The organism is Flagellimonas onchidii, from assembly GCF_004804315.1.
Classification (GTDB): domain Bacteria; phylum Bacteroidota; class Bacteroidia; order Flavobacteriales; family Flavobacteriaceae; genus Flagellimonas; species Flagellimonas onchidii.
In genome coordinates this window covers 1-115,343 of record NZ_SRXX01000008.1, presented here as the reverse complement: position 1 = coordinate 115,343, position 115,343 = coordinate 1, and the positions used below count along the sequence as shown (strand labels likewise).

The 115,343-nt window shown below is 39.6% G+C and carries 97 protein-coding genes and 1 tRNA gene (1 of these 98 running past the window's edge); 54 read left to right on the top strand and 44 right to left on the bottom strand.

Going from position 1 to position 115,343, the window contains the following annotated elements:
* The 5 genes from E4661_RS10295 to E4661_RS10275 form a co-directional block, all read left to right on the top strand.
* Positions 1-2,406: the 3' portion of a VCBS repeat-containing protein gene (locus tag E4661_RS10295; protein WP_136466994.1), read on the top strand. 930 nt of this gene lie to the left of the window's left edge; 2,406 of the gene's 3,336 nt are visible here — the last part of the coding sequence; its start codon lies beyond the left edge, outside the window; the stop codon is at positions 2,404-2,406.
* A gap of 154 nt (positions 2,407-2,560) precedes the next feature.
* Positions 2,561-3,049: an ROK family protein gene (locus tag E4661_RS10290; protein WP_136466992.1), complete on the top strand. Its 489-nt coding sequence runs from the start codon at positions 2,561-2,563 to the stop codon at positions 3,047-3,049.
* Between the two features lie 550 nt (positions 3,050-3,599).
* Positions 3,600-5,756 (top strand): DUF5723 family protein, encoded by a 2,157-nt coding sequence (locus E4661_RS10285; protein ID WP_136466989.1) that lies wholly within the window; start codon positions 3,600-3,602, stop codon positions 5,754-5,756.
* A gap of 264 nt (positions 5,757-6,020) precedes the next feature.
* Positions 6,021-6,674: a hypothetical protein gene (locus tag E4661_RS10280; protein ID WP_136466987.1), complete on the top strand. Its 654-nt coding sequence runs from the start codon at positions 6,021-6,023 to the stop codon at positions 6,672-6,674.
* A gap of 714 nt (positions 6,675-7,388) precedes the next feature.
* The gene (locus E4661_RS10275) at positions 7,389-8,141 is read left to right on the top strand and encodes a LytR/AlgR family response regulator transcription factor (RefSeq protein WP_136466985.1); all 753 of its coding nucleotides are present in this window, start codon (positions 7,389-7,391) and stop codon (positions 8,139-8,141) included.
* A gap of 17 nt (positions 8,142-8,158) precedes the next feature.
* Here E4661_RS10275 and E4661_RS10270 read toward each other — a convergent pair whose 3' ends face one another.
* The 13 genes from E4661_RS10270 to E4661_RS10215 all read right to left on the bottom strand — a co-directional run bounded on the left by E4661_RS10270 (position 8,159) and on the right by E4661_RS10215 (position 27,956).
* Positions 8,159-8,746: a precorrin-2 dehydrogenase/sirohydrochlorin ferrochelatase family protein gene (locus E4661_RS10270; RefSeq protein WP_136466983.1), complete on the bottom strand. Its 588-nt coding sequence runs from the start codon at positions 8,744-8,746 to the stop codon at positions 8,159-8,161.
* Positions 8,733-9,332, bottom strand: a complete 600-nt coding sequence (locus tag E4661_RS10265) for a DUF4202 domain-containing protein (protein WP_136466981.1) — start codon at positions 9,330-9,332, stop codon at positions 8,733-8,735. Before E4661_RS10265 ends, E4661_RS10270 begins: the two co-directional genes overlap by 14 nt.
* 61 nt (positions 9,333-9,393) lie before the next feature.
* Positions 9,394-9,684 carry a DUF6958 family protein gene (locus E4661_RS10260; RefSeq protein WP_136466979.1) on the bottom strand — a complete coding sequence of 97 codons (291 nt, stop codon included), beginning with the start codon at positions 9,682-9,684 and terminating at the stop codon, positions 9,394-9,396.
* 37 nt (positions 9,685-9,721) lie between these two features.
* Positions 9,722-10,564: a GIN domain-containing protein gene (locus tag E4661_RS10255; RefSeq protein ID WP_136466977.1), complete on the bottom strand. Its 843-nt coding sequence runs from the start codon at positions 10,562-10,564 to the stop codon at positions 9,722-9,724.
* 15 nt (positions 10,565-10,579) lie between these two features.
* The gene (locus tag E4661_RS10250) at positions 10,580-12,922 is read right to left on the bottom strand and encodes a TonB-dependent receptor (protein WP_136466975.1); all 2,343 of its coding nucleotides are present in this window, start codon (positions 12,920-12,922) and stop codon (positions 10,580-10,582) included.
* An 18-nt stretch (positions 12,923-12,940) separates the two neighbouring features.
* Positions 12,941-13,117: a hypothetical protein gene (locus E4661_RS19285; RefSeq protein WP_205728942.1), complete on the bottom strand. Its 177-nt coding sequence runs from the start codon at positions 13,115-13,117 to the stop codon at positions 12,941-12,943.
* On the bottom strand, positions 13,110-13,769 hold the full coding sequence (locus tag E4661_RS10245) for a hypothetical protein (protein ID WP_136466973.1): 660 nt from the start codon (positions 13,767-13,769) through the stop codon (positions 13,110-13,112). Before E4661_RS10245 ends, E4661_RS19285 begins: the two co-directional genes overlap by 8 nt.
* Positions 13,770-13,857: 88 nt before the next feature.
* Positions 13,858-14,958 (bottom strand): hypothetical protein, encoded by a 1,101-nt coding sequence (locus E4661_RS10240; protein WP_136466971.1) that lies wholly within the window; start codon positions 14,956-14,958, stop codon positions 13,858-13,860.
* A complete protein-coding gene (locus E4661_RS10235; RefSeq protein ID WP_136466969.1) occupies positions 14,927-15,472 on the bottom strand; it encodes a hypothetical protein in 546 nt (181 codons plus the stop codon). The genes E4661_RS10240 and E4661_RS10235 overlap by 32 nt, the downstream gene beginning before the upstream one ends.
* On the bottom strand, positions 15,472-16,011 hold the full coding sequence (locus E4661_RS10230) for an RNA polymerase sigma factor (protein WP_240751451.1): 540 nt from the start codon (positions 16,009-16,011) through the stop codon (positions 15,472-15,474). Before E4661_RS10230 ends, E4661_RS10235 begins: the two co-directional genes overlap by 1 nt.
* Positions 16,012-16,170: 159 nt before the next feature.
* Positions 16,171-18,120, bottom strand: coding sequence for an OmpA family protein (locus E4661_RS10225; protein WP_136466967.1), 1,950 nt, complete (start codon positions 18,118-18,120; stop codon positions 16,171-16,173).
* A 1-nt stretch (position 18,121) separates the two neighbouring features.
* Positions 18,122-19,042, bottom strand: coding sequence for a PorP/SprF family type IX secretion system membrane protein (locus E4661_RS10220; protein ID WP_136466965.1), 921 nt, complete (start codon positions 19,040-19,042; stop codon positions 18,122-18,124).
* A 37-nt stretch (positions 19,043-19,079) separates the two neighbouring features.
* Entirely contained in the window at positions 19,080-27,956 is an 8,877-nt protein-coding gene (locus tag E4661_RS10215) for a PKD domain-containing protein (RefSeq protein WP_136466963.1), read from the bottom strand.
* A gap of 359 nt (positions 27,957-28,315) precedes the next feature.
* On the opposite strand from E4661_RS10215, the gene E4661_RS10210 reads away from it, so the two are divergent.
* A complete protein-coding gene (locus tag E4661_RS10210) occupies positions 28,316-28,684 on the top strand; it encodes a GntR family transcriptional regulator (protein ID WP_136466961.1) in 369 nt (122 codons plus the stop codon).
* A complete protein-coding gene (locus tag E4661_RS10205) occupies positions 28,674-29,576 on the top strand; it encodes a slipin family protein (RefSeq protein WP_205728941.1) in 903 nt (300 codons plus the stop codon). Before E4661_RS10210 ends, E4661_RS10205 begins: the two co-directional genes overlap by 11 nt.
* Positions 29,577-29,665: 89 nt before the next feature.
* Here E4661_RS10205 and E4661_RS10200 read toward each other — a convergent pair whose 3' ends face one another.
* From E4661_RS10200 to E4661_RS10180, 5 genes are read right to left on the bottom strand one after another with little or no spacing between them, the layout of a single operon-like run.
* The gene (locus tag E4661_RS10200; RefSeq protein WP_136466957.1) at positions 29,666-30,100 is read right to left on the bottom strand and encodes a Fur family transcriptional regulator; all 435 of its coding nucleotides are present in this window, start codon (positions 30,098-30,100) and stop codon (positions 29,666-29,668) included.
* Positions 30,097-30,501 carry a hypothetical protein gene (locus tag E4661_RS10195; protein WP_136466955.1) on the bottom strand — a complete coding sequence of 135 codons (405 nt, stop codon included), beginning with the start codon at positions 30,499-30,501 and terminating at the stop codon, positions 30,097-30,099. Before E4661_RS10195 ends, E4661_RS10200 begins: the two co-directional genes overlap by 4 nt.
* Before the next feature lie 26 nt (positions 30,502-30,527).
* Positions 30,528-30,968 (bottom strand): hypothetical protein, encoded by a 441-nt coding sequence (locus E4661_RS19410; RefSeq protein WP_136466953.1) that lies wholly within the window; start codon positions 30,966-30,968, stop codon positions 30,528-30,530.
* Positions 30,961-32,166, bottom strand: coding sequence for an ABC transporter permease (locus E4661_RS10185; RefSeq protein ID WP_136466951.1), 1,206 nt, complete (start codon positions 32,164-32,166; stop codon positions 30,961-30,963). The genes E4661_RS19410 and E4661_RS10185 overlap by 8 nt, the downstream gene beginning before the upstream one ends.
* Positions 32,163-32,789, bottom strand: coding sequence for an ABC transporter ATP-binding protein (locus E4661_RS10180; protein WP_136466949.1), 627 nt, complete (start codon positions 32,787-32,789; stop codon positions 32,163-32,165). Before E4661_RS10180 ends, E4661_RS10185 begins: the two co-directional genes overlap by 4 nt.
* A 124-nt stretch (positions 32,790-32,913) precedes the next feature.
* Between E4661_RS10180 and E4661_RS10175 the strand changes: the two genes are divergently transcribed.
* Positions 32,914-33,321: a MerC domain-containing protein gene (locus E4661_RS10175; RefSeq protein ID WP_136466947.1), complete on the top strand. Its 408-nt coding sequence runs from the start codon at positions 32,914-32,916 to the stop codon at positions 33,319-33,321.
* Between the two features lie 28 nt (positions 33,322-33,349).
* Positions 33,350-34,024 carry a GTP cyclohydrolase I FolE gene (gene folE, locus E4661_RS10170; RefSeq protein ID WP_136466945.1) on the top strand — a complete coding sequence of 225 codons (675 nt, stop codon included), beginning with the start codon at positions 33,350-33,352 and terminating at the stop codon, positions 34,022-34,024.
* On the opposite strand, the gene E4661_RS10165 is transcribed toward folE, so the two are convergent.
* Together E4661_RS10165 and E4661_RS10160 are read right to left on the bottom strand one after the other, a co-directional pair.
* Positions 34,021-35,433 carry an alkaline phosphatase PhoX gene (locus tag E4661_RS10165; RefSeq protein WP_136466943.1) on the bottom strand — a complete coding sequence of 471 codons (1,413 nt, stop codon included), beginning with the start codon at positions 35,431-35,433 and terminating at the stop codon, positions 34,021-34,023. The genes folE and E4661_RS10165 overlap by 4 nt on opposite strands.
* Before the next feature lie 251 nt (positions 35,434-35,684).
* Positions 35,685-35,766: transfer RNA gene (locus tag E4661_RS10160), tRNA-Leu, on the bottom strand.
* A gap of 164 nt (positions 35,767-35,930) precedes the next feature.
* On the opposite strand from E4661_RS10160, the gene E4661_RS10155 reads away from it, so the two are divergent.
* From E4661_RS10155 to pth, 3 genes are all read left to right on the top strand, one after another.
* Positions 35,931-36,872, top strand: coding sequence for a ribose-phosphate pyrophosphokinase (locus E4661_RS10155; RefSeq protein ID WP_136466941.1), 942 nt, complete (start codon positions 35,931-35,933; stop codon positions 36,870-36,872).
* A gap of 19 nt (positions 36,873-36,891) precedes the next feature.
* Positions 36,892-37,539: a 50S ribosomal protein L25/general stress protein Ctc gene (locus E4661_RS10150; protein WP_136466939.1), complete on the top strand. Its 648-nt coding sequence runs from the start codon at positions 36,892-36,894 to the stop codon at positions 37,537-37,539.
* Positions 37,540-37,630: 91 nt separating this feature from the next.
* Positions 37,631-38,263 (top strand): aminoacyl-tRNA hydrolase, encoded by a 633-nt coding sequence (gene pth / locus E4661_RS10145; protein ID WP_136466937.1) that lies wholly within the window; start codon positions 37,631-37,633, stop codon positions 38,261-38,263.
* Positions 38,264-38,265: 2 nt separating this feature from the next.
* Here the strand turns inward: pth and E4661_RS10140 are convergent, their stop codons facing one another.
* Both E4661_RS10140 and E4661_RS10135 read right to left on the bottom strand, forming a co-directional pair.
* Positions 38,266-38,949: a hypothetical protein gene (locus tag E4661_RS10140; protein WP_136466935.1), complete on the bottom strand. Its 684-nt coding sequence runs from the start codon at positions 38,947-38,949 to the stop codon at positions 38,266-38,268.
* Positions 38,946-42,734 carry a reprolysin-like metallopeptidase gene (locus E4661_RS10135; protein ID WP_136466933.1) on the bottom strand — a complete coding sequence of 1,263 codons (3,789 nt, stop codon included), beginning with the start codon at positions 42,732-42,734 and terminating at the stop codon, positions 38,946-38,948. Before E4661_RS10135 ends, E4661_RS10140 begins: the two co-directional genes overlap by 4 nt.
* A gap of 55 nt (positions 42,735-42,789) precedes the next feature.
* Between E4661_RS10135 and E4661_RS10130 the strand changes: the two genes are divergently transcribed.
* Positions 42,790-43,719 (top strand): bifunctional riboflavin kinase/FAD synthetase, encoded by a 930-nt coding sequence (locus E4661_RS10130; protein ID WP_136466931.1) that lies wholly within the window; start codon positions 42,790-42,792, stop codon positions 43,717-43,719.
* Position 43,720: 1 nt separating this feature from the next.
* Complete coding sequence (locus E4661_RS10125) at positions 43,721-45,037, top strand: HTTM domain-containing protein (protein WP_136466929.1); 1,317 nt, start codon at positions 43,721-43,723, stop codon at positions 45,035-45,037.
* 29 nt (positions 45,038-45,066) lie between these two features.
* Here the strand turns inward: E4661_RS10125 and E4661_RS10120 are convergent, their stop codons facing one another.
* The 5 genes from E4661_RS10120 to E4661_RS10100 are packed head-to-tail and all read right to left on the bottom strand — an operon-like array spanning position 45,067 to position 50,957.
* Positions 45,067-46,524: a tagaturonate reductase gene (locus E4661_RS10120; RefSeq protein WP_136466926.1), complete on the bottom strand. Its 1,458-nt coding sequence runs from the start codon at positions 46,522-46,524 to the stop codon at positions 45,067-45,069.
* Between the two features lie 26 nt (positions 46,525-46,550).
* Positions 46,551-48,203: a UxaA family hydrolase gene (locus E4661_RS10115; protein WP_136466923.1), complete on the bottom strand. Its 1,653-nt coding sequence runs from the start codon at positions 48,201-48,203 to the stop codon at positions 46,551-46,553.
* Positions 48,204-48,208: 5 nt separating this feature from the next.
* The gene (locus E4661_RS10110) at positions 48,209-48,877 is read right to left on the bottom strand and encodes a bifunctional 4-hydroxy-2-oxoglutarate aldolase/2-dehydro-3-deoxy-phosphogluconate aldolase (protein ID WP_136466921.1); all 669 of its coding nucleotides are present in this window, start codon (positions 48,875-48,877) and stop codon (positions 48,209-48,211) included.
* 10 nt (positions 48,878-48,887) lie between these two features.
* Positions 48,888-49,928: a sugar kinase gene (locus tag E4661_RS10105; protein ID WP_136466919.1), complete on the bottom strand. Its 1,041-nt coding sequence runs from the start codon at positions 49,926-49,928 to the stop codon at positions 48,888-48,890.
* A gap of 15 nt (positions 49,929-49,943) precedes the next feature.
* Positions 49,944-50,957, bottom strand: a complete 1,014-nt coding sequence (locus E4661_RS10100; RefSeq protein ID WP_136466917.1) for a zinc-binding alcohol dehydrogenase family protein — start codon at positions 50,955-50,957, stop codon at positions 49,944-49,946.
* A 141-nt stretch (positions 50,958-51,098) separates the two neighbouring features.
* On the opposite strand from E4661_RS10100, the gene E4661_RS10095 reads away from it, so the two are divergent.
* Entirely contained in the window at positions 51,099-52,004 is a 906-nt protein-coding gene (locus tag E4661_RS10095) for an AraC family transcriptional regulator (protein WP_240751450.1), read from the top strand.
* A gap of 574 nt (positions 52,005-52,578) precedes the next feature.
* Here E4661_RS10095 and E4661_RS10090 read toward each other — a convergent pair.
* The 6 genes from E4661_RS10090 to E4661_RS10065 form a co-directional block, all read right to left on the bottom strand.
* The gene (locus tag E4661_RS10090; protein WP_168796358.1) at positions 52,579-56,577 is read right to left on the bottom strand and encodes an FG-GAP-like repeat-containing protein; all 3,999 of its coding nucleotides are present in this window, start codon (positions 56,575-56,577) and stop codon (positions 52,579-52,581) included.
* A 223-nt stretch (positions 56,578-56,800) separates the two neighbouring features.
* A complete protein-coding gene (locus E4661_RS10085; RefSeq protein WP_168796357.1) occupies positions 56,801-58,009 on the bottom strand; it encodes a DUF4998 domain-containing protein in 1,209 nt (402 codons plus the stop codon).
* 34 nt (positions 58,010-58,043) lie between these two features.
* The gene (locus E4661_RS10080) at positions 58,044-59,321 is read right to left on the bottom strand and encodes a DUF4959 domain-containing protein (protein ID WP_168796356.1); all 1,278 of its coding nucleotides are present in this window, start codon (positions 59,319-59,321) and stop codon (positions 58,044-58,046) included.
* A 35-nt stretch (positions 59,322-59,356) separates the two neighbouring features.
* On the bottom strand, positions 59,357-61,285 hold the full coding sequence (locus E4661_RS10075) for a RagB/SusD family nutrient uptake outer membrane protein (protein WP_136466909.1): 1,929 nt from the start codon (positions 61,283-61,285) through the stop codon (positions 59,357-59,359).
* 10 nt (positions 61,286-61,295) lie between these two features.
* On the bottom strand, positions 61,296-64,871 hold the full coding sequence (locus tag E4661_RS10070) for a TonB-dependent receptor (RefSeq protein WP_136466907.1): 3,576 nt from the start codon (positions 64,869-64,871) through the stop codon (positions 61,296-61,298).
* A gap of 121 nt (positions 64,872-64,992) precedes the next feature.
* Positions 64,993-66,168 carry a FecR family protein gene (locus E4661_RS10065; RefSeq protein ID WP_136466905.1) on the bottom strand — a complete coding sequence of 392 codons (1,176 nt, stop codon included), beginning with the start codon at positions 66,166-66,168 and terminating at the stop codon, positions 64,993-64,995.
* A 118-nt stretch (positions 66,169-66,286) separates the two neighbouring features.
* Here E4661_RS10065 and E4661_RS10060 point away from each other — a divergent pair, with 118 nt between their 5' ends.
* From E4661_RS10060 to E4661_RS09975, 18 genes are all read left to right on the top strand, one after another.
* The gene (locus E4661_RS10060; RefSeq protein WP_168796355.1) at positions 66,287-66,889 is read left to right on the top strand and encodes an RNA polymerase sigma factor; all 603 of its coding nucleotides are present in this window, start codon (positions 66,287-66,289) and stop codon (positions 66,887-66,889) included.
* 142 nt (positions 66,890-67,031) lie between these two features.
* The gene (gene serS, locus E4661_RS10055) at positions 67,032-68,303 is read left to right on the top strand and encodes a serine--tRNA ligase (RefSeq protein ID WP_136466901.1); all 1,272 of its coding nucleotides are present in this window, start codon (positions 67,032-67,034) and stop codon (positions 68,301-68,303) included.
* 71 nt (positions 68,304-68,374) lie between these two features.
* On the top strand, positions 68,375-70,162 hold the full coding sequence (locus tag E4661_RS10050) for a tetratricopeptide repeat protein (RefSeq protein WP_136466899.1): 1,788 nt from the start codon (positions 68,375-68,377) through the stop codon (positions 70,160-70,162).
* 36 nt (positions 70,163-70,198) lie between these two features.
* Complete coding sequence (locus E4661_RS10045; protein ID WP_136466898.1) at positions 70,199-70,510, top strand: DUF4286 family protein; 312 nt, start codon at positions 70,199-70,201, stop codon at positions 70,508-70,510.
* A gap of 2 nt (positions 70,511-70,512) precedes the next feature.
* A complete protein-coding gene (locus tag E4661_RS10040; protein WP_136466896.1) occupies positions 70,513-70,815 on the top strand; it encodes a gamma-glutamylcyclotransferase family protein in 303 nt (100 codons plus the stop codon).
* Positions 70,816-70,844: 29 nt separating this feature from the next.
* The gene (rsmA, locus tag E4661_RS10035) at positions 70,845-71,717 is read left to right on the top strand and encodes a 16S rRNA (adenine(1518)-N(6)/adenine(1519)-N(6))-dimethyltransferase RsmA (protein ID WP_136466894.1); all 873 of its coding nucleotides are present in this window, start codon (positions 70,845-70,847) and stop codon (positions 71,715-71,717) included.
* A complete protein-coding gene (gene mgtE, locus E4661_RS10030) occupies positions 71,704-73,056 on the top strand; it encodes a magnesium transporter (RefSeq protein WP_136466892.1) in 1,353 nt (450 codons plus the stop codon). Before rsmA ends, mgtE begins: the two co-directional genes overlap by 14 nt.
* Positions 73,057-73,066: 10 nt before the next feature.
* Positions 73,067-73,432: a cupin domain-containing protein gene (locus E4661_RS10025; protein WP_136466889.1), complete on the top strand. Its 366-nt coding sequence runs from the start codon at positions 73,067-73,069 to the stop codon at positions 73,430-73,432.
* A gap of 19 nt (positions 73,433-73,451) precedes the next feature.
* Positions 73,452-74,384, top strand: coding sequence for a 2-hydroxyacid dehydrogenase (locus tag E4661_RS10020; protein WP_136466887.1), 933 nt, complete (start codon positions 73,452-73,454; stop codon positions 74,382-74,384).
* Between the two features lie 8 nt (positions 74,385-74,392).
* On the top strand, positions 74,393-74,809 hold the full coding sequence (locus tag E4661_RS19625; RefSeq protein WP_136466885.1) for a response regulator transcription factor: 417 nt from the start codon (positions 74,393-74,395) through the stop codon (positions 74,807-74,809).
* Positions 74,810-74,886: 77 nt separating this feature from the next.
* Positions 74,887-75,393 carry a DUF4199 domain-containing protein gene (locus E4661_RS10010; RefSeq protein ID WP_136466882.1) on the top strand — a complete coding sequence of 169 codons (507 nt, stop codon included), beginning with the start codon at positions 74,887-74,889 and terminating at the stop codon, positions 75,391-75,393.
* A 7-nt stretch (positions 75,394-75,400) separates the two neighbouring features.
* On the top strand, positions 75,401-75,865 hold the full coding sequence (locus tag E4661_RS10005; protein WP_136466880.1) for a DUF1801 domain-containing protein: 465 nt from the start codon (positions 75,401-75,403) through the stop codon (positions 75,863-75,865).
* Between the two features lie 3 nt (positions 75,866-75,868).
* Positions 75,869-76,255 (top strand): VOC family protein, encoded by a 387-nt coding sequence (locus E4661_RS10000; RefSeq protein ID WP_136466878.1) that lies wholly within the window; start codon positions 75,869-75,871, stop codon positions 76,253-76,255.
* 51 nt (positions 76,256-76,306) lie between these two features.
* Positions 76,307-76,687 carry a TM2 domain-containing protein gene (locus E4661_RS09995; protein ID WP_136466876.1) on the top strand — a complete coding sequence of 127 codons (381 nt, stop codon included), beginning with the start codon at positions 76,307-76,309 and terminating at the stop codon, positions 76,685-76,687.
* Between the two features lie 86 nt (positions 76,688-76,773).
* Positions 76,774-77,097 (top strand): ArsR/SmtB family transcription factor, encoded by a 324-nt coding sequence (locus E4661_RS09990; protein WP_136466874.1) that lies wholly within the window; start codon positions 76,774-76,776, stop codon positions 77,095-77,097.
* A gap of 2 nt (positions 77,098-77,099) precedes the next feature.
* Complete coding sequence (locus E4661_RS09985; RefSeq protein ID WP_240751449.1) at positions 77,100-77,597, top strand: DUF6428 family protein; 498 nt, start codon at positions 77,100-77,102, stop codon at positions 77,595-77,597.
* Between the two features lie 10 nt (positions 77,598-77,607).
* Complete coding sequence (locus E4661_RS09980) at positions 77,608-78,099, top strand: GNAT family N-acetyltransferase (RefSeq protein WP_136466872.1); 492 nt, start codon at positions 77,608-77,610, stop codon at positions 78,097-78,099.
* Between the two features lie 137 nt (positions 78,100-78,236).
* Complete coding sequence (locus E4661_RS09975; protein ID WP_205728940.1) at positions 78,237-78,659, top strand: arsenate reductase ArsC; 423 nt, start codon at positions 78,237-78,239, stop codon at positions 78,657-78,659.
* Between the two features lie 15 nt (positions 78,660-78,674).
* Here E4661_RS09975 and E4661_RS09970 read toward each other — a convergent pair whose 3' ends face one another.
* From E4661_RS09970 to E4661_RS09960, 3 genes are all read right to left on the bottom strand, one after another.
* Positions 78,675-80,492 (bottom strand): GNAT family N-acyltransferase, encoded by a 1,818-nt coding sequence (locus E4661_RS09970; RefSeq protein ID WP_136466868.1) that lies wholly within the window; start codon positions 80,490-80,492, stop codon positions 78,675-78,677.
* Positions 80,493-80,570: 78 nt separating this feature from the next.
* Positions 80,571-81,821: an aspartate kinase gene (locus tag E4661_RS09965; RefSeq protein ID WP_136466866.1), complete on the bottom strand. Its 1,251-nt coding sequence runs from the start codon at positions 81,819-81,821 to the stop codon at positions 80,571-80,573.
* A gap of 27 nt (positions 81,822-81,848) precedes the next feature.
* Positions 81,849-82,331: a GNAT family N-acetyltransferase gene (locus E4661_RS09960; protein ID WP_136466864.1), complete on the bottom strand. Its 483-nt coding sequence runs from the start codon at positions 82,329-82,331 to the stop codon at positions 81,849-81,851.
* 112 nt (positions 82,332-82,443) lie between these two features.
* On the opposite strand from E4661_RS09960, the gene fbp reads away from it, so the two are divergent.
* Positions 82,444-83,445, top strand: coding sequence for a class 1 fructose-bisphosphatase (gene fbp, locus E4661_RS09955; protein ID WP_136466862.1), 1,002 nt, complete (start codon positions 82,444-82,446; stop codon positions 83,443-83,445).
* A gap of 2 nt (positions 83,446-83,447) precedes the next feature.
* On the opposite strand, the gene E4661_RS09950 is transcribed toward fbp, so the two are convergent.
* A complete protein-coding gene (locus tag E4661_RS09950) occupies positions 83,448-83,870 on the bottom strand; it encodes a tellurite resistance TerB family protein (protein ID WP_136466860.1) in 423 nt (140 codons plus the stop codon).
* 113 nt (positions 83,871-83,983) lie between these two features.
* Between E4661_RS09950 and E4661_RS09945 the strand changes: the two genes are divergently transcribed.
* Positions 83,984-86,446: a ligase-associated DNA damage response DEXH box helicase gene (locus E4661_RS09945; RefSeq protein WP_136466858.1), complete on the top strand. Its 2,463-nt coding sequence runs from the start codon at positions 83,984-83,986 to the stop codon at positions 86,444-86,446.
* Between the two features lie 64 nt (positions 86,447-86,510).
* Here the strand turns inward: E4661_RS09945 and E4661_RS09940 are convergent, their stop codons facing one another.
* Positions 86,511-87,452 carry a hypothetical protein gene (locus E4661_RS09940; protein ID WP_136466856.1) on the bottom strand — a complete coding sequence of 314 codons (942 nt, stop codon included), beginning with the start codon at positions 87,450-87,452 and terminating at the stop codon, positions 86,511-86,513.
* Positions 87,453-88,121: 669 nt separating this feature from the next.
* Here E4661_RS09940 and E4661_RS09935 point away from each other — a divergent pair.
* From E4661_RS09935 to E4661_RS09905, 7 genes are all read left to right on the top strand, one after another.
* Positions 88,122-88,355 carry a hypothetical protein gene (locus E4661_RS09935; protein WP_136466854.1) on the top strand — a complete coding sequence of 78 codons (234 nt, stop codon included), beginning with the start codon at positions 88,122-88,124 and terminating at the stop codon, positions 88,353-88,355.
* Positions 88,340-88,852, top strand: coding sequence for a hypothetical protein (locus E4661_RS09930; RefSeq protein ID WP_136466852.1), 513 nt, complete (start codon positions 88,340-88,342; stop codon positions 88,850-88,852). Before E4661_RS09935 ends, E4661_RS09930 begins: the two co-directional genes overlap by 16 nt.
* Before the next feature lie 133 nt (positions 88,853-88,985).
* Positions 88,986-89,618 carry a ligase-associated DNA damage response endonuclease PdeM gene (gene pdeM / locus E4661_RS09925; RefSeq protein ID WP_136466850.1) on the top strand — a complete coding sequence of 211 codons (633 nt, stop codon included), beginning with the start codon at positions 88,986-88,988 and terminating at the stop codon, positions 89,616-89,618.
* A 165-nt stretch (positions 89,619-89,783) separates the two neighbouring features.
* The gene (gene mfd, locus E4661_RS09920) at positions 89,784-93,230 is read left to right on the top strand and encodes a transcription-repair coupling factor (RefSeq protein ID WP_136466848.1); all 3,447 of its coding nucleotides are present in this window, start codon (positions 89,784-89,786) and stop codon (positions 93,228-93,230) included.
* Positions 93,231-93,412: 182 nt separating this feature from the next.
* A complete protein-coding gene (locus tag E4661_RS09915; RefSeq protein ID WP_136466846.1) occupies positions 93,413-93,676 on the top strand; it encodes a hypothetical protein in 264 nt (87 codons plus the stop codon).
* Between the two features lie 6 nt (positions 93,677-93,682).
* The gene (locus E4661_RS09910) at positions 93,683-94,927 is read left to right on the top strand and encodes a hypothetical protein (protein ID WP_136466844.1); all 1,245 of its coding nucleotides are present in this window, start codon (positions 93,683-93,685) and stop codon (positions 94,925-94,927) included.
* A gap of 44 nt (positions 94,928-94,971) precedes the next feature.
* Positions 94,972-95,688, top strand: a complete 717-nt coding sequence (locus tag E4661_RS09905; protein ID WP_136466842.1) for a Dph6-related ATP pyrophosphatase — start codon at positions 94,972-94,974, stop codon at positions 95,686-95,688.
* Here the strand turns inward: E4661_RS09905 and E4661_RS09900 are convergent.
* The 3 genes from E4661_RS09900 to E4661_RS09890 all read right to left on the bottom strand — a co-directional run bounded on the left by E4661_RS09900 (position 95,668) and on the right by E4661_RS09890 (position 98,060).
* On the bottom strand, positions 95,668-96,828 hold the full coding sequence (locus tag E4661_RS09900; RefSeq protein ID WP_136466840.1) for a serine hydrolase domain-containing protein: 1,161 nt from the start codon (positions 96,826-96,828) through the stop codon (positions 95,668-95,670). The two genes, E4661_RS09905 and E4661_RS09900, sit on opposite strands and share 21 nt — an antisense overlap.
* A gap of 148 nt (positions 96,829-96,976) precedes the next feature.
* Positions 96,977-97,636: an aspartate kinase gene (locus E4661_RS09895; RefSeq protein ID WP_136466838.1), complete on the bottom strand. Its 660-nt coding sequence runs from the start codon at positions 97,634-97,636 to the stop codon at positions 96,977-96,979.
* A gap of 64 nt (positions 97,637-97,700) precedes the next feature.
* The gene (locus tag E4661_RS09890) at positions 97,701-98,060 is read right to left on the bottom strand and encodes a YraN family protein (RefSeq protein ID WP_136466836.1); all 360 of its coding nucleotides are present in this window, start codon (positions 98,058-98,060) and stop codon (positions 97,701-97,703) included.
* Between the two features lie 170 nt (positions 98,061-98,230).
* On the opposite strand from E4661_RS09890, the gene E4661_RS09885 reads away from it, so the two are divergent.
* The 6 genes from E4661_RS09885 (at position 98,231) to E4661_RS09860 (ending at position 107,310) form a co-directional block, all read left to right on the top strand.
* Positions 98,231-99,724 (top strand): DUF1800 domain-containing protein, encoded by a 1,494-nt coding sequence (locus E4661_RS09885; RefSeq protein ID WP_136466834.1) that lies wholly within the window; start codon positions 98,231-98,233, stop codon positions 99,722-99,724.
* Positions 99,725-99,734: 10 nt separating this feature from the next.
* A complete protein-coding gene (locus E4661_RS09880) occupies positions 99,735-101,453 on the top strand; it encodes a DUF1501 domain-containing protein (protein ID WP_136466831.1) in 1,719 nt (572 codons plus the stop codon).
* Between the two features lie 154 nt (positions 101,454-101,607).
* The gene (gene metG / locus E4661_RS09875) at positions 101,608-103,683 is read left to right on the top strand and encodes a methionine--tRNA ligase (RefSeq protein ID WP_136466828.1); all 2,076 of its coding nucleotides are present in this window, start codon (positions 101,608-101,610) and stop codon (positions 103,681-103,683) included.
* A 26-nt stretch (positions 103,684-103,709) separates the two neighbouring features.
* Positions 103,710-105,833 (top strand): Tex family protein, encoded by a 2,124-nt coding sequence (locus E4661_RS09870; protein ID WP_136466825.1) that lies wholly within the window; start codon positions 103,710-103,712, stop codon positions 105,831-105,833.
* A gap of 48 nt (positions 105,834-105,881) precedes the next feature.
* On the top strand, positions 105,882-106,721 hold the full coding sequence (locus tag E4661_RS09865) for a phosphatase PAP2 family protein (protein ID WP_136466823.1): 840 nt from the start codon (positions 105,882-105,884) through the stop codon (positions 106,719-106,721).
* 67 nt (positions 106,722-106,788) lie between these two features.
* A complete protein-coding gene (locus E4661_RS09860) occupies positions 106,789-107,310 on the top strand; it encodes a ferritin (RefSeq protein WP_136466821.1) in 522 nt (173 codons plus the stop codon).
* 241 nt (positions 107,311-107,551) lie between these two features.
* Here E4661_RS09860 and E4661_RS09855 read toward each other — a convergent pair whose 3' ends face one another.
* Both E4661_RS09855 and E4661_RS09850 read right to left on the bottom strand, forming a co-directional pair.
* A complete protein-coding gene (locus E4661_RS09855; protein WP_136466819.1) occupies positions 107,552-107,965 on the bottom strand; it encodes a hypothetical protein in 414 nt (137 codons plus the stop codon).
* A gap of 145 nt (positions 107,966-108,110) precedes the next feature.
* Positions 108,111-108,443 carry a single-stranded DNA-binding protein gene (locus tag E4661_RS09850; RefSeq protein WP_136466817.1) on the bottom strand — a complete coding sequence of 111 codons (333 nt, stop codon included), beginning with the start codon at positions 108,441-108,443 and terminating at the stop codon, positions 108,111-108,113.
* A 271-nt stretch (positions 108,444-108,714) separates the two neighbouring features.
* On the opposite strand from E4661_RS09850, the gene E4661_RS09845 reads away from it, so the two are divergent.
* The 4 genes from E4661_RS09845 (at position 108,715) to E4661_RS09830 (ending at position 112,840) form a co-directional block, all read left to right on the top strand.
* The gene (locus tag E4661_RS09845; RefSeq protein ID WP_136466815.1) at positions 108,715-108,939 is read left to right on the top strand and encodes a hypothetical protein; all 225 of its coding nucleotides are present in this window, start codon (positions 108,715-108,717) and stop codon (positions 108,937-108,939) included.
* 171 nt (positions 108,940-109,110) lie between these two features.
* The gene (locus E4661_RS09840) at positions 109,111-110,232 is read left to right on the top strand and encodes a hypothetical protein (protein WP_136466812.1); all 1,122 of its coding nucleotides are present in this window, start codon (positions 109,111-109,113) and stop codon (positions 110,230-110,232) included.
* A 123-nt stretch (positions 110,233-110,355) separates the two neighbouring features.
* Positions 110,356-111,351, top strand: a complete 996-nt coding sequence (locus tag E4661_RS09835; RefSeq protein ID WP_136466810.1) for a cyclase family protein — start codon at positions 110,356-110,358, stop codon at positions 111,349-111,351.
* Between the two features lie 43 nt (positions 111,352-111,394).
* Positions 111,395-112,840 carry a hypothetical protein gene (locus tag E4661_RS09830; protein ID WP_136466808.1) on the top strand — a complete coding sequence of 482 codons (1,446 nt, stop codon included), beginning with the start codon at positions 111,395-111,397 and terminating at the stop codon, positions 112,838-112,840.
* A 54-nt stretch (positions 112,841-112,894) separates the two neighbouring features.
* On the opposite strand, the gene E4661_RS09825 is transcribed toward E4661_RS09830, so the two are convergent.
* Positions 112,895-113,302 (bottom strand): PH domain-containing protein, encoded by a 408-nt coding sequence (locus E4661_RS09825; RefSeq protein WP_136466806.1) that lies wholly within the window; start codon positions 113,300-113,302, stop codon positions 112,895-112,897.
* A gap of 223 nt (positions 113,303-113,525) precedes the next feature.
* Here E4661_RS09825 and E4661_RS09820 point away from each other — a divergent pair, with 223 nt between their 5' ends.
* Both E4661_RS09820 and E4661_RS09815 read left to right on the top strand, forming a co-directional pair.
* On the top strand, positions 113,526-114,365 hold the full coding sequence (locus tag E4661_RS09820; protein ID WP_136466804.1) for a methylated-DNA--[protein]-cysteine S-methyltransferase: 840 nt from the start codon (positions 113,526-113,528) through the stop codon (positions 114,363-114,365).
* On the top strand, positions 114,366-115,079 hold the full coding sequence (locus E4661_RS09815) for a 2OG-Fe(II) oxygenase (RefSeq protein ID WP_136466802.1): 714 nt from the start codon (positions 114,366-114,368) through the stop codon (positions 115,077-115,079).
* Positions 115,080-115,343 lie beyond the last annotated feature (264 nt).

Here is a 115,343-nt window from a genome sequence, read left to right as displayed (position 1 = left end):
GACGGTTTTGTAGATATTTTGACTTTGGATATGGTTTCTGAGGATAATTATGGAATGAAAACCAGTATGGCCAGTATGAATCCACAAAAATTCAATAACAACATAGCAGCTGGTAAACATTTCCAATATATGTACAACACACTGCAAAAAAACAGTGGTCATATTGATACTTCGGGCACCCCTTATTTTTCAGAGGTAGGTCAAATGGCAGGGATTTCTAATACGGACTGGAGCTGGGCGCCACTTTTAGCCGATTTTGACAACGATGGCTTAAAAGATATTTTTATTTCCAATGGAATTAAAAGGGATTTCAGGAACAAGGATTACTTCAACAATTTGCAAAAATACCTTCGTGAAAACCACGATGCCCTCACCAATGAAGAAAAAATAACCCATCTTATTGAAACCACTCCTCACCGACCTCATGTAAACTATTTTTATAAGAACACAGGTGGACTCATTTTTGAAAATACTTCTGAACTCTGGTTAAACAACCCTGAAGGCACCTACTCCAACGGGGCAGCCTATGCCGATTTGGACAATGATGGTGATTTGGATCTTGTTATCAATAATGTAGACTCAAAGGCCATGATATTAAGGAACAATTCAAATCTGCGCCAGTCTTCCAATTACTTAAAGTTGCTGTTCAAAGGCCCTTCCCAAAACGCCATGGGAATTGGGGCAAGAGTCAAAGTATATTCTGGTAACCAAGAACAGGTTTATGAAAATTATAGTGTTCGCGGCTATCAATCCTCCGTTCCCCCAAAAATTGTCATTGGTCTAGGAGGTAAAAACTCTATTGATTCACTACTTGTCACGTGGCCAGGAAAAAAGATACAGCGTATCTATAATCCTAATATTAACAACACCACTACCATAACATACCACCCTGAGGAAAATCTGAACATCCAGGAGCTACCCGAAAACAGTAAAAGATTTGAATCTGCTGTTTTAAATCTTGAAGTTTCACATGTTGAAAATGATTTTGATGACTACAAATCACAAGTGCTGTTGCCCCATAAAATGTCAACCTTTGGTCCCGCTTTGGCCGTAGGTGATATTAATGGTGATAGCCGAGATGACTTTTTCTTGGGACAAAGTACAGGGACAGCATCCAATCTGTACATCCAAAAATCTGATGGCTCCTTTCAGCTTCAGCAGACCTTTGACAAAGAAGCCATTTTTGAAGATGTGGACGCACAATTTTTCGATTTTGACAATGATGGCGACAAAGACCTAATTGTGGCTACAGGAGGAAATGAGTTTCAAGCCGACTCACCCAACTATATTGACCGTTTATATGAAAATCGTAATGGTAGGTTTGTGCTAAGAAAAGACCTATTTCCGCAAATTCCGGTTAGTAGTTCAAAAATTCGAATTGCGGACTATAATAATGATGGTTTCATGGATGTTTTTATAGGCGGAAGATTCATCCCACATGATTATCCAACAGCAGCAAACAGCCTTCTTTTTAAGAATGAAAATGGAAAATTTATCAACGTAACCGATACTATTGCCCCAGACCTTAACTCTATTGGATTGGTCACTGATGCTTCATGGACGGATTATGATCAAGACGGTGATTTGGATCTAAGTGTTGTAGGTGAATGGATGCAACCCACTTTCTTGACCAATAACGATGGTGTTTTCAGCAAAGCAGATTTAAGTTCACTAAATGGTTTATCGGGATGGTATTTCTCCATCAAACCTCTTGATATCGATAATGATGGAGATGAGGATTATATTCTTGGAAACTTAGGGCAAAATTACAAGTACAAAGCAGACCAAAAGAACCCTTTCGAAGTTTACTATCATGATTTTGATGACAACGGTAAAAAAGATTTGGTTTTGGGTTACTATAATTTTGGTGAACTTTACCCGGTCAGGGGTCGTGAATGCTCATCACAACAAATGCCATCAATAAAAAAAATAACTCCTTCCTACGATCTTTTTGGAAAATCTACACTTTCCGACATTTATGGTCCTGAAAAATTATCCAAAGCATTGCACTTAGTGGCATACAATTTTAAAAGCGGTGTTCTTGTAAACAACGGAGGTGGAAATTTTGATTTTGTGGAATTCCCGGAATTGGCTCAGATTTCATCCATAAATTCCATTTTGGGTTACGATTTGGATAACGATGGCGCAAAAGATCTTATCGTAGCCGGAAATTTGTTTGCATCAGAAATCGAAACACCTCGAAATGATGCCGGTTACGGAATGGTCTTAAAAAATAATGGTGACGGGTATTTTCAAACCATTAATTCAAATACCACCGGATTGTTTATGTCCCAAGATGTCAAAAATTTAAATTTCATCAATATTCTCGATGAACTCTATTTACTGGCAGGAAATAATGGCGAAGCACTGCAATTGGTAAAAGTATCTGCAAATTCTACTCTTTGATTTTGAAGAACGAAACTTACGTTATTGGTGTTGATGTCGGAGGCACCCATATTTCCTCGGCAGCGGTTGCCTTAAGTCAAAAGAAACTACTTCAGAGTACCTACTCCACAAGTCATGTTTCCAATATGCTGGATAAAAGTTCAATTTTGCAGACTTGGGCCAGAATATTGAACAAAACTTTGCAATCAGCAAAAAAAATCCATTATCTGGGATTGCTTTTGCCATGCCCGGCCCGTTTGACTATGCAAATGGTGTAGCCAAATATCCCGAAGGATTTAAATATGGCGCACTTTACAGTATAGAGATAGAAAAAGAATTGTCGCCATTACTAAATCACGAAGGCGTTTTGCCTATTCGTTTTTTGAACGATGCCACTTCTTTTGCCGTAGGGGAAGCATGGCTCGCAGAAAGTCTGGGTTATCAAAACCAACTATGTGTAACTTTGGGTACTGGTTTGTGCGGAAATATTTCTAAGACGTATTTCTGTTTTGGGAATGAGCTGGAACAGGTTTTTGACCAAAATGAACTATCCGTGGCAATACGCATATCCGAACACAAAGAAAAAGGGTCCATTATAGGTTGCACAGGTCTTTTCGGCAATAATTTTTGGAGTAATATCAAAAATAACCTTCCCCGTATTTAACCCTTTACTTTTTTATCCATTAACTGAAACGGTGCATCCATCAACTCAAATGGGCCATCCATAAGTTGACAAGGGTTTGAACAAAGCGCCTTATGTATGTTTGTTCCGATGAGCGTTAGAAATCATACACAATTAGAGTTAGGAATCAAATTGTTTGAAGATTTTTACGCGAACCATATAGCAATGCACTTTTAAAGACTGGTGTCACAAAAGTGTTTAGTTTAGTTGAGGTTTCCATTACGCCAAGGGATTGCGCCCTAATTCCTTGGTTGTAATGGATAAACAAAGAACTACGTCTCCATTAATTTAATCTACTATGCTTTAGAGCCACTTTAATAGTGGCTCTTTCTGTTTATCACAAAAATATTGAAGTAATAATCTTACATAAATAACTCCCGTTCATCTAAACGTTAAGTCAAACTCCCCATCCGTCAATTCAAAAAGCGCTTTCGTTCATTCGTATACAATTCTATGCAATGTTTGTTTTCTCTTTGTCCCCAATTTATATAAACTCTAATTATCAACTTCTACTTTATTAATCAATATTATTATGATTCTAAAAAAAATTATAATCGCCATACTTTTGCTATGTTCGATTCATGCCGTAAAATCACAATCCTACCAAGGATTTTTAACTGACAATTATAATGGTGTCCATGGTATTATTGCCAACCCAGCCAATATTGCAGACTCACGCCTCAAGTTGGACATCAATCTTGCTGGTGTAAGTGCTTTCTTTGCCAATGATTATATTGGTTTTAACCTCGGTGATGCGCTTGGCGGAGACTATAGCAAGGTATTCGATGAGGCCAAGACCTTTCCTTCATCAAATAATTCATTGGCAACAAACATCGATGTCTTGGGACCTTCGGTAATGTTCAACATTACCAAAAAATCCTCGATTGCATTGTATACAAGGGCAAGAGGGCTTATCAACGTAAATGACATAGACGGTTCCTTGATTGAAAAAGAAGGTGGTTTTGACGAAAGTCAAGATTTTACCATTAATGAAGGCGTTGTCTCAGGCGCAATTAATTTATGGGCAGAGGTGGGGGCTACTTACGCTCAAGTACTTTTGAATCAAGAGCAACATTTTATCAAAGGAGGTATTTCGTTAAAATACATTCAAAGTGCAGGCAACTTATATGCGTATACCGATAATTTAAGTATAAACTATACTGCCGGTGACGAATTGGTCGAGACCGATCCTGGATTAGTCGAGACTACTGGTGAACTTATATTTTCCGACCCTACTGATGCAGAAGGCACAGATTTTAACCTAAATAGAGGAAAAGGGTTTGGCGCAGACATTGGTCTTATTTATGAGTGGCGGCCCAACCATGCGGAACATACTAAAATGGATCGCACCGGAAAGAACCTCTTGAACAAGGGAATCAACAAGTACAAGCTAAAATTTGGACTTTCCGTTACTGATATTGGACAAATCAAAAACACTGTGGGAAGTGAAGAAGTTTACAATCTTAATGAGATACAGGACATTGATAATTTTGATGGAACTGATTTGGAGGATGGTCTTGAGCAAAACTTTTCTTTTGTTCAGAACGGTCCTGCAAAAAATTCAACTTTACCGACAGCCCTACATGCCAATACGGATTGGAACATCAATTCCAAATTCTATTTAAACCTTAACCTAGACATGCCATTAACCGCTCGACACAAAATAAACGCGAACAGAATTATGAGCCAAGTAATGTTGACCCCAAGGTATGAAACTACTTGGTTAAGTTTTTATTCCCCCGTAAGCATTGTCCAATATGCTGATTTTCAATGGGGTTTAGGACTTAGAGCAGGACCTTTGTATGTTGGATCCGGTTCAATTTTGTCCACGCTATTGGGACAAACATCAAAATCCATTGATGCATATGCAGGTTTAAAGATTCCTTTTTATCAGAATAAGCTAAAAGATAAAGACAATGATGGCATCCACAACAAGGAGGACCAATGTCCAGAGACACCTGGCCCGGTTGAAAATAATGGATGTCCATGGCCAGATTCTGATGGCGACGGTGTTTTGGACAAAGATGATGACTGCCCGCAAGAAGTTGGGCCCAAAGAAAATAAAGGTTGTCCGTGGCCAGATTCTGATGGTGATGGCATACTTGACAAAGATGACATTTGCCCAAGTGAGCCAGGTTCTAAAGAACACAGCGGGTGCCCAGATTCTGACAACGATGGCCTCATAGATAAAGACGACAGATGCCCTTCTGAAGCAGGTAAAATTGAAAACAAAGGATGCCCTGATACTGATGGTGACACCTTAGTGGATATTGATGATGAATGTCCGAAAATTTCTGGACCTGTAAGTAATAATGGCTGTCCCGAAATGACAATAACAGTCCAAAAGCAATTGAATGATTATGCCCGCACTATTTTATTCGATACAGGAAAGGCGACCATAAAAGCAGAATCTGTCTCTACCATGGTGGATATCATCCAGATTCTCAATGAATATCCAAATGCCAAATTTACCGTTGAGGGCCATACGGACAGTGTTGGGAGTAATGCAACCAACCAAAAACTATCTGAAGCTAGGGCCAACTCTGTAAAAGACTTTTTGGTAAACGAAGGAATCGCTGAAAGTAGATTGAATGCCCAAGGGTTTGGAGAGGACAAGCCGATAGCCTCAAATGCTACTCGAGCAGGAAGAAAACAAAATAGAAGGGTAGAAATCAATGTGATAAAATGATTGTTCCGAACCAATTAAGAATTCAAGGTTTGGTGTAACTTCATTTTCTTAAGTACCGAAACAATTTAACCACCAAGTGTTTACTTGGTGGTTTTTAATTACCCTGCGTTTCATCGACAAAAACACACATTTCATCGATTTCACCTTATACGTCAATTGAAACCACCATACCGTCCATTCATCTGTTGATATTTCCCCTATAATTTGTTATTTGAACTACGCTTAGCATAAAGCCCCATAATTTTTAACCAAATTTCACAGCTTATGCATTTATTGACAATTATCTGGACCCTTGTGTGTGCTGCAATAATTATTGGATATCCAATGTATTTGCTTAACAAGGCTATGAATGTCGAATCGAAGGCGAAGGGGCAATATATCTATAAACCATCTGATATGGTTGAACTTATTTCAATAGACCTTAATCACCAGCTGCCGGGGTGGTCTTTAAATCTAGATATTCCACAGATAACTGAAGATGTATTGTTCAATAACCCGATTTTGTTCTACTTAGAGTCGGCAGATTCCTATTTAAAACTCCCTATGAAAAATATTGATATGGGATATAGTGCCAATATATACAAGAATGTCGGTAAGGTATATATAACCTTCAAATCTTTGAAAGATGATGTTTCCAATTTTTATATTCCTACTTGGCATTTGACCAATCTTAAAATATTGATTGTCAAACCCCATGAGCATGGCATAATGGTAGAAAACGGCAAAAAAAATAGTAAACATGAAATATATAGAAAACTTCAAAAAGCAGGCGTAAACATTGAGAACTATAACGAAGTGAAAGAATACTTCGGCAATAAAGCGGAAATAAGCTTTAATGGACAATATTCCAATGACAAACTAAATCAAGGTAAACGAGCAATAACATCACGGGCTCCTCAATATTTATCTACTAGCTAATTAATCTGATGGTTACGGCAAATGATAAAGTTCATCATAAATTTCACGATTCTGAATCCCACAATGGCCGTTTATCAATACGACCAAAAATTCAACCGTACATCCGTATGCATGATTCATCAATTGAAATTGGGCATACATCAACTGGGAGGTTAAAAAAATGACCAATACAGTACTTTTATTCTATAAAACCACAAAAAAAATATGAATTGAATCAAACTTTAGTGTTCAAATATTATATCAATCAACAAAATCTTAGGTTATCATTTCCATAGTTATATATGATTTATTGTTGTTTGGAAATAGAAATCATGTTTTGGTTTAATACAAGCCCATCATAAGTAATTTCATCTGCACTGCAAGCAAGTATGGGGTTATGCTGCGCAATAGCAGAAGATGGCACGAAAGTGATGGGCTTTTTTCAAAATCGATTCCTTCTTCAGCTATCAATCTATACAACCAATTCGCCTTACCATAATATATTGGAAAAAGTCATCTTCTATTAACTCCTATTAAAAAATTAATTTATAATTTGAAGCGAACTTAACCCAACCTCCGCAACCATGAATGTATTATCTTAGAAGCCGAATTTTTCAATAACCTGCGTGCGCAACCTCTTTATCCAATATGACTCCATGGATTCTGATATAAGGGATTTGTAATATTTTGACAATCCCAATTGTATTTAAAAGAAAGCAACCAAAAAACAACCTTATGACATTAAAAGTAGTAATCGTAGAAGACGAAAAACACAGTAGGCAGACTTTAAAATCTTTACTCGAAGAGTTTTGCAGAGATGTTCAGGTAATTGCTATGGCTAGTACCGTCGAGGAAGCCGTTAAAGTGCTTTCCGTTTATAGTCCAGATGTAGTTTTTTTAGATATAGAGCTACAATCCGGTGTAGGTTTCGATGTATTGACCCAGATAAAAGACCTAAGTTTCGAGGTCATCTTTACAACTGCCTTTGAGAAGTATGCTGTAAAAGCCATAAAATTCAGTTCTTTGGACTATTTGTTAAAACCTATAGACTTAGATGAACTGCAACAAGCTGTTGAAAAGGCCAGAGTTCGTATGGATACAAATGTATACAGACAACAGATTGACACACTTATGCAAAGCTTGACACAAGAATCGAACAAAATGCATAAAATCTGTTTGGCCACCACCGCCGGAATGGAATTTATAGAGTTACAGGATGTTGTTCTTTGTAAAGCGGATGGGTCCTATACTTCATTTGTTCTAAAAAATAAGACCTCTCTTTTAGTAAGCAAACACCTAAAAGAATATGAGATTCTTTTGGCTGACCAAATGTTCATGCGTGTGCACAATAGCTATGTGATTAATTTAAGAGAGGTGAAAAAGTATATAAAATCTGATGGTGGCTACATTATTATGAGCAATGGAATGCATGTAAGCCTTTCACCAAGAAAAAAGGATGACCTTATTGAGTTAATGAAACGGTTGTGATTTTCTGTAATCCCAGCCTAATCGTTCTTTCTTGGGTTCACCAAACTTTTGGTAAACTCATTTAAGGCTTCAACTTTTTGGTCAAAATCTCCTTTGATCGTTTTTCTATATTCGTTCAGGTTTTTGACCAAATCATCAATGTTCTCAGGAATAACATCCTCAAAAAACTGCCGCAATCTCTTTGCCACGGTTGGAGACTTTCCGTTGGTGGAGATCGCTATTTTCACATTCCCCTTTGTCACTATTCCTCCCATATAAAAATCACAGAAAGGCGGATTATCAGCAACGTTCACCAAAATGCTTTGTTCCCTGCAATCGTAATAGACTTCTTCATTAACGTTGACCTTATCTGTACAAGCAACAACCATGTGTTTGTCTTCCAGGTATTTTTTACGATATACGTCCTCCGTAATCTTAACTCCATGTTTGTTTGCCAACTTCAAAGTGTCATCCAAGAATTGGGGCGCGACCATTTGTACATTGGCATTAGGGCTTGATTTTAATAAAAATGACAGCTTTTCCAGACCTACATTACCAGCGCCAACAATTAGGATATTGATGTTTGAGGCCTTTAGAAAAATCGGGTATAGCTCATTCTGTTCCATTCGCTATCGCTTTTTTTATTAGTTTCCCTGCTCTATCTGAAAATGACAGCTCCAATGCCATTTCCTGCCCTTTGATTGACATTTTTCTCCATGTTTTTTGCAAAATATCCACCACCTTTTCGTCGGGATGCTTGCTCATAAACGGCTCAAAATAATAGCGCAAGAACACCAAACAAACAACATCTTCAAGCATTTGGCTCTCCTCATTTTTTTTTAGCTGTTTTTTTAAAAGTAAAAATGACACATGATCAATAACCTCTTGCGCATAACCAGCTTCTTGTAATAATTCTGATGCTTTTTGGGCATGAAATTTTTTCAGGTCCTGCCTCCATTTCAGATACCCGACTCTATCCATTTCATAATCCTCTCGAGGGATTTTCCATCTGCAAATATGCTGACTCCTAGCTGCCAACTGCAAAGCTTCCGAGGCGTTTGGCGCATACTCATTCAAGGTGTTCGTCATTCGGATGGCATACAGTAGTTCCTTTGGAAATTCTCTCCCATCATAAAATTCAACATTGGGGTCCTGTCCATTCGCCTCATCAAAAAGTCGAAAAACTTCCTCCATTTTTCCAGATAGGGCCATTACGTTAGTTTTTCCAAAATTATTCAGAAAAGCCCTATCAAACTGTATTTGTAATCTTTTTTTATGAAGTTTTCATCCGCAATTGATGTGGACTGGTTTTTGGAATACGCTCAATGATTCCCCTGGCTTCCAAATCCAACTTTACCGTGACAATGTACCATAGGACTTTACCATCAAAGCTATTGGTCAATTCTTCAATGACCATATCACCTAATTTTTCAAATGTAATTGTTCCGTGTTCAGAAATGGTATTTACTATGTAGTTCTTGATAAAATCATAACGCCGTTTTAGAATATTCACACCTGATTTTCCCTGTGGATGAAGGGTGAGTATTTTTTCCTCTTTGGACATAGAACAGGTTTTATCTTAGGAAGGTATGAAGAATGTCTCAATCTTTTTTGATCACTCTTCCATCGCTAGATAATTCTTGCCTAACAATATCTGCATCTCCCTTATAGAAAAGTCTTGCATCAGAGCTTGCTTTTACGTCAATGGTATTCGAAACGGTCAAGTATGCATCACTATCCGACGAAAGGGAGATTTCCAAATCCCTGATTTCAAGTCCGTAATCCCTCAACCTACTATCAGATGACAAATTGGCCTTTAAATCATCCATAGTGCCTACCATATCGATCACACTATCTGAGGTCAGTTTCAAGGTAGCATCTTCTGTTGCTATTTCTCCTTCTACCTTAGCTCCGGAAGAAATATCCATATAGGTTTTATCAGCATCTAGGAACACATCTGCTTTACTGTCGGAAGAGGCCTTTAACTCAAAATCAGCTGTAGTAATATCTCCTTCAAAATATCCATCAGAACTCAATTCTAAACTTACATTATCCGCAACCAGGGGGTCATCTAGATATATTGCCGCATCAGAGGACGCTCTATAATCCCTAATTTCTGCCATTGTAATATATAGTTGTAGCGTTTTTTCGCCCACTATATGGACATTATTTTTAAGTTTTACGACAAGCCTTTCGCCCTCTTGATAAATTTTAATCTTACTAAATAAATTATCATTAGATCTTATTCGAACACTTTCTTCTGTATCTGAAAAAGTGACATATGCCTTAAAGTCTGTTGCGACGGAAATAGCAGTAATATTTTCAAATTCATACTCTCTCGAGGAAACTGTGTCCGAAACCCTTTCCCTAATGGTTTCATAGGTGCATGACGACAATAATGTCCCCATGGCAATACTAAAAATTGCTTTTTTGATTGTTTTCATGATGTTTGTTTTTGATTAAAACTCTATTCTATAATTCAATAATGGCAAAAGTTCTAATTGGTATTCCGTTTCTGTTGTTCGGGCAACCGGATTGAAGGAAACCTCATTCACATTCAACCTATTGGTAAGGTTTTGAATATCTAAAGAGATGACATGTGATACTTTGGGCCTATTGATGCGGTATGACAAACTGGTGTCCAATCGCCAATAGTCATCCAGCTCAACGGTATTTCTTTCTGTTTGAAGCAATCTTACCCTACCCGTCTGGTCAAAGAAATCTAAATCCACAGGGGTTTCTCGCTTTCCGCCGTTCCACAACAGCTTGGCATTGACCCCCAAAATATTGTTGTTGTTCTTTCCCATTTTAAATTCCTTTCCCCCAACAACATTAAAAGTATAATTGGCATTGTAGCGACTATCGTACCAATTACCATCCCCCGCCCTATATTGCGAATCGAATAGTGAACTTGTTATTAAAAAATAATACTGATTGGAAAAGAATTTTTCCAAGGTAAGCTCCAAACCATAGTTTCTGCCTTTACCGGAATCGACCAGTGCCGTCTCAATAAAACGTCCGTTCAAAAAAGAATCCGTGAAACCCGGTGTTGCCGATATGGCCACTTTGTTCAGGTCTTGATAATAGACTTCAACCTTTAGATGCCCGTTTTTAATGATACGCCAGTCATATCCCAAAATGTAATGTGTCGCACGCATTAAATCGAGATTGGTATTTGGAGTGGTCACATTACCCTGACCAGCAGAAACCTCTATAAAATATTGGTTCAAAGGCATTCTTCTAGAGTGCAGTCCAACTCCTGCACTTAAGGTATGTTTTGGTGAAATTCTGTATTCGATTCCTCCCCTAGGCTCCAATACAAAGTCATTATTTACCGAAAAGGAGGAAGCGTGTAACCCAAATGTGGTGGATAGTTTTTCATTGAATCTATATTTGGCCTGAGAGAAAAATTGCAGAAATGTTCCGTTACCATCTGCATTGACCAAAACTTCTGTATCGGTGTCCCTTGTTTCATCCGTCAAAACATCATAAGACAACCGACTATAAACAATCCCGGTTTTAAGCGTGGTCTTGGCATTGAATTTTTGGTTAAGATTTGCACTCAGTCGAATGGCATTATTTCGAAGAATATCTTGTTCCCGATAAAAGTCAGAATTTGTTCTATTATCCAAGGAAAAAATATAATCACTACGATTTCCAGAATAAGATAGCGCTGCATCCAACGAAGTATTGGAGTTTAAAAAGTGTTTGAGGTTCAACCCACCCATATAAGTTTTGGATTCAAAAATTTCATCCTCAAAAACACTTGGATTGACCTGTTCTGCGTTATCCTGATTGTCTTCGCTGATTCCTCCCATACCCCATACTGAGAAGTTGGTTTTGTCTCCAAGTGGCAAGTTGACCTTAAAGGCCAGATCCTGAAATGTGGGCACAGAACCTTCAGACACTTCAATAATATTGTTCAAAATGGTCAAAGTGGAATATCTATAATTGACCAAATATGACCCTTTGTAGTTTTTTGAAAACGGTCCTTCAACAGCCAAATCGGTACCTAAAACCCCAAATTGAAAGGCATATTCGGTATTCTCGGCATTACCGTTTCTGAGTTTAATGTCGAACACCCCAGAAGTGGCGTTTCCATATTCAGCAGGGAACGCACCAGTGAAAAAATCCGAATTTCCCAGCATATTGGTGCTCAGCAAACTTATTGCACCCGGAGAATAGCCTTCCTCAGAGAAATGATTGGGCTCTGGCACTTCCACTCCTTCGATTCTCCACAACAATTGGTTTGGTGCATTACCTCGAATTACAATTTCATTAGTTGTATCATCTGTATTGGTAACCCCTGCGAAAGAAAGCGCCATCCTCCCGGGATCACTGATACTGGCCGGAAAGCGTTTGGTCTCTTCCACTCCAAAAGATCTCGCACTCACCGTTGCCAATTTGTTGTTCGGCTTAATTTGGTCTTTACGTGCCTGCACCACAACTTCTCCCAATTGATTCAAGGATTCGGTCAACTTAATGGTTAGATTGATTTCTTTGGCGGAACCCACTAAAACCTCAGAAACCAATGCATCTTCATACCCTAAATAGCTGCATGAAAAAGACTGCCTTCCCACGGGTACATTTTCCATGGCAAAAAACCCTTGAGCATCGGTTATTACTCCAATTTGCGGTTCTGAATCTAACAGAATTATGGTCGCACCCATTAAGGGACTTCCTGTGACAATATCGGTTACTTTACCCTTGACCGTTTGTTTTAAATCTTGGGCGTTTGAGAAAAATACGGCACTAAAAAGCAGGGTCCATACAAAAGGACTTTTTAGACATATGTTTTTCATGATGTTTGATTGAGGTGTTTAGCGAAGCTCTTTCTCTAACTTGAGCATTGGCATCCAGTAAAAGTTTATTGCCGCCCATTCATCTATTTCCACATTCTGGGAGCTCCTTACGAATACCGCACCATTTTTTGAAAATACATGCTTTGCCATTAGACCTTGGTTGATTGACTGTTTGTTTTTTGATTTGCTATTCATTGCGTAAATGTTTTTTATATCTGTTCCTGCCCATATTAAAAACCCCTACTTTGATACCTATACCACCCGAAAATCCGTTAATCCTTGACAATGGGTTAAACTCAAGATCTAACTTACTTGAGAAACGGTACTTTACACCCGCCTCCAACTGAAGGTATCTTGAAATATTAAAGAGTACGCTCATTCCTGGTTCCAAAACAAAAACGGCATCAACATCATCTTCATCGATTCGGTCATCGATGCGATCGTCAAAGTTATTTCCCAGATAACCAACTGCTCCGGCTCCAATAAGAATAGGAAAAGAAAGGTTCACCGCTGATTTGCTAAAAAGAATCGGCTCTAAGTGTAACCCTCCGTAGGCTGCCAACAAATCTTCATTTGTGGTCAAGGGATTATCTTGTTCTGAATACAGTACAGAGCCTACAAATCCCACTTCAAATTTTCTGTTGGCCACATAGGCTATCTTAAGGCTTCCGATATAGGTATCCTTGCTATCAATTTCGCCAAAGTAAGTAGAAAGGCCCAAGTACACTCCGTGGACGACATTTCTGCGATCATTAAATTCTATGTAATCACCACTCTCATCCGTTTGGGCCCAGGCGGTGCATACAAATAGTAGTAAAACTACTGGCGTTAATTTGTTTAGTTTCATCGTTTTTTGATTAGGTTGTCGAGTTAAAGACAAGCGCAATTGTAAAAGGTTGCACGTAAATAGTCTTTTTTTGTTTTTTTATTGATTACTAGTCGGAGATTATAATTACTCCCTTTATTCCGTTGATAGAGAAATCACCTCGTGGTTCTGTTCCATATGTGGCGGAAATCTCCCTTATTTTTCGACCAGCATTGGTCATATCTGTATTTACATTGGCAAACGTTTTGGGAACTCGCAACAAACCTTGTTCCAAAGTGGCCTTAAAATCAAATGAAAGGCCTGAAACATCCATATTTATCTCAGAAGATTCTTGAACAATGTCAATTTCCGCATCTTGTTTCAATATTTTATGGATATCTATTTCCGCTATTCTAAGGGTTAAAAACAACTCGGAATCCACACTTGAGATGTCAGCATTTGAAAACTTAAAATCACCCCGAAGACTTCCCACACGCTCCAAATGCACCTCATCTTTGCTGGAATAAAGTTCCAACTTGGACACTTCACCCAAACGTATTTCATTTCCACTGCTGATTATTTTAAGTTTCTGTGCGGTGTCCACATCAATGGAACCGTTACTTATTTTAATATTACCGTAACCCAAATTCCCACAGTTCAATTTCCCAAAACGCATGTCTATTTTCGCTGTGGATATTTCATCATTGACCCATAGGTCACCATGCTGCAGATTAGCATCCAAGTCCCCTTTCCAAGCTCCTATAATTATATCTCCAAATTTATTTGTGATATTGAGTTCTGCATTAATAGGCATGTATATCTCATAGTCAATCTGAATATTCGATTTATCAAAATCAAAAGGATTGGCTTTGTTAAAATATCTGGTAAAAATGCTGGAGCTTCTTTCTGCAATTTCTGAGGTAATCCGGATGAAATCCCCTGCTTGGTTTACTTGCGGTTGAATTCTATCCAAAAGTTTCTTTGCATTCTCATCCTTCCTGTGCGTAACCGTCATGGAAATAGAAATTTTCAATTCCTCCCTGTCCCAGCCATTTATGGATATGTTTCCATATTTGTTCTCAATTTGAACTGTCCCAGTGGTCGGAAAATCATAACTGCCATCCCATTGCTTTGAACGCTCACTTTGTGCGAACAACGACAGCATCCAAAGGCAACATAATATCGATAGCGTTATCCTTTTATAATACATACCCTTCATAATCCATTTCATTTTTAGAAGCATTGATTTGTTTGAGTAAATTCTCAATCAATTCAATACGTTTTTTATAGTTGTTTACAATGGCCTCCAAAATCAGCTCATTGTCCAAATTATTCTGCATTTCAAGTTTTAGCTGTTCATATTCCTCATCCAGTTCATCCATAAAGGACAAAAACTCTTCCTTGTCCTCCGTGCTCAGCTTTGGATGGTTCTGCACCAATTGTACTTGTTGAAAAACCAAATTTTTATAGTGAAGGTCAATCTCAAAGAGTTCTTCATTGGCATAGCCTTCAATACCTTGTGAAGTAGGCTCGCCTGCGAGAAAAAGCCCTATAACAGAGAGGCCAATCAACAACACAATAGAGGCTGCCACACGAAGTTTATATGATTTCCACAATGGAATTACCTTACCTTTCTCCTCTTCATCCAGTTGGGCAGATATGTTGCCCCAAAGCTTGTCCTTGTCCATTTTATGGACATCGAAAGCTTGTTTGTTTTCCTTTATATATTTTTCAAAATTGTCCATTACAGTTCATTTACAATTTGAATCAATTTCTTTTTGGCCCGGTGATACTGCGATTTGGAGGTCGATGTTGATATTCCCAATATTTCACCTATTTCAACATGGTCATATCCCTCGATCAAATACAGCGTTATTATCTGTTTATATCCTTCTGGCAATTGCGCCAGGCCTATTTTAATTTTCTCTATCTCCAGTTGTGATACGGCCTCAGGTTCTTCATTTTCCAAAGGCTCACCTTCATTTTCCAAAGAGGACAACAAAAGTCGTTTGGCCTTTAAATGATTTATGCTTCTATTGATAACTATGCGTTTCAACCATGCCCCAAAAGTGCTTTCATACCTAAAAGTGTCCAGTTTTTTAAAGGCCTCCACAAAACTTTCTTGAAGCACATCCTCAGCATCTTCCCGAACTGTCAATAATCGCATCGCCACATTGAACATAGCATCTACATAAAGCCCATACAGCTGGTACTGGGCATTTCTGTCGCCTGCTTTGCTTTGCTCTACTAAAGCTTGATGTGTAAAACGTATGTTCGCTTCCAAAAATCCTGGACGGTTATTCAATGACAGCTAAAAATAATTCTTATTCATCTATTCCAAAGACAAATCAAAATTCTTAGGGTTGCACATGAACCCATTTTTATCAAAAAAACCTTCAATATTATATTGAAGGTCTTCATAAGCATGGTTTATATTGGTCTGTTATTGAAGTTTAACAATAATAAACTCTGATCTTCTGTTGGTATCATGTTCTTCCATTGAGCATTTAACTCCATTACGACAATGGTTAAGCAATTGCTTTTCACCATACCCAACAGCACTTTCAATTCTGTTTGCATCAATGCCTTGTGATATAATATAGCTCCCTGTAGATTTTGCCCGCTTATCTGAAAGGTTCTCATTATAACGATCACTACCTCTTGAATCGGTATGAGCTTCTATTTTGATAACCATTTTGGGGTATTCTTTCATTACCTCAACAATTTTGTTAAGTTCTTGGGCTGCATCAGGACGGATGTCCGCTTTATTCAAATCAAAATAAATATTATCAATTTTGATTTTGAGCACTCCATTCTCCCTTACGATAAGTTTGTTAAGCTCTTTGGTAATCTCTAATGGCACTTGATTGACTTCATCTTTTATTTTCGAAGTACTAAAACCTGCTCCTCCAGCCTTAAAACCTTTTTTGCCTATTTTGATGGCGTATGTGGTCTCACAATCTAGTGGAATTTCAAAATCGAATGCCCCATAAGGGTCGGTTCTTGTTGTTCCCAAAGAAGTTCCATCTGAGGTCAACAGTTCAACATCGACATTTACTATGGGCTGTGCATTGGCACTCCTTACCACACTACCTTTTACGGTTTGTTTGCAGGCTTCTTCCAATCGCTGGAAAGAATAGATATCATCATCTCCCTTACCTCCTTCTCTATTGGAGGAGAAATATCCCCTTTGTGTTTTTTCGTTCACGATGTAGGCAAAGTCATCGAGATTGCTGTTCAAAGGCATCCCCAAATTATTAGGTTCGCCAAAACCTTCTTTTCCCATATCACTTTCAAAAACATCCAGACCTCCTAGACCCAAATGTCCGTCCGACGCAAAATAAATTTTTTCCTCGGTCACATAAGGGAACATTTCCCTTCCACTGGTGTTAATTGTTGGACCTAAATTTCTAGGTTCCGAAAACCTTCCATCACGATAGATATCAACAACAAAAATATCGGTCTTACCGATGCTTCCGGGCATATCGGAGACAAAATACAATTTGCTTCCGTCTGGACTAAGGGCTGGTTGCCCCACGGAATACTCCTCGTTGTTGAAAGATACTTCCTCAGCTTCAGTCCATTCCCCTCCACGAAGTTCTGCCGTATATATTTTTAAGTGATTGGTTCCTTCATCATCTCCCCCCAAGGTTTGATTTGAGTAATTGTTGCGTGTAAAGTAAATTACATTGCCTTCTGGAATAAACGCGGCCCCTGCTTCATGATAGCGTGTATTCAATATGGATGAGAATGAAGATACATCCGCCAAATCGGACCCTAAATGACTTGTATCAGCCATAAAAAAGTCTAAATAAGGTTGTCTGTTCCATTCATAGAGGCGGGTTTCCAATTTTAGGGAATCCCTGCTAGAAGAGAAGACAATTTTATCTTTATAGTACATAGTCCCAAAATCGGATACTGGGGAGTTGATGGCCAGATTAGAGACGTAAAATTGAGGTTGTCGACTCATAATTTCGTCCAACCTTTCATCATTATCCTGAAATTGAGCCACGGCATAACCTCCTTTTTTAAGTTTTTTGGAATGAATCTTCATAATTGCCTTTGCCATCCTGTAATCTCTCACTCCTTTTAACGCATGGATATATCTAAAGATATATTCCGGTTCCAATACGTTTTCATATTTGGAAAACAGCACAGCATACCATTTAGCGGCATTTTCCATATCCGTATTGAAGAAATATGCATCTCCCAAACGTTGAAGTACATGCTGGGAATCATCTCCTCTTCTAACAAGGGTCTCGTACTGTTTAGCAGCCCTTATGTACATCATATCATCAAAATTGATATCTGCATTCTGATAATTGAGCTGTGCGTGAGCCGTAAACACCAAAAAAGAAAGTGGTATTAGTATGTTGGTTTTTAAGGTTTTCATCTTAATAGAATCTGGGGGATTTTAGTCGCTTCTCCACGGTCTTGAACTCGTATCTTAAAAATACTTCATGTGTGCCGCTGGTATAGCTTCTTAGGTCTGATGTAGTTAAATCATATGAATACCCAGCACTTAAGTCTGGTGAAATTTGAATCCCCAGTAAAGCCGAAAAGGAATCGTCCCATCGGTAGGCCAACCCTGCCGTAAAGGTTTCTTTGAGCATAGCATTTGCAGAAATATCTGCAACTACCGGTGCTCCGGGAACCCATTTCACGAAAAAGGCCGGTTTAAACTTTATATCTGGGGTAAGGTCTATAATTTTTCCACCTATTAAATAGTAATGCAAACGTTCCGCTGCAATTTCTTGTTCTTCTCCATCATAGTGATCCTGGGCAAAAAAGTTGGGTACAGCAAGTCCTAGGTATGTTTTACCCGTGTGGTAATAAACCCCTGCACCAATGGTTGGAAAAAACTTGTTTGCAATATTGTTTTGAAACGCAATGTCGGGATTCTCGGTCAATCCTTTTGAAAAGTCCACATTGAACAACCTTCCTCCACCTTTAAGACCAAAGGATAACTTTTTGTTGTTTTCGTCTAACTTAACAGTATAGGAGAAATTCGCATCCACAAAAACCTCTGAGGCAGGGCCCAATGCATCATGTGAAAGTACCAACCCAAGACCCACGTTATTACCAGCAGGGCCATCGACAGCTAAGACTTGCGTATTTGGCGCACCATTTACGCCCACCCACTGGGAACGGTGTAACAACAATGCTGTTAAATGTCCACGAGACCCGGCATAAGCAGGGTTGACATTTAGTGTGTTGTACATATACTGCGTGAATTGAGGGTCTTGTTGAGCAAAAATGTTGACACAGACCAACATCAATGCGGTTAAACAAGTATACTTCAATTGGTTTTTCATTCGTTGCATATTTTTCACTGTTTCCGTGCCCATTCTTCTATCTATTTATGTACAACCAATCTGTTTTTGGTGCTGAACCGTCTCCAAGGTCCAACACATAATAATAGGTACCCACTGGTAGCTGATCTCCTTGTTGCACGGTGGCACGTCCATTTGATGTTCCGTCCCATTCATTGTTATAGGATCGTTGTTCGTATACAATATTGCCCCATCGGTTATATACCTTGAGTACATTGTTGGGGTATCGAGAAATACAATCAATTTTAAATAGATCATTTACACCGTCGCCATTGGGAGAAAACTCATTGTACACCGTTAAACAAGAAGGCTCTACCACGGCTTGGTCCGAGTCATTACTTCGATTTACATCCAACTGATCCACAAAAGCAAGACTCGCTGTGTTTAGATAATCATTGACATCAAGGATTTCCACGGTGAGTTGAAGACTAGCAGTTCCTAGTACATCTAAGGAATTCACTTCCCAAAATCCTGACACCTCATCATAAGCTCCTATTGATGCCTGAGAGGTTATTAATTGATAACCCGAAGGCAATTTTTCTTCAATACCAATATTGGTTGCCGAAACGCTTCCTTGATTTGTTAGCGTAATGGTAAATACCACCTGATCGCCGATATTGGGAGAGGTATTATCGACTGTTTTGGTCACGGCAATATCGGTTGTTTGAGGAGTGACCAATACGCTTGCTTCATCATCATCAGCTAATCTATCAGAAAAGTCATCCTGATCAATTCCTTGGCTTGGATTACTGTCCGGGTCAGCCAAATTACTTGCTGTAATAGTAGCAACATTCAAATATTCATCTGTATCTCCAGTTGGGACATTAACTGTGGCCAAAATCACTAAGCTTTCAGTGTTTTGATTAAATATGGTTCCGTTTAAGCTCCAAATTCCACTGTTGGCATCGTAAGTTCCTGCGGTCGAAACATAGGATTGATATGCAAAGCCTGATGGCAATATATCGGTAATCACTACACCTGTTGCATCGCTGGCTCCATTGTTTGTGACATTTATGGTAAATTCAACTACATCCCCAACGTTCGGTGTTGCATTATTTACTGTTTTTGTAAGTGAAAGATCTGCAAGTCCGTTTGGAACAGGGACTACCGAATCCTGATCATCTTCTGAACTGAGACGATTATCCGGGGTCGAATCTGGGTCGAAGGTATCCAATCGAATCAATTCAGCAGTATTGCTGTATTCACCCGAAGCAAGTACCGTTGCCGTGACGGTAAGTGTCTGCGATATACCGCTGGCCATTGATGGAATTGCCCAAATTCCTGTATTCTGATCATAGGTTCCGGAGGTGACCACGGCTGAAACCAGATCATATCCGGTAGCCAACACATCCTCAATGACCAAACCGGTAGCTATATTAGGGCCAGAATTGGTTACTGTTACCGTAAACACGATTTCTTCGCCCACCGAAGGACTTAGGTTATCGGCAGACTTCGTTATTGAAATATCCGTGACCGATCTTGGCGTAACGGATTGCTCATCTTGATCATCTTCAAAAGGGTTACCATTTCCTGGAGTTGAATCAGGGTCCAGTTGAATGGCCGATACCACTTCCGCCACATTGTTATAATCACCAGAGGTATTTACCTGTACAGTCACATTCAAAACAGCGTTACTTCCTCCAGCAATTGTACCTACATTCCAGAGCCCTGTTGTAGCACTATATGTCCCACCGGAATCATCGGACAGATAAATATAACCTGTCGGCAATGCATCTGAAACCACGACATTGGTTGCATCACTAGGCCCATCATTTGTCAAAGTGATGGTAAAAGTCACGTTGGAACCCACATCTGGGAATTCATTATCCACGGTTTTATCCAAAGCCAAGTCAGCTGTTGGAATTGGAGTGGTTCCCGCACTATCTTGATCATTCTCAAATATATTGTTGTTGTTCGGGGTAGAATTTGGATCTAGATTACTGGATGAGAACACTTCGGTCACATTGAAATAATCCCCAGCCGGATTCACAATAGCTACAATATTCATAGTTTCTGTGGTACCATTCGGAATTATGCCATTCAACTCCCAAATTCCTGTCCCAGTATCATAGACACCGGCAGTTCTGTTATTAGAAACGTATGTATATCCTGAAGGCAACAAATCCTGCACTTCGACTCCAGTGACATCACTTGGTCCATTGTTAGTTATGCTGATATTGAAAATAACCTCTTCACCAACCAATGGACTTAAAATGTTAACCGATTTGCGTAGTAACAGGTCAGAAACCAAAACAGGAACTGACTCAATAGTTTCCTGGTCATCTTCCGTATCATCATTATTTGAAGGTGCGGAATCCACATCTGTTTCGGTTAAACCAGTCAATTCTGCAATATTGGTGTAATCTCCATTTGCCAATACATCAGCGGTTATCACAAGCGTTTCTGATGCGCTATTTGCAAGATTTCCAACCGTCCACGACCCATTTAAGGACTCATATACACCAGTAGACGGAACGGCACTCACAAACCCATAACCTGATGCTAAGAGATCAGTTACCACAACATTGGTAGCGTTATTAGGCCCATCATTCTGTACGGTTACGGTAAATTGTATTTGACCACCGACATTTGGAGTTAAGTCATCGGCAGTTTTTGTAACCGAAATATCAACCAATGGCGCAGCATTGATAACCACTTGGTCTTGGTCATCTTCCCCGGCAACTCCATTATTTGGAGTGGAATCACTATCTGTTTCGCCTTGCGCTGTGATTTGAGCAATGTTCGTATAACTGCCTGTCGGATTTACGGTTGCAGTAATGTTCAAACTTGTATTTCCTCCATTTGCAATTGCACCGACATTCCAAACTCCCGTAGTGTCATCATAATTTCCGCCGCCATCGTCAGAAACATAGGTAAACCCAGATGGCAATAGGTCGGTAACTTGAATAGAAGTGGCATCGCTCGGTCCTGAATTAGCTACTGTCAATGTGAATATTACATTTGTATTTACAACCGGATTAGCGTTATCGACATTTTTCGTCAATGAAAGATCTACCAAGGCGGATGGCGTTATCGTGACATCATCTTGATCATCTTCTGCAGAAGCTCCATTACTTGGTGTTGAATCAATATCAAAAGCATCGGAAGCAGTTATCTGCGCAACATTGACGTAATCTCCAGATGGATTAACCAAAACATCAATAATCAAGGTTTCAGAAGCTCCATTTGCTAAAGTTCCTAACTGCCATTCACCGGTTGTGTCATTGTACGTTCCAGCTGTAGCGCTATATAACACAAAATCAAATCCAGTTGGCAGTAAATCGGTTACCACAACATTAGTGGCATCGCTTGGTCCACTATTCGAAATGGTAATTTCAAAACTTATCTCATCGCCAACACTTGGAGTGATATCATTATCGACCACAATTTTAGTCAAGGAAAGATCAGCTTGTTCAGGTGCCGATGTTATGGCATCCTCATCATCCTCACTTTGATCTCCATCATCGTTATTCGGGGTACTATCTGAATCAAATTGATTGGCGAAAGTTACTTCGGCAATATGTGTGAATTCACCCAATGCACCTGCCGGAGTCTGCACAGTTGCATTAAATGTCAGTATGGTTGTATTCGTCCCTACGGGTATTGTTAGACCTGTCCATGTAATAGTTCTTGACCCAAAGTTGTAGGTTCCCCCATTATTTATTCCGATTATGGTTTCGAAACCAGCTGGTACCAGATTTTCTATGGAAACACCAGTAGCAACTACTGCTCCTATGTTACTTAAATTAATTGTGAAGGTCACAACATCACCTACATCTGGAATGGTATTGCTGGCCAAAACCTCTAATTCAACATCAACAACCTGTGGAGTAATCTCGAAGAAATCCTCATCATCTTCATCCTGATCACCATCATCATTCCCTGGTGAACTATCTGGGTCAAATTGATCTACGGATGTGATTTCCGCAGTATTTAAATATTCATTCGCCGACCCTGTTGGTGCATTTATTGTTGCTTCATAAGACACTGTTGTAGATCCTACGGGCAAACTAGCGATGTTCCAAGTGATAGTTCCTGTGGATGCCGTCCCTCCATTATTGATGGTTCCGATTGTAAATCCAGAAGGCACAATATCTTCCACCATAATATTTGTAGCAGTAACAGGACCTGCATTGCTGACCGTCAATTCGAAAATGACTGTATCCCCAACATTAGGTGTAAGACTAGACCCTGCACTAATATCTTTTGACAGGTTTAGATCTGTAATGGTAACGGTTACTTGCGCAGAATCTTGGTCATCCTCTCCCGCTAAACCATTATTTACCGTTGAATCAATATCAAAGATATCATTGGCAGTAATTTCAGCTGTGTTTACATAATTTCCAGAAGGATTAACTGTAGCATCAAACGTAAGACTTAACGTATTTCCATTTGTAATGGATAGGTTTGACCAAGTAAGGGACAAATCCCCAGCGTTATAAACACCTCCGTTACTAACTGTTCCCGGGACCAAAGTATATCCTGAAGGAATTACATCCCGAACCGATACTCCTGTAGCATCCGAACTTGAAGAAGCGTTGTTATTGAATACATCCACAGTAAAGGTTACGGTATCCCCTGGGTTCGCCGAAGTAGGCAGCACAGATTTGTTCAATTCCAAATCTATTCCTTCCAAGACAACTTCAACCGTATCAAAAACATCTGCACAAGTGCCATTGGAAATCCTCCACTCAAAGACGTAGGTTCCATTGGTAGCTCCAAAAACATCTGTATTTGGGTCATTCTCATTTACAAATCCAATCGTTGTAGGTCCCGAAATTTGAGACCAAGTGCCCACTCCCACTGTTGCGGGAACAGCGACTAAAGTAACGGAAGAAAACTGATCTAAATTTTGATCTGGGCCAGCGTCTGCACTTCCAGGGTCCGCATAATTGACTAATTCCATGGTATCCGTAAACGTACAACCTCCGTTGATCACAGTCCATGTAAATTCATAAGTGCCAGGTTCCAAAGTATCTATTAATGTCGCCTCGCTGTTCGGTGAAACTATATTAGCGGGTGTTCCTGGGGTTCCTCCAACACCTGGACCCACAGTTTGTGTCCAAGTTCCGGTTCCAACGACAATAGCAGTTGCTGCCATGTTGGTTTGGGTAGCGGCGCAAAACTCTTGATCAGGACCAGCATCTGCCGTTGAAGGGGCATCTGCTGGAAATGTAATATCCACAGTATCCGAAGAAGGGTCACATGCCGATGGACTGTCTACAAACGTAATTCCGTTATGAGCGACGGTCCAGGTTAAAGTATATGTTCCGGTAGTTGTGATGTTTGATATTGTTGTAGTCGGTGAATTAGGATTATCTATTACTGCCGCTCCGCCCGAAGGATCTACTGTAAAAGTCCAAGTTCCGGTTCCCGAAGTTGGTGGAACCGCATTCATCTGCGCATCTAATTGACATGCACTGATTTGGTCGGGACCAGCATCTGCAGTAGAAGGAGTTTCATAAACTTCAATACGCATTACATCCGAAGTGGTAAAGCAAAAACCTGATTCAAAATTCCATTCCAAAATATAGGTCCCAGGAACTGTCAATCCAGTAATTGTTGAAAGTGGGTCATTTACATTGGTAATTATCGCCGTACTTCCCGTAGGTTGCTCCGTAAAACTCCAAGTTGCCTCGTCCACATCATCTGGAGGCATATTCCCTGCCAAAGTGGTCTGATTGGGTACTACCAAATCGCCCAAACACAACAATTGGTCTGGCCCGGCGTCAGGTAATATCGTCGGTAAACCGCTTGATTCTACCTGAACTTCATCCGATGTATTCCCACAACCTGTGGAACCAGGATAATTGGTGGTGAATGTAAACCTGTAAACCCTACCCAATTCTAGATTACTTACCTCTGCGACATTGCTATCGACAGGGTTTTGTGTAATTGTTGCCGGAGTACCTGGAAAACCAACACCAGGGCCAAATGTTTGAACCCATGTTCCTGTAGATCCAAAAGTAGCTTCCAACAAGAAATTCTGCACTTGACATAATTCCAAATCTGGACCGGCATTCGCAGGAACAAATACGTTTACGGTCTTATCCGCAAAGCTTGCAGGGCAATTGGGATCGCCTGCAATAGTCCATCTAAAGGTATAAGTTCCAGAAACCAATCCTGTTACCGAAGCATTGGGATCGTTAATATCAGAAAAAGTCGGAGTATTGGGTGCTCCTGAAAGCAACGTCCAAAATCCTGTTTCAATATTGTTATCAAAAACATTTCCATCAAGAACAACAGATGTTGAAGAACATATGGTTTCCGTTGGTGTGGTAACCGTAGCAGTTGTTGGAGGAATTCCCACATTTAAGGTCACTTGATCGGTATCCGAAGAACAAGAACCGTTATTCGATGTCCATTCAAAGACATACTGTCCCGAAAAACCAAAAGTAATCTGTGCGGTTTGACTGGTATCATCATCAATAGTGTATCCTCCAGGGCCAGAAACTTGGGTCCAAACCCCGCTGCTTCCAACTGATCCTGTAGCATCCATGATGAAAACAGATTGACAAGCCGTTTGGTCAGGACCAGCATTCGCAACAGCATTGGCTCCAACGGTTATTTCTATCTCATCAGATGTGGATTGACATCCCGGGGTAATTTTTGAAATGGTCCATGTAAGAATAAAACTCTGCTCAATTGTGATGGTCGCGTCGGTATCAAATTGATTAGCATCGTCAAAGGAGATTCCTGTAGAAGGAACTGCTGTCCATATTCCAATTTCATCTCCTGCAGGCTGATTCCCAGCCAGGGTCACTGTTGAAGAACCTGCTCCCAAACATTGGTCAGGGCCAGCATCCGCCAAAGTCGGCCCTTGAGTTGCATTTGTTGATATGGTAACCGTATCTGTCCCTGGATTAGGGCAGGTTGGGTCGCTAGGATTATCTATTGTCCATCGAAAAATGTATGCTTCGTTCGGGTCATCCAGTCCTGAGACCAAGGTTTTTGGGTTATTCTCATCTGCAAACACAATGGTTGCTCCAACAGGCGCTGCATCTACTGTCCAAGTCCCCACTAGATTAGTTGATGGTGGTACATTAGCATCCAACTGAGTGGGGGCACCAAAGCAAATGGTCTGATCCAAGCCTGCATCAGTAGCCACTGGGGCGTCGGAAGACACTACAACCTCTACGGTATCCTCCATTGCAGGAGCGCATGCACTTCCCCCTGAAATTCCATATTGAAATACATATGTCCCTGGTATTAAATTGGAAACGTTGGTAGTTCTGGTATAGGGTGATGCAATTGTAGCTGTGTTCGGACCACTAATCTGTGACCAAAGTGAATTTCCTATTGTAATTGTGTTGCCCGTTATATCTGTACTTGTAACATTACAGGCCAAATTCTGGTCGGTTCCCGCATTAGAAGCGGTAGGCGTAAGTGCAACAGTTACGTTAATCGCATCTGTAGCAACGTCGCATCCTGTTTGTATAGTCCCGCTTAGAGCTCTTCGGAACAAAACAGTATATGTTCCTTCAACATCAAAATCAATATTTAAAGGAGTGCTTCCTGTATTATTAAATGTACCTGGATTCACTAAAGCCGACCCACTGGGGCCATTAATAATACTATAGGTGTTATCTCCATTACCCGTAGTGGTAAATGGAATGTCCACACTGGTTACACCGCATATTGCAACAATATCACTCCCCGCGTTTGCCGTAATGGAAACAGGATTGGTAGAGTATCGAACCGTAGCGGTGGCAGTATCGCTACATAGTGTAGTGGTGTTTTCTATGGTATATGCAAACACATAAGTGCTACTTCCATCCAGACCTGAAATTTGTGTGGTAGGAGAATTGGGATTTAATATGTTCACTCCTCCAGGACCCGATGTTTGTGTCCAAGTAACCGTTTCTCCCGTAAATTGTGGAAGTGACCCCTCAAGCGTAACAGTAGTAATGCTTGCGTCGCAAAAACGGATATTGTCATCTTGAATTGATGCTGTCGAAATATCTTGTGTGGCAGCGGCAACATTTATGGTTATAGTATCTTCTCCTGTTACGCAAGGTCCACTTACTGACCACCTAAAAACATATGAACCTTCTATAAGATTAGAAACAGCTGTGTTGTTCCTGTTTACATCAGCAATTGTCGGAACATTAGGCCCACTCACAAAAGACCATGTTCCTACTTGGCCATTGATATTGTTTCCTCCAAAACTTGCAGCCATTGAAGTTGTTTGTGTAACCGCATAGCAATTGTCCAAATTTTGGTCTGGACCTGCACTAACTAATGAAACACCACCATAATTGGTAATCGATATGGTAGCGCTTGACTCACAAAACTGGCCAGGAGTGTAATCAGGCCCTGTAATGGTCCATTGCAATGTAGTCACTCCTGCATTTGTTTCAGCCAACGATAAGCTAGTTGTAGGTGAGCTTGGTGAATTTATTGTAACACCTGCATTATTATTTCCAACAATACTCCATTGACCTATCTCACCAGTATTAAGTGGTGTATTGGCATTTGTTGTTATACTTCCAGAATTATCCGGACATGAAGCAATATCATTTCCAGCATCTGCCACCGTAATTGGTTGTACTGTAATGGTCACATCCTGAAACTGGGTTGTTCCATCGGTACAAACCCCAGTCAATCTAAAAGTATAGGTGTTTCCTCCCACAAGTCCATTTACCAACGTGGAAAGGTTGTTAGGATCGTCAATAATTACGGATGGCCCGCCAACCTGTGACCAAGTAGGTCCACTCTGCACCAACCCAGAAGATGATCCTGACAAATTAAATGTTCCAACATTTTCACATATGGTCTCAGGTACTCCCGCATTTAAAGAACAATTCTGGGCATGGCCCATTTGTAACATGGCAAGCACAAAGAAAAAAGACAGCAGAAAATTTATTTTTTTTAGGCGGGTTATCGGTGCTATCATAGTTTAGAAATGAGGTTGTATCCCACATGTGGGAATATTCAAACATATCCACTACGATTCGTTAAAAGGAATATATGTTGTATTTCATCGATCATTTGTTGTGAAACATCGGATAAGCGATGGAAGCTTTTTAACATTTTAAAGGATTTTTTGGTTTTGGCAATACACAACATTCGCCAAAGCACCTCAAAGTAGTTGATTACAAGCCTATTATGATGCATTCTTATTATCAGAAACCTTGAAAGGCATCTTTCCAAAAAATACATCAAAAATGATGTGAAGCACCAAAGAATAAATGCGGAAATGCTTGTTTAGAAAATAATTGTATATTTGTACTATATGTATAGTACATTAAAACAATGATCGATTTTAAACTAGACCCAAAAACCGGCATTCCCTTTTATCGACAAATTATCGATCAGATAAAGTTTGGCATTGCTTTCGGAAAACTCAAAACCGGGGAACAATTGCCTACAGTAAGGTCTTTGGCCGTAGACTTAAAAGTTAACCTAAACACGGTTGCAAAAGCCTATAAAGAATTGGAAATTCAAGATATTCTAGAGACACAGCAGGGTACGGGAACATTTATCAGTCAAACAAAAATTAAAATATCAAACGAGGAGAAGAAAAATAAGCTAAAGGAGATTTGTAATGAATTTTCCTCCATTGCATTTAGTTACGGATTTTCAATAGACGATATAATTAATCAACTTAAAAATGAGAATTAAGATGAAAGCTTCTAACAAAAGAATCGGGAATCCCATTTCCGCAGCCATTATAGTTTCAGGGCTGGCCATATGTGCCGGGCTATATTATTTTGATATAATAGATTTTACAATAACAGCTATCTTGTTTTTGCTTTTTCTATTTGTAGCCAAGTCAATCCACATTGCAGATCAATGGGAAAAAGCTGTGGTTCTGAGAATGGGAAGGTTCAAAGGTTTAAGAGGTCCTGGAATTTTCTTCATCATACCTGTAATTGATCAAATAGACAAATATATTGACCAACGCGTTCGGGTCACCGATTTTAAAGCCGAACAAACTTTGACCAGGGATACTGTTCCTGTAAACGTGGATGCAGTCGTCTATTGGACTGTTTGGGATGTCGAGAAGGCCGCTCTGGAAGTACAAGAGTATGAAAAAGCCATTTTTTACATTGCGCAAACAGGACTTAGGGATATTATAGGAAAACATGAGTTGGCAGATATACTTCAGGATAGGGACAAAATCGCCGAAGATCTACAAAAAGTATTAGATCATAATACCGATCCTTGGGGAATTACCTGCCAAAATGTTGGTATAAAGGATATTATTATTCCCCAAGCGCTAGCCGACGCTATGAGTAAAGAGGCCCAAGCAGAGCGTGAACGAAGGGCCAGGGTAATTCTTGGAACTGCGGAAACCGAGATAGCGCACAAATTTTCGGAAGCAAGCGAGCAGTACAGCGAAAACCCAGTGGCTCTCCATCTCCGCGGTATGAACATGTTGTTTGAGGGCTTAAAAGAAAAGGGGTCTATGGTGATTGTACCAAGCTCAGCATTGGACTCAATGAACTTGGGAGCTATGGGGGGTCTTGTTTCATTATCCAAGGCAAATGAACCCATTGAACCGAAATCATAAAAGAAATAGCTTGAGATAGCTCTATGTTCTGGCTCCTAATAATTTTTCTTTTAAATCTTTTAGCCCATTTGATAACCCATACAGGGTAGTTAACAATTGGCACAAATGCCCCTTATAATAGTGTGTATATTTTTTGACCTAAATCCTGTTGGGACTTCCAATTGAAGTTCGGGCATACCCTTTACGCAATAGACATTCTCACAATTTTCGCAAACAAAATGGGCATGCTCATGACCTGAAGATGGAGAAGCTCCAAGAGCGTATTTGGCAGTTCCTGTATGGTCGTTGATACTATGAATTAAACCTACTTCTTCAAATATGGAAAGGTTACGGTATAATGTAGATTTATCCGCAGGCTCCACCAACACTTTTTTCAAATCGCCATAAGATTGTGCATGCCTAGCGTTTTTGAAGTGCTGCATAAGCTCCATGCGCAACTTTGTCTTTTTAAGCCCTTTGCCTTCCAACAGTTCCTGTGAGCTTTGGTCAACAATTTTTACTATTTGTTTTTCTGCTTTTTTCATAGGCCTAAGGCTTCTGCTTCTTCAATACGATAATAGCAATGATTGGGATTGTTCCGATTAAGACGAAGAGTTCCACTTACCGAAAGTAGGTCATCCATTTTAAAAGATGGCTTTTCAGTAAATTCTAGCTCAATTATCGTTTCAGGGCCTCCATTCCCACAAAAAAAACAGGAAGCCATAGGGTTTTTTGATAACATATAGATTGATTGGGTTCCGTCCAACACCAAAAAATAACCCGTAACAATAACCTCTTTACCTTCTAAATCCATCAGTTCAGGTGAAAAAATCGCTTCCCTAAATATTGCAAAATCAGTTTCTGACTCCCACGAAATACCTTTTGTAAAGTCGGACCATTCCAAGATTTTCTGCGCATGGACTTCCTTTCCAAACCAACTTATCATCACACAAAAAAATAAACTATAAGTTTTCACTCAATCAATCGCCCTGTTGCTTCATTTAAAATATAATTGCAACGGTCTACATTGTTGGCATTCAATTCAAGTACACCGGTGACAACCACAATTTGGTCTGTTCTAAAGGGAGGTTTTTCCTTAAAATCCACCTCTATTATAGTTTCTGGTCCGGCTGCCCCACAAAAAAAGCAAGAAGCCATCGGATTTGCCGAAACCAAAAATACCTCTCCGCTTCCTGAAATGTCCAAAAAGTAGCCTTTTATTTGAACTTCTTGACCACGGTATGATTTAATTTCCTTCCCAAAAGTAGGCATCAAAAAATTAACATCATAGGTCGCATTATACTTAGGCTCAAATTTAACATCAGCAAAGTCCTCCCATGTCATCTGAATCTGTGCGGTTAATCCATGTACCACGAAGACCAAAACAAGCTGAAATAATATTTTGTTACGCATCTGAAAGTGTTTTCGAAATGTTCAATTTAAAAATAGAGGTAGAAGCCAACAGCGTCGCCAATATGGTAATGAGCAAAGCTACACCCAATAAAATCAACTCAGACAAATCAGGACCAAACAGTTGTAAGCCATAACCATAAGAAGCTTGGGTAAAATAGGAAGCTGCCCATATGCCCAGTCGCCCCAGTAACCAGCCCATAAAAAATCCAGTAAGGGTCAAAAACAAGCCTTCCAAAAATACCAACCATAACAGCTGTGAAGTTCGAAGACCATAGGTTCTCAACAAAGCTAGTTCCTGCCTTCGTTCTCTTATGGTTTTTAACAAGCTGATAAAAATGCTCAATCCAGAAACCAAAAGAATAGCAAGGGCAATACCATTAATCGTCTTGACTCCAGAACCCAGCAATCCCATTAACCGTTGTATTTCAAATCCTGGCATAGCGGCTTGCATGCTGGTATTTTCATTAATGAACCTAGGCAATTGCACCATCCCCAATGGGTTCTTGAACTTGACCAGAACTGAAGTGACTTCGCGTTCTTCCTCATGTTCTTTTTCATGTTCTTCTTCATGCTCATCTCCATGTTCATGGGCCTCCCATATACTTTCCAAATTGGTAATCAGTAATCTATCAATAACTGTTCCTGTAGGTTTCAGCAATCCTTTTACAACAAAAGGATGATCTTCATGTGCCTCTATGCTCGTTGAGGCCAAGCCATGGGAACTGACAAAGGTATCCCCTACCTTCAAACCCAACTTTTGTGCTACGATGCCTCCCACAACAACCTCAAAGGGCTTTGTGAACAAATTCCCTTCTGAAAGTACCGCTTGATATTTATCTAAATAAGCATGTTCCGTCCCTAGAATTCGATATCCTTTATAGTTATCACCATAGGAGACTGGAATAGCTGCTTCGATAAAGGGACTCTTATTTAAAAACTCAGCCTCCTCCATGAGAATATTTCCTGTGGGCACATCCACATGCAAGACTGAAGACAGCACCAATTGCAATGGGCTCCCCTTTGCCCCGACCACCATATCAAAAGGGGCTATGTTTTTGTCCAACTGACTTCCTAACTGCTTACTGAGCTGCAATACAAAAGTGACCAAGGACACACTCAGAACCAAAAGCAAAAGGCTCAAAAGTAGATTGAGTGGCTTGGATACCATATTTCGAAACGCAAGAAATCCTAAACTCATAGTGTCAACTGATTTTCAAAGTGGGACTTTATCCTATGGTCATGGGTAATGATCACCAAACTACTTTTGCTGCGTTCCGCTTCTTCTTTTAATAATTCTATCACTTTCGAACAATTGGTATCGTCAAGGTTGGAAGTAGGTTCATCAGCAAAAACAACATCCGGTTTATGAATTAGGCCTAAAGCAATGGAGAGCCGTTGTTGCTGTCCCTGGCTCAAGTGCGTTACTTTCTTATTGAGGTTGTCCAAAAGCCCCAACCGCTGGGCAAGTTCTTCTGCACGGACTTTATCTACTATTTTTTTTGGAAAACTTTGTCGAAGGGTAAGGTTTTCATATACCGTAAGGGACCTAATAAAGTGATATTGTTGAAATATCAACCCAATGTAACTGCCCCTGAATCTATCCATAGCTCTTCGACTCAAAGAGCCCAAATTTGTTCCTGCAATAGAAATTGAACCCTTTGTTGCGGGAATCAGCCCGGCCAATACATGCAACAACGTGGTTTTACCAATGCCGGATGGGCCTAGTATTAAAAGGTGTTCTCCAGATTTTAAATTGATATCCGGAAAAGTAAACTCCGGTCCATTTGTATAGGAAAATTGTAATGTGTCTGTCTTGATCAAATCGAATAGTTTCAACAAAAATAAAAATAATTACAAATGCAACTTAGTTGCATTTAAAAATTTGAACTATTTTTGTCCCTCAAAATACAAAAGCACAGTGTTTATAGCTAAATCGCATTAAAACATGAAATCTATCCACCTTACTTCAAAATCTGATATTATCGGGGCAACTGCAAGTTCTCTCTGCCTAGCTCATTGTTTGGCCACTCCCTTTCTTTTTGTTGTTCAAGCCGGTGTCGTATCCGTCGGAGAATCAAAACCACATTGGTGGGGTATGTTAGATTTGGTTTTTCTTGTTATTTCCTTCTTCGCCATTGTTTGGTCGAATAAAAATACAACCAAGCAATGGGTTGGACGTGCTCTTTGGATAAGTTGGATACTCTTGGCTTTTGTGGTGTTGAATGAGAAGTTTTCACTAATCCCCTTGATGGAAGAAGTGGTCTATGTGCCGACTTTGGGTTTGATATTTTTTCATTTATACAATCGTAAATATTGTAACTGTGCACAGGAAACCTGTTGTACTGAAGATTAATTGCCTCTTAAATTCCTAAACTATTTTAATGGATCTTGAAAAAATTGAAACTATAGGTGATCAACATTTACCTACATCCCTAGAAACACCATTGCGTTCCGATGCCTTTGACCGTAATGATCATGAAAAGATTGAAACCATTCAATACCATTTTCAGAAAATCATGGAAGCTTTGGGATTAGATCTTACCGATGACAGCCTTTCTGGTACTCCTTATCGGGTGGCCAAAATGTATGTAAAGGAACTTTTCTATGGCCTAAATCCTAAAAATCGACCTAAAATATCAACTTTCAGCAATAAATATGGCTATCGGAAAATGTTAGTGGAAAAAAATATTACCATCGATTCCTCATGTGAGCACCATTTTCTTCCTATTGTTGGAAAAGCACATATCGGGTATATTCCGAATGGGAAGGTTGTAGGGCTATCCAAAATAAACAGATTGGTGGATTATTACTCCCATCGTCCACAAGTTCAGGAACGTCTCTGTTTGCAAATCATGAAGGATTTACAGCAAACCTTAGGCACCGAAGATGTAATCGTTGTGGTCAATGCCGAACATCTTTGCGTTTCCTCCCGTGGAATAAAAGATAAGAACAGTACCACTACCACCATGGAATATGGCGGCATTTTTGAAGATTCTCTTTATCGCAACGAATTTCTCTCTATGGTTTCTGATAGCCCAAAACGCAGAAGCCTCTAAACGCTTGATTTATTAAACCTTTCCCATGGACCCGTAATAGCTACGGTATCGCCATTCTCTTGAACATTTACAAAAAGGGTTTTACCTGAAGGAGAAAAGACCAGTCCTGTAAGTTCAGATTTGGAGCTTTTGTTACAAGCCAAGGTATAAATATTTCCATCTTTATCAATTCCTCTGATGTGGTTCAGCTCGCCATTATCCTCACATAGTAAAACATCTCCCCATGGTGCAATGGTAAGATTGTCACACATATGCAACACGGTTTTGTCATTGGATTCCGCATAAAGTTCCAGCATAGCTGGTTCCTCATTTTCATTCTCCTTACCTTCTTTAGGGGATAATTTATACTTGAAAACCTGACCAAAGTTCTCAGGTCCTCCATTCGTACACGCAAAAAAGAGTTCGCCATCTCCCATCCAGATTCCTTCACCTCGAGCAAAACGAGCTGCCCCGGCTTCAAATCCTCTATATCTCAAATCGTCTTCCGGTGCTTCCACATCATCCAAATCTATCCAGAACACTTCCATAGCTACATTTCTCGGTACAATTGGTGCTTCCCAGTTTCTGGTGTCCAGACTATTTTTATCACGAATGGCCAATGCTTGTAACAATCCCCCTGCCAAAAGGTTTTCTTTCTCATTGGGAATAAACCGATATATAAGTCCATCGTGTCTATCCTCAGTAAGATAAACACAACCTGAATCAGGGTCAACGGCCACCGCTTCATGGTTAAAGCGTCCCAAGGCCTTAATTGGGACTGGTTCCACCATTTCTCTAGCACTCATGGGCACCTCAAATACATAACCATGATCTTCGAGAATCTGTTTACCATCGGCTTTGGTGACATCTTCCTCGCAGGTAATCCAAGTTCCCCAAGGTGATACTCCACCTGCGCAATTCCTGTAAGTACCCGCCAAACTTAAATATTGCTCTGTAACTGCTTCTATCTCCTCATCGTAAATCAACGTAGTGGTACCACCTAACCCGGGATTGGTTCCGCTCCCTGAGTCATAGAGTTTATCCAAATCCACTTCTGACATTAACTCATTACTTGGTCCAAACGGACTATGTTCCAATGTTGTGGCGCCATTCTCATGGTTTCTAATAATGACAACCTTCTCCGTTTCATCAAGAAAAGTTCCCATACCATCAGGTCTCCCCGGAACCAACAAGCCGTCTGACATTTTCTCGCCAGATTTGGAGATAACCTTATATGAAAACCCTTCCGGTAGATCCAGATATCCTTTAGGGTCTAGCTCTAAATCAAGGCTGCCCGCATCATCGACTTCGGTTTCTGCTTCCTTCTTTTTCTTATTTGTGCAATTGACCAATGATATCAATGCTAGCGAGGTAAGCGTTGATTGTTTTATAAAATGTCTTCGGGTATAATCTTTTTGGTTGTCATCCATGGTAAATGTGAGATTTTATGCTTTGGATCAAATCATCGTTAATTGGTGAAAAAGAATTTCCAATAATGAACTCTTTCCCACAAAGTTATTTATTGAAATATAAAAGTTAGCCCATTGTCGATTTTAAAACGTTTTGATAACCTTTCCCAAACACAATAATAGATCCACTTTCTTTTCATTACGAAGAAATTTGATCGGGTTGCTATCAAACAAAAAAGGTCGAGATTTAAATCTCGACCTTTTATTTGAAGTACCTTGGGTGGGAATCGAACCCACACTCCCGAAAGAACTGGATTTTGAATCCAGCGCGTCTACCAATTCCGCCACCAAGGCTAAATTTGTACTCCCTTTTTGAAATGGGACTGCAAAGCTAAAAAATTATTTTGTTTACCACCAAAAATACCTTGATTAATCCTTTAGCAACCCGAATTAATTTTTAAATTTGCACCTCTTTTGAAAAAAAGAAGATTTAATAATCTAGTCGACAACAGATTACAATGGCGTACCAAGTTCCAGAACCAAAACTTTTTGCATGCACCCAGAGTACCGCCCTTGGTGAGAAAATTGCTTCCTCCTATGGTGCAAGCCTTGGAAAGGTACATTTTTCTAGATATAGTGATGGTGAATTCCAACCTTCTTTTGAAGAATCCATAAGAGGGGCCCGTATTTTTATCATAGGTTCCACCAATCCCGGTCCTGAAAATTTAATGGAGATGCTGCTGATGCTGGATGCCGCCAAAAGAGCTTCTGCAAGGCACATAACAGCGGTAATGCCCTATTTTGGGTGGGCCAGGCAAGATAGAAAGGATAAACCTCGAGTTCCCATTGCGGCCAAATTAGTGGCAAAAATGCTGGAAACCGCGGGAGCCACCAGAATCATTACCATGGATTTGCACGCGGATCAAATCCAGGGTTTCTTTGAAAAGCCAGTGGATCATCTTTTTGCCTCCACTCTGTTTTTACCATATCTAAAAAAGTTAAATCTAGATAACCTTTGCATAGCATCACCTGATATGGGTGGGTCTAAAAGAGCATATGCTTATTCCAAGGCATTGGAAAGTGACGTGGTCATTTGTTACAAGCAACGCGCTAAGGCGAATGTGATTTCGCATATGGAGTTGATTGGTGAGGTAAAAGGCAAAAATGTGGTATTGGTCGATGATATGGTTGATACTGCCGGCACTTTGACCAAAGCCGCCGATTTGATGATGGAACGCGGAGCAAAGAGTGTAAGAGCAATTACAACCCATGGCCTGTTATCTGGAAGTGCGCATGAACGCATTGAAAAATCAAAACTGACAGAGCTAATTGTAACGGATTCCATTCCGGTTGCCGAGGATCAAAAGAAGATAAAAGTATTAGGCTGTGCTGATCTTTTTGCCGATGTTATGCATAGGGTACACCATAATACTTCTATATCATCAAAATTTTTAATGTAAATCAATTTTATATATTACAATGAAGTCAATTACTATCAAAGGATCTCAAAGAGAAAGCGTGGGCAAGGTTTCTACCAAGGCCTTACGTAATGCTGGAAAGGTTCCTTGCGTGATGTACGGAGGGGATAAGCCATTGCACTTTTCAGCTGATGAACTAGCATTCAAAAATTTGGTGTACACCCCAAACGCACACACTGCTGTGATTGAGTTGGAAGACGGCCAAAAGTTTGAAGCGGTATTGCAAGACATCCAGTTTCACCCAGTGACGGATAAAATTTTGCATATTGATTTTTACCAGTTGTTCAAGGACAAGCCTGTAACCATGAATATTCCTGTCCGCTTGGAGGGTAACTCTCCAGGTGTTAGAAACGGTGGTCGTTTACTTTTCAGAAAAAGAAAACTTTCCGTTAAGGCACTTCCAGATTTGTTACCTGATTTTATCACCGTAGACATTTCAAAACTACGAATCGGTGGTACCATCGCTGTGGAAACACTTTTGAATGACGATTATACCATTCTTCACCCAAATAGCACAGCTGTAGTTCAGGTTAAAGCCTCTAGAACTTCGGTTGATGATGAGGAAGAAGAAGAAACTGAAGAAGGTGCAGAAGGAACCGCAGCAGCAGAAGGTGCGGATGCAGCTCCGGCAGCTGAAGCTACCGAGTAGTTTCTCTGAAACATATCATTTAAGCATCCCAACTTTATGATTACATGGAGTTTGGGATGCTTTTGTATTTTTGGACAAACGGAAATACTCCATGCTCCAACTCATCAAAACACTACTTTTTGGAAAATCGCAACCATTATTACAAGAAACAGATAGCATGAAAAAATTTCTTATTGTCGGACTTGGAAATATTGGAAGTGAGTACGAAGAAACTAGGCATAATATTGGGTTTAAAGTATTGGAATTTCTTTCAGGCGAAGAGGATTTTTCCTTTGAAAGTGCAAAATTAGGTTCAGTAGCTTCTTTTAAGCACAAAGGAAGAAGTATCCTTTGCCTTAAACCTTCTACCTATATGAACTTAAGCGGTAAAGCGGTAAAATACTGGATGGAAAAAGAGAAAATCCCTTTGGAAAATGTATTGATCATTACCGATGATATCAATTTGCCCTTTGGCACATTACGCTTAAAAACTAAAGGTAGTGATGGAGGCCATAATGGCTTAAAAGATGTGCAAAACACTTTGCAAACCACACAATACAACAGGTTTAGATTCGGTGTTGGAGCTGATTTCAACAAGGGAAGGCAGGTAGATTACGTCCTTGGTCAATGGAACGAGGATGAGATAAAAGCGCTTTCAGAAGGGCTACAAAAATCGACAGATTTAATCCGTTCCTTTATCTTTTCAGGCGTTAAAAATACCATGAACCAATTTAACGGCTCTTAACCTTAAAATACCCTAAATTCAAAAACCCCAGAATCAGAGCTGTTCCCTCGGGAATCGGTGGTAACAACTTTCCAATAATACACCGTTCCAGATGTAACCCCTACGTTTAATTCCATCACTCCAGAAGCAGTGGTTCCCACTGGTGTAGTTGGATTGGTTTCCGTGGAGAAGAAAACTTCATACGCTGTAATATCATTCTCTACATCTGCCCCTTGCCACATTAAGACCACCTCGTTTTCCAGACTTTTTTGAACCGTTGACCCAGAAACCGGACTTACCAATTGTGCCGAAAAAGGAGCATACGTTGTTTGGGAACCTGCATTATAGAACAACCATGTTTCGCTTGAGGCCACTTGATCCGATCTTGTGTTCCGAGAGGTAACTGACCACGAATATGGTGCTCCCTTGGCAATGGACAGGCTTGCAGAAGTCGCCGCTGTGGAAATAGTTTGAGGCACATTGGTATCAAGGTTGACCGCATTTAACGTGTAGCTATCAGTATTTGCAGAAGCCTGCCAACTAAAAGTAACTTGGCTAAGCGTTTCGCTTACACTAGTTCCTGTTGTGCATTCCGAGTTTTGGTCAGGAAAAACCAAATTGGCACCTACAGGCGCTGGAGGAGGGTCATCACTTCCACACGAACATACAAGTCCCAATATTCCTAAACATAAAAAAAACCGCTTCATTCCTTGATCAATTTAAACTCCTCTTTTAAACCTGTTCCGTGAATACGCATATAGTAAACCCCAGTTTGGAATCCTGAAAAATCCAATTCAAGATCATTCCCATTTACCTGCTTTTTAGTTTTCAACACCAATTGTCCATTCGATGAAAATACCTGCACATCCAAATTCCCAGCAAAGCCATTAAGAAAGACTTTTCTTTTATGGGCATCTACCGCATCTCTATATAGAATTGATTTAGAAGAAATGAAGAATGTATCTTCATACGTTCCTTGGCAAGGTAAATTGGTGGATACCTTAAGCGTGTTAAGTCCTTCTTTTAGCTCCAGTTGAATTTCAGAATCCAATGTCTGTGTTACCAATCCATTGAGTTCAATATTATAAAAAGCCCCCCCATTTAACGATAGATTTAACGAGCTCCCTTGAACCGTAGCAAACGTGGATAACGACTCTGGTTCAGAAATCACCAAATCAAAACATACTTCCTTGTATTCAATGGCATCAAGGGTTCCTGTTATGCAAAGGGTATAATTCCCAGCTCCTAAGTTCTGAAAGGTATGCGTGTCAGTGAATTCAACATTGTCTGTTGCCGGACCGGTTAAAACAGCGTTATAATTTATAGTATTGTCCACAGCCGTAATAATCACCGAGCCATCATTGTTGTTTCTACAGCTTTCACTCTGGATTTGGAGGGTAAAATTATCCGAAGGAAACCTATTTACAGGACAACCATTGGTGTCAACTTCAACACCTTTAGGTGTTCCCAAACAAAGATCATCACCATCATCAAAAACACCATCTTCATCATCATCTGGTCTAAAGGCCCCCTCAGCGCAGATTTCTAGTGAAAAGGCCACTAAAGAGCCTCCATCATTGGATGCAGTATCTCTAATCTCCAAAACCCATTCACCAAGTGTGGATTCACCATTTAGAGAAGATAATGACCCTAGTGGAGCAACCGTGCCTGAAATTGCTGGATTACCGGAACAAGTTATGGTGCTACCATCGTCATCAAATACAGCATTGATGTTGTTTTCATCCCCACAAGCTCTGGAAATCAATGCCACCCTTGTTCCAGAAGGTGAAATCAAATCAATAATCAAATCTTCTAAAAATGTATGGGTCAACTCTATACTCACATTTACATCAAAAACTTTTAAATCTTCAAAAATGTGGACCGATGACCTTTCGGTTGGAGTGCCAATAGATGGTATTTCTAGAGGTAATCCATTTGGGTTTAAGTTTTTGCAATCAGACTGATTGGTGGTGAAGCTGAATGGGGCTCCAAAAGTTCCGCTCCCACAATTATTGCTTGGCCTAACCCGCCAAAAATATTCGGTCTCCGGTAATAAACTAGCGCTCTGATAAAAATTAAAAGGACCTGAAGTTGACTCCACAATATTGGCAAAACCCACATCCGTAGCGATTTCCAAATCATAATTTGAGTACAAGTCATTATTCTCCCATTGAAAGAAAGGGTTTATTGCAGTGTTAGCTTCCGAGTCTATGGGAGATGACAACACAACATCTAAGAAGCTTCCATCATTTATAACAAGGGTCAAAGGAATATTTTTGGTTATCGATGCTGATGTCGCGGTAACAGTAATAGCGTATGAACCTGGGGTAGCAGCAGCAGTATTCGAAAGGGTCAAATCAACAGCCGTCTCATCGGCACTTGCCTGAGTAGGCGAAAAGGATTCCGTAACTCCAGCGGGCAATCCGGAAACAGAAAAGGTCGAAGTTTCACCAAAACCTGTAAACGTGTTATATGTAAACGGGATTACCAAATTGTTCGGTTGGCATACTTGATATGATAGCTCTTGGAAACTCAGCACCATTTGCGATTCTTGAATAGTAAAGTCCGCGGCATTTACAGCAAAAAAAACATTGTCGCTGGCCTTGACCATTATTCTGGCATTGCTTGTTGCGTCACCAGGCAACAGAATATCCTCACTTCCATCGTTCAAGGTATCATCTGCAAGTGTAATAGGAAAAGTAACTCCACCATCCAAAGACAAGAAAACATCTACCGTCTTTGCATCAATAGGCAGAATATTGGTTTGTGCCACATCCCAAGTCACCTGTTGAATGGATCCCGCCTCATACGTTTCATTTGAAGCTTGAGAAGTTACTGTAAAAGGTCCTGCCGATTTAATAATCTGTACATCCAACACATCTGAAACTACCTGTCCCCCTCCGGAAGCATTGTCTCTAACAGTTAGTGCGAATTGCATATTGCGCTCTACGTTGGAAACTGTTTCCCAAGCTTCATTGGTTTCAGGCGATGTCTGGGTAAGACTCCCTTCCAAAACCCTCGACAGTCTAGGAAAATATCTTGAAGTATCAGCGCTGGGAGGCAGTGATCTAAAATTGGCTCCACTGGGGTTGTCCGGACCAAAATTAGTTGTAGTCACCACTCCGTTATCAATCTGCTCCCAAGTATATGAAAGCACATCTGAAACATCACTATCGCTAGCCGAACCTTCCAGCACAAATGCCGTACCTCTTGGAATAATATAATCTCCCATGGGAGTAATAACGGGAGGCACATTAGTAAGTGCTGTGGTCTGAGCGCAAGAAACTGTTTGTAAATAGTTTGATATCTGCAAAATACTGTGATAATGGAAATAATCACTCCCATTTGGAGCAACATTATTACCAGGAACAATCCCCGCATACCCCATTATGGTTGTTCCGCTAGCTGGTTCCGCCTGTACACCAGTTCCTTCAGATTCGAAGGACCATGTATGATTGGCACCAAATTGATGCCCAAGTTCGTGAGAGACAAAATCTATATCAAAAACATCTCCTTCTGGCTCTGAGGCCGAAGAAAATGCACTACCCTTTCTATTATCCACGCATACGGAGCCAATAAATCCGGCGTTCCCGTTATTTTGGGATGAATCTTCAACCTTGTTAAAAAGGTGCCCAACATCATAGTTCTCCTCTCCTATTGTTGAAGTAAGCGTACTTTGTACTTGGGCATTTAAGTTGCCATTGTAGGGATCGGTCTCGGCATTTGTGAAAATTATCTCATCATTGTTTGCCACCAACTCCAAGGTGACTCCCAAGTCTGTTTCAAAAACCTGATTTACCCTTGTTAATGTGGCATTAATAGCGGCTAAAGCATCTGCCACGGCACCTCCATGAAAATCAGTATACTCTCCGGTCGTAGAGACCGCAATTCGGAATTTTCGTAATAACTGATCACCTACTAAAGGAACAATGGTCTTTTGCACACTTTGATTTAGTTTCTTTTCAAGGTTTTGTTTCAAGCTTTCAGTCTTACACTCAAAAGCATCTTTTCTGCCTTTTTGATATACCACATAAGCCCCTTTTTTATTGGACAAAGGTTCCATAAAAGTAGTTTCATGGTTTAACCGGTTCACAATCATACTTTGCAACCCCTTGTGCGAGCTACTGAGCTTAACCTTATATTCACCATCCAAACTTGTTCCTGAATATGATTTTATGCTCGGATATTTCCTTGCCAGTTCGGGATTCAACACGGGTGTTTCCTTTAAGGCAAATGGAACCATCTTCCCAGTCTCATTAGGAAGATAAGTGGTTTGTGCACCACTTTTGGATGTATTTGAGCGCTTCAGTTGTTCTGAAAAAAGGGCATCATTAAGAGAAAAGACTCCTTTTGCCTTGCCCATATCCCTTATTGACGCACTCTTGAATTTGGATTTTTTAGGAATGGGTTCCCAATACCCTTGTTGTGCATATGCACAAAAGCACGTAAAAAATATGGTTATTGAAGAAACAAGGTGTAATTTAGCTTTCATACACATTGGGGCATAAGTCAAATTCAAAAATAGCCTTTTTTATTTTCTTGATTACGTGACAACTATCCAAGGCATCTCACAGTTTTCCAAAAACCTATTCCAAACGGCCGTAACAATAGGCACATTTGATGGAGTTCACTTGGGTCACCGCAAGATATTGGAACGCCTCACAAATAATGCCAAAAAAAATGGCTTAAAGTCTACGGTATTAACCTTCTTTCCGCATCCTAGGATGGTTTTACAAAAAGACACCGATATAAAATTGCTGAATACGTTGGATGAAAAAATCCAGATTTTGGAATCCATTGGGCTAGATTATTTGATAATCCATCCCTTTACAAAAGATTTCTCGCGGCTTTCCGCAACGGAATTTGTGCGGGATATCTTGGTGAATAGTTTAAAGACCAAAAAAATCATCATCGGGTATGACCATAGATTTGGGCGAAACCGAAATGCTAATATTCAAGATCTTATCGCATTCGGAAATACACTCGATTTTGACGTAGAGGAAATACCCGCCCAAGAAATAGATGAAGTGTCGGTAAGCTCCACCAAAATACGGAATGCATTATTGGATGGCGATATTACCACTGCCAATAGCTACCTAAACTACCCTTACATGCTTACCGGAACCATAAAGAGAGGAAAAGGTCTGGGCAAACAGTTTGGTTTTCCAACGGCTAACCTGCACATACCAGAGGATTATAAACTCATTCCAAAAAACGGAGTCTATGTGGTAAAAAGTACAATTGACGGAACTGAATATTTTGGCATGATGAACATCGGATTCAATCCAACGGTATCCGGCAAAGAAAAAAGTATTGAGGTTAACTTTTTTGATTTTGAAGGTAATTTGTATGATAAAAAACTACAGGTAAGCTTGCTTCATCGCATTCGGGATGAACACAAGTTTGATTCTATAGAGGAACTTCAAGAGCAATTGAAACAGGACAGGGTACAATCATTATTGTTAATTTCAAAATAAGATGCTCAACTCATTTCTTTTTAAGAAAATTGACAATGCCCAACTCATTGTCTTTAGGGTGTTTTATGGATTGTTGGTTGCGGCGGAATGCTATGGAGCAATTGCTACGGGATGGGTTAGAAAGACACTTGTAGAGCCAAAGTTCACTTTCTCCTTTATTGGGTTTGAATGGCTACAGCCCTTACCAGATAATGGAATGTACATATACTTTGCCCTTATGGGCACCTTGGGTTTATTAATAACGATTGGATATAAGTATCGGTACAGCGCCTTTGCTTTCGCCATCATGTGGACAGCTGTTTATTTAATGCAAAAGACGTCTTATAACAATCATTATTACCTTTTAATGCTTCTGGCTTATATCATGGCGTTTTTTCCGGCCGGAAAGGATTATTCATGGGATGCAAAGCAAAATCCGAATCATCGCTCACATTCGATGCACAATTGGGTTCGATGGACAATTATTTTGCAACTATTTATTGTTTACACATATGCTTCCGTGGCAAAACTTTATGCAGATTGGCTGGATTTTAGCATTGTTGAATTATTGATGAAATCCAAAAAGGATTATTTTTTAATAGGTGATTTGCTTCAACAAAAATGGGTGCACAAAATTGTGGGTGTGTTCGGAATTGTGTTCGATTTGCTTATTGTGCCAGCGCTATTGTGGAAGCCCACACGAAAAATTGCATTTGGTTTTTCCATTTTTTTCCATCTGTTCAACAGCATTGTTTTTCAAATCGGGATTTTCCCGTATTTATCACTTGCGTTCACAGTCTTTTTCTTTCCACCCCAGACCATTCGGAACATTTTTTTGAAACCCAAAACTGTAACTATAGAGACTTCATCAGAGCTTGCAAAACATACAAAATGGATTGTTTCAGCGCTCAGCATTTATTTTACCATCCAGCTTCTTTTGCCCCTTAGACACCACACTTTTAAAGATGATGTACTTTGGACTGAGGAAGGACATCGATTGAGTTGGAGAATGATGCTTCGAAGCCGTTCTGGAAACATTCGGTTCAAGGTTGTCGATACTGCAACTAAAAAGGCTGAATATGTAAACCTAAATGATTATTTGACCAAGAAACAGAAGCGAAAAGTTGCCACGTATCCTGATTTCGCATGGCAATTCGCCCAGCGTCTTAAAAAAGAATATGCACAAAAAGGGCAGAATATTCAGGTTTTTGTCATCAATAAAGTCAAGGTAAACCAAGGAAAATACCATGAGTTTATTGATCCCAAAGTAGATTTAGCCAATGTACCTTGGAAGCATTTTTCCCATAACGAATGGATAAGGCCTTCTATTCAGGAGTAAAACAATTTAACGAACCCTGCTGCCTACTTTTATTCAGTTTCAAACTTTATCAGTGTGTTTTTCATTCCATTGATCACAATTTCCTGAACATATTCAGAGACAAATTCTTGCACTCCATTTATGGATGTAAGATCCATGCCCCAAAAATATTGTTGAGACAACACCTCGCAGGTCAGTTCCTTTATCTGTCTTGGATTACCCATTGCCACTTGAGACCATTTCTTTGTAAAAAAATCAAGTACTTTTTGGTCGTCTCTAAGTTTTATGGGTTCATTTTTCCTTTCTCCTCTGTAAAAGACAATCAATGAGGCCAACGAGAACAACAATCTTTTGGGAAGCGCTTTTTTACGTTTAACATATTCCAATATAGATGGCAGCACTCGTGCTTTGAATTTGGGCACTGAATTTAATGAGATGCTCATTAATTCATGCTCCAAGTAAGGATTTCGAAAACGGTCTAAAATATCTTGGGCAAACTGTTCCAATTCTTGCGGAGGGAAATCAAGGGTAGGACAGATTTCATCAAAAATCACTTCTTTTAAAAAGGCTCCGACAACCTCATCTTCAAGAGATTCTCTCACCTTATCAATTCCATATAAATAGCCTACTGACACTAAGCTGGTATGGGCTCCATTTAAGATTCGGACTTTTCGGGTTCGATAGGCTTCTATATCGTCTGTAAAAACCACATTGAGTCCACACGATTGTAGCGGTAGTTCTTCCTTGACACTTCCCGGCCCTTGGATAACCCATAAATGGAACTGTTCGCCTTCTACCACCAAATTGTCTTTATAACCCAACTCGGCCGTGATACTATCTATTTTATCCCCTGGATATCCAGAAACAATTCTATCTACCAACGTGTTGCAAAAAATATTGTTCGCATTGACCCAAGTCATAAATTCTTCTCCTAAACCCCAGTCTTCCGCATATTGTAAAACGATTTTTTTAAGGTTAATTCCGTTTTGATCGATCAATTCACAGGGAAGTATGATTAACCCTTTATCTGTAGCGCCCTCAAACACCTCAAACCTTTTATGCAATAGAGCAGTTAGTTTAGCAGGAAAACCCAATGCCGGCACGTCGCTTAATTTATCCTCAGAATTATAGGCTATTCCAGCCTCGGTCGTGTTTGAAACCACAAATCTAACATCTGGACTTTTTGCCAAGTCTAAATAGCCTTGATAGTTTTCATATGGATTAATCCCCCTTTGGATACAATCAATAATTTGATGCTCACTAATGGGTTCTCCATTCTTGATTCCATTTAAATACAGGGTATACAAACCGTCTTGATCATTCAAGATTTTCACCAAACCTTTTTCAATGGGCTGCACTACCACTACTCCAGCATCAAAATCAGCTTTTTTATTCATTTCATGCACCATCCAATCCACAAAGGCCCTTAAAAAATTACCTTCGCCAAATTGTACGATCTTTTCAGTATAAGTGCTTGCAGATACTGTTTTTCTATTTAGCGGATTCATTAGATGCACGATTTGTACTTAACACATTAAAGGGACACACCTCTTTTCCAAGGGATAAAATCATTATGGCCGTGCTGTACCGCTTTTGAAGCTATTTCACCGCTTGCCACCCGAATGATATAATCCAGAACTTTTTCCCCCATACTTTCAATGGTATCTTCTCCTCGAATCACCGTCCCTGCATTTATGTCGATTATATCGCCCATTTTTTCATAGAGTTCAGTATTGCTCGACATTTTTAATACCGGTGCAATTGGGTTTCCCGTGGGAGTCCCCAATCCTGTGGTAAATACTATAATATTACATCCTGACCCTGCCAGGCCAGTAGTGCTTTCAACATCATTACCTGGAGTGCAAAGCAGGTTCAGTCCAGGCTTGGTTATTTGCTCCGTGTAGTCCAACACCTCAGTTACAGGTGAAGTTCCGCCTTTTTTAGCAGCTCCTGCAGATTTCATGGCATCTGTAATAAGTCCGTCCTTAATGTTTCCAGGTGATGGATTATTTTCAAAGCCCGACCCAACAGCGACTGCAGCATCAGAATATGCGCGCATGATATCATAGAATTTTTTTGCATCATGTTTAGTTTCGCATCGGTCAATGAGGTTTTGTTCCACGCCATTAAGCTCTGGAAATTCTGATAATACGGGACTCCCTCCTAAAGCGACCAATAAATCGGAAGCATATCCCAAAGCAGGGTTTGCAGAGATTCCAGAAAAACCATCTGAACCACCGCATTCCAATCCCAAGACCAGTTTGCTTAATGGGGCGGGCTTACGCACAATTTTATTGGCTTCTGTTAAACCTACAAATGTATGTTTTACAGCATCTTCAATAAATTGTCTCTCGCTAGAACTTTGCTGCTGCTCCATATAATAGATGGGTTTGCCCAAATCTGGGTCAATTGCATCCAACGAATCTTTAAGCATTTGAATTTGCGCATTTTGACATCCCAAACTCAAAACCGTTGCCCCTGCTACATTTGGATTGGCTATATAGCCTGCCAAAAGGCTACACAGTGTTTTAGCATCTTCCCTTGTACCTCCACAACCACCGTCATGTCTCAAAAATTTGATGCCATCTACATTTGTAAATATCCGGTTCTTAGACATTTCTTCTTTAGTGGTTATGAGTGAAGTGCCATACAACTCTTCAGAAGAAGCTCCTGATTTGTATTTTTTGATCAACCCATCTATGTCAACCGCAAAATCCTTCTTTGTTTCGTACCCAAGTTTTTCCAACAGGGCTCCTTGCAACACTTCCAAGTTTCTATTTTCACAAAAAGTCAAGGGAACTACCAACCAGTAATTGGAGGTCCCAACTTTACCATTGGTTCTATGGTATCCTTGAAAGCTTCTTTCTTTAAACTTTGAAACGTCTGGTGCAGTCCACACATACTTCCCATTTGAGTGGTTATAGGATGCAGAGGCATGTTTCACATTATCCGTGGTAATTGCACATCCTGCACCAATAGGTTTTGTTACTTTTCCTATCAACACACCATACATGAATATTTCATCACCAACATTAAAGTCATACAATGCAAACTTGTGTTTTCCTTTGATATTTTCTTTTAACGTAATCGATATTTGATCAATCTTGGCAATCGTTCCTTTTTCAAGGTTGGTAATTGCGACAATAATATTGTCTTTAGGGTCTATTTGGACGTAACTTTTTAACATAGTCTTTATTTTCTGACTGCCGAAATAATTTCCAATGCCTTTTTGACGTCGTTTTTCAACTTGGCATAATCTTCATTGGCAATAACATCTTTTGAAATCAATTTGGATCCCATTCCCACACAATATACTCCCGCGCCGAACCAAACAGACAGATTTTCTTCGGTTGGTGACACGCCTCCCGTAGGCATAATGTTCGTCCAAGGACAGGGTCCTTTTATAGCCTTGACAAAATCAGGACCGTAAATACCTCCGGGGAATAATTTTACGACTTCACATCCATATTCCTCTGCTTGTGCCATCTCGGTCAATGATCCGCAACCTGGAGACCACAACACTTTTCTTCGGTTACAAACTTTGGCAATATCCTCTCTAAAAACGGGAGTGACGACAAAATTGGCTCCCAATTGCATATAAAGTGAGGCTGCCGCCGCATCTGTTATTGAACCCACACCCATTATCATTCCCGGGAGCTCTTCTTGTGCATATTTTGATAACTCTCCGAATATTTCAAATGCAAAATCGCCTCTTGCCGTAAATTCCATCAACCTAGCCCCACCATCGTAACATGCCTTGAGTACTTTCTTTGCAACATTAATGTCGGAATGATAAAATAATGGAACCATCCCTGTTTCCCTCATTACGTTTGCAACCTCCAATCTTGAATATTGTGCCATTTTATTTACTTTATCTAAAGACCCTTCCTGAGGCATCTCCTCCCATTAATTTTTCAACTTCTTCAACCGTTACAAGATTTGCATCGCCCTTTATAGTATGCTTTAAACATGAAGCGGCCACAGCAAAATCCAGTGCTTTTTGGTCATTTTCGGGGTAAGTCAATAATCCATAGATCAACCCTCCCATAAAAGAATCCCCTCCTCCTACTCGATCTACAATATGTGTGATTTGATATTGACGGGTATCGTACATTTCTTTGCCATCATATAGCACTCCAGCCCAAGTATTGTGTGAGGCTGAAATGGAGCCTCTTAAAGTAGTTATCACCTTTTTGGCATTGGGGAATTTTTCCATCATTTGTTTGCATACCGACAAAAAGGCTTCAGCTTTTACCTCATGTCCTTGTGTGGTAATGTCCAAATCTTTCGGTTTTATACCAAAATGCATTTCCGCATCTTCTTCGTTACCCAAAATAACATCGCAATACGAAGTAAGTTCGGTCATTATCTTTTCCCTATCGCCCCCATACTTCCACAATTTCTTGCGGTAGTTCAGATCGGTGGAAACGGTAATCCCCATTTCTTTTGCCACTTTTAGGGCTTCAAGACAAGCATCTGCAGCTCCTTGGGAGATGGCCGGAGTTATCCCTGTCCAGTGAAACCACTGAGCACTATTAAAGACATTTTTCCAATCGATCATTCCAGGTTCTATTTCCGCTATTGCGGAATGCGCCCTGTCATAAACTACTTTGCTTCCACGACTTACGGCTCCTGTTTCAAGAAAATAGATTCCCAATCGGTCTCCTCCGTAAACAATATTGTCTGTGTTAATGCCACGCTTGCGCATTTCCATTTTAGCACATTCGCCCAAATCGTTTTTGGGCAAGCGGGTCACAAAATCAACCGGAATACCATAATTGGCCAAGGAAACCGCTACGTTGGATTCACCACCACCATATACTACATCAAAACTGTTGGTCTGTGAGAACCGGAGATACCCCGGGGGTGATAACCTCAACATAATCTCTCCAAAAGTCACTACTTTTTTCATCTTACTTATTCGTTTTTAAAAATTAACCGTCGCTTTAATTACCCCATTGCTTGGGTTTAACCATGAATCAAAGTTCGGTATCATTTCAGTATAATCTACTGTATGTGTTATAAAGGAATCCAACGGAAACAAGTTTTTCTCCAAAATAGAGATGACATGCTCAAAATCTTCCAAAGTGGCATTTCTACTGCACATAATTGTTGTTTCTTTCGCATGTATGGCAGGATGCGTGAATACCAATTCTCCTTTTGAAAGCCCAACCAAAACATACCTGCCTCCGTGCGACATATAATCTGAGCCAGATTCCAAGGCCGCCTTATGGCCCGTTGCATCAAACACAACGGTGGCCATATCTCCGTCTGTAATCTGACTTACCTTTTCAACCGATTCTCTTCCGCCTAAAACGGCATAATCGATTCCTATCTTCTCTTTGGCATAATCCAATCTTTGTTGGTTGACATCTATGGCAATAACCTTTGCGCCAGCTATTTGAGCAAGTTTCATGATTCCAACACCTATTGGTCCGCAACCAATAACCACCACAGTTTCCCCTGTCTGTAATTCTGAACGTCTAATTGCGTGCGCCCCTATGGCCAAGGGTTCTACCACTACCATTTGATCGTCTGTCAGCTTTTGAGCGGGAATTAATACATCTATGGGAACAGAAATATGCTCTTGCATACCGCCATCTGTATGCACTCCCAACACTTTAATATTTGTACAACAATTGGTTTTACCATTTCTGCAGGCAACACAGTTTCCACAACTCAGATAAGGCATTACAACAACATTATCACCTATTTTTATGCCCTTGTCATTTTCTTCGATGTCAATAACGGTTGTTGCCAGTTCATGACCCAAAATTCTTGGATATGTAAAAAAAGCTTGATTACCTGCGTAGGCATGAAGATCTGTACCACAAATGCCTACCTTGTTAACTTTCAGTATAGCATTGCCCTTTGAATTTAAGGGTTTGTTTTTATCCTTTATACTAAACTCCCCAGGCTTTTCGCAGGTTATGTATTTCATACTGGTTTTGAGAAAACAATCGGTTGTTGCTCAAAAATATAATAAGAATTCAAAAATCACTATTACAAATTACAAGCTTACTGCTACTATTTTTGCATTTATCGTGTTTTAATCTTATTTTTTGGCGATATTGTAGGATATGTGAGACTTCAATTATTAAGTAGAGAGGACCCAAACAAAAGTTCTTTTTTGGTGACCCACCACAAAGAATCGCACTTCTTAAAGGTTTGGCACTATCATCCAGAGCTAGAACTTGTATTGTCAATGAGGAGTACGGGAACTCGGTTTGTGGGCGACAGTATAATGAAATTTAATCCCGGAGATGTAGTTCTTATCGGGAAAAACCTACCTCATATGTGGCTTAATGATGATGCCTATTTCAAGGAAAACTCAAATCTTATTGCCGAGGACATTGTAATACATTTCAAAAAAGAATTTTTGGGCGTTGATTTTATAGAGTCCAAAGAGATGAATCATATTTTTGGGTTAATCAACAAGGCAAGGTATGGCATAAAATTTATAGAACCACCATTAGATGTTTCAAAGACAATAAAGAAACTATGTAAAATGCCCGTTGGTTTTAAGCGCACCATAAAGTTTTTGAGACTTTTGAACAAGTTGTCCAAGCATTCAAATTATGTGTTACTTTCTTCAAAGGATTTTGTAACTAATTTTAAGAAAAATCAAAACGAAAAATTGGATAAGGCTTATGAGTTTATCATAAAAAATTTTCAAGAAAATATTGAACTCGAAGATGTGGCAAACCTGCTAAATATGAATCCTTCTGCTTTTAGCAGATTTTTTAAACGTGCCAGCTTGAAAACCTTCTCAAGATATCTGAACGAAGTACGCATTAGTTACGCATGCCGAATGCTTCTGGATGGAAAACAAAACATTGCTGACATTTGCTATAGATCTGGCTATAATACTATTTCTAATTTCAATAGACAGTTTAAAACTGTGGTAGACATGTCTCCTACAGAATATATCTCTCAATACAAGGACAGGGATATGAACCCTAACGACTTCAATAAAAATAATGGGTGATTTTTAGTTTAATCAGAAATTATGTTTCAACGCCCTACTCGTTCACTAAAAAGTTTTTGATATGACAAACAGTTCCTTTACTTTTTTCGTTTTTCCTATCCAATAATTCAATCCCATGCGTGTGTTTGTCTTTCTTTAAATTCTCAGCTAACACAAAATGTCTGGGCAAGTGCAGATAATTGCCATACTTGGTAAACAAATCTATTTCACGGTAAGGTTGTTTATCAATTCGATAGTGTATAATTCTGTATCCTTTCCAGAAATGTTGTTGATTCCCACAGCAATTCCTTTCATATTTAAACGTTGAACTTTAATTTTCAACGCTCCTATTTTTAGGGAACCTTATATCTGGGTTGGCACTGTCTTGAAGTTAAGAAAGATAACTGAACAAAAAGCAATGATATAATGAGGTGTACGAAACATAGTTTTTATGCTATTGAAATATCTCTTTTTGTTTTTCTTGGTTCTAGAAAATAAAAGCCTATCAAATGATTTATGACAGGCTTTTAACAAACTCAAACTAACTAAAATTAGAACCTACTAACGTTGGTCCATAAATCTATATTCTCTATAATCAATTCCCTATTATTTTGAAAGTCCTATCGTCCATCTTAACCAGGTACAAACCGGTGTTACCGCTTGTAAGTAATCTAAAGCTAATTTTATTACTTTCTTCAGATTCAACTAGAACAGGTATTTCTCGACCTGTTAAATCAAAAGCTCGAATCTCACCATCCATGCTGTCCACTGTTTGAATGGTTATCAACTCACCTTGACTTACAGGGTTCGGATATAATATTGTTTTTGTAACTTCCTTTTGATCATCATTGGAATCCTCGACTGAATTGTTAAAATACGTAAGTGCTTTTTCGTATGCTTCCAGCCCAATCCGCTCTCCAATTAATCGTCCATTTATGTCATCTGCCGGAGGGTGTATTCCACCCCATATTCTGGACAAACTGCACTGATCGGAAGCATCCCGATAAGTAGCCCATTGCAATATTACATCCATACTAGGGCCTTCCTCAAATACTAAAAATTCGTCTTTCTTCGCTACAAACTCCCCTATCCCTCCAGGAAAATATTCGTCTCCAGTAATCAAGGTCATTACCTCTGCGGCAGCCCGGGAATAGGTTGAATGTCCAGACACATAACCTGCAAAAGGAGGGGTCACAAATGACGGTCGTTGGTAAGGCCACCAGTTTTCGGCCAATATCCAGCCCACTCCAGCAGCATCAGTGGCAGGGTTATCAATAAAATCATGCCCTTTCCATGCATAGAGCTTTATCTTTCCAACATGTTCGTCATTGTTTCCAGCAAGGGGGTCGGATGCTTTTACTATTTCAATATACCCTTCTATCAATGGGATTCCCCCAATATGGTAATTGGATTCTTCAGGGTCTGTTGATTGCCCTAGGCTAGCCATATATCTAATTGCCGAGATAGGTCTTATATAATCATACCAGCCTTTGATACTCCAAGCACTTATGGCTGCATCATGCATGGCTCCCCCTAAAACAAAGTAACTTTTCACATCCCATTCCAAAAGCTCCAACTCCTCCCCTTCACTATTGAACTTTCTGATAAATTGCGGATGATCGGTCACATAGTTAAGTATGGTAAACCAATGTCCAGGCGGCGTCTCTGAATCGGGACCATCTGCCCAAAACTCTGCCAAAACCCTTGCATAATCAGCCCTAGGCACAATTTGGGTCTCATAAGGCTGGTTTGTTCTTGGATTAACACTATACCCTTGGCCAATATCACCACCATCCAATAAATCATAAAATTGTCTGTGTTGGTCGAGTGATTCCGGCAACGATTCCAAGGGGATATTGCCAATGGTATTGGGAGAGATGTCCCACATGACGCCATCGTTCGGGTCTAAATGGGCACTCCAAACCGAAACCAATGAAAAGTTCCACTTGTAAAGGTCACTTTCAGCGTTACTGTCCGTAGTACTCAGTTTAGGGGGTGCTCCCGGGTCATGAAAAATTGTATAATTATTTCCATCCCTTTGGCGGGTTATGGCAGATTCCTGTGTCAGTGCAAAAGAATGAACATCGCCCCATTCAGGGCTTAGAAACTCAGGAGTGGTCACCTCCACTTCATTTCCACTTTGATCGATAAACACACTAAATGCCAATGGTTGCCATCTATTTGGATCCGTTATCGTTATATCAGCATTGGCATTCCTGTTAAGATCCAATGGTGAGTTTACTGGGGCATAATGGGCATTGTCAAATCCTGTGCTTTCCCTTGAACCATCTTGAGCACCATACGCAATAACCGTTTGAGCGATATAATTCCCCAAGGCGGCAAAATTACCCTCTTTATAATCCGTGGAATCAAAATTCGTATCATAGCCAAGTTCCTCCATAATCAGGTCAAACCTTTCTTGACTGACCTCATGTCCCGGTGAATCTTTGAACCTATAGCTCAGCAATGTATAGGCCGCATAACTTATGGCAGTTTTAATATCCTCATCGGTAGCGTTTTCCGTGTCAAAACCATCAAATTCACTTGTATGGCCATTAACGGTATTTCCCAATAAATAAGGATGAGCATCAGTATCAAAAATCGCCCAAGTATCAAACATGGCTATGGACGTATGGAACAGGTTCCTAGCGTGGACGGTAGGACGTGCAAAATCCTTTCTAATGGCTTCCAAAAGTGCCTCATTCCATATTCTGGCTGCTGACAGGTCATCATTTGTCTCAATTTTTATGTCTACTTCCAACTCAATGGGCAACGATTGGCAAGTACCGCCCTTTTCGATGACAGTTACGCTTCCACCAGCCTCCAAGCCCCATCTAACCAGTATCTCGTTGGTATTTTCGCCACTTATTACTTCCCCTCCTTCAACGCTCCATGAAATTTCCGATCGGTCGCCACCATTGTACCGGTAACGTTCCTCATTGTTGAAACTGGTATTTGCAGGCCCTTGTATTTCGGTAGGTGCCAGATATTGGCAACTATCATCGTTTAGGGTTGCCAAGGGGTTATAATTGCATGAGTTGGGGTCTGTACATCCTAATATTTTTTGGGCGGGCACTTGGTCTATAAGTTCGTAACCATTGCCCTCACGTGCCTTGAGCAACATCCTTGAGGGTATATCTTGATAGGTTTCGACCAAGCCAGAAGGCCATTCTATCTTGATTTCTTTGATGGTCGTGGCACCGTTCAACCCAAAATGTAGCGGAACGATGCTCTGTGATATCATCCCTATACCACTAAAGTATTTTTTAAAAGTTCCATTGGCCGTAGTTATGCTTACCGTGGTGCCATAAGCATTTCTGTTTGAGGTCGTTCCCTCCAATGCAACTTTAATCCATTGATAATCTTTTGAGTCATTTTCATCAATAAGTGTGTTCTTATAAAAAAAAGGATGTCCATTGAAACAACTCACAAAAATGTCTAGGTCACCATCATTGTCGTAATCAAATTCTATCGCTTCAAAACTTTTTGAAGCGTCGTTGAGTTTGGTTTCTGCAGAAAAATCCACAAAGCCCTGACCTCCTTCGACGAGCATATTCTTATAGTACACATTGTTTTCAGGTGATCTGAACAAAAATCCATTAGCAATAAACAAATCTTCATCACCATCCAAATCATAATCAGCAAATCGAGGTCCCCACGACCAGCCTGTACCTGAGATATTATACTTTTCATTAACATTTACAAAAGTATTGTCCCCTTGGTTTTCCAATAGTGCGTTTTCATCGATGCCCGTAATAAACATGTCCATAGCACCATCGTTATTAAAATCTGCCATAGAGATTCCCATATCATCCAATTGACTGTCAACACCATAAACTGCAGCACTTTCCGTAAAGGTGTCATCTTGCTGGTTGATATACAAAAAATTGGGCTGGCTAAGGTCTACAGAAATATAAAAGTCTTTATAACCATCGTTATTAAAATCGAAAGGTAATGTATTAAAGCTCTTGTCCAAATTATCATTTCCGACATTTATTCTCGTGAAAGTCTCATTGCCGTTATTTTTATATAGAAATTCCGAGGCGCATTCCCCCCACTCATTTACATATAAATCTAAAAAGCCATCGTTGTTGTAATCTGTCCATGTTGCTGCTGTGTTAAAACATTCTGTACTTTTTTCAATCCCAGCTTCAGTAGTTACTTCAACAAAGGTATTGTCTCCTTGGTTTTTAAATAACTGAACCTCAAACTTATGTGTGAAAAATATGTCTTGCCACCCATCATTGTTATAATCCCCCCAAAACGCCCCATATTTAAAATCAATGAAGCCTTGTAAGCTTGCAGCAATTGCAGATTCATTTTTATATAAATCCACTAAACCTGAAGATTCTGTAATATCTGTAAAGGAGCCATTATTGTCATTTCGAAACAACTTGCTGTAGGTCTTGACATTTCCATCTTCGTCTTTATCATTCGCAACCACAAAAATGTCCATATCAGTGTCATTATCAATATCCGCAACGGCGACCCCATTATTTTCCTTAAGCTGACCAAATCCTGCAATGTGTTCAATACGCTCAAAGGTTTGAGCATTTACAGTATTTAAACCAATTATGGTTAATAAACAAACCATAATATGTTTATGCATTTTCTTTCTCACCATTTTCATTTTTTACACTAAAAAAGTGTTTTCTTAGCTAGGTTGGTCTATAGCTATATTTCGAATTAACCTTACTCATTGATATACTGGATGGGGCTAAAAGAAGAGTTGACCTATTTCTATAAAAAAAGCCCTTTCTAAGAAATATAATTATCTTATAAAGGGCTTTCTATTTTAAAGCTTGAAATTCAATTAATCAAAAGAATATATTTATACCTAGATCACCCCAACCTATAAGTCCACTAGTACCATCAGACCTAGTTAAAGCGACAAATCTTATAAAATTCACTTCTGTTGGGTCAGTTACTTTTACTACATGATTTTCATTTCCAGATTTATTTGTCTCCACAAGTTTAACCCAACCATTACTTTCCATTTCAGCTCTCCAAGCATCTGGATCCGTAACAAAATCGGTAGTAGTATCTGCATTTGTAATATCAGCTATACCCCAAACTTCGTAGCCTATGATTGCTTCATTTGCTTGCCCTCCCCAAGGACCTAGTGACACCTCTTCCAATGCTTTAGGATCGTCCAGCCCTAAACTTACGGTAAAATGAGGGCCAGGATCTGTACCAGGTGCATAAGCACCATAAGTATTTGGATCACCATCCCAAGTTCCAGCTATATTATCCAATTGTGCCCAAATTGCCTTAACAGGGATAATATCATTGTTAAGACTTACCTGAGACCAAAGTGTTCTATCTGCTGCTAATATGACTCTGGGATATTCAAACTCCCGGGTTTGCGAGTTAAAGCTGTCTATGGCATCCTGTGTTGGCCTGTACAAGGAAAAAACATTCAAAGTTGTACTCCCCATGTACGAACTTAAGGTAGCGCTATTGGCATCATTGGCCACAACCTGAGTTTGATCTACACCTGATACATCTGTATATTCTATAATGGTTTCAATAACACCATCTGGTATCACTTCTGAAAAATTAACCGTTGCCGTTCCATCAGGAAGTGTATTTACACTTGTCACTGACCTGGGAATCAATTCTTCCGCATAAACCGAACCATAAATTCGCTCAGATACCTCGGTCGGCAATGAAGACTTTCCATTATCATCTAACATGGCAATGGTAAAAGTTCGAATTCCTTCATCTATGTTGCTAACCTCTATTTCAATGGTTTCCTGACCACCGGTGGTCCTAACAATATCAAACTCTTCAGATACTGATGTATTATCAGCTTGCAACCATTTAATTGATCCTTTTTCTATCTTTGGATCAGCATTGATTTCTATTACAAAATTAGCCCTTTGGTTTCCAGGATTAATTGCAATAGATAATGGCTTTCCCACTACAATATCCTCCCCGCCCTCAACAAACTGTTCGTAAGTTTCTTCGGTAGTTTCACAAGCTCCCAACATTATTATTACTAATGCCAAAAGGTTTGATTTCATAAATTTATATGTTAATCTTTTCATGCTCATTCTTTTATTGCTCAAAATTTCCAAAAAACGAAAATTCCTGTCCGGTAAATACTATAGTGCCAATCCAGTTTTCTAGGCCAGCAAACCTAACATATCTCACCTCAGGGACTTCTAAGGGAATTATAAATTCATGGCCCGCTCTAGCAGCATCCAAGTCTTCTTGAGTATTATTAAAACCTCCTGCATGCGGCAGCCCAGAAGGCTTTTCATAGGAGGCACGTGAAAGTATCTTAGTCCAACCATCAAGTGTTCCATCTGGATTTGGTGTTTCGGCTGTAGCCCACAAATCAAAGGTTCTTATTGCTGCAAAAGTAAAAGGGGTGTCCTGAAAATATACCAAACGGCTTAGTTTGACCTTACGTCCTAAATCTATCGTCCAAAGATGCGATTCCGGTAAAGGTGGCGCATACTCTGGTAATGGATCAGGGTCACGCGCTGCTCCTGGAGGGGTATCGGGACTTAACCAGTCGCGCTTTCCCTCAACATATTCAGCGCCATCCCACATTCTTTCAAGCCTTAATCCCGGAAAAGTAGGCCCATTGTTTGTTAAATCATGAGGTAATTCTAAATTGCTAAAATCCTCTTTGGGCACCAAAAATTCGGGTATAGGCGATAAATTAGTAACTATCGGAGATGCCGTATTCCCCCATTTATCACTAACAACCGCTCTAAATTCCCGTGGTTCAGGCAAGAAACCACGGGTAATAATGGTTTCTTGGACTGCATCACTTTTCACCAAGGTCTGTATGGCCAAAGGCGAACCATCAATTTCTCTAGGCGTAAACAGTCTTAAAGTCAAGCGTTCTTCGGCCGGATTGGACCACAATAGGCGTACACCGCCAAAATCAGGTACCATACTCACTGTATTCGCAGCTTTATAAATAGGAGCTTCCCTTATAGTAATGTCTGCTTCAACAGGTTCTGACTGGTTATTACCTTTATCTACAGTCCGCAATAAGATTCTATGACTACTAAGTGAATCTAGCAGTCCATCCACTACCAACTGATTATTGAATGAGGAGGCCTGTACCTTGGCCTGTTCTCCATTAGCTAAAGTATACTCAGCAGTTACCGACAACAAATCCTCATCTTCTGGCAGGGTATAACTAATAATGGCACCGCCTGAAATCGGCTCGAACGTTACTTCCGAAACAGGACCTGGTGGCACGCCATCGCTAAAAATAGGCCCTCTTCCCGCTTCTTCATCGCAAGCATAAAATACCACTATAACAATACTCAGTATCATTATAGTGCTCATTATATTTTTAAACTTTATTTTCATAATCATCTATTTTTCTTCAAGTTAGCAAAGTCTTATCACCACCCTGGGTTTTGTATTAGGTTTTTGTTTCTTAAAAGCACTTCTAAAGATAAAGGCCATAAATAATCCCTTGTAGTAAATACTGGCTGAAAAAGCGTTTGCGTATTATAATAAGAATCTGTTGTTGTTCCTCTTATATTCCATCCTCTTATAGGTGTGTTCATCAACTCAAATGCCGTTTTCCAACGCCTATTATCCCAAAAACGATGACCTTCCAATACCAATTCAATATTACGTTCGCGACGTATAATATCTCGCATACCTTCTTTAGTTGTCGGTTTGCCCGGATTAATGGAATGTGCACTCCAACTATTCACTACACCGTCCAAATTGGCTCTTTCCCTTACTATGTCAATATACTGGTACACTTCGCCATCTGGTGCGCTTTTGGATTCATTAAGTGCTTCAGCATACATCAAATACAAATCGGACAGCTTGAACAAAGGAAAGGCGTAAGCCCTAGTTGGCAATTGTCCAAACACTGTGGGCACCTCTGTTCTAAAATGCGCCAGCTTTTTGGCGAAATAACCTGTAGCGGAATAACTTATAGTTCCTTGTTCATCTTCTATCCCTCCTGACTCAAAACCTTTGGCCCTAAGTTCCAAAAAGGCCTCATCATCATAAACGCCATGGCCATACCAAATACCACCATCAAAACCAAGTGAAGCATAAAACCTAGGTTCCCTATCAAAATTCAACCTAGCTGTAGTATAATTGGCCTTAATGTAGTAGTCAGTACCTTCAGAAGATAATGCAGTTCTTGTTTGGAATCTATTGGCGAAATCAAAACTAGGGTCTTCATCAATGGGTACTCCGTTCTCAGTATAGAACATTTCTGCTATCCTTAAGGTCGGCGCATGAAAATTTTCGATAGCCGAACGTCTTATGAATACGGTTGAACCGGGCACTTCCAACTTTGCCATGGAACGCCTTTGGTCAGTCACAGGGCGTCCAGTAATTGCCCAAATAACCTCTGTGGTATTACGAGCCGTAACACTTCCTCTAATGGTAAGTTTTAGTTTTGTGATATCTGAAATGATATCTGCTGTCGGAATCTGCCCCTCATTGAATTCAAATAACCTATGCCCTGAGCCCTCCGCTAAATCAATAGCTTCTTTACAAGCTTCAGCCGCTTCGGTCCATTTATTTTCATCAAAGGTGGTACTTATGAGTTGATTGCCTTCAGCATCAACAAAACCTTCATAATCGGAATTCCCATTAAACAATGGGCTTGCCGAGAGCATTAAAGCCTTTGCTTTTATCATAGCTGCAGCGGGCCTTGTAATGGTACCATATTCTAATTCTATAGTTGTTTGTAGTGCCAGGTCAGGTAAAGCTTCATCAATGAGTTCCACGATATAATCGGTCACGTCGTCCACACTACTTCTTGATACTTGTACATCATTGGGTGCTGTATTTACATCCAAATTAGTTCTTACAATAGGAATTGGGCCATATAGTCTCATCAGATAAAAGTGGTAATAGGCCTTCAGTGCTTTGGCCTCAGCAGCCCATTGCCTTTTTTCAGACTCTGGCATATCTATTACATCATCTATATTCTCCAAGAAAACATTGCAGTCCCTGATTCCTGTATATAAATTTCCCCAAAAATCATAAGCACTATTGTCCACTGTTTGCAAACCTCTAGCTATAACTCCAGGTTTTGGCAAATCAAAAGCATCAAAGGCATCATCATTTAGCCAACTTTCATCTCCTGAAAATTGCGCTGGATTTGACTGCATATTGCCAAAACCTGGCAAGTAATCATATATAGTGGCCCGAAACCCTAATGCTGTGTTCCTATTTTCAAAAACAGATTCAATCGTAGGGACATTCTCTGGTACCAAATCCAAGTATTCACTACAAGAAAAGACCCCCATAACCAACACCAAAGGTGTTATGAATTTTATTATAATTCTTTTCATTCGTTTTTTATTAAAAGTTAGCCAATATACCTAGATTAAACACCTTTTGAAGTGGGTAACCAAAGCCATTACCCCCAACTTCAGGATCCCACAGCTTAAACTTGCTCCATTTTAGTAGGTTAGTTCCTGCCAAGTATATTCTAAACGACTCCATTCCAAAGAAGTTTTTGTGTTTTTCCGTGTCTAACGTATAGCCCAATTCTAATTGTTTTAACCTCATAAAAGCACCATCTCTTAACCACCAGGTGCTTTGGATTAAATTATCATTTTGATCTAAAGGGGCATTATTCGGTGTTACGCCATTATCCAATCTTGGGTAAGTAGCAAATAAATCCCTATTATCCTCTGACCAATGGCTATCGGCAAATGCCTTAAGAATCGGCGTTTCTCCAATGAAGGGATTATCATCAAAAGTGACATTACCAAAAGGCGCTAACGCCCTAGCGTCTAAAAAAAGTGATGTTTCTCCGATTCCTTGGAAGAATGCCGATAAATCAAATTTTTTGTATCCCATAGAGAAACCGAAACCATAGGTAATCTGTGGAACTGTGGGTTTTCCTATAGGCACCAAATCCAAGGTGTTTATTTCACCATCTTGATTGATGTCTTTATATTTTATATCGCCGGCAATGGCATTTACGTTGTTAAATATTTGAGCCGGAGAATTCCTTACATCTTCATCATCAATAAACAAGCGTTCAGCAATAAAACCGAACTGCTGATTGATCTTAGAGCCAATAATAGAACGGAATGGTGCATTTCGATCCGCAAAGTTATCTTCTTCAAATTGTGTTATTCTACCGTTTGAATAGGTAAAATTAACCCTTGCCGTAAGCCACCAATCATTGTTTATATTGAAATTGGCATCTATTGAGCCGTCAAAACCTTTGGTTTTGGCTACCCCTAGATTGGCCCTAGTAACCGCTTGCAGCCCCAGACTCAATGGAGGCCTTCTGTTAATAAGGATATCCTCCCTTGTTTCCGTGAAATAATCCGCTTGGATATTTAGGGCATTATTGAATAAACTTGCATCAAATCCAAGATTAAGTTTTTTACCAACTTCCCATAAAATATTTCTGTTTTCATAACGCCTGATTCCAAATCCGGTTACCGCGTTATCTAAGTCCCTTCCAAATATGTAAGCTGGAAGGTCCTCACCATCTCTCAGGTCATTTTCGGAGAAAATTTCTGAAAGATAGAAAAAACGATCATTTCTATCACCAATGGCATCATTTCCAACTACACCATAAGAGCCTCTCAACTTAAGAAAGTTAATGGTATTGGACAATTTTTTAAAGAAAGGTTCTTCAGAAATTGTCCAACCTGCACCGGCAGATGGGAAAAAACCAAAACGTCTTCCTTCAGAAAATCGTTCTGAGCCGTTGTAGCCAAAGCCAAACTCTGCAAAATATTTATTGTTCAGACCGTAGGTTATACGGCCAGAAACGCCAATATTTCTACTTGGTAATGATAACTGCAACGTATTAGCATTACCATCAATCAATTCCCTGCCTATACCCACAATAGTACCGCTTAACTCATGTTTGTCATTAAAAGTTCTCGCATAGTTTAATGCAAATTCCCCATATAGAACATTGGAAACATTACGTGTTCCTTCATTAAACTCTAGGACACGACTTCCCTCGTTCGGGTTTAGTCTTGTCAGAAAATATGTATCATTGACTCTGTCATAATTATCTTCTGAAGCAAAAAACCAAAATGGAATGGATTGTCTTGTATTAAAAAAGCTAGAATTTCTGTTGGAATTCCCTAAAAAGCGCATGCTTAATCCTTCTGTAATACCGGACAAATCCTGATTAAGTTCTATTTGCAATAAGGTAGCGGCTGTACTGGCCCGCCTAAATCCACTAACCAGTTCAGCAAAAGGGTTGATATAAAATGCATCTCCTGCTGCGCCAGGAACGTTGGTAACTCGCTGGTTACCAAATAAAGTGGCAGGGTTGTTCACATTGGCTTCATCGGTATCGTATACTGCCGGAAACCTTACCGGACTAGCCAGCAACGTTCGTGCAAAAACGTTAGCACCTGGTGACCCGCCACCAGGCACACTTGGACCTGTTGAGCGATCTAACGATGATTGCAATCTAATAGTTGCCTTAGTAGTCTTTGTTAGATTAACACTTACATTGGACCTAACCACAAAACGATCTAAATTCACATTATTGTCAGCTGCCCCGGACGGATCATCCACCAGAACTCCTTTATCATTGGTATATGCCGCAGTCACATAATATTGTGCCACTTCTCCACCTCCACGAACGTTAAAATTAAAACGCTTGCTCAAGCCAAAATCCCTAATCAGTTTTTCTTGCCAGTTTGTTTGTGGAAAAACATTAGTGTTTAGACCACTTTGCACATTAGTAATACGTTCTTCTGAGAATGGTACCTCCGCTAGGGGATTTCTTGTTCTTGAAGCTTCGTTGGCCAAACGCATATACGTTATGGGGTCTGCAAATTTTGGAAGTTGGGTGTTGAAATTCAGCGAATTTTCGTAACGTAAAGAAAATTTTGGTTTACCCACTACCCCTATTTTCGTCGTCACATAAATAATACCATTCGCCCCCCGTGCTCCATAAACTGCGGTAGTGGTCGCATCCTTTAAAATCGAAAACGAAGCAATATCGTCAGGATGCAAACGAGCTAGATCATCTGCTGAGAACTCTACACCATCAATTAAAATTAAAGGGCTTGCTCCTAACGCAAACGTAGTAGCCCCTCTAACAAAGAATTGGGCGTTATCCGCTCCAGGCTCACCGCTTCTTTGGAAAGAAATAACACCTGCGACCCTCCCAGCCAATGCCGTAGTTAAGTTACTCGAAGGAATTTTAAGATCAGATGCTGTAACAGAAGAGACAGATCCAACCACACTCCTTTTCTTTTGTGTACCGAAACCTACCACAACAACTTCATCCAAACCTGCCGCATCTTCTTGCATGTTTATGGTCAACGAAGTCCTATTATTAACTCCCACTTCCTGAGTCGCAAAACCTAAATAAGAGAACACCAAGATGGCGTTTCCATCAGCTACATTTAATGTAAAATTACCATCAAAATCAGCTTGCGTACCATTAACGGTGCCCTTTTCAACTACATTGGCTCCTGCTAACGGAACCCCTTGCTCATCAACAATCGTCCCCGTAACTGTAAATTGGGGAGCATTGTTTTCATCCACCAGTTGCACTCCCATAACTGAGGTAGATACTTTTGATACCTCCCTTCTTAAAATAATCTGTTTATTGAAAATCTCATAGACAATATCGGTTCCTTGAAATATTTTTCTAAGAACCCTGTCTATTTTCGCATTCTTTCCCTTAAAGGTCACCCTTCTTTCTACATTTATCTTTTGGGTATCAATAAAAAACTTGAACTCTGTCAATGATTCTATCTCATCCAAGGCATCTTCCAATGCCACTTGCTCAAGATCAAGGGAAATTCGTGTACTTTGTGAATAAGTACTTGCATTGATCTGAAAAAAAACCGCTAATATGAGAATTGTGGTTAATTTCATCTTAAGATCAAACTTGAGGGGAAAAATCAGCCCCCCAAGAACAGTTGGTTTTTTCATACTTTTGTATTGCTTTGTTTGGTTATTTTTAATCGAACGTCATTGTAGGGGGAGTGTTGCGAGCATTCCCCTTCTTTCTTCTAATTAAATTTTGGTTGATTGGTCAGTTATTTTGCATAGGCTATTCAGTTTTAGATTTTATAATTACTTTATTGTCAATTATCTCATATTGAATTCCAAAGTTTCTATGGAAAGTCTCCAAGACTTCTTCAATGCTTTCAATATCAAAAGCTCCACTAAACGTATTTTCATCAAACACTTCGTCTGAATTGATTATTGAAACATTATAGTGCCTTTCTAATTTTTTGCGGATGACCCTAAATGGCAAATCCCTAAAAATGAGTTTACCATTTATCCAAGCGGTATAAATCTCGGCATCTACCTTTTTTGAGGTGAACTCCTTGTCATTTTTATCCCATATCCCCATTTGCTCAGGTTGAATGTCAAAAGATGTAACTTGATCATATCCAGTTGAAGAATTATATAACCCGACGTGACCTGAAACTAAAACCGTATTTACGCTCAGGTCCTCTTCATAAGAAGAAACATTAAAACTCGTCCCCAAGACCCTAACATTTACATCACCCGCATGTACGGTGAAAGGGCTCTCCTTGTCTTCAGCTACTTCAAAAAACGCTTCTCCCTTTATATATACATCACGATTGTTACCAGCTATAAATTTTACCGGATATTTTAGCATGGATCCAGAATTCAAATGAACCGTAGTGCCATCGGAAAGCTCTATACGAAACTTTTTGCCAAAAGGAACATGTAGTTCATTGTAGACAAGCTTATTGATGTTTTGATTATCTCCATAAACTATTCCATATCCGTCTTGTTCTGCCAAGATTCGTCCTTGCTTATCCACTATTTGAGAACCACCATCTTCCTTTATTACCCTTATTTCTCCATTCTCTAATTGCAAGGTTATATCGTGTTCTTCGATTTGAAGTTTAGATTCTATGGAAGATCCCATCCCATTGTTTAACCAAACAAAATAGCCCAAACCAATAAGACATAGGAAAATGGCCGCATACTTCATGAAAGCATTTCTTCTCTTTATCGTATGCAATCTCTTTTGTTGAAGCAACTTTTGTTGTAGAAAATCTTGATACGCTTTTTTGGAATCAACATTTGCATACTTGACAGACAGCAGATATTCGACCTCCGTTAATTGTTTGTAGTTTTTCCTGTTTTTTTCATCTGAAAGTGCTTCAAATAGAAGATTTAATTCTTTTTCGGTCAAATTTCCCCTATTATAATTTCGTAATAAAATTTCCAGTTTTCTGTCTGTCATGCGGACGATATATACCACTATGACCTACAATTCAATAATTACCCTACACTTTTTTTAAACTTTTTTTAATATTTGTCTATCTTACTAGGCATATCACAAACTGACTTCATTCAAAAAATTGCCCATAGAAAAAGAAATATTGACAATTGGATTACAAAGAGGCGACGAAATAGCGTATAAAAATCTCTATGATCTCCATTATGAGAATTTGGTGCAATACTGCCACACTTTGACGCATGACCTACATCAGGCAGAGGACATTGTTCAAAACGTATTGCTCAAAATTTGGGTAAAAAGGGATAAAATTGAAATTACATCCTCTCTAAAAAGTTATTTATACAGAGCAACCTTCAACGAATTTGTCAAGGAGAAAGGCAAATTGAAGCAAAAGGAAAAAATGCTGCTGGAATTAAAACAGGAAATTTTAGATCATATGGTCGATTTGGATGCAGACATTTTGAAAGAAAAAGTCAAGCTTCTGGAAGCAGCCATAGACCAATTACCTGAAAAGCGTAAAAGAGTATTTTTGCTCAATAAAAAGGAGGGCTACAAATACAAGGAAATTGCCGAAGAACTTAACCTTTCCGAAAAGACGGTGGAAAAACATATCAGCCGAGCTTTAAAACAATTAAGGGAAACTATATATCATAACTCTCCTAAGTTTTTTGTTTTATTGTTTAAAAACTTATTCAAAAAAGAAAACTGTTTAGCAAAACCATGACTTCTTTATCTTAAGTTGGACAACGAACCACACCCATTACTCGAGTAAAACCAAGATTTAATTCCCTTTTTGCTTTAATGTATTGGTTGGCTGTGCCGTAAATTCATAAGATACCCTAAATTTGCAGCTTAAATAAAAATCAATGCTACAGCTTCATAAAATTCGTGAAAACAAAGAGGGGTTCATCAAGGCTCTTTCAAAAAGAAACATTGATGCCGAACCCATCCTTTCGGCGATACTTGATTTGGATGAGAAAAGACGTGCTGTTCAAACCGAACTCGATAGCACCTTGGCTGAATCCAATAAATTATCAAAGGAAATCGGGATGCTTTTTAAATCAGGAAAAGCTCAAGAAGCCAATGTATTAAAAGCTCAAACGGCGGGATTAAAAGAAGCTGCAAAGCAACTGGCCGAAGAGCTAAATGCTACCGCCGAAGCCTTACAGGAACAACTCTATCAAGTTCCCAATATCCCCCATGAATCTGTACCAGATGGAAGTACGGATGAGGACAATGAAGAGGTTTTTCGTGAAGGAGATATTCCTCAACTTGTGGAAGGTGCTTTACCCCATTGGGAATTGGCAAAAAAGTATGATATCATTGATTTTGAACTTGGAGTAAAGGTTACAGGAGCTGGTTTTCCAGTATATAAAGGAAAAGGTGCTCGCTTGCAACGCGCATTGATCTCTTACTTCCTAGACAAGAATACCGAGGCAGGATATTTGGAAGTTCAGCCACCACATATGGTTAATGAAGCCTCTGGTTATGGCACAGGGCAACTACCCGACAAAGAAGGCCAAATGTATCATGTTCAGGCAGATGATCTTTATCTTATTCCAACAGCCGAAGTTCCTATCACCAACTTACACAGAGGAGATATTGTTCCCCAAGATAATTTCCCAATCAAGTATACTGGCTACACTCCATGTTTCAGAAGAGAAGCGGGAAGTTATGGTGCCCATGTTAGAGGATTGAATAGGTTACACCAGTTTGATAAGGTTGAAGTGGTTCGGATAGAGCATCCGGATAAGTCTTATAAGGCTTTGGACGAAATGGTAGAACATGTCAAGAACATTTTGAGAGATTTAAAACTACCGTATCGAATTTTACGACTCTGCGGTGGAGATCTAGGGTTTACTTCAGCTCTTACCTATGACTTCGAAGTTTTTTCAACAGCTCAAGACAGATGGCTTGAAATCAGCTCTGTTTCCAATTTCGAAACCTTTCAAGCCAATAGGCTAAAACTTCGTTTTAAGGATGAGAATGGAAAAAGTCAATTAGCCCACACATTAAACGGAAGCGCTCTTGCACTCCCAAGGGTTTTGGCCGGCATATTGGAGAATTATCAAACTCCAGATGGCATTAAGATTCCAGAGGTATTAGTTCCTTATTGTGGGTTCGACGTGATCAACTAGGGTAGATTTATTTGGATTCACTTAACAGAATCCAGTACTTTTCTACGTTATATTTGAAATAAAACAGCGGATTGAGGTTTCTTTTATTTCTTATTTCATTTATTTTATATCAAATCCCCATTCAAGCGCAGGAGGACTTCTTGGCTAAACAATACTTCAATGATGGGAATTATGAAAAAGCCGTCATCTTTTATGAAAACTTAGTAAAGAAGAATCCTAGACGAACAGATTATTCTGAAGGTTTGGTAGCCTGCTATCAACAATTGGAACGATATACCGACACTGAAACCTTTCTTCTAAAAAAGATCAATGAAACGTATGCCTTCCCCACGTTTTATATAGAATTGGGCTATAACTACACATTGCAAGACCAATCTCAACAATCAACGACCTATTATAACAAAGCCCTTCAAAAAATAGAAGAAAATCCAAATTTCGGCTATAGTATAGGTTATCGATTCCAAAAATATGCACTACTTGATTATGCAATCCAAGCATATACCAGGGCAATGGAACTAAAGCCCGATTTGAATTATGACTTTCAATTGGCACGAATCTATGGAGAACAGGGCAACATTGAAAAAATGTACCAAGCTTACCTGAATTTGATTGTAGATGGAAGAACATCACGCTCTAACATTCTGAGAAGTATAGATGACTTTATTTCCGAAGAACCATCTAACCCAAATAACATATTACTCAGAAAAGTATTATTGAAAAATGCCCAGAAAAACCCTGATATCGTATGGAATGAGTTGTTGAGTTGGCTTTTTGTCCAACAAAAGCAATACGGTAGCGCATTTAATCAAGAAAAGGCCATATATAAGCGTACGGAAAGTTCATCAATGGACAGACTCAACAGCCTAGGACAAATTGCTTTGGAAGAAAAGGATTATGAATCTGCTACTTCAATTTTTGAATTCATCGTTGAAAACAGCAATGTCCCTGTTACCAGATTAAATGCAGAACTCAACTTAATAGATATTGAGCTTGTTGAAACCAATAATAAAAAACTAGATAACGTTGAAAGACAGTTCAAAGAATTGGTAAATGAATACGGCAATCAAAGCCGAACACTGCAATTGCAGATTGCATATGCCAATTTCTTGACCTTTAAAAGAGAAAATCCCCAGCCTGCAATTTCAATGCTAAAGAAAAGCTTGGAACTTCCCATGGGCAGAACAGTCAAAGCTTATGTGAAATTGGCTTTAGGCGATATTTTGGTGTTCGACCAAAAGTTTAATCAAGCTTTGATTTATTTCACCCAGGTTCAAAAAAGTTTAAAAAACGATGTGTTGGGGCAAGATGCCCGTTTCAAGGTAGCACAGACCAGCTTTTATAAAGGTGACTTTGATTGGGCGTTGACCCAATTAAAAGTTCTACGCAGCTCAACTTCGCAATTGATCGCCAATGATGCAATGCAACTTAGTTTATTGATTTCGGACAATTCTTTGGAAGATTCCACACAAACCGCACTTAAAAAATATGCTCGTGCCGATCTGTTGGCCTATCAAAATAAAAATGAAGAGGCCATTGATGCCTTGGAAGATATTCTGCAAAACCATAAGGGAGAAAAAATTGAAGATGAAGCGCTTCTGAAGCAAGCAGAATTGCTGGAAGCTAAAAAGGCCTATTCCGATGCAGAGTTCAATTATAAAAAGATAGTGGAATTTTATGCTGATGGCATTTTGGCCGATGATGCACATTTTGCATTAGGTGAACTCTATCGAACCAAAATGGATGATTCCGAAAAGGCTAAAGAACATTACGAAAAAATCCTCTACAACTATCAAGACAGTTATTATTTCCCAAAAGCCAGAAAGCATTTCCGGCGATTAAGAGGTGATGCGATCAACTAATTCTTCGTTTCTTTGAAGAGCAAAAACAAAGTTGCAATGCTCATATACAATGTTACCATAAACATAGACGAAAGCGTTCATGAAAAATGGTTGTCCTGGATGCGTGATAAGCATATTCCCGACATGTTGGCTACCAAAAAATTCACCGAAGCCAAAATGGCAAAGGTTTTGGTAGAAGAAGAAATGGGAGGTGTAACCTACTCCATTCAATATACCACTAAGAATCGTGAAACATTGGAATCTTATTATCAGGAAGATGCTGAAAGACTCAGAAATGACGGATTAAGGCTTTTTGCAGATAAATTCGTAGCTTTTAGAACTGAATTGGAGGTAATTAAAACTTTTTGAGTATGAGACGAACCCAAAACTATTTCTGCTATTGTGACCTTCAAACCAAAGAAAGACAAATGCAAGTATTGGGACGGCAACTCAATGGGAAAAAGGACAAACTACCTGGTTTCAAAACCATAGAAAAAAACAATGTTGGTCCATATCTTGCCAAATCCAAAAAAGATAATAGTGAAGTGTCCGGCACCTTATACAGGATTTCTTTCTATGATCTTTTCAATTTGGATGAATATGAAAAACAATTTGAAACAAAAAGAATCAAGACGACTCTAAAATCCGGTTCTTTGGCATGGGTGTATGTCTAAAGCCCATATTAAACTAGGTAATCGCTCCAATGTCTAAAAAAAACAAAAAGAAACTTGCTCCCGGTAAGTTTTCCAAAACCAAAAGTGGCAATACCGATGGCTCTGTAAAAGCAAAAAAGCACCTTGGGCAGCATTTTTTAAAAGACGAGACCATCGCCAAAAAAATAGCCGACACCCTTTCGCTCAACGGGTATCAAAATGTCATAGAGATTGGCCCGGGCATGGGAGTGCTCACTAAGCATCTTTTACAAAGAAATCTGGACTTGGTCGCTATGGATCTTGATGAAGAGTCCATAGTCTACTTAAATCACAGTTTCAGGTTGGAACACCCGGCCATTTTGGAAAAAAACAATAGACTGAACATCATCGAAGCCGATTTTTTAAAGTTCAATCTTAAACAATTATATGGGGATGAGCAGTTTGCCATAACCGGAAACTTTCCGTACAACATCTCTAGCCAGATTGTCTTTAAAATGTTGGAGATGAGACAACAGGTGCCAGAATTTTCAGGTATGTTCCAAAAAGAAGTGGCGCAACGTATTTGTGAAAAGCCAGGAAGTAAAACCTACGGGATTTTGTCCGTTCTGGCTCAGGCATTTTATGATGCCGAATACTTGTTTACGGTTCCTCCAAACGTTTTTGATCCACCACCGAAAGTGCAATCCGGCGTTCTACGATTGACTCGAAAGAAGGATATAAAGTTACCTTGTGATGAGCATTTGTTCTTCAAAGTGGTAAAACTTGCCTTCAACCAAAGGCGTAAGACCATTCGCAACAGTCTTAAAACATTCAACCTGTCCCAAAATCTAAAAGAAGATACTATCTTTGACCGTCGCCCAGAGCAGCTTAGTGTTGCCGACTTTGTAGGGCTGACACAAAAGATAGCCAATGATCCCGTTTAAACTCACAGACGAGCTTATTTCCGACATTAAGCAGATGATCGCCGAAAACAAAAACGGTGACCTTAGGGCTATGATGAAGGAATTTCATTATGCGGATATAGCCGAAATCGCCGATGAACTTAAAGTAGACGAGGCCACCTATCTTATTAAGCTTCTTGAGAGTGAGAAGACTTCCGACATTCTTGCCGAAATGGATGAGGATATTCGAGAGGCAGTTCTGAACAATCTTTCAATCAAAGAAATTGCCGGGGAACTTGAAGAATTGGATACCGATGATGCTGCCGATATTGTCAACGAACTCCCTAAAGAGATTGTACAGGAGGTTATTTCCGAAATAGAGGATAAAGAGCACGCCAAGGACATTGTAGATCTTTTGCGGTATGATGAGGATTCAGCAGGTGGACTCATGGCAAAGGAACTGGTAAAGGTCAACGAAAATTGGAATGTACTCACTTGCGTTAAGGAGATGCGTGCCCAAGCTGAAAACGTAACGCGTGTCCACTCCATATATGTGGTGGACGATGAGGAAAAACTCAAAGGAAGGCTTTCACTAAAAGATCTTTTGACCACATCAACAAAAACGCACATCAAAGATGTGTATATCCCTAAAGTGGATTCCGTTAATGTTAATGAAAAATCAGAAGAAGTTGCCAAAATCATGTCAAAATACGATTTAGAGGCGATTCCGGTAGTGGACGAAATCGGTAGACTCGTAGGTCGAATTACCATTGATGATATTGTAGATGTCATCAAGGAAGAGGCAGATAAAGACTACCAACTAGCGGCAGGTATCTCTCAAGATGTTGAAGCTGATGATAGTATCTGGGAGCTTACAAGAGCTCGACTCCCTTGGTTGATCTTGGGGCTTTTTGGAGGCTTAGGAGCCGCCCTAATCATGGGCAGCTTTGAGACTATTGTGAATAAGGCACCGGAAATACTGTTCTTCACCCCTTTGATTGCTGCAATGGCCGGTAATGTAGGGGTTCAGTCTAGTGCCATTATAGTACAAGGACTTGCCAATGATGACCTAAAGGGAAGCATCAGCAATCGCCTTATTAAAGAAATGTTTTTGGCCTTACTCAACGGTCTAATTTTGGCCATCTTGCTTCTTGGCTTTACTTATATCTGGAAAGGCGATTTTCCAACAGCTCTTGCAATATCTGTTTCTTTGGTAGCAGTTATCATCGTTGCTGGCATCATAGGCACATTCATCCCACTTTTCTTGGACAAAAGAGGTATTGATCCCGCTATTGCTACAGGGCCGTTCATCACAACAAGCAATGATATTTTTGGAATCTTGATTTATTTCTGGATAGCCAAACTTATTTTGGGCATATAATCTTTTGTACATGAAACCCATCAACCTAAAAGAAAAGCATCAACTTTTTTCCAAACAATGGCATCCGCACCAGATAGCCACGGTAGACGATATGCAAGTAATTCTTGCAAAAATCAAAGGAGAGTTTGTATGGCATTCGCATGAAAATGAGGATGAATTGTTCCAAGTTTTGAAAGGAACGTTATATATGAAATTCCGTGACCGGACGGAAGTGGTTAATGAAGGTGAAATTATTGTGGTGCCAAAAGGAGTGGAACATTGCCCTTCTACCAAAGACGATGAAGAGGTACATCTATTACTTTTTGAAAAGCTCAGTACGGCCCATACAGGTAAGGTCGAACATGAAATGACACAAACCGTCTACCCTAAAATATAAGGAATTGTATATTTAGCGGATGAAAGTTCTCCATTTAGACACGAATCATCCCCTACTCTTGGAACAGCTTTCCAATTTGGGGTTTGAAAATGACGAAGATTACCAATCCTCAAAAGAGCAGATAGAAAACAAAATCCATTTGTACGATGGGGTCATCATTCGTAGCCGCTTTACCTTAGATAAACAGTTTCTGGATAAGGCGGTTAATCTGAAATTTATTGGAAGGGTTGGTGCCGGATTAGAAAACATTGACACCGATTATGCCAAACACAAAGGCATATTTTTGGCTTCTGCGCCCGAAGGTAACCGAAATGCTGTTGGAGAACACGCTCTGGGCATGCTGCTATCCCTTATGAACAAAATGACCAAGGCGAACCGAGAGGTCAAAAAAGGAAAATGGGACAGAGAAGGCAACCGCGGTATTGAATTGGATGGCAAAACTGTGGGAATTATCGGTTATGGGAACATGGGGAAAGCCTTTGCAAAAAAACTCCGAGGTTTTGATGTTGAAGTTATTTGCTATGACATTGTGGGTGGTGTTGGAGACGAAAACGCTCGTCAGGTAGGAATCATGGAATTCCAACAAAAATCGGATGTCGTCAGTTTACATGTCCCCCAAACAGAGTTGACGATTGGTATGGTAAATGCTGAATTTATCGAAAAATTTCACAAGCCCTTTTGGCTTTTGAACACTGCTCGAGGCAAATGTGTGGTCACCAAAGATTTGGTGGAGGCTCTTAAATCAGAAAAAGTCTTGGGGGCCGGCCTGGATGTTTTGGAATATGAAAAAAAATCTTTTGAGAACATGTTCGTCCAAAAACCCAAAGCCTTCAAATATCTTCGAAAAGCTAAAAACGTGCTTTTAACCCCCCATGTTGCGGGTTGGACAGTGGAAAGCAAAGAAAAACTAGCTCAGACTATTGTAGACAAGATCCGAGATAGATTTTGCTAAATTTAAGGGTGAAAAAGACCATATTTGTTTTTTCTGCACTGGTTATTGCGCTTCTGGTGCTTTTCCAATTAAGTAAGTATTCCTACACATCAGGAAATGTTTCTGCTGAAATAGTTATTGCAATCATCGCCATTGTATTTTTTGTGGTAGGAGTCTATACCAACAAAAAATCTCTCCACAAAAAAGAACCGCCACTCTTGACCGTAGATATTAAGAAAATTGAAAAATTGGGTATCAGTAAAAGGGAATATGAAGTATTGGTTCATATTTCCCAAGGAATGTCCAACAAGGAAATTGCAGATAAACTTTTTGTTTCAGAGAGCACCATCAAAACCCATGTGTCAAATTTATTGGTAAAGTTGGATGCAAAACGAAGAACACAAGCCGTACAAAAGGCAAAAAACCTTCAAATTCTTCTTCCTTAATTGATTTTGGTACTTTAGTATGACCGCCAAATCTTTAAGGTCAACCACTTTTGTTTCAATATTTTAAACCTATCAATATGAAAAAAACGGTTATTCGATTTGGAAGTTACGGTGCGGTCACCATTTGCATCCTATTTTTAATCAGCTGGTTCCTTTTGGCCGATGTATCGTTCACAACGCAAGAAGTTCTAGGCTATATATCCATGGTGCTCTCTTTAAGCTTTGTCTTTTTTGGAATCAAGCATTTTAGGGATAAAGAGAATCAAGGCAAAGTCAGTTTTAAAAAAGCATTGACCATTGGAGTATTGATAAGCCTCATCACCGCCTTGGCATTCGGTATTTTGGATGTTTTTTATACCGAAGTATTGAACCCAGATTTTATGGTTGAATATTATAACGATACCGTTGAAAGCATGAGAAACGCGCTTCCTCCTGATGAGTTTGAAAAGGAATTGGCAAGAATTGAGGCCCAAAAAAAGATGTTTTCAAGCCCTTTGTTCTCCTTTGCCCTTATGGCCATGACCGTTTTTGTGATTGGCTTTATTATTTCGCTAACTTCAGCTTTGATTTTACAACGAAAATAATTTCGCTATGACAATAGATGCCAACACTCCTGATGAATACATAAGTAAAATACCTGAAGACCGTAAAGAAGCTGTTTCCAAATTGCGTGAGACAGTACGGGATAATTTACCAAAAGGGTTTGAGGAATGTATCAGCTATAAAATGATAGGTTATGTGGTTCCTCACAGTCTGTATCCCGATGGATATCACTGTGACCCGAAATTACCTTTACCTTTTATCAACATTGCCTCACAAAAACACTTTGTGGCTTTGTACCATTCGGGAATTTATGCTGATAAAAAACTTCTGGATTGGTTCGTAGGTGAATATCCAAAACATGTAAAGACTAAACTGGATATGGGCAAGAGCTGTATCCGTTTTAAAAAACCGGAAACCATTCCTTATGAACTTATCGCTGAACTGTGCCGAAAAATGACCACGGAATCTTGGATAGCACTTTACGAAAAGAATGTAAAAAACAGAAAAAAATAACAGATGAAGAACAGAGTGACTGGTTTGGGAGGTTTTTTCTTTAAGACCAAGGATCCGGACAACATAAAAAAATGGTACAAAGAACATTTAGGTATTCCTGTAGATCAATACGGCTGTAGTTTTTGGTGGAAGGATAAAGAAGGAAACGATTGTATGACCCAATGGAGCCCTTTCAAGGATGACACCACCTATTTTCAACCCAGTGAAAAACAATTTATGATGAATTTCAGGGTGGAAAATTTAGTTGAGCTTTTGGCAACCCTAAAAGAAGAAGGTATCACTATTGTTGGGGAGATAGAGGAATATGATTATGGTAAATTTGGATGGGTAATGGATCCAGAAGGCAATAAAATTGAACTTTGGGAACCTGTTGATAAAGCTTTTCAATAGATATCAAATTATTTGTACATTTAGATTTAATATTAACCAACAAACATTACCATGTCCGAAGAAGAAATAGATTTAGGCGATAAAGCCAAAGAAGCCGCAAACGATTTTGCTGAAGAAGCAAAGGAAACTGCGAAAGAATTTGCCGATGGCATAAAAGGTGCTGGAGGTGACAACAAAAAAATATTGGCCGGAATTTTAGCCATTATCCTCGGCGGTCTGGGCATACACAAGTTTATGCTTGGGTATAATAAAGAGGGTTTTATTTTACTTGGCGTATCAATAGTTTCATACATACTTGTGTGTGTTGGGATAGGGCTACTTTTTGTTTGGATTCCAAGTATAATCGGTTTAATTGAGGGCATTATTTACCTCACCAAATCAGATGAGGAATTTTACAATACTTACCAAGTGGGCAAGAAGCCTTGGTTCTAAAAAATAGGCCAGAGATTTACTCTGGCTTTTTATTTATTAATATTATCGTAATATTGCAATATTAAATTTTTATTTATCTTTGTACCATGGGAGTAACAAAAACACACATGTTTACCGAAAGGCAAAATGACCTTGCCCAAGTTGCCAAAGTTTTGGCACACCCTGCTCGGATTGCCATTTTAGAATATATAAGTAAGCAAGAAGGTTGTATTTGCAATGATCTGGTTGACGAAATTGGTCTTGCCCAGCCCACCATCTCCCAACATTTGAACGAAATCAAAAAAATAGGTCTTCTAAAAGGTACTTTCGAAGGTAAAAACCTATGCTACTGTATAAACGAAGAGCGTTGGCAAGAATTACAACAATCTTTCCAAATGTTCTTTTCCAATATTAATTTTAATTGTTGTTGATTATGAATACATCAGAATTTTTATCAGTACTAAAGCAGCACCAAGACAAAAGTCTATTGTTTGAATATGAAGAAGGTAAACTAGTAGGTGCAAATTATCATATTACCGAGGTAAAAAACACCACCATTGATTCCATAGACTGTGGCAGCGGTACGGATTTTTGGAAAGAAACTGTAATACAGCTTTGGGAAAGCCCAAAAGAAATAGGGAAAAGAGATTATATGTCTGTATACAAGGCCTTGGCTATTTTGAATAAGGTAAACAAAATAAAGCCGATGACTGAGGAAGCTGAGGTCAAATTCGAATATAGCAATGCTGATTTTCATACCGCTCAGCTATTTGTAAGCGATTATAATTTAGATGGAGATTCACTGCTTTTTAAGCTATCTGTCAAAAAAACGGACTGTAAAGCCAAGGAGACCTGTGGAGTGGCTCAAAACGAGCAACCCGAAATGGCAACAACCGCCACGGGTTGCAATCCAAATACTGGATGCTGTTAAACAGTTAGCCATGCAAATCAGGGACATGATCACATCCGATTGGGAACAGGTTTCCAGAATATATCAGGAAGGTATTGATACTGGTGTTGCCACTTTTGAGCAGCAGTCCCCAAGTTATGAGGATTGGAATCAGGCCCATGTTTCCCAATGCCGTTTGGTAGCCGAAGAAAACGGAAAAATACTGGGCTGGGCTGCTCTGTCACCTGTTTCTAGCCGATGTGTTTACGGAGGTGTTGGAGAGGTCAGCGTTTATGTGGATTCCAATCAACGAGGTAAGGGCGTGGGTAAGCAATTGTTGAACCACTTGGTTAAAGCAAGTGAAACTGCGGGGTTCTGGACGCTTCAATCTGGCATTTTTCCAGAAAACGAAGGAAGCGTAGCACTGCATAAAAAAGCTGGATTTCGTTTCATAGGTATGCGTGAAAGAGTAGGAAAGCTCAACGGTGTATGGAAAGACAATCTTTTGTTTGAAAAAAGAAGTACTAAAGTCGGAATAAATTAAACACTTAAAAATCGAAAAATGAAACAAACATGAATTTTTATCATTTCAAATTCAAACAAATGATTAAAATTTATGTGCGTTCCTGAATGTATTCAATTTCTTTTTGAATATTCAGAAATCAAAAAAAAATTAAACAGATGAAAAACGTATTGGTGCTTTGCACTGGAAATTCTTGTCGTAGTCAAATGGCGCATGGATACCTGGAACATCTTCAAGATTCTTTGGCCAATGTTTATAGCGCAGGTATAGAAACCCATGGTCTAAACTCAGGAGCTGTTTCCATTATGAAAGAGGATGGAATCGATATTTCTACTCATACATCCAATCACGTTGATGAGTATGAAGGAATTGATTGGGACTATATTATCACAGTTTGTGATCATGCCAAGGAAAATTGTCCTTTTATTCCGGCCCAAAATGCGCAGCGTATCCACCAAAACTTTTTCGACCCATCAAAAGTTTCTGGAGCCACAGAGGTAAAGCATGCAGCTTTTTTAAAGACTAGAAATGAAATTAAAGAGTTTTGCCATGACTTTGTAAAAGAAGAACTGGTAAATTAATTGAATCTAGATATTTTAAATGGCAGTTGGGGCGTTCCCTTCTGCCATTTTTCTTTCCAGTTCGGCCTGGAACTCCTCCATCACCGGTTTTACCGTACTCTCTGGCAGGTCCGCAATTTTTATGTACATCAACCCATCCACTGAATTGTTAAAAAGCGGGTCTACGTTAAAGGCAACCACTTTTGCATTTTGTTTGATGTATTTTTTTATCAATACGGGTAATCTTAGACTTCCGGTCTCTACCTCACTAATCAACTTGTCAAACTTGTTCAGATCGGCCTGGGTTTCATCAAAAATAAATTCCTTGTCGGCATCCTTCAATTTTACCTTGAACTCTTTCTTCGGTCTTACGTATTGTGCTACATAAGGATCCCAATAGTTCGACTTCATAAATTCTATCATTAGTGATTTCGAAAAATTGGAAAACTGATTACTGATGCTCACCCCACCTATTAAATATTTGTGCTCTGGATGTCTCAATGTAGTATGCACAATGCCCTTCCATAGTAGAAATAAGGGCATGGGTTTCTGCTGATATTCTTTCATAATATAGGCTCTTCCCATTTCAATGGATTTCTCCATCATTCCATATAATTCAGGTTCAAATCGAAACAAATCCTGAAGGTAAAATCCATCTATGCCATAATCTTTGAATATCTGAGCTCCCAGACCCATACGATACGCTCCCACAATACATTGGCCATCATTATCCCACAAAAACAGGTGATGATAATAAGTATCAAACTCGTCCAAATCAATGGAGTTGTTGGTTCCTTCACCTACCTCACGAAAAGTTATTTCGCGCTGACGTCCAATTTCGTTCAGAATGAATGGCATATCTGATTGCTGGGCTAAAAACACTTCATAGTTTTTGCTCTGCAACATGCGACAATCCTTTTCCCGGAGTTTATCAATCTCACCCTGCAAGACCTCAGGACTTACGGCAGAAGCAATTTTCTTTGGAGGTTTTGGAATCTTTAAAGTAGTCGGAACCATATCAATTAAACGCTCTTTTTCGAACACATTGGCTAACAGGTATGTCTTTTTGCGTAGTAGTTCAGTAAACGATTCCAAGGTAGGTTCTTCCTGTTGCGCTTTAACAGATATGGGTTGCCCAATTCTGACCTTAATGGGTCTGCTACTTTGCGATGTCAATTCGGATGGCAACTTGGCCGTTCTGAAAACATCGTTGATTTTTGATAGGCGATAAAAGAGTCTACTATTTCTGGCATGAAAATAAATGGGTACTACAGGCACTTCCGCTTTCCGAATTAATTTGAGTGCCGCTTCTTCCCAAGGCTTATCCACTACCAATTTTCCATCTTTATAGGTGGAAACCTCTCCGGCCGGAAATATCCCCAAGGGGTGTCCTTCTTTTAAATGTAAAAGTGCATTTTTAAATCCCATTATGCTGCTTTTGGCATCCTTATGGTTCTCAAAAGGATTCACAGGCATTATAAAAGGCTTCAACGGCTCTATTCTGTGCAGCAAAAAATTGGCTATGATCTTAAAATCCTCACGTTGCTGAAGCATCAGTTTTAACAACAAAACCCCATCGATACCTCCAAGAGGATGATTGCTAATGGTAATGTAAGGCCCCGATTTAGGGAGTCGTTTTAAATCTTCTTCGGGAATTTCAAAATCAATTTCATAATGGTCAAGTATCTCCTCTAAAAACTCCGTTCCAGGAAGGGATTTGTTCTTATTATAAAATCGGTTGATGGTAGTAATCTTGGTGGCGACCATTAAAAGCCATCCAACAAAGGTGCCCAAAAACCCGTATTTATCTAGATTTATGACCTTTGCAACTTCTTTGGCGGAAACCAGCCCCATAAAAATATAAATTAGGTAAATGTAAAGATAGAAAAATCCCAATTCTGGGATTTTCTAGCTTAAAAATGCCTAACGTTTTTATTTTACCACCAACTGCACGGTTTCCTTTCCACGCTGTTCCACCAATACTGATCTTCCGTTTTGTAGGGATTTAACGGCATTGTCATCAAAATGTCGAATAGTGTAGAGGGAAACATCTTCATGGCATACCACCTTGAACCTTTTTTGTAATTCGTTCAACATGGGTTGCAGGCCATTGAACTTGTTATCCAAACAAACCGAAAAACTAATGGCCGAATTTTGAATAAGATCTACCTTCATTCGATGATCATGGAAAAGTTTAAAAATATCACTGATGTTGTTTTCAACAATAAAAGAAAAATCAAGTGATGATAGTTTTAGCAATACTTGATCCTTTTTAACAATAAAGCAAGGTACTTCAGGAGAAATTCCGACACCTTTGCACACAGTAGTTCCCTTTCCTTTTGGATTTATAAATGACTTTACATGTAGTGGAATTTCTTTGCGCTGTAATGGTTGAAGTGTTTTCGGGTGGATTACGGAAGCGCCATAAAATGCAAGCTCAATTGCTTCCCGATAGGAAATTTTATCCAATAGCTGTGTCTCCTCAAAATTCCTTGGGTCCGCATTCAATACTCCGGGCACGTCCTTCCATATGGTTACAGAATTTGCATTCAGGCAGTAGGCCAAAATGGCTGCTGTGTAATCCGAACCTTCCCTGCCTAGCGTAGTTGTAAAGTTGTTATCGTCACTTGCTAAAAACCCTTGAGAAATGTTAAGTTTGGACATATCTACCTTTGCCGACACCTCACTTTGGGTACGTTCCCAATTTACAGTAGCATCTCGATAGTTGTTGTCCGTCTTGATCAAGCTTCTGACATCTTGCCAAACATTCGGAATCTCCACTTCATTAAGGTATTCACTTATAATGGTGGTGGAGACCAATTCGCCATATCCTACTACTTGATCATAAACAAAGGCATATTTGGGCGATTTATTCCATGCCAGAAAGCCTTTGACCTCTTCAAAAAGTAATTTTACCCTAGAATGGACCGGATGGTTCTTTTCATCAAATAGGTCTGCAAGTATGTTTTCATGATATTCAACAACTTCTTGAATCGCGGCAGTAAGGACAGATTTATCATTAAAATAGGCAGCTACCACCTTCTCCATGGCATTAGTGGTCTTACCCATGGCTGAAATCACAACAAATGTGTCTTCATGACCCACCTCTTGCAATACTTTCACCACATTGCGAACTGCCTCTGCATCTTTTACCGATGCTCCTCCAAACTTAAAAACTCTCATTAATTTCTTCTATAATCAGCCAATTGGCTAGTTTAATTTTTCGATATAATTTTCAATTCCTTTTTCGTCAAGTTGAACCACATCCCAATCACGTCTAACCCAGGCTCCTTTTTTCTCATAAAATGTAATAGCGGGTTCGTTCCAATCCAATACTTCCCAAGAAATTCTTTTGACTCCCAACGAATGCCCATACTTGACCACCTCATTCAAGAGTGCGGTCCCTAAACCGCTTCCTCTCATTTTTTGGGAAACTATTAAATCCTCTAAATGCACTGTGGCCCCTTTCCATGTGGAATATCTTGGATAGATCAATGCAAGACCCACAATTTGCTCTTCATGTTCCGCCACGAAGCAATGGAACAGCTTGCTTTCCCCGAAACCATCATTTTCCAAATCTTCCCTGATTACCTCCACGGCGTTGGGTTCTTTTTCAAACTCGGCCAGTTCTTTGATCAAGCCTAAAACCTGACCCATGTCCTCTTTTCGAGCATCTCTGATTACATATTCCATATTGTTACAAATAAAACTCAAAGTTATAAATATCCAAATCTTTATCGTAACGAAAACGATATAGTATCACAAAATACACGATATTTGCCCTCAAATAAAACAGCCTACATTCATGTCTCACAAGAACCAGACCCTTGGTGAATTTATTATTGAAAACCAGACCGAGTTCCAGTATTCAACCGGAGAGCTTTCCAAATTGATAAATGCCATACGATTGGCCGCTAAAGTAGTCAATCATGAAGTGAACAAAGCAGGTCTGGTGGATATCCTAGGAACTGCGGGTGACACCAATATTCAAGGTGAAAATCAGCAAAAACTGGATGTATTGGCGAATGAAAAATTCATTCAAACCCTAAAGAATCGGGAAATCGTTTGTGGAATTGCCTCTGAGGAGGAAGACGATTATATCACCATTAACAGTCTGGATGAAAACCATCAAAATAAATATGTAGTGCTGATCGATCCTTTGGACGGGTCATCAAATATCGATGTGAATGTTTCCGTTGGAACCATTTTTTCCATCTATCGCAGAATAACCCCAGTCGGCACTCCGGTAACCCTTGAAGATTTTCTTCAGCCTGGAAAAAATCAAGTGGCAGCCGGATACATTATTTATGGCACTTCAACTATGTTGGTCTATACCACGGGGCATGGCGTGAATGGGTTTACATTAAATCCGGCCATTGGAACCTTTTATTTGTCGCACCCCAATATGCAATTCCCAGAAACCGGGAAGATCTATTCCGTGAATGAGGGGAATTATATCCACTTTCCGCAAGGGGTAAAGGATTATATTAAATATTGTCAAAAAGAGGAAGGTGATAGACCTTATACCTCGCGATACATAGGTTCTTTGGTTTCCGATTTTCATCGAAATATGATAAAAGGGGGAATTTATATGTACCCAAAGAGTAGTAAGGCGCAAAAAGGAAAGTTGCGTTTACTTTACGAATGCAATCCGATGGCTTTTTTGGCAGAACAAGCAAATGGGAAGGCCAGTGACGGGTACCAGCGAATCATGGAAATCCAGCCCACGGAATTACATGAACGTGTTCCCTTTTTCTGTGGCAGTAAAAAAATGGTGGAAAAAGCAGAAGAATTTATGAAATCCTAGACCTACTTTTTAAGTAGATATTGAAAATCCTCAAAAGCGATATTTCCGCAGAAAATATCAAAAGATTTTTTGATGATTTCTACTGCATCCTCTGGAGAATAACCCAAACCAATCGCATATTTCTCGATTAGCCTTTCTTGGTCCGCATCAATATTACGGTCAGCAAATGCCATTCTAAAAAAATCGAACAAACGCATTAAACGTTTTTCACCGCTATGCGGAGTTTCAATCGGATATTTGTTCTCCTTTTTCATCACCTCTTTATATTCTGAATCGGTAATGTTCAGTTTAAAGGCAAACTTATCAAGGATGGCCTTCTCTTCTTCGGTAATGATCCCGTCCGAAGCGGCCAAAGTGGCCAAAGTGGCAAAATGAGCCAAGTTTTTACGTTGTTCTCCGTGCTCGTATAAATCTAAAATGGGCATGTGTAAAAATTTGTTCGGCAAATATAATTCTTAATGTAGAAAGGATTGTAAAATTATGACCAAAAGAAATTTGTAATTTTCATTTCGCTATCTAACTTTTCAATATTGTTCCACTGCGACAATCCGAACTTTTCCATATCGCCGAAAATTGGTTCCATCAGCAAGATTGGAAACCCTTCCCATTTCAAAAAGAAACTTGGAAAGCTTTTCTGGATGGTAAACACGGTTTGCTCAATGCTCCAACGGGTAGTGGAAAGACCTATGCACTTTGGTTCCCGATTGTACTGAACTACCTCAAAAACAATCCCGATTATAAAACCAAACACAAAAAAGGACTCAAGGCTATTTGGATAACCCCGTTACGGGCACTTTCCCAAGAAATCAAACAATCTGCTGAATGGATAACCCAAGATCTGGAAACCCAAATGACCGTTGGGATTCGTACTGGAGATACCACTACATCTGAAAGGGCCAAGCAGAAAAAAAGCATGCCCGATTTGTTGATCACAACTCCTGAAAGCCTTCAGCTTTTGCTCTCCTCCAAAGGCTACGACAAAGTTTTTAAGAATTGCTCGGCCATAGTGGTGGATGAATGGCATGAACTTTTGGGTTCTAAAAGAGGGGTGCAGATGGAACTCGGACTGTCACGATTAAAGACTATTTGTAAAAATTTACGCATCTGGGGAATTTCAGCTACCATCGGCAACTTGGAACAGGCGCGTGAAGTATTGTTGGGACCCACTTCTTTAGAACTTGAAAATTCGATATTGGTCAAAGCCAATCTCAATAAAAAAATTACGGTAAAAAGTATCATTCCCGAACAGATGGAAACCTTTCCATGGCGCGGACATTTGGGTCTGCATCTGTTGGAAGAAGTTGTTCCTATTATAAATAATAGTAAGACCACGCTGCTGTTCACCAATACCCGGGGACAGTGCGAAATCTGGTTTCAAAAAATATTGGAGAAACACCCGGAATATGCCGGGGAAATTGCCATGCACCATGGTAGCATCAACAAGGATACCCGACTTTGGGTGGAGCAGGCCATTCGGAATGAAAGTTTAACAGCAGTGGTCTGCACCTCCAGTTTGGATTTGGGTGTGGATTTTGCCCCGGTGGAAACCGTGGTGCAAATTGGAGGTCCCAAGGGTGTTGCCCGTTTTTTACAACGTGCTGGGCGAAGCGGGCACCGACCAGGCAAAGAAAGTATCATCTACTTTTTGCCCACCCATGCCATGGAGCTTATAGAAGCTTCGGCTATGCAAAAAGCAGTGTTGAATGCTGCGGTTGAGGATAGAATTCCATACCTGAACAGCTACGATGTACTCATTCAATATTTAATCACGCTTGCCGTTTCGGATGGGTTTTATCCGGACGAAATTTATCAAGAAGTAAAAAACACCTTTTGTTATCAAACCCTTACGGAAGAAACTTGGCAATGGCTTTTGAATTTTTTGGTGATGGGCAGTCAAAGTCTCAAGACCTACGACGAATACAAAAAAGTGGAAGTGGAACCCGATGGAAAGTTCAAAGTAAACAACTTGGCCATAGCCCGAAGGCATCGCTTTCAGATTGGAACCATTGTCGGCGATGCCAGCCTATCGGTTCGCTATCAAAAAGGAGGATACATTGGCACGATTGAGGAATCCTTTATCTCAAAATTGTCTCCCGGTGATGTGTTCACTTTTGCCGGACGGAATCTTGAATTTATCCGTATCAAAGGTATGACCGCCCAGGTCAAAAATTCATCTAAACGCAGTAACAAAATCCCATCGTGGATGGGAGGACGTTTGAGCTTTTCCGCAAAAATGTCTGAACTGTTACGACAAGAACTGTATTCGGCTGAATTGCAACTCAAAGCCCAATCTCCAGAAATTCAGTCTTTACAACCTATGTTCTCCAAACAGCGTGAAGAGAGCATTGTACCCGTGCCCGATCAATTTTTGATTGAAACTTTTAAAACAAACGATGGCTACCACCATATTTTTTATCCCTTTGAAGGTCGAGCTATCCATGAGGGCATGAGCAGCTTACTGGCTTATCGGATAAGTTTGCTCTCACCCATAACCTGTTCTCTTGCCTTTAATGATTATGGGTTTGAACTGCTTTCAGATAAGGAGATTGATATTCAAGCGGTGTTGGACAATGACTTGTTCACTCCAGAATATATGTTGAGTGATCTTCAAAAAAGTTTGAATTCCAACGAGATGGCGCGTCGTAAGTTCAGGGATATTGCTGTTATCAGTGGCATGGTATTTACCGGTTATCCCGAAAAAGGAGTCAAAATGAAACACCTGCAAAGCAGTTCACAATTGCTTTTTGATGTGTTCAAGGATTTTGAGGACGACAATTTGCTCTACCAACAGGCCTTTACCGAGACCTTTGAGCACCAGCTTGAGGAAGGCCGTCTTCGACTGGCTTTGGAACGCATTGCCCAACAAGAGATTATTTGGAAAAAATGCCAGAACCCTACCCCATTTTCATTTCCCATTATTACTGATAGGCTTCGAGAAAAACTATCCAATGAAAAATTGGCCGATCGCATTAAACGGATGACCAAGGTTTTGACAAAATAATTGGAAGAGAAGCTGTCGGCACGGATTTATAGTTTTGCGCAAAAGGTTATTAAAAAACAGAATATTAATTTATCATTTCCAAATGCAACCCATTCTGTTGCTTATCTTTTGGGGCATAGAGATATGCACCTAAAAATTGTCCTCTTGTTCCACCAGACTCTGTTTTATACTTAAACCACAACGCATTATTCCCTCTTAATCTCTTATTTATAGGCTCTTTGCTTGTATGTTTAAAAGCCGTAATCGTCCCCCCTCCAAAAAATTGAAATTCATATTTTTTTAAGGGTTGGAATTCTTTACCCTTATAATAAGCTGATCTTTTATAATAATCTAAAATTTTTTGTATTTCTTCTTTTGTTCTATATTCAGCAATAGAATTACGTGCTTGAAAAGCATAGTTCATTTTTAATATACCACCTAAGTCTTGTTTTTCATAAAGGGCTTGTATTTTTTTATAATACTGAAACACTTTTGCTTTTAATTCCATACTATCTACTTTACGTAAATCAATACCTTTACTCCAACCTTCGTTTTCATAAGGTACTTTAGCCTCAAACTCAAAGGTATATTCATAATATGGTAAGCCAGCTCCCACAAACTTGTCCTCTTTTTTATCGCTGGTATGGTTTATTACTATCTTCTCATCTTCATCGCTGGTATAAGTACGGTGATCATCTACCCGAAATATTTCTATTTCTATTTGAGTAGTAGAAAGCAGCGTATTCACACGCTCCTCATCGCCTAATAAATTACCTATAGGGTATAAACGATAAGTAAGTGTTTGTTTACCACTTTTTAAAATAGCACGATTAAAGTCAGTAGGTGTTGCATTCCAACCCAATCGGTAATGCTTCTCAATAGGAAAGTCGTTTACCAATATCTCATAGACACAATTATGGGCATTGGCCCTAAAAAAATACATAGGCTCCTGTGGATAGTGTTTTACTTGTGAGGCTATCTTTTCTACAAAATTTTCTGCTGTTATCTCTTGTGCATTTATATTCATTGACTTGTCTGAGGTTTGAGCACAAAGACGAATAATGAAGAAGAAGCAAAGAAAAAAGTGTTTCATGTTTTTTGGTTGCAGTTCTAATTTGTTTTATTAAAATGGAGCATAGTGCCACCTGTTATTACGAAGGATCAATAACCAAGTCAGGAGAATAAATTCTAACACAAGGAATATTACAACAGAGATGTAGTATATCCTTCCCAATAAAATAATGACATAGCGTATAATTCTTTCTCGGGGTACAACAAAAAGGGTCTCTCTTGCAGGTATAATACGAACGCGTTTAAAACGAAAAATCAATAGCCCTATAATCGCTTGGATTAGAAGAACTATAACCTCAGCGTATTTGAAAAATATCTGTGAAGGGGGTAATTCCATAACAGATGGCACTAAAACCAAGTGCGAAAGTTCAATGTTTTATCTCTTTCCATCCGGTAATTAAGTTATGTCATGAAAAAAAAGAATTATCTCTCTAAAAATTGGACCTAAATTGACGAATGCCCCTTTTGAATTGATGGATTGATGAAATGGACTGTTTTATGCATCCCTTCCGGCCTTTGCCCACCTTCCCTTTTAAAAGGGAAGGAGTTAAATTCAGTTGATTGCACAGGTCTTTTGATAAGGTGAATTTTCAATTTGACTATCTTTACTATCAAAGATTGTACAATGAGTGTTTCTGAGCTTCAAAACGATATCATTAAAAAGTTGCTTACCATAGAGGATGGGGAAACCCTATCCTTTTTTAAAGAAATGCTCAACACATACACCTCCAAGAAAAATTACCAAGTCTCCGATTTGGAAAAAAACCTCACTTCTGAAAGTTTGGAAGCATACAAAAATGGCAACACGCTTACTTCCGAAACAGTTTATAAAAGAAATGAGGAATGGTTAAAAGAATAGTCTGGACTTCAAGGGTAGATATATACAAACTTGTTTTTTTTGTTTTAGCTATTATGATAGTCAATGGCTGCAAATCATATTATTATAATGGTTATGAAGTAATCCATAATAGCAGAATTATCAAAAATGACTTGGTAACCTCTTCAGAGCAGAACATATCAGTCACAGGTAAAATTAGGCAACTTAAAAAACCAATTAATGCGAGTCTACTTTTTAAAAACAAGGATACTATTATAATGGTAAAGAGTATAGAAGGGATTTTTGAATGCTTGTTACCTGATGGGATTTATGGGTTAATTATTAAAAGTAATCAAGAACCTTATTGTTTTAAAGTCATTGATCCTGTTGAGTTTGAGTTGAAAGAAGGAGAACACAGAAATATAGAAATACAATTAGATGCTAGCCAAGAAAAGAATGAAATTGTATTTAAAAGCAAAAAAGCGTTAGAAAAATACTCTGAATGGGAAAAGTTCAATAGCGAATGTAATCCTGAATAAAAAAGGCATCTGATTCCTTTCCCTGGCAGGGAAAGGTGGTCCAACAGCGTTGGAGCGGAAAGGGTTCTAATCCCTTCCGGATTTCTTTGAAATCCACCTTCCCTTTTGAAAAGGGAAGGAATTTTGTTTATCCATGACCCAAACCATCTCCATACAAAACCAAAATTTTACCCTTCACCCTTTGGGTGGAATTTTTTGGGTGGAAAAATCCATGTTACTGATCAGCGATGTCCATTTGGGAAAAATTGTGCATTTCAGAAAATTTGGCGCAGCAGTTCCACGAAAAGCGGTCCATAAAAACTATCTGCTCTTGGATAAAATTGTGGCTCATTTCAATCCCTTTCAAATCTGTTTTTTGGGAGATCTATTTCATTCGACCTTGAACAAAGAATGGGAACTATTTGAAAACTGGGTAAGCAAAACCCCTTCAGAAATCATTTTGGTGTCCGGCAATCACGATATTATATCCCCCCATAAGTTTGAAGAATTGGGAATCCCTATTTTTCAGGAGTTAATCTTGGATGATTTTCTATTGACGCATCATCCCGAAGAACGGGAAGGTTTGTTCAATTTCTGCGGACATATTCACCCCGCCATAAAGCTCAAAGGTTTTGGAAGGCAAAACCTTCGACTTTCCTGTTTTTTCAAGTCCAAAAACCAACTCATATTCCCTGCTTTTGGAGAGTTTACTGGCACTTATACCCTAAAACCCAAAAAGAATGACGAAGTTTTTGTCATTGTCGAGGATGAAGTGGTGAAAGTTTAATCCTAAAATGTCATTCCTGCGAAAGCAGGAATCCATAGTTAAAAATTTAGATGAGATTCCGTGTCAAGCACGGAATGACAAACATGAAATTCTTTTTGCAAAAAAACACCCGTAAAGCCCCCTCAAGGAAACTATTCATTCTATATTTGCCGCAAAGTTTTTGGATTGACCAAAGCATCGATTTTTCAACTTTTTGAACAGTCTCCCCAACTCGGGAAATTGAGGGATGCTATTGCCCATCCTTTCGCTTCGAGCGGTCATCCTGAGCCTGTCGAAGGAGGACTAGAAAACTCATCAAAATCAAAAATCACGGTAAAAGGCCTTACCGGTTCCTCCCTTTCGTTTACCGTTTCTTCTCTGTTCAATTCTTCCGAAGTACCATTTTTGGTTTTACTGAACGACAAAGAAGAAGCTGCATATTACCTCAATGACCTTGAACAATTGATTGGGGAAAAAGAAGTGCTTTTCTACCCTGGAAGCTATCGCCGACCTTATCAGATTGAAGAGACCGACAATGCCAATGTGCTGCTTCGGGCTGAAGTCCTCAATCGCATCAATTCCAGAAAAAAACCTGCGGTAATTGTCACCTATCCCGATGCACTCTTTGAGAAAGTAGTCACCCGAAAGGAGTTGGATAAGAACACGCTTAAAATTAAGCTGGAAGACACCTTATCGCTAGATTTTTTAAATGAGGTACTTTTTGAATATCAGTTCAATCGGGTGGATTTTGTTACTGAGCCCGGGGAGTTTTCGGTTCGTGGTGGTATTGTTGATGTGTTCTCATTTTCACATGATGAACCTTACCGTATCGAATTTTTTGGAGATGAGGTAGACAGTATCCGAACTTTTGATGTGGAAACCCAACTCTCTACTGAAAAAGTCAAAAAGATTACCATCATTCCCAATGTGGAAAATAAATTTCTGCAGGAATCGAGGGAAAGTTTTTTAAAATATATTTCACCCAAAACGGTCATTTTTTCCAAAAATCTGGATTTAGTCTATGGTCGAATTGATTCGTTTTTTGAAAAAGCTGAGGAAAGCTTCGCTAAACTTGAAAGCGAACTCAAGCATGCCAAACCCGAAGAACTTTTTGTGACTTCAACTTTGTTGAAATCCCAATTGGAAGGTTTTAAATTGGTAGAAATGGGTGGATTTGGTCATGCTGAGCCTGTCGAAGCACGACTTGATGGTGAAAAATCACACTTCGACAAGCTCAGTGTGACGTTCAACACCAAACCTCAACCGGCATTCAACAAAAAATTTGACCTGCTCATTGAAAATCTGAATGAAAACCATGCTTCAGGTTTTACCAATTATATATTTTGTTCCACCGAACAACAGGCCAAGCGTTTCAACGATATTTTCGAGGAAGTTGAAGAGACGGTTCATTACAAAACAGTGGTGTTTCCATTGTACCAAGGATTCATCGACCAGGATTTAAAACTGGCTTGCTATACGGACCATCAAATTTTTGAACGCTATCACAAATTCCAATTGAAGAATGGCTATGCCAAAAAACAGGCCATTACCCTTAAGGAACTGAACAAATTGGAAATTGGAGATTATGTGACCCACATCGATCATGGGATTGGGAAGTTTGGCGGACTTCAAAAAATAGATGTCGAAGGAAAAAAGCAAGAGGCAATCAAATTGGTGTATGGTGACCGGGATATTTTATATGTGAGCATCCATTCGCTCCATAAAATTTCAAAATTTAATGGTAAGGATGGCGCTCCTCCAAAAATCTATAAACTAGGCTCTGCAGCTTGGAAAAAACTAAAACAAAAAACCAAGAGTCGGGTCAAGAAAATTGCCTTTGACCTCATTAGAGTGTATGCCAAGCGTCGTTTGGAAAAGGGATTTCAGTATGCCCCAGATAGTTATTTGCAGCATGAACTTGAAGCCTCTTTCATTTATGAAGACACCCCTGATCAGGAGAAATCGACCCAGGATGTAAAACGAGATATGGAAAGTGAACGTCCCATGGATCGTTTGATCTGCGGGGATGTTGGTTTTGGAAAAACCGAAGTGGCGATTCGTGCTGCCTTCAAAGCAGTTGACAATGGTAAACAAGTAGCTATATTGGTGCCAACGACCATTTTGGCGTTTCAGCACAACAATACGTTTAAAAAACGATTGGGTGAGCTTCCGGTGACGGTCGATTATCTCAATCGATTTAGAACGGCCAAGGAAAAACGAGGAATCTTGGAAAGGCTAGCCGAAGGGAAAATTGATATCATCATCGGTACCCATCAATTGGTAAACAAAAATGTGCAATTCAAGGATTTGGGATTGCTGATCGTGGATGAAGAGCAAAAATTCGGTGTCTCGGTCAAGGATAAACTTAAATCCATCAAGGAAAATGTAGATGTGCTCACATTGACTGCCACCCCTATCCCTCGAACACTTCAATTTAGTTTGATGGCGGCTCGGGATCTATCGGTAATTAATACCCCACCTCCGAATCGTTATCCTATTGAAAGCAGGGTAATACGTTTTAATGAGGAAATCATCCGTGATGCAGTCTCATATGAAATCCAACGTGGTGGACAAGTATTTTTTATTCATAACCGTATTGAGAACATCAAGGAGGTGGCCGGGATGATTCAACGTTTGGTGCCGGATGCCAAAATCGGAATTGGTCATGGTCAAATGGAAGGCAAAAAACTAGAACAGTTGATGATGGCCTTTATGAATGGAGAATTTGATGTGCTTGTCTCTACCACCATTGTTGAAAGCGGATTGGATGTCACCAATGCCAATACCATTTTTATCCATAATGCCAATAACTTTGGATTAAGTGATCTACACCAAATGCGAGGTCGCGTTGGACGAAGCAACAAAAAGGCATTTTGTTTCTTTATTACCCCGCCTTACGAGGTGATGACACCGGACGCCCGAAAACGTATTGAGGCCCTTGAACAGTTTACGGAGTTGGGAAGCGGTTTTAATATCGCCATGAAGGATTTGGAGATTCGAGGTGCCGGAGACTTGTTGGGTGGTGAACAAAGCGGATTTATCAACGAAATTGGATTTGAGACGTATCAAAAAATATTAAGCGAAGCTATCGAAGAACTCAAAGAAAATGAGTTTAAAGAATTATATGAAGAGGTCGAGGGTCAACAAGAAAAAGTATATGTAAAAGATACCCAGCTCGATACTGATTTTGAATTGCTGTATCCCGACGATTACATTAACAACATTACGGAGCGCCTCAATTTGTACACTCAATTGAATGAGGTACAAGATGAAGAAGGGCTTCAGAAGTATGAACAGGAATTAAAAGATCGTTTTGGGGAACTCCCTTCTCAAGCCGTAGATCTCCTCAACTCGGTACGGATTAAATGGATTGCCAATAGTATTGGATTAGAGCGGGTCATTTTGAAAAAAGGCAAGTTCCTCGGGTATTTTATTGCTGATCAACAATCCGATTTTTATCAAAGTTCAGCCTTTACTCAAATGTTGAACTATGTGCAATCTAACCCAAGAACTTGTCAACTCAAAGAAAAGCAAACCCGTAATGGATTACGGTTGCTATTGGTTTTTGATGGAATCACCAGTGTGGAGAAGGTATTAAGGGTTTTGGAACCTTTATCTCCTTCATTGATTTAAAAGGAGATACAATAAAGTTACGGAAGAGATTGAATACTCTTTCTTCGGCTTCAAGAAAATATAATAAGCTCTAAATCATATTGTTTGGCGGAAATTACAATCATTTTGAAACTTACAACTGGCATAAATTTTGTGTTAAAAAATTTGTGTTAAATAACTTATGCACTACTTTTAATTATCTTATGTCGCAACAATCTACAAACACTTCAAGTTCAGAGTTAACTACCTTCGAAATAGTTGCCAATATTATTGGTGTGGTAGCTGCGGTTGGAGCCATTGCATATATTTTTAAGTCAATTGCTAAAAAAACTGAAACTCGAATTATTTCGAATGATGCTCGTCGAGTACTTGAAAACAAGGATGAGGCAAAACTTCTACGCGAGGCAATAGATACGTATCACGTAACCGGTGATTGGGAGAAAACCAAAATCGATAAAATCCTTTAAGTTGTTGTGAATCTTACATTCGGATTCATAGCTTTTTTTGTTTCGGTTATTATTCCTGGTATTCTTTTCAGAAGATTCTTTTATTATGGAGAATTCTCGAAACAATTTGATTCAAAAGACCCGGTATTACACAGTATTTTTTATAGCATTGTCCCTGGAGTTTGTATTCAAGTAATATGCTTTGTTTTAGGGGATTGGTTACTTTCCTTTGAAATTGACAATACTCAAATTTTTAATGTTTTTAAAGATTTCGTTTATAGTGGTGAAAAGGATATAAACCATGACACAGAATCTTTTCTTAATGACAGCTTAGATACATTTATTTATTATTCTTTATCGATATTTTTTGTGTCTATTGTCTCAGGGCATATAATATCAAGGATGATTAGATGGTGGGGTTTGGATAAGAAGTACAAAATATTAAAGTTTAAAAATCAGTGGTTCTATATTTTTAGCGGTGAAATCCTTGATTTTGAGAAGTTTGAGCTTGGAAAGACACTTACCACAGACATACAAATTCCTCACAATCAAAAAATATCTACTACATATGCTGATGTTTTGGTTGATAATACAGACGGAATGCGGGAGCTATATACTGGTTACGTTGTTGATTATGACTTATGCAGCGAAGATATTTCCCAGCTAGAAAGAATATATTTATTGGATGCTTATAGGTACAAGAAAAAGGACAAGGAATATGCTTTCGAAAAATCTTCTCCATTAATCAAAAAAGATTCTTCCAAGTTAGATATCTCTCTGGATGAGGTTGAAAAACAAGTAGAATACAAATCTAGAATTAGAAAAAAAATTCCAGGAAATGTTTTTGTTGTCAGCGGCAAAGACATCCTGAATATTAACTTAACCTATGTGCCATCAGAGAAAAAAAGAAAAATAAGAGAGCAACGCTCTCAAAAAACTCTTCAAATAATTTCCAACACATATTTTGTAATTAGCATTCTACTTATACTATTACATTTTACCTATAAAAGCATAGGCTTAAATGCAACTTGGTTTGGTGCCCATATAAGAGAGTCAAACTGGCTTGCAATAATCCTTGTTGGTATTGCCTGTATCCAGATACTTTCACTTTTCATACCTTCATTGGATCAAGAAAACAATAAATATCAATACAGACCAAAACATATCTTCGTTAGGCTAGTTGCTTTAATAATCCTTTACATTATTATATGCTTATTTCAATATTTGAAGTTGTTATCTCCAGAATTTCCTCTTTGGAATCCATTTATATAATCTTTGCCTGAATTTCAAAAGGTTTAGAATCATATCTTCGACCCATGCCTCAAAAACCAAAAACCTATTTTAATTGGAGCTCAGGAAAAGACTCGGCTATTGCACTATGTTACATGTTGCAACAAAAACAATATCAAATTGATTGTTTATTGACAACTGTCAATTCACATTATAATAGAGTCTCCATGCATGGTCTTCGAAAGGAGGTTTTGGAAACCCAGGCTAAAGCTATTGGAATCCCCTTGGATATTCTTGAAGTTCCCGAAAGCCCATCAATGGAAGAGTACAATGCTTTAATGGGCAACAAAATCAAGCACTTAAAAAGTCAGGGCTATACACACACCGCTTTTGGTGATATTTTTTTGGAAGACCTAAAGGTCTACAGGGAAAACATGTTATCCGTTGTTGGAATCCAAACGATCTTCCCCATTTGGAAAAGAGATACCCGAGAACTACTTGAGGAGTTTTTTGAATTGGGATTCCGAGCTGTCATTGTTTGCATCAACAATTCTAAGTTGGATGCTTCCTTTTTGGGAAAAGAACTTTCTTTGGAACTCATTGACCAGTTCCCAAAAGATGTGGATCCTTGTGGTGAAAATGGGGAGTTTCACACCTTTTGTTTTGATGGACCTATTTTTAATCGTCCGGTAGCATTTAAATTGGGGGAAACCATATTCAAAACCTATGATAATCCATCCAACAAAGAGAATCCCATCAAATTTGGATTTTGCGATGTTTTGCTAAAAAGCGTCGTAGACTAGCTTTACAAACTCTCCGATTTTTTGGGGTTCCAACCAGCGGGTCACTATCATTAATCCACTTTCTTGGTCTATTACTATAAAGTTACCACCAAAACCAGCAGCATAAAACAAATGCTCTGGAACGCCTTCCCAATGCCGAGATCCTTTTTTATTGAGCCACCACATATAACCATAATTAATATTAGGAGTTGAAGGCTCCGTTGCTTTTGCAATCCAATCTTCACTAATTATTTGCTGGTTATCCCATTTACCCTCATTTAAAAACACCAATCCAAAACGAGCCATATCTTCTGTATTGATAAACAATCCTGCACCAGAATGCCCTCCTCCTGTAACCGACTTCATCTGTATTCCATCAATTTCCGTCCACGCATGGTCATATCCGTGCCAACGCCAAGTAGTGGAAGCATCAATTTTATCCATAAAATGCTTTTTCAAAACCATTGGCAAAGGTTTACGCCATAGATGTGTAAGCGAATAGGACAAAACATTGACACGAACATCGTTGTATTCCATTACGGTACCCGGCTCATTGAGCATTCGAAATTTCCAATCGTCCAGTCCACCTTCCCTTGGAGGGCGATCCGCCCAGTCTTTCAATCCCCAAAGTTCCCCAGACCAATCAGAGTTTTGCTGGAGTAAATGTTCCCATGTTATTTTTTCATTGTGTACACCACCAAAGGTGCCATCCCAAATATACCCTTCCACCCTATCATCTATATTCGAGATAAGTCCTTTGTCCAAAGCCAGGCCTGCCGTGGTAGAAAGAAAGCTTTTGGTGACGCTAAAAGTCATATCAACCCGTTTGGTGTCTCCCCATGAAGCAAGTAGATAACCATTCTTCAGAATCATTCCCGCAGGTCCACCACGTTTCTTTGTCGGGCCTAGAATTTCATGAAAAGGCTCTCTTTGAAATCCTTTTAATATGGCCTGCCGTAAATCACGTGAACCCGAATATTCATTGTCCATTGCAAAATCAATGGCTGTTTGCAATTTCTTCTGGCTATAATCAAATTGATTGGGAAGTGCTTTTTTCCAAACCTCATTCCGCTGAGGAAAATATAACTCTTGACCTAACACAATAGGTTGTGCTATCAGCAAAAAGATTAAAAAGGTTGCAATGCGAATTCTTCTTTCCATAATAAATGGTGCTGGGTTTTCGAAATCAAGTTAGTGATTGAAATCTTTTTATTGACCCTTAGTAGAAGAAAATATAACAACCTTGCATTGTCTCCACAGCTTCAAAATGCTCTGAACCCGAACCCCGAACATCGAATTGTAGAACTTACTATAGTCCTTTCAAATCCTTTATGGTCTTAAAGGCTACGTCTACCTGTTCTTCGTTTACCAAAATGGTAAATTCGTTGGTAGTGGAGATTACCTCATAAAGTACAATACCTTCCCAGGCCAATCTCTGGAAGATAAAATAGTAGATTCCCGGCACCGAGACATTCTCTGCTGGTAATTTTACCGTAATCGAAGATAAATTCTGAGCTTTCTGGGTGCAGCGTTCATGCTTGAAGTGTTTTTCCACTACGCTGTCCATCACACTGCTGATTACAATATTGATTTCATTGACCCCTCTTGAAGAAGTATAAAAAACATCTTGGTTCATGTTTACTTCTTCCAACAATTTAGCCTGCTGGCCCAAAATGGTGTCAGACGCCAAAAATGTATAGTCCGTAAGAGAAGAACGTACCGTAATCTCGCCAATATTCTTAAGGACTTTAACAATTTTGTGGGTTGCTCGAAACTCCAAATCATCTGAAAGACGTTTGAGTGCCATAACTATCGCACCATCTTTAACCTCTTTACCCAAAGCATCTGAAATCTCCGGTTTTATCTGTCGTGATAAAGAGGTAAGATTGATTATTCCCTGCGCCAGTGCACTTTGCAGAAAAGGTTTCTTTTTAATGTAGTGTTCCACTACGGCCGAAATTGTTTTCATTTGATTGGTTTGGATTGGATTGGTAGAAGCAAAAATAACACATTGTTACAAATAAAACAAATGGTTAAAAATAATAAAATGCATTTTTCGTATGCTCAATTTCGAAAGTTGCCCCTTTTTTAAGAACCAAGATGAAATCGAAGCGTATCTCCACATCCAAGTTATTGTCTATTACATATTGATTGGCGGCCATAACAATCAAATTAATTTTCTTTTGATTGATAGTCTCCGAAATAGTTTCCAAAAAACCTTCCGTCCTAGATTTTACCTCCACAATAGAGACGATACCATCCTTTTCTGCTATAATATCTATCTCAGCCTTGAGGTATCTATAGTTTCTTTGGAGGATTTTATATCTCTTTTCCTTCAAAAAGTCTACTGCAATCTGCTCACCTTTTCTTCCAAATTCATTGTGTTTTCCCATGAATTTTGAAAAATATTAAAAAATATGTGCAGTTCATCGAAAATTTTGGTCGTTCATGGTCAAAACTGCGTTTAGGTTGTAATTTGTGATTCTGAACTGAACCACATCCAACGTTAACTAAACATAATAGTTGCCCCAAAACTATTGACCAATTAACGCCAGTCATTGCTATGGAGTACTTTATCAATTGTAATTCCTCAACCTTGGCGCCGTATACAGATCCTCTGGATCAATTACGTGCCACCCACTTGTATCGGAGGCTAGGTTTCAGCGCATCGGTACAGACTATTGATGCAGCTGTTAACCAAACAGCTGATACCCTTGTTGACAACCTAGTTGACCAAGCCCTTGCCCTTGGACCAATAGCCCCCCCTACATGGGCAGATTGGACCAATGCTGATTATCCCGCGGACGACGACCAAGCCGGTCAAATGCGAAGAGCTCAACAAGAAGAATTTGCCATTGCATATGGCAATTCCCTTTTAAACAACAATCTTCGAGATCGTTTAAGCTTTTTCTGGCATAATCATTTCGTTACGGAAATTGATGTTTATAACTGTAATTCATTCTTGTATTATTATATAGACTGTTTGCAACGAAACGCCATAGGAAACTTTCGAACCTTTGTAAGCGAAATTGGGTTGACCAGTGCTATGCTCTATTATTTGGATGGAGTACGAAACAGAGGAAACAATCCAAACGAAAACTATGCCCGCGAGTTGTATGAGCTTTTCACTCTTGGTGAAGGCAACAATTACACCGAAGAGGACATTATAGAAACCGCTAAAGCCATTTCAGGCTATACCGAAAACGGTGAAATAGGTTGTACACAAGTTACTTTTAATCCAGAGGATTTTAACACAGAAAACAAAACGATTTTCGGTCAAACCGGTAACTGGGGTTATGATGATGTCATCAATATTCTATTTACCGAAAGACCCAATGACATCGCATGGTTTATCTGTAAAAAGCTATACGAGTTCTTTGTACATCCAGATTCTGATGATGCAACCGGTAATGCCCAAACCATAATTAATGGAATGGCCGCAACCTTTACCGCCAACAACTTTGAAATTGCCCCAGTTCTCCGTCAACTTTTTAAAAGTCAGCACTTTTTTGATGAAACTGCAATAGGGGTTATTATTAAAAGTCCATTTGACCTTTATATGAACCTGATCAAAGAAACCGGTTTCATTTATAATGATAATACGGTTATCAATGTTATTGATGCATCAAGATTAATTGGACAAACCATGTTTGATCCATTTGATGTGGCCGGTTGGCAACGAGACAGACAGTGGATCAACACCAACTTTATTATTGGTCGTTGGTTGACCACTGAGGTGTTTTTGGAGCGCTTCTTCCAAGATAACCCTGAACAGTTTAGAGATTTTGCATTGTCAATAACGGGAAATGACGGTATAACCAGTAATAATCCTGATATCATTTCAAGACCAATTATTGATAGAATGTTACCTAAAGGATTGCTTACTGATGGTGAATATGAGAAAGCCTATGTAGCCTTTAGGAGTGATGTCGATGAAACATATTATGAAGGAGGCGCTACTCCCGATTGGACTTTATCTTCATGGCCAACAGCACCATCTCAAGTTTATCTGTTGTTACGCCATTTATCCAGAGAACCCGAATTTCAACTAAAATAACCTCTTCATCATGTGCGATACTCACCATACCCACGATACAACACCACACAAAGGCCTTGAACACGAAGGTCACGATTTAGAACATAAAGCATGGAGCAGACGGTCCTTTATCCAAGCATTGGGTATAGCCGGTTCTGGATCTATGTTCTTGGGAAGCAGTTTAGTTTCTGCCTCGGCCCCATCACCTTTAACATCTGCAATTGCAGATGCTGAGACCGATCATATTTTAATCTTAATAAGATTGTCTGGAGGAAATGATGGATTGAGTACTGTTATTCCCATACAACAATATGATACTTATGCTAATGCGCGACCTAACATTTACATCCCAGAAAGTAAGGTCCTAAAACTTACCGATGATTTCGGTGTACCTACTTATATGAATTCTTTGGAGCCCCTTTGGGGTGAAGGACAGTTTAAAGCTGTTCACGGAGTAGGTTATGAAGGGCAAAGTCTATCCCATTTTACAGGGTCCGACATTTTTGCCAACACTGATCTCACTACCACAGGTTTCACTGGATTAAATACAGGTTGGATGGGCAGACATTTTGAAGATTGTTACCCAGACTATTTAATTAATCCACCCGAAGCACCAGCGGCTATCCAAATCGGAAACCTATCTAATTTGGTTTTCCAGGGAGAGGAGACTAATTACGCATTTGTGACCAACAACATAGATCAGTTGGAAGAAATTGCGCAGACTGGATTCTTCTACGATATCGAAAATGCCCCATTCGATAACTGTATGTATGGCGATCAGCTTAAATTCCTAAGAGGGGTAGCCAATACCACATACGAATATGCCGGTAAAATTCACGAAGCATACGAAAGAGGGCAAAACCAAGTTGAATATCAAGACAACGGCTTTGCAAGACAATTGGCTCTTTTGGCAAGGTTGATCAAAGGTAACTTGGGCACCAAGGTATATATGATTTCCATGGGAGGTTTTGATACCCACGGTAATCAACCCCTTGCCCATGAGCGTTTAATGACCAATCTTTCCATTGCCATTAACAACTTCTATGAGGATATTGCTTTTACGGAACAAGATGACAAGGTATTGAGCATGACCTTCTCAGAATTCGGACGTCGAATTTTTGAAAATGGCTCAAACGGAACAGATCATGGTAAAGCTGCTCCAACCCTTTTCTTCGGGTCTGGGTTGAACGGAAGTGCCTTTGTAGGGGATCACCCGTCGCTGGACAGTCCCAATAGTAGAGGTAACTTGGAATATACTATGGATTTCCGAAATCTATATGGAACCGTACTCGCAGAATGGCTATGTGTACCTAGGGCAAAAGTGGAACAACATTTATTAGGTCATCCGTATCAAGCAATCGACTTAGGTTTCAACTGTAGCGGTGAAGTTTTTGATGATATTGCCATGGACAGTGATCCACCAACACTTCCGGATACTCCTCCGAGTCCAGATGGTATGGATCCAGATCCAGATGCTCTGGCTACAATTGTCCATAGACCTTATTATCCGCCAGAATCAGAACGTCTTCCACATATTCATTTGGAAATGCCCGTTGCTGCTCATGTTGACATTCAGCTTTACAACATTCTTGGTCAAAATGTAGGTACCGTTTTCAATGAGATGGTGCTTGAGGGGTCAGTTGAAATAAACATCCGTGAAAGGATGCGCGACAGTCTGGCAACTGGTAAATATATCTACCGAATTTCTGTAGGTGAAGAAAGAATGAGTAAATCTGTTATGATCATGTAGTTTTCATTATCAAAGTACAAATTCCAGAATCCTCCGATTGTGCATGTCCCCACCCCAATTTTGGAATGCGTGATTCGGAGGTTTCCTTTTTTGTAAAACACCCGTTCGGCTTTTCTTAAAATCAGTATTTTTGGGGCTTAATCCAAAATAGGAAATGTCTCAGAATACGACCCCAACTCGATACACTATAACCGCTGCTCTTCCATATACCAACGGTCCCATACATATTGGTCATTTGGCAGGTGTGTATGTTCCTGCCGATATCTATTCCAGGTACTTGCGTTTAAAAGGCAACGATGTAGCTTTTATTTGCGGTAGTGATGAACACGGTGTGGCTATTCCGATGAAGGCAAAAAAAGAAGGGGTCAGTCCGAAGGAAATTATTGATAAGTATCACGGAATCATCAAAAAATCCTTTACGGATTTTGGAATTTCCTTTGATAATTATTCCAGGACTTCTGCGGGAGTACATCATAAAACAGCGTCCGACTTTTTCAAAAAGTTATATGACCAAGGAGATTTTATAGAAGAGGTCACTGAACAACTATATGACGAAGAGGCCAAGCAGTTTTTGGCTGACCGCTTTGTTACAGGTACTTGCCCACGATGTGGCAACGAAGAAGCTTACGGTGATCAATGCGAAAACTGTGGTTCATCATTGAATGCTACCGACCTCATCAATCCAAAATCCACCATTACTGGGGGAATTCCTACACTAAAAAGGACCAAACACTGGTTTTTACCTTTGGATAGATATGAATCATTCCTAAAGGAATGGATTTTAGAAGGACATAAAAATGATTGGAAGCCCAATGTATATGGACAGTGTAAGTCTTGGATTGACGATGGCCTAAAACCACGTGCGGTAACACGTGATTTGGATTGGGGAATCCCCGTTCCGGTAGCAGACGCCGAAGGAAAAGTGCTTTATGTTTGGTTCGATGCGCCAATCGGATACATTTCGTCTACCAAGGAATGGGCCGAACGAGAAGGCAAGGATTGGGAACCTTATTGGAAAGACAAGAATACCAAATTGCTTCATTTTATTGGGAAAGACAATATTGTTTTCCATTGCATCATTTTTCCAAGCATGCTAAAAGCACATGGTGACTTTGTACTCCCCGAAAATGTACCTGCCAACGAATTCTTAAATCTGGAAGGAAACAAACTCTCCACCTCTAAAAACTGGGCCGTATGGCTACATGAGTATTTGGAGGAATTCCCAGATATGCAAGATGTACTGCGTTACGCATTAACGGCCAATGCCCCTGAAACCAAGGATAACGATTTTACATGGAAAGATTTCCAGGCCAGAAACAACAATGAGTTGGTCGCCATCTTTGGAAACTTTGTGAACCGTGTTGCCGTATTAACCCATAAGTATTACGATGGTGTTGTGCCAACTCCTTCAGAGTTCTCAGAGGTTGACAAACAGACTTTGGAAACCCTAAAGGGTTTTCCTAAAATTCTTGATAATTCGTTGGAGCGATACCGTTTTAGGGAAGCCAGTCAAGAGTTGATGAACCTAGCAAGACTGGGCAATAAATACCTGGCCGATGAAGAGCCCTGGAAACTCATCAAAACAGATGAAGAACGTGTAAAAACCGTAATGTACGTGGCCCTTCAAATTGCAACAGGTCTTGCCGTTCTTAGTGAGCCGCTTTTACCCTTCACTTCCGACAAGCTCAAGAACATACTAAATCTTGATTCGAATGAAGAAGATGTAAATTGGAATAGCCTAAGTACACAAAACGTCTTACTTGCATCAGAGCACCAAATCAATAAGAGTGAACTCCTCTTTCGCAAAGTAGAGGACAAAGAAATTGAGGCCCAATTGGCCAAACTGGAAGCCACAAAAAAAACAAACGAACAAATGGAGAAGGAAGTTGCCACACAAAAAGAAACCATCACCTTTGATGATTTCACCAAATTGGATATCCGTGTCGGAACTATTCTGGAGGCTGAAAAAATGCCAAAAGCCAATAAATTATTGGTACTGAAAGTCGATACTGGTCTAGATACCCGAACCATAGTATCTGGAATTGCCGAAAGCTTTAAACCTGAAGACATTGTAGGTAAGAAGGTTACTGTTTTAGTCAACCTTGCTCCCAGAAAACTTCGAGGAGTGGAAAGTGAGGGCATGATCTTAATGACCGAAAACCAAGAAGGTAAGTTGGTTTTTGTTAATCCTGATGAGGATAGGGTTGGGAATGGAGAAAGCATTAGTTAATCTTTCCCATATCAAAAAGAAGTTCCATGCAGCTCATTCCCTATATCCTTAAGCATACCCAGCTTTCTGAGAAAAGCGTTGCAAACACCATTGCCCTATTGAATGAGGATTGCACCATTCCTTTTATTGCCCGATACAGAAAGGAGCGAACTGGAAATTTAGACGAGGTCGAAGTCGGTGCCATTGTAAAGTTTAAAGGTGAGTTTGAAGCCATTCAAAAAAGAAAAATTGCCATTCTCAAGGCAGTTGAAGAGCAGGGACTTCTGACTCCTGAACTACAATCAAGATTTCAAAGCTGTGCGGACATAGCCAGTTTGGAAGATCTATATCTTCCTTTTAAAAAGAGCAAAAAAACCAAAGCGGAAACTGCGCGTAAAAATGGATTGGAACCGCTTGCAAAAATCATCATGTCGCAAAGAAGCGACGAGATTGAATTTATAGCTTCCAAATACCTCAACGATCAAGTTCAAAATGAGGACGATGCCCTGGAAGGCGCTCGACATATCATCGCCGAATGGATCAATGAGCGTACCGATATTCGAAACCAGCTTAGAAATCAACTGGGGCGTCATGCTATTTTAACGACCAAAGTCATCAAAACCAAAAAAGAAGATGAGAAAGCACAAAAATTCAGGGACTATTTTGATTGGAGCGAGTCGTTGAACCGTTGTCCTTCACATCGATTTTTGGCTATTTTGAGAGCTGAAAAGGAAGGTTTCATTCGAGTCAAAATTGAAATTGATGAAGAAAGGGCTTTGGACAATATCGAAAGGCGCATCATTAAATCCAATAATGCATGTACAGCGCAAATTGAGTTGGCCATTGCTGATGGGTACAAACGACTCTTATTCCCGTCGTTATCCAATGAACTCCTAAAGAATGCCAAAGAAAAAGCAGATACAGATGCTATTCAAGTTTTCTCCAAAAATCTAAAACAGCTGTTGTTGGGAGCACCTTTGGGTGAAAAACGCATTCTGGCAATTGACCCAGGCTTTAGAACGGGTTGCAAAGTGGTTTGCTTGGATGCTCAGGGCGACTTGCGACACAACGAAACTATTTACCCCCATGCTCCAAAAAATGATCGTACAGGGGCCATTAAAAAAATAAGCTCTCTGGTCGATGCTTATAAAATTGAGGCCATCGCCATTGGAAACGGAACTGCCTCTCGGGAGACGGAGCAATTGATCAAGCAAATCCCATTTAAAACCTCGTTAGAAGTCTTTGTGGTCAGTGAGGCCGGTGCTTCCATATATTCCGCTTCCAAAATTGCGCGGGTTGAATTTCCCAATTACGATGTTACCGTTAGAGGCGCTGTCTCCATAGGCCGCCGTTTGGCGGACCCTTTGGCGGAATTGGTGAAAATAGACCCAAAATCCATTGGTGTGGGCCAGTACCAGCACGATGTAGACCAAACCAAACTTAAAACCTCGCTTGACCTAGTTGTGGAAAGTTGTGTAAATTCTGTTGGCGTCAATATAAATACTGCCAGCATACCCTTGCTTAGCTATGTGTCAGGTATTGGGCCAAAATTAGCAGAGAACATTGTTGCGTATCGGAATGAAAATGGTGCTTTTACTAATCGTCAACAAATCAAAAAAGTGCCTCGTTTAGGAGGAAAAGCTTTTGAGCAAGGCGCGGGTTTTTTGCGCATCAAGGATGGTACAAACCCTTTGGATGATTCAGCGGTGCACCCTGAAAGCTACTCCATTGTAGAAAAAATGGCGAAAGACAAGACAATGCCCTTATCCGATATCATCAGAAATCAGACAGTACTACAGAACATTAATCTTCAGAAATATTGTACCACCACCATCGGGTTACCTACTTTGAAGGATATTTTAGAAGAGCTGGAAAAACCAGGTTTGGACAGAAGGGAAAAGGCCAAAGCTTTTACCTTTAACCAAAACATCAAACAAATCACTGATCTTCAACAAGGGCAACTATTACCCGGTATCGTCAATAACATAACCAATTTTGGGTGCTTTGTGGACATTGGAATCAAAGAAAGTGGACTAATTCATATTTCCAACCTGTCCGATTCGTTTGTGAAAGATGTAAACGAACATGTAAGTCTTCACCAACAGGTTATCGTCAAAGTTTTGGATGTGGATATTCCAAGAAAACGTATACAACTGGCCTTACACAAATAGTTTGCCCAGAATTTTATTAAATTGTTTCGTTTACGACCAATCATTTCTATGAAATCATCTACCCTTTTAGTGCTGTTCTTTTTTTCAGTCGCATCAAATGCCCAACAAGTCAATATTCAAAAAAACGACAATCTCTGGAACAACTTCACCTACGACATAGGCAATGTTTTTGGTGGAATTGGGCACGCTTATAGTCGCCCGTTTCATTGGCAAGGGAACGACTGGGCCAACTTTGGGTATATGGCTGCAGGAACCGCAGTACTTTTCACTGTGGATGACGAGTTAGACCATTGGGTCGGAGGGTTTAGAGACGATGTACCTGACTTTCTAGTCGACTACGGAAACGAGTACGGCAGCCCCGAAAACAACTACATGCTTACTGGAGGAGTGTACCTCGCGGGTCTTTTTACCAAAAACGAAAAATTAAGACGAACTGGGGTACTTTTGATTGCTTCCGCAACCGCCGGAGGGTTTTTACAACAAGTCAGTAAACGGATTATCGGCAGGGCCCGCCCCAAAAGTGGTCAATCATCTAACGAGTTTGACCCTTTCCATCTCAACAGGGTATTCAATTACGATTCTTTCCCTTCTGGGCACGCTATGTTGGCCTTTACCAACGCCTATGCTATTGCCAAACAATTTAAAAATCCGTGGGTCAAGGCTGGGATATATACGGTGGGGCTTATTCCTGCTTTTGCTAGGGTTACGGACAGGTTCCATTGGGTATCCGATGTAGCTTTTAGTACTGTGCTCAGTATTTTCATCGTGGAATCCATAGATCGCTATCTGGATGCCAAATACGACGAGAAGTACAACAATACCCAGAAAAAACTAAGTTGGAACCTCAATTTTGGCCCGGGAACTATGGGTGTGGCCGTTCGTTTTTAATATTCCAAAACAACCGGTCAGAAGAGTTAACTCCATTTTGTAATTTTATATTTCTAAAATCTAGAACATGCTATCCAAAAAACTTGAAAAAGCGCTCAATGAGCAAATTCGAATAGAAGCCGAGTCTTCCCAAGTATATTTATCCATGGCCTGTTGGGCCGAAGTAAAAGGTCTTGAAGGTGTTGCAGGGTTTATGTATGGACATTCGGATGAAGAGCGCATGCACATGCTTAAATTGGTGAAGTACGTGAATGAAAGAGGTGGACACGCCCATGTATCAGCACTAAAAGCTCCTAAAACCGAGTTCGGCACATTACAAGAGATGTTCCAAGAACTATACGACCACGAGATATTTGTATCGCAAAGCATTAATGAGTTGGTTCATGTTACCTTGGAAGAGAAAGATTATGCGACCCATAACTTTTTACAATGGTATGTGGCCGAACAATTGGAAGAAGAAGCTTTGGCCCGTACTGTTTTGGATAAAATCAATCTTATCGGGAATGATAAGGGTGGATTGTATTTATTTGATCGTGACATACAGCAATTGACGGTTGAAAGTGCTGCTTCTGATACGGCTGGGGAATAAATGTTGTTAAATATTTTATTTAGATTAATTTAAAATAGTATTTTTGGCCCGTTTGCTTATAGCAATGGGAAAAAAAAAGAAAATCAACAAGTCGCAGCTAAGGGAACTTTGCCCTGCTAACTGTAAGACAAAATGTTGTAAGAAATATAAAAAGAGTGAAAATAAGCGGTGCAAACGCTGCCCTTGTTTTGACCTATTAAAGAAAGTTGCCTAAGAAACCGCCCTAGAGCGGTTTTCTTTTTTAATTCCCTTTTTTTCTTGGAATATTCTGTACTACTTCTTCCGTTTCAGGTTCCAATAATTTGTCAAAATCCGCAGAAGAAAGGTACTCCCCCGCTTTCTTAAAGTACAGGTCGCTATGGCCGCAAGTGGTATCACAACTTCTAAGGTGGGAAAAATAAGCTTCCTTTTTACCTTTCATGTAAATAAGATATGACGTGAAGTCTGCAGTCCCCAAGTGACGCTCAAAATTCTGTTGATCGTTCCAATAATCCTGCTCATCTTGATGGTTCGCCATTTGAAAAGTATGCTCATAACTCGCATCGCGTTGTGCGAGCTTCTCATAAAATCGCAGTCCAAACTTTGCATGTACATTATCTTGGGCAAGTGCCCCGGCACAACAAAAGCTGGCAATAATCATGATATGTAAATGCATCGATTTCATCTCGACTTGGCTTCATATATAAGACATTCAATTTCACAAAGGGTTGCATCTCGTTTCTTTAATTTAGTGTTAAACATTGAAAATCAAAAAGAAAGGAGGTCAATTGACCTCCTTTCTCGTTAAGTTGCAATTGCTATTATTTACCCAATAGCAATAACTCATTACATTTGATTTCAGTGATATATCGTTTTTCGCCGTCCTTATTTTCATAAGATCGTGATACCAGTTTGCCTTCAATGGCAACCTCTTTTCCTTTCATAAGGTAATTTTCCGCAATTTCGGCGACTTTCCCCCAAGCCACAACATTATGCCATTGGGTATCCGTTACCTTTTCTCCCTGTCCATTTTTGTAGGTTTCATTTGTGGCTATGGAAAACTTTGCCAATTTGTTACCGTTTTCCATAACTACCATTTCTGGATCATTCCCTAAGTTTCCAATCAACTGTACTCTGTTTCTAAGTGAATTCATGATTTTAATTTTACGTGTTAAACAGTTAATACTATCGAACGCTCATCATTCGACAAGGCAAACTTAGCTAGATTGAAAAATGTCAATCGGTTTTAAAACATTTGTTTTCGTTTGTAAACGAATGTAAATGATTGCAAAAACTGAGCAAAATAAACCATATCAACCCCTAGATTCTTTTTCCGGTTCGGGAGGTTTATTGCACTCTAAGCTCTATCTGAATAGGATATTTGACACGATTTCCTAAATTTATCAAGAACAATCAAATCAACATATGGAACGAATTGGAATGGCCATTGCTGTTTTAATGGCTATTGGGGGTATAATCCTGACGGCCAATCTAGGGTGGCGTGGATGGTGGTCTGTCCTCATATACATCATAGTTGGTATTTCTGGGGAAGTCTCGGCATTTTTAGCGGCTGAAAACGTAGGGAACAGATACAGGCCGGGGGCGGGAATCGTCACTGCCGTCATAGCAATAGTTTTTACCATGGAATAAATGGAAACCATGTGAACCTGCCCATATTGTGTGTAGGTGCCCACTAAATACACAAAATGTGAAATACAACTGAAAACCTACAGTAAGAATAAGCAATTAATTACCTTTAGGGACAAGAGCAATCTCTGCTACGGGAAGTAACCCATAATCAATTTCGTATCTAGTCAACAAATGAAAAATATTGTCCTATTATTCCCTTTAGCTTTATTGTTTCTCAACTGCCTCGAATCTACTAATACAAAAAAAGAATCCGTTGAGACAAAGAATAAAGATGTTGAGCTGTTATCACTAGATGGTAAGCCCAACAAGCCTCTTATAGTTTTTATTACCGGAGATGAGGAGTATCGATCAGAGGAAGCTATGCCCCAAATGGCCAAAATCTTGAACCAACACCATGGGTTCAACTGCAAAGTACTTTTTGCCCAAAATCCAGATAAACCGGGAATAATCAATCCGAACTACAAAACCAACATTCCCGGATTGGAAAACTTGGTCGACGCGGATTTAATGGTCATTTTCACTCGTTTTAGAGCGCTTCCAGATCATCAAATGAAATTTATAAATGATTACCTAAAAAAAGGAAAGCCCGTCATGGGAATAAGAACGGCAACCCATGCCTTTCATTTTACAGAAAAGGATTCCTTATCATCATTCGGTCACTATGGAAATTACAATGACGATGAAGGATTATGGCAAGGAGGATTTGGAAGATTAGTACTTGGTGAAAACTGGGTAGACCATCATGGAAATCATGGACATCAGAGCACACGAGGATTGAGAGCATCAAATATGGAAAAACATCCATTATGGAATGGTATTGAAGAAGATTTAATCTGGGGGCCATCAGATGTTTATGAAATAAGATTACCGCTTCCCGAATCGTCGAAAGCAATTGTTATGGGCCAAACCATTGATAGATTGGGTGAATATGATAAAAACGATTCAAGATTAGGAATGCGACGCTCTGACACCATCCTTCCTAAAAAAATTGAAAAAAATGGGAGATTGATTGACCAAAACAATCCTATGATGCCAATTGTCTGGACCAAAAGCTATCAAATTCCCGGAGGACAAGAAGGGCGGTCCTTAACATCCACAATTGGGGCTGCGGTAGATCTTATCGAGGCAGGAACTCGAAGAATGATCGTTAATGGTGTCTTTTATCTTTTGAATCTTGAAGTGCCGGAAAAAGCTAACGTAGAAGCCATTGGAGATTACAATCCTTCAGCTTTTGGCTTTAAGGATGACTCTTATTGGCAGGAAAGAAATCTTACCATAGCAAAAATGAAATAAGCCCTTATTCCCAACAAGGAATAAATTCAATCAGCAGACTGAACACAGGGAAAATATTCATCTTCAAAAACTATTATCTTTATGGGATAACCAACAAAGCCATTTAGTGCGTAAACCAATCCCATGAAAAACCAAAAGATTGTCACCCTGCTATGCCTTTTTTTTACCGTGCTTCTTACTTCTGTTCCAACCAGTGCACAAACTAAAGACAAAGGGCCTTGGTGGCCTCACCCCATATGGGGGGCTGGTGATATGGCCGGTGGGTCTAACTGGATCACCCAAGAAAAGGTCCTCGATGCCATAAAGTTGGTGCAAACCGGGAAAATTTATGAATTGGGTCATGTTTACGAAGAATCCATGCCCATGTACGGGAAAAGAATCTATGAAATGCGAAGTCCGGCCACTCCATCTGGTGGACCTATAGGTTCAAATGGGTTAATTTATAATGAAGAATTTTTGGTTACGGAAATAGGTCAAGTTGGGACACAATTTGATGGCCCCGGGCACATTGGCACCCGGGTCACGTTTGAAGATGGAACTGAAAAAGATGTATACTACAATGGTTTTACCGGTGATGAAATGTATAGTCCCTACGGACTTAAAAAACTTGGGGTCGAAAACATTAAACCCATGGTAACCCGAGGTATTTTGATTGATATTGCCGCTTATAAAGGTGTCGATGCACTACCCAATAGTTACGAGGTCACTTTATCAGATATAAAAGGTGCCCTTAAAAAACAGGGCATTCCCGAAGATTTTTTTCAAAATGGTGACGCTATCTTTTTCAATTATGGATGGAGCAAATGGTGGACACAACCTGAAAAATATAACAGCAATCCACCCGGAATAGGAGTGGAAGCGGCTAAATGGATTGTTTCAAAAAACGCTGCAATGGTCGGTTCTGACCAATATGGAACCGAAGTGGAACCCAGTCCAATAGAAGGCGCTGCAGCTCCGGTTCACCAACTATTGGTCAACCAGAACGGTATTTTCAATTTGGAAAATCTTGATTTTGCGCCATTGATCGCTGACAACACCTACACCTTTCTTTTCATATTCACCCCTACTCCATTTAAAGGTGCCACGGGATCACCAGGTAGACCAATCGCTATCAAATAATTATTATCCCAATCAAAATAAATAAGAAAAACTCGTACCCAACATGTATCCGAGCCCTCCGAAGACATTAAACAAACTTAATTTTAAGAACCTCATTAAATTTATTGGTCCTGGAGCAATTATAGCTTCGGTCACCATTGGAAGTGGCGAACTGGTATGGGCATCACGTAGCGGTGCTATTTTTGGAACTTCCTTGATGTGGGCTTTTCTTGCTGCTGGAATCTTCAAGGGTTTACAGGTATATTCCTCAACCCGATATATTACGTTAACAGGTGTACATCCTATCACCGCATGGAACAAAACACGATTGTTAAAATGGTGGTTCCCTATATTATTTGTCGCCATTCCTACCATATTTACCATGCCGATTTTGTTTTCTGGAATTTCAGAAACCATTGGTTACTACTCATTGCGGCTTTTGGGCATTGAGGAAACATCGGGTGCAATTGGGTCTTGGGAGCAGTTCGAGTTTTTTGGAAACATCGCAGCAACCGTTATTTTAGGGTCTTGTTTTATACTGAGCATCTCAACAGGATTAAAACTATTGGAAAAAATATCAATTGCGGTATTAGCCACATTGATTACTTGCCTTTTGATTTCGGCTATTCTACTTCAACCCGATCTTATGGGCATCTTAAAAGGATTGATTCCAGGTCAAGTTCCTGAATTTGAACCTTGGGTAGCAGAAAAATATGGAGATACCATAGCTAGTAGGAGCAAATGGGCAGAAATGGCACTTTACTTGACCGCGGTTGGCGGGGGCACCTATGACTATTTAGGCTATGTTGGTCTTATTCGGGATAAGAGATGGGGGCTTGCCGGTAGAAAAGAAGCCACCAAACAGCAACTTGAGGACGCTATATCCAAAGATTCGAGTCAATTGAAAAATGCCAGAAAATGGCTTAGGGCACCTATGATGGACACGACTTCTTCCTTCTTTTTTGTAACCTTGGTCACACTCTTGTTCGTTATTATGGGAGCTTCTGTATTGAATCCAGCCCATGAAATTCCATCTGGAAATGATTTGTTGAACAAACAAGAGGGCTTTCTTTCATTAGTGCATCCTTATCTGACATGGATATACCGTGGCGGTGTATTTTTTGCCTTTATCGGGACCTTGTACGGTGCTTTTGAAATCTATCGACATAGTGTACTTGAGGTAATTAGAGCAATAAGTTCTAAACTGGTTGAAGGGAGCAAAACAACCTTTTGGCGCAAAGCAACCAATGCTTATTGTATTGGCTTTGCTCTTTTATTGATTTGGCTTCCCCAGTTTTTGAGTGGCAATATTGTGGATAGGATGGTTTTAGGTGCCGTGGTCGGAGGTGCACTGACCTGCGGATTATGGTGTTTTGCTATGCTCATTATTGACAGGGTACACTTACCCAAAGCCTTGCGTATGGGAAAATGGCTAAAAATGGGGGTGATTTTGGCCGGTACCGTGCTTACCTATTTGGGTGTACTTTCGCTGTTTGACTATTTTTCGTAAAAGGGTTAGTTGTTGATCAAAAAAGATGAGCGCTTAGATTTTAGCCTTAGTCTTTCATTTATATTTCACCACAATTTGCGGATTAGTCTGGGTAAGGTGCTTTATAAACCCAGCCCTGTCCTTTGGAGAGATTAAAACACTGCCATATTTGTTGTATTTTATCTTAAGACGGTCCAAAGAAGCTGCTGGAGCACCAATCAAACTGTTGCTTTCAGTTATGGATCGAATAGTCGATATATCAATCCGTTTGTTCATCCAAATCCCTACTCTAATTATCAAGGTATTTCCATCAATCACATAGTAAATCGAGAAAAAAAAATATAACGAGAACAATAATACAGCAAGGTTTATGGACAATCCCAGCCAGTTTTCTGCTGAGATGATTGGAATAGTGCTACCTATCAAAACAGCTAAAACAAATAACAACAGGCCATAACTGATTTTTGATGGGTATTTTTTCATATATAAATGTGCTGATTTAGTTTTTATAAAGATATTCTATAAGATTGGTATCCAAATTTAAATCAGCGTTACATCAAAAAACATGGAAACCTTATTTCTAAATGAAATCCATTACGTGATGCTCAGTTTGATTTTATAACTTATACTGGCTCTTTTAAAACCGCAAGAATCGGGTTTTCATTACCAAAGGTCCATCCTATTTTTGAACTGTAAAACAAATATCATGGAGCGTCAGGAAAACATCAACTACAATCGAATTGCCAAAGCCATTGCTCACATCAACACCAATTTTAGAGAGCAACCCTCTTTGGATGAAATTGCGGAGAAAGTACATCTAAGTCCCTTTCATTTTCAGCGGATGTTCAAGGAGTGGGCAGGTATTAGTCCCAAAAAGTTTTTGCAGTACACCAGTGTTCAACACGCAAAAAAAATTTTAAGTGCGGATAATACCACGCTTTTTGATGCAGCTATGGATACCGGACTGTCAGGAACAAGTCGATTGCACGATTTATTCATTTCAATAGAAGGAATGACCCCGGGAGAATTCAAAAATGATGGCGAAAACCTGAATATCAACTATAGTTATGCACACAGTCCATTTGGACTTGTAGTTATCGCTTCAACCCCCAAAGGGGTATGTCATATCTCGTTTACTGAAGATGAGGAAAAAGGGCTTTATGAGCTAAAAAGTCAATTTCCAAAGGCTAGGTATCATCAAAGAGTAGATCAAATGCAGGCCAATGCGCTTTTGGTTTTTGGTAAGGACTGGAGTCAGGTCTCTGACATCAAACTTCATCTAAAAGGAACTGATTTTCAACTAAAAGTTTGGGAGTCGCTGCTCAAAATACCAAAAGGGAACCTCTCCACGTATGGAAAAATTGCCAAAATGGTCGACAAACCAAAAGCTTCAAGAGCTGTTGGAACAGCTATCGGCAGCAACCCCATTGCGTATTTGATCCCATGCCATAGAGTAATTCAATCCTCTGGAGGATTCGGAGGTTATCGCTGGGACGGTGTGCGCAAAACTGCAATTATCGGATGGGAAGCCGCTCAAGTTCAATAAATGAAAAGTCTGGAAAGAAACTTGGAGGGAATCTCCTGGGAAAGTGTTCAACAGGAATTATATGAACAAGGGTATTCCGTTATTGAAAATGTGTTGGACAATCAACATTGTATTGAACTCATCGAAGCGTTTGAAAATAGCCCAATGTATCGAAAGGAAGTCGATATGGAACGGTTTCGATTTGGGAAAGGAAGGTACAAATACTTCAAATATCCTTTGCCAGATGTAATCGAACGGATTAGGGAATATACTTATCCAAAATTGGTGTCCGTTGCCAATCAATGGATGAATGATTTGAAAATTGGAATCTCATTTCCATTCAAATTAGCCGAACTTCGCACAACTTGTGCCGATAACGGACAGCTGTTGGCAACACCTCTCATATTACAGTACAAGGAAGGAGGGTTCAACACTTTACATCAGGATTTGTACGGCGAGGTCTATTTTCCGATGCAGGCAGTACTCTTTTTGAATGATAGAGATATCGATTACACTGGAGGTGAATTTGTTCTAACACAACAAATCCCGAGGGCCCAATCCCAAGCCATCGTGCTCCGTCCAAAAAAAGGTTCAATGTTATTGTTTACTACCAATTTTAGACCCGTTAAAGGTAAAAAAGGTCATTATAGAGTAGCCATGAAGCACGGGGTAAGTAAAGTACATTCAGGTGAACGCTACACCTTGGGCATCATTTTTCACGATGCTTCAACATAATATGGTTTCACATCAGGAGTTGACACCTTCCGAACTTTTCTGGGCATTGAAGCATCAAAAAATACGATGGGCAGGTAATAAGAACTTAAAAATATATGGGTCATTACGCTGCAAATCTGGAAAACGCATGAAGAAGTCCAACGACTTAATAGCCAATACAGTTTTAGGCCAACACTTCAGATTTTTCAAAAGAACGTACCGATTCTGCTTTTTTAAGCAGAATCTATGGTAAAGATAAGATTTTAAAGAATGTTAAAAAAGGTA

Coding starts and splice junctions, on each gene's coding strand:
- E4661_RS10285 (WP_136466989.1), top strand. CDS start 3,600: ATGATTCTAAAAAAAATTATAATCGCCATACTTTTGCTATGTTCGATT.
- E4661_RS10280 (WP_136466987.1), top strand. CDS start 6,021: ATGCATTTATTGACAATTATCTGGACCCTTGTGTGTGCTGCAATAATT.
- E4661_RS10275 (WP_136466985.1), top strand. CDS start 7,389: ATGACATTAAAAGTAGTAATCGTAGAAGACGAAAAACACAGTAGGCAG.
- E4661_RS10270 (WP_136466983.1), bottom strand. CDS start 8,746: ATGGAACAGAATGAGCTATACCCGATTTTTCTAAAGGCCTCAAACATC.
- E4661_RS10265 (WP_136466981.1), bottom strand. CDS start 9,332: ATGGCCCTATCTGGAAAAATGGAGGAAGTTTTTCGACTTTTTGATGAG.
- E4661_RS10260 (WP_136466979.1), bottom strand. CDS start 9,684: ATGTCCAAAGAGGAAAAAATACTCACCCTTCATCCACAGGGAAAATCA.
- E4661_RS10255 (WP_136466977.1), bottom strand. CDS start 10,564: ATGAAAACAATCAAAAAAGCAATTTTTAGTATTGCCATGGGGACATTA.
- E4661_RS10250 (WP_136466975.1), bottom strand. CDS start 12,922: ATGAAAAACATATGTCTAAAAAGTCCTTTTGTATGGACCCTGCTTTTT.
- E4661_RS19285 (WP_205728942.1), bottom strand. CDS start 13,117: ATGAATAGCAAATCAAAAAACAAACAGTCAATCAACCAAGGTCTAATG.
- E4661_RS10245 (WP_136466973.1), bottom strand. CDS start 13,769: ATGAAACTAAACAAATTAACGCCAGTAGTTTTACTACTATTTGTATGC.
- E4661_RS10240 (WP_136466971.1), bottom strand. CDS start 14,958: ATGAAATGGATTATGAAGGGTATGTATTATAAAAGGATAACGCTATCG.
- E4661_RS10235 (WP_136466969.1), bottom strand. CDS start 15,472: ATGGACAATTTTGAAAAATATATAAAGGAAAACAAACAAGCTTTCGAT.
- E4661_RS10225 (WP_136466967.1), bottom strand. CDS start 18,120: ATGAAAACCTTAAAAACCAACATACTAATACCACTTTCTTTTTTGGTG.
- E4661_RS10220 (WP_136466965.1), bottom strand. CDS start 19,042: ATGAAAAACCAATTGAAGTATACTTGTTTAACCGCATTGATGTTGGTC.
- E4661_RS10215 (WP_136466963.1), bottom strand. CDS start 27,956: ATGATAGCACCGATAACCCGCCTAAAAAAAATAAATTTTCTGCTGTCT.
- E4661_RS10210 (WP_136466961.1), top strand. CDS start 28,316: ATGATCGATTTTAAACTAGACCCAAAAACCGGCATTCCCTTTTATCGA.
- E4661_RS10205 (WP_205728941.1), top strand. CDS start 28,674: ATGAGAATTAAGATGAAAGCTTCTAACAAAAGAATCGGGAATCCCATT.
- E4661_RS10200 (WP_136466957.1), bottom strand. CDS start 30,100: ATGAAAAAAGCAGAAAAACAAATAGTAAAAATTGTTGACCAAAGCTCA.
- E4661_RS10195 (WP_136466955.1), bottom strand. CDS start 30,501: ATGATAAGTTGGTTTGGAAAGGAAGTCCATGCGCAGAAAATCTTGGAA.
- E4661_RS19410 (WP_136466953.1), bottom strand. CDS start 30,968: ATGCGTAACAAAATATTATTTCAGCTTGTTTTGGTCTTCGTGGTACAT.
- E4661_RS10185 (WP_136466951.1), bottom strand. CDS start 32,166: ATGAGTTTAGGATTTCTTGCGTTTCGAAATATGGTATCCAAGCCACTC.
- E4661_RS10175 (WP_136466947.1), top strand. CDS start 32,914: ATGAAATCTATCCACCTTACTTCAAAATCTGATATTATCGGGGCAACT.
- folE (WP_136466945.1), top strand. CDS start 33,350: ATGGATCTTGAAAAAATTGAAACTATAGGTGATCAACATTTACCTACA.
- E4661_RS10165 (WP_136466943.1), bottom strand. CDS start 35,433: ATGGATGACAACCAAAAAGATTATACCCGAAGACATTTTATAAAACAA.
- E4661_RS10155 (WP_136466941.1), top strand. CDS start 35,931: ATGGCGTACCAAGTTCCAGAACCAAAACTTTTTGCATGCACCCAGAGT.
- E4661_RS10150 (WP_136466939.1), top strand. CDS start 36,892: ATGAAGTCAATTACTATCAAAGGATCTCAAAGAGAAAGCGTGGGCAAG.
- pth (WP_136466937.1), top strand. CDS start 37,631: ATGCTCCAACTCATCAAAACACTACTTTTTGGAAAATCGCAACCATTA.
- E4661_RS10140 (WP_136466935.1), bottom strand. CDS start 38,949: ATGAAGCGGTTTTTTTTATGTTTAGGAATATTGGGACTTGTATGTTCG.
- E4661_RS10135 (WP_136466933.1), bottom strand. CDS start 42,734: ATGAAAGCTAAATTACACCTTGTTTCTTCAATAACCATATTTTTTACG.
- E4661_RS10125 (WP_136466929.1), top strand. CDS start 43,721: ATGCTCAACTCATTTCTTTTTAAGAAAATTGACAATGCCCAACTCATT.
- E4661_RS10120 (WP_136466926.1), bottom strand. CDS start 46,524: ATGAATCCGCTAAATAGAAAAACAGTATCTGCAAGCACTTATACTGAA.
- E4661_RS10115 (WP_136466923.1), bottom strand. CDS start 48,203: ATGTTAAAAAGTTACGTCCAAATAGACCCTAAAGACAATATTATTGTC.
- E4661_RS10110 (WP_136466921.1), bottom strand. CDS start 48,877: ATGGCACAATATTCAAGATTGGAGGTTGCAAACGTAATGAGGGAAACA.
- E4661_RS10105 (WP_136466919.1), bottom strand. CDS start 49,928: ATGAAAAAAGTAGTGACTTTTGGAGAGATTATGTTGAGGTTATCACCC.
- E4661_RS10100 (WP_136466917.1), bottom strand. CDS start 50,957: ATGAAATACATAACCTGCGAAAAGCCTGGGGAGTTTAGTATAAAGGAT.
- E4661_RS10090 (WP_168796358.1), bottom strand. CDS start 56,577: ATGGTTTGTTTATTAACCATAATTGGTTTAAATACTGTAAATGCTCAA.
- E4661_RS10085 (WP_168796357.1), bottom strand. CDS start 58,009: ATGAAATCAAACCTTTTGGCATTAGTAATAATAATGTTGGGAGCTTGT.
- E4661_RS10080 (WP_168796356.1), bottom strand. CDS start 59,321: ATGAAAATAAAGTTTAAAAATATAATGAGCACTATAATGATACTGAGT.
- E4661_RS10075 (WP_136466909.1), bottom strand. CDS start 61,285: ATGAAAAGAATTATAATAAAATTCATAACACCTTTGGTGTTGGTTATG.
- E4661_RS10070 (WP_136466907.1), bottom strand. CDS start 64,871: ATGAAAAAACCAACTGTTCTTGGGGGGCTGATTTTTCCCCTCAAGTTT.
- E4661_RS10065 (WP_136466905.1), bottom strand. CDS start 66,168: ATGACAGACAGAAAACTGGAAATTTTATTACGAAATTATAATAGGGGA.
- serS (WP_136466901.1), top strand. CDS start 67,032: ATGCTACAGCTTCATAAAATTCGTGAAAACAAAGAGGGGTTCATCAAG.
- E4661_RS10045 (WP_136466898.1), top strand. CDS start 70,199: ATGCTCATATACAATGTTACCATAAACATAGACGAAAGCGTTCATGAA.
- E4661_RS10040 (WP_136466896.1), top strand. CDS start 70,513: ATGAGACGAACCCAAAACTATTTCTGCTATTGTGACCTTCAAACCAAA.
- rsmA (WP_136466894.1), top strand. CDS start 70,845: ATGTCTAAAAAAAACAAAAAGAAACTTGCTCCCGGTAAGTTTTCCAAA.
- mgtE (WP_136466892.1), top strand. CDS start 71,704: ATGATCCCGTTTAAACTCACAGACGAGCTTATTTCCGACATTAAGCAG.
- E4661_RS10025 (WP_136466889.1), top strand. CDS start 73,067: ATGAAACCCATCAACCTAAAAGAAAAGCATCAACTTTTTTCCAAACAA.
- E4661_RS10020 (WP_136466887.1), top strand. CDS start 73,452: ATGAAAGTTCTCCATTTAGACACGAATCATCCCCTACTCTTGGAACAG.
- E4661_RS10010 (WP_136466882.1), top strand. CDS start 74,887: ATGAAAAAAACGGTTATTCGATTTGGAAGTTACGGTGCGGTCACCATT.
- E4661_RS10005 (WP_136466880.1), top strand. CDS start 75,401: ATGACAATAGATGCCAACACTCCTGATGAATACATAAGTAAAATACCT.
- E4661_RS10000 (WP_136466878.1), top strand. CDS start 75,869: ATGAAGAACAGAGTGACTGGTTTGGGAGGTTTTTTCTTTAAGACCAAG.
- E4661_RS09995 (WP_136466876.1), top strand. CDS start 76,307: ATGTCCGAAGAAGAAATAGATTTAGGCGATAAAGCCAAAGAAGCCGCA.
- E4661_RS09990 (WP_136466874.1), top strand. CDS start 76,774: ATGGGAGTAACAAAAACACACATGTTTACCGAAAGGCAAAATGACCTT.
- E4661_RS09985 (WP_240751449.1), top strand. CDS start 77,100: ATGAATACATCAGAATTTTTATCAGTACTAAAGCAGCACCAAGACAAA.
- E4661_RS09980 (WP_136466872.1), top strand. CDS start 77,608: ATGCAAATCAGGGACATGATCACATCCGATTGGGAACAGGTTTCCAGA.
- E4661_RS09975 (WP_205728940.1), top strand. CDS start 78,237: ATGAAAAACGTATTGGTGCTTTGCACTGGAAATTCTTGTCGTAGTCAA.
- E4661_RS09970 (WP_136466868.1), bottom strand. CDS start 80,492: ATGGGGCTGGTTTCCGCCAAAGAAGTTGCAAAGGTCATAAATCTAGAT.
- E4661_RS09965 (WP_136466866.1), bottom strand. CDS start 81,821: ATGAGAGTTTTTAAGTTTGGAGGAGCATCGGTAAAAGATGCAGAGGCA.
- E4661_RS09960 (WP_136466864.1), bottom strand. CDS start 82,331: ATGGAATATGTAATCAGAGATGCTCGAAAAGAGGACATGGGTCAGGTT.
- fbp (WP_136466862.1), top strand. CDS start 82,444: ATGTCTCACAAGAACCAGACCCTTGGTGAATTTATTATTGAAAACCAG.
- E4661_RS09950 (WP_136466860.1), bottom strand. CDS start 83,870: ATGCCCATTTTAGATTTATACGAGCACGGAGAACAACGTAAAAACTTG.
- E4661_RS09940 (WP_136466856.1), bottom strand. CDS start 87,452: ATGAATATAAATGCACAAGAGATAACAGCAGAAAATTTTGTAGAAAAG.
- E4661_RS09935 (WP_136466854.1), top strand. CDS start 88,122: ATGAGTGTTTCTGAGCTTCAAAACGATATCATTAAAAAGTTGCTTACC.
- E4661_RS09930 (WP_136466852.1), top strand. CDS start 88,340: ATGGTTAAAAGAATAGTCTGGACTTCAAGGGTAGATATATACAAACTT.
- pdeM (WP_136466850.1), top strand. CDS start 88,986: ATGACCCAAACCATCTCCATACAAAACCAAAATTTTACCCTTCACCCT.
- E4661_RS09915 (WP_136466846.1), top strand. CDS start 93,413: ATGTCGCAACAATCTACAAACACTTCAAGTTCAGAGTTAACTACCTTC.
- E4661_RS09905 (WP_136466842.1), top strand. CDS start 94,972: ATGCCTCAAAAACCAAAAACCTATTTTAATTGGAGCTCAGGAAAAGAC.
- E4661_RS09900 (WP_136466840.1), bottom strand. CDS start 96,828: ATGGAAAGAAGAATTCGCATTGCAACCTTTTTAATCTTTTTGCTGATA.
- E4661_RS09895 (WP_136466838.1), bottom strand. CDS start 97,636: ATGAAAACAATTTCGGCCGTAGTGGAACACTACATTAAAAAGAAACCT.
- E4661_RS09890 (WP_136466836.1), bottom strand. CDS start 98,060: ATGGGAAAACACAATGAATTTGGAAGAAAAGGTGAGCAGATTGCAGTA.
- E4661_RS09885 (WP_136466834.1), top strand. CDS start 98,231: ATGGAGTACTTTATCAATTGTAATTCCTCAACCTTGGCGCCGTATACA.
- E4661_RS09880 (WP_136466831.1), top strand. CDS start 99,735: ATGTGCGATACTCACCATACCCACGATACAACACCACACAAAGGCCTT.
- metG (WP_136466828.1), top strand. CDS start 101,608: ATGTCTCAGAATACGACCCCAACTCGATACACTATAACCGCTGCTCTT.
- E4661_RS09870 (WP_136466825.1), top strand. CDS start 103,710: ATGCAGCTCATTCCCTATATCCTTAAGCATACCCAGCTTTCTGAGAAA.
- E4661_RS09865 (WP_136466823.1), top strand. CDS start 105,882: ATGAAATCATCTACCCTTTTAGTGCTGTTCTTTTTTTCAGTCGCATCA.
- E4661_RS09860 (WP_136466821.1), top strand. CDS start 106,789: ATGCTATCCAAAAAACTTGAAAAAGCGCTCAATGAGCAAATTCGAATA.
- E4661_RS09855 (WP_136466819.1), bottom strand. CDS start 107,965: ATGCATTTACATATCATGATTATTGCCAGCTTTTGTTGTGCCGGGGCA.
- E4661_RS09850 (WP_136466817.1), bottom strand. CDS start 108,443: ATGAATTCACTTAGAAACAGAGTACAGTTGATTGGAAACTTAGGGAAT.
- E4661_RS09845 (WP_136466815.1), top strand. CDS start 108,715: ATGGAACGAATTGGAATGGCCATTGCTGTTTTAATGGCTATTGGGGGT.
- E4661_RS09840 (WP_136466812.1), top strand. CDS start 109,111: ATGAAAAATATTGTCCTATTATTCCCTTTAGCTTTATTGTTTCTCAAC.
- E4661_RS09835 (WP_136466810.1), top strand. CDS start 110,356: ATGAAAAACCAAAAGATTGTCACCCTGCTATGCCTTTTTTTTACCGTG.
- E4661_RS09830 (WP_136466808.1), top strand. CDS start 111,395: ATGTATCCGAGCCCTCCGAAGACATTAAACAAACTTAATTTTAAGAAC.
- E4661_RS09825 (WP_136466806.1), bottom strand. CDS start 113,302: ATGAAAAAATACCCATCAAAAATCAGTTATGGCCTGTTGTTATTTGTT.
- E4661_RS09820 (WP_136466804.1), top strand. CDS start 113,526: ATGGAGCGTCAGGAAAACATCAACTACAATCGAATTGCCAAAGCCATT.
- E4661_RS09815 (WP_136466802.1), top strand. CDS start 114,366: ATGAAAAGTCTGGAAAGAAACTTGGAGGGAATCTCCTGGGAAAGTGTT.